Raw genomic sequence first — 112,681 nt, forward strand, 5'->3', positions numbered from 1 at the left:
CCCGGAGATCTCCGGGCGCCCTCTCCGCTGTTCCTGCCGCCGGCGGCCGCTGCCGACTGCTCCTGGCCGCTCCTGGCTGCTATTGGCCGAAGAGCGGATCCTCCGGATCCTCCGACCCGGTCGACGGGTCGTCCGTGCTCGGTTCCGACGAGGTGTCACCCGTCGGTGTGATGGACGGGGACGAACTCGGCTTCGACGACGTGGACGGGGACGAACTCGCCGACGGAGAGGAGGACGGGGACGAACTCGCCGACGGGGACGAGGACGGGGACGAACTCGCCGACGGGGACGAGGACGGGGACGGCGACGCGGTCTGGACCGCCGCGCCCTGGTCGGTGTCCAGGTCGAACTTGGTGACCTTGGTGGAGACGCCGAAGGTGTAGGTCGCCCAGATCTGCGCCGGGAAGCCACCACCGTTGATCCGGCCCGCGTCCGAGGACAGGCCCGTCGTCGCGCCGGTCAGCGGCACCTGGGGGTGCGGGGCCTTCGCGGACTCGCCGAAGAGGCCGACCGAGGTGACCAGGTCGGGGGTGTAGCCGGTGAACCAGGCCGACTTGTTGTTGTCGGAGGTACCCGTCTTGCCCGCGACCTTCTGGCCCTTGCGCAGCGGGTTGTCCCGCACGGACTTCTTGGCCGTACCGTCGTCGACGACGCCGGTGAGCACCGAGGTGACCGAGTCGGCGGCCTCGCGGCTGATGACCTGCTCCCCGATGGGATCGGTGTGCTTGAACGTCGGGTGGGCGCTGTTCTCCGCCGACTTGATGAGCGCCGGGGTGACCTGCTTGCCGTGGTTGTCGAGGGTGGCGTAGACGCCGGCCATCTGCAGGGGGCTCGCGCCCATGGTGCCGAGGGTCTGGGCGGGCACGGCCTTGAGGTCCGCGGTGTCCATGCCGAGGTTGGCCGCGACCTTCAGCACCTCGGGCATGCCGACGTCGACGCCCATCTGCGCGAAGACGGAGTTGATGGACTTGTTGAGCGCCGTCTGGACGGTGACGTCGCCGTAGTCCTGGTCGTCCTCGTTCTCCGGGGCGAAGCCGATGTCGCTGCCGACGACCGGGCGCTTGCTGGTGCCGTCGTAGAGCGTGTTCGCGGTGATCTGGTCGCCGTCCTGCGTCTTGGCGGCCTCGTCGAAGGCCGCGGCGAGGATGACCGGCTTGAAGGTGGAGGCGGGCTGGTAGTCGGTGCGGGTGGCGTTGTTGGTGTAGTGGTCGGTGTAGCCGGTACCGCCGTACATCGCCTCGACGGCGCCCGTCTTCGGGTTCACCGACACCGCGCCGGCCTGGACGTCGCCGTCGACCGAGCGCTTCTTCTTGTCCAGCTTGCTGGTCAGCTGGTCCTTGACGGCCGCCTCCAGCGCCTTCTGCTTCTTCTTGTCGATGTTGAGCTCGATGTTCCAGCCGCCGCGCCTGACCAGAGCCATGCCCGACTCGTAGTCGTCGGCGACGCCCTGGGCCACCAGCTGCTTGGCCAGTTCGGTGTTGGCCGCGTCGACGAGGTAGCCGATCTGGCCCTCCTTGCCGGGCGCGGCCTTGGGCTCCTTGGGCTCCTCGAACGTCATGGTGTCGCGCTTGGACTTGTCCAGCCAGTCCTTCTCCACCATGTTGTCGAGGACGTAGTTCCAGCGTGCCGTGACCAGCTTCTTGCCGGTGTCGGAGGCGGAGGTCCAGTCGTACTGGCTGGGGGCCTGGAGCAGCGCGGCGAGATAGGCGCCCTGTTGGACGGTGAGCTTGTCTGCGTCGACGCGGTAGTAGGCCTGGGCCGCCGCCTGGATGCCGTAGGCGCCGCGGCCGTAGTAGCTGGTGTTGATGTAGCCGGCCAGGATGTAGTCCTTCTCCTTCTCCCGGTCCAGCTTCAGGGAGATGACCAGTTCCTTCAGCTTGCGCGTGACGGTCTGTTCCTGGGTCAGGTAGTAGTTCTTGACGTACTGCTGGGTGATCGTCGAACCGCCCTGCGCGCCCTTGCCCATGAGGGTGTTGAGCACACCGCGGGCGGTGCCCTTCAGGTCGACGCCGGCGTCGGTGTAGAAGGACTTGTTCTCGGCGGCGACGAAGGTGTGCTGGACCTCCTCGGGGATCTTCGCGAGTTCGACGTTCTCCCGGTTGACCTCACCGTCGCGGGCGAGGATGGCGCCGTTGCCGTACTCGTAGACGTTGCTCTGGAGGGCGGCGTCGGGGTTGCCCTTGGGGATCGGCGTGCTCATGTACAGCCAGAGGAAGGCGCCGATGACGGCCACGACCAGGCCGAGGAACGTGCCGAGGATCTTCTTCCAGGTGAAGAGGCGGCGTATGAAGCCCTTGTCCTTCTTGCCGGCCGTGCCCTTGGCGCCCTTGCCGCTCTTCTTCGCGCCCCGGCGCGCGGCCGCGCGGCCTCCGGCCGCGGCAGCGGTCTCGGGCACCGCCTCGGCGGTCGCCACGGACTCCGCCGTCGAAGGGGTCATCGAGTCCGTCTCCGTCGAGCGGCCCCTGGGCGCGGCGCGGCGCCCACCGCGCTGTCGAGCTCGTCTCTCGTCCGCTCGTCCCATGAGTCCGCTCGCTCCGCTTCCTACTCGGCAGTCACACCAGTGCCCGGGGGCAGGGGCAGGTCAGCTCAGAAAGCTAACACCGCTGTCTATGACGAAGGGGCCTCGGTCCGGTCGGCACGGGGCGTGAGAATCAGCACCCCGCTCGAGGGAACCGCCCGGACGTCCCCACCGAGTCCGACGTACGAGAGTGGCACAGGGTTGCCATGAGGCGCTAAAGTGATATCACTTAGATAGGCCGCTGATGACTGAATCAGTCGGCGACGAGAAACGGGGACCCACCATGCCCACTCACGACCCCTCGGCCACCACCGAAAGCGCCACCGACACCGTCGACACACCCGACATGCCCGCCCCGCGTGTGCACGAGTTCCCCGCGAACAGCGTGGCCGGCGGACTCGCGCTGCTGCTCGGCCTGGCCGGACTGCTGGCCGGCGCCGGGATGGTCGCCTTCGGCGCCCAGGTGGACGCGACCGGCCTCAAGGCGGCGCTGATCACCGTCGGCATCCTGGTCGGGGTCGCCGCGTTCCTCGCGATGTGCGGGCTGAACACGGTGTCGCCGGGCGAGGCCCGCGTGGTGCAGCTGTTCGGCCGCTACCGGGGCACCATCCGCGAGGACGGACTGCGCTGGGTGAACCCCTTCACCTCCCGCGAGAAGATCTCCACCCGGGTCCGCAACCACGAGACGGCCGTACTGAAGGTCAACGACGCCTACGGCAACCCGATCGAGCTCGCCGCGGTCGTGGTGTGGAACGTGCGGGACACCGCGCAGGCCAGCTTCGAGGTGGACGACTTCCTGGAGTTCGTCGCCACCCAGACCGAGGCGGCCGTCCGGCACATCGCCATCGAGTACCCCTACGACTCGCACGACGAGGGCGGCCTCTCGCTGCGCGGCAACGCCGAGGAGATCACCGAGAAGCTCGCCATAGAGCTGCACGCGCGCGTGGAGGCGGCCGGCGTCCGGATCATCGAGTCCCGCTTCACCCACCTCGCGTACGCTCCCGAGATCGCCTCGGCGATGCTTCAGCGACAGCAGGCGGGCGCCGTGGTCGCGGCGCGGCGGGAGATCGTGGACGGGGCCGTGGGGATGGTCGAGGCCGCGCTCCAGCGCATCGCCGAGAAGGGCATCGTGGAGCTGGACGACGAGCGGAAGGCGGCGATGGTGTCCAACCTGATGGTGGTGCTGTGCGGGGACAGGGCGCCCCAGCCGGTACTGAACACCGGGACCCTCTACCAGTGAGTGATCTCGCCGGGGGCCCGGCCCCCCAGCGTCGGCCGCAGCAGCGCAAGCAGGTGCTGCTGCGGCTCGATCCGCTGGTCCACGACGCGCTGGCCCGCTGGGCCTCGGACGAACTGCGGTCGGCGAACGCGCAGATCGAGTTCCTGCTGCGCAAGGCGCTGAAGGAGGCCGGGCGGCTGCCCGGCGACACCGGGCCCCTGCCCCGCCGCGGCCGGCCCCCCGGCGGCCCGCCCCCCGGACCCTCCGGACCCCCGTCGGCCTGAGCGCCTTCACCTCGCCACCCCGCGCACAAAGACGGAGCGAGCATCCCGGACAAGCCCCCGGACGGGCCGGCTGCTGTACGCACGCCGACCCCGAACTGGGCGCCGGGCCCGAGGTGAACGCCGGGCCCGAGGCGAACGCCGGGCCCGCGGCAGGCACCGGCCCCCAGGCAGTCGCCGGGCCTGTGGCAGAACGGTGACAATCGGCCCTCACCTGCGCACTCCCACTCCCCGCCGCCATCTGTGCACTGGACGTATACACACCGGGTATACACCGCATGTACAGTCCTCCCCATGTCCATCGGTCACACCCTCCTGGGACTCCTGGAGTCCGGACCCCGCCACGGTTACGACCTCAAGCGGGCCTTCGACGAGAAGTTCGGTCACGACCGGCCGCTGCACTACGGCCAGGTCTACTCGACGATGTCGCGTCTGCTGAAGCACGGGCTCGTCGAGGTCGACGGCATCGAGGCCGGCGGCGGTCCCGAGCGCAAGCGGTACGCGATCACCGACGCCGGTATCACCGACGTCGAGCAGTGGCTCGCGACGCCCGAGAAGCCCGAGCCGTATCTCCAGTCGACGCTGTACACCAAGGTCGTCCTCGCGCTGCTGACCCAACGCGACGCGGCCGAGATCCTCGACACCCAGCGTGCCGAGCACCTGCGCAGCATGCGCATCCTCACCGATCGCAAGCGCCACGGCGACTTCGCCGACCAGCTGATCTGTGACCACGCCCTGTTCCACCTCGAGGCCGACCTGCGCTGGCTGGAACTCGCCGCCGCCCGGCTCGACAAACTGAAGGCCGCGGTGATCGCGTGAACGCCCCCGGGGGATCCCTGCTCACCGCCGAGAACCTGCACAAGACGTACGGGCCGACGATGGCGCTGGCCGGCGCCGAGTTCTCCATCCACCCCGGCGAGGTCGTCGCGGTGATGGGCCCGTCCGGGTCCGGCAAGTCGACGCTGCTGCACTGCCTCGCCGGGATCGTGACACCCGACTCGGGTTCGATCATGTACGACGGCCGCGAGCTCGCGACGATGAGCGACGCCCAGCGCAGTCAGCTGCGGCGCTCCGAGTTCGGCTTCGTGTTCCAGTTCGGGCAGCTCGTGCCGGAACTGACCTGCGTGGAGAACGTGGCGCTGCCGCTGCGGCTGAACGGCACCCCGCGCAAGCAGGCCGAGCGCACCGCCCTCGGGTGGATGGAGCGGCTGGAGGTCGACGACCTCGGCAAGAAGCGGCCCGGTGAGGTGTCCGGCGGGCAGGGGCAGCGGGTGGCCGTGGCGCGCTCGCTCGTCACCAGCCCGCGCGTGGTGTTCGCCGACGAGCCGACCGGCGCGCTGGACTCGCTCAACGGCGAACGCGTGATGGAGCTGCTCACCGAGGCGGCCCGGTCGGCCAACACGGCCGTCGTCCTCGTCACGCACGAGGCGCGGGTGGCTGCCTACTCCGACCGCGAGATCGTCGTACGGGACGGTAAGTCGCGGGACATGGAGCGGGCCATATGAGCGTGGGGCAGTGGTCCAGGGATCTGGGCCTGGGGGTCCGGTTCGCCTTCGGCGGCGGCCGGGAGGGCTGGGTACGGGCCGTGCTGACCGCGGTCGGCGTCGGGCTCGGCGTGGCGGTCCTGCTGCTGACGACGGCGGTACCGAACGCCCTGTCGGTACGCCACGACCGTGAACAATCCCGGCTGGACTGGCCGTTCGGCAGCGAGCAGCCGGCCAAGGGCGACGACACCCTGCTGATCGCGCAGGCCGACACGACGTTCCGTGACAAGGACGTACGCGGCCGGCTGGTGGAGCCGGAAGGAGCGCGCGCCCCGCTGCCGCCCGGCCTGAGCCGGTTCCCGGCCGAGGGCGACATGGTGGTCTCACCCGCGCTGAAGAAGCTGCTCGCCGCCGACGGTTCGGCGCTGCTGCGGGAGCGGATCCCGTACCGCATCGTCGGGACCATCGAAGAGAGCGGGCTGGTCGGCTCCCAGGAACTCGCCTACTACTCGGGCTCCACCGAGCTCGCCGCGCACATGGAGGACTACGGGGCGACCCGGCTGAAGGAGTTCGGGAACCCGGATCCCTCGAAGGAGGACACCGACCCGGTACTGCTCCTGCTGATCCTCGTGGTCATCGTGGTGCTGCTGATGCCGGTGGCCGTGTTCATCGCCGCCGCCGTACGGTTCGGCGGTGAGCGGCGCGACCGCAGGCTCGCGGCCCTGCGGCTGATCGGTTCGGACGGCCGGATGACCCGGCGCATCGCGGCGGGCGAGGCGATGGCCGGGGCGCTGCTGGGCCTGGTCCTCGGCACGGTCTTCTTCCTGATCGGCCGCCAGGTGGCGGGTTCGGTCGAGGTGATGGGCATCAGCGTGTGGCCCAGCTACCTCGACCCCTCCCCCGCGCTGGCCGCGCTGGTCGCCCTCGCGGTGCCGGCGGCTGCGGTCCTGGTCACCCTCTTCGCGCTGCGCGGTGTGGTGATCGAGCCGCTCGGCGTGGTCCGCACGGCGAAGCCCGCGCGGCGACGGCTGTGGTGGCGGCTGCTGCTGCCCCTGGGCGGCTTCGCGATGCTCTACCCGATGATCGGGCAGGGCCAGGCCAACGGCGACTTCAACCAGTACCTGGTGAGCGGCGGCGTCGTCCTGATCCTCGTCGGCATCACCGCGCTGCTGCCGTGGCTCGTGGAGACGGTCGTCAGCCGGCTCGGTTCCGGCGGCGTGGCCTGGCAACTGGCCGTACGAAGGCTCCAGTTGAGCAGCGGTACGGCGGCCCGGATGGTCAACGGCATCGCGGTGGCGGTGGCCGGCGCGATCGCGCTCCAGATGCTGTTCGCCGGCGTGGACGGCGCCTACACCGAGGCCACCGGCCAGGACCTCACGCGGGCACAGATGCAGGTCCGGGTGCCGGACGGCGCTCCGCTGGCCGCGACCGCCCAGAAGTTCGCCGACACCAAGGCCGTCCGCAAGGTCACGGCCCTGTGGGAGGGCTACCTGGGCGACACCTCCTGGAACACCGAGGACGGCCCGAACCTCTCCACCGAGCTGACCGTGGGCGACTGTCCGGCCCTGCGCGAGGTGGCGAAGCTGCCCTCGTGCAAGGACGGCGACCTGTTCGTTCTCGACGGCGACGAGTACTCCGCCGACGGGCCCGCGCTGAACAAGCCCGGCAAGAAGCTGTACGTCGAGCCGTCCGCCTCCGGGAGCACCGCGGAGGTCGTCTGGACCGTCCCCCGGGGCGTCACCGAGGCCAAGTCGGTCAAGGGCCTCACCGACTACAAGCGCGGCGGCTTCCTGATGACGCCGAGCGCGCTGCCCGAGGCCGCCGAGAAGCTGGTCAACGGTGAGATCTACCTGTCGATCGACGAATCGGTGCCCGACGCCTACGAGTACGCCCGTAACACGGCGTTCCGGGTGGATCCGCTGGCTGAACCGATGACCTGGTCGGCCACCCGGCAGGACACGAAGTTCACCACCATCCGCACCGGTCTGCTCGTCGGCTCCGCCTGCGTGCTGCTGCTGATCGGGGCGAGCCTGCTGGTCTCCCAGCTGGAGCAGCTGCGCGAGCGCCGCAAGCTGCTGTCGTCGCTGGTCGCCTTCGGCACCCGGCGGCGGACGCTGGGCCTGTCGGTGCTGTGGCAGACGGCGATCCCGATCGGGCTGGGCCTGCTGCTGGCCATGGGGGTGGGGATCACGCTGGGCGCGATCCTGCTGAAGATGACGGACACGCCGGTGGGTGTCGACTGGGCGAGTGTGCTGTCGATGACCGGCTGCGGGGCTGCCGTCGTCCTGCTGGTGACGCTGCTGAGCCTGCCTCCGCTGCTCAAACTGCTGCGGCCGGACGGCCTGCGCACGGAGTGAGCGGGCGGTGAGCAAGCGATGAGCGGAACGGTCCCTCCCCGCCCGGGGAGGGACCGTTCCGCGTTCAGAGCTGGTACTCCCGCACCACCCTGCGCACCTGGGCGAACAGCATGCCGACGTTGACGGACTTGCGGCAGACGACCACCGCGACGACGTCCTGCTGCTCGGTCATCCGCACGAACAGATGGGTGAGATTCTCACTGTTCACGAGGATCTCCTGGAAGAAGTGGTTCTCGCTCTGGACCCCGCGCCGCTCCTTGAAGACGTCCTCGATCATCACGACCGTACGGCCCTGGAACAGGTCGAGCGTCGCACCCGCCAGCAGGTCCAGGACCTCGGGCGGATGGTTGTCGACGGTCTCGTAGGAGAGCAGCATGCCGGTGGACATGTCGACGACGCCGGAGGCGACGCAGTCGGGGGCATCCGTGCGCAGTGACTTGACCAGGCCCATCACCTGGTCGGAGAAACCTGGGGTCATACGTTTCGTCGCCATCCCTTCAGACTCCTTCAGCGGTCTTCACTGTCGTCTCGGTCCGGTCGGTGAGGATCAGATCGATGCGGCGCAGGGCGGGCTGGGTCGCCCTGTGCAGGCGCTCCACGTCCATGCCCTCGTCGCCGAGTACGACCATCAGCGCGGTGTCGCCGACCGCGTAGAACGCGGCGCAGCCGTGGCTGCCGTAGGCCACCGTGCGGTGCAGGGCGCCGCGGGCGGTCGCCTCCGCGGTACGGCGGGCGAGGCCGAGGCCGGCCGCGGCGAGGGCGGCGAGGCCCTCCGGATCGATGGAGTCGGCGGTGTCGGCGGCGATGAGCAGTCCGTCCGCGGCCGCCAGCGCCGTGTCGGTGATACCGGTCACCTGCTCCCGCAGGCCGCGCATCTCCCGTGCCAGGGCTGTGTGGTCCATGAATGCAACTCCCCTAATTCTGATCGCATATGACCGTCTTTTTTCTGTGGGGGTTTACGTGGGGCTGTTATTTCGCCGTCGGGTTCCGGAGGCGGAAGAACTCCTTCCAGCCGGTGCCGCTGCCGGTGCCGTCCTGTTCCGTCGTGAGGGCTTCGTTGATGCCGCTGGCGCCGGGGCTGCGGCGCGGCAGGGCCGTCGCCTCCGGCACCGGCGGCTGCCGGGGCGGCGGCGAGGCCGGTTCGCGGGGGCGTATGCCGTGCCCGTCGGGCGGCAGCCGGACCGGGATCGGCCGGGGCGCGTCCACACACTCCAGGAGCCCCTCGCCCAGCATCCGGGCCACCTCGACGGTGACGGTGTAGACCCCGCGCCCGGTACGGAAGGCGAGGTCCCGGGCGGTGCGCCGGCCGTCGGCGTGGGCGAGCAGCTCGCGTTGCAGCGCGCCGAGCCGGCCGGCCGCGCAGGCGAGGGAGGCGGGCACGGGCCGTTCCCGGTCCGGGCGCACGGGATACGGCTGCTCCAGGAGCGCGCCGAGCTTGCGGGACGCCACCTGGAGCAGCCGGGTGGGCGGCTCGCCCACGGCGACCGGGGCGGGCGGCGGCCCGGTCGCCGGACCGCGTTCGCAGCCGTCGACGCTGCCCGCGACGACCGCGAACACGGCGTCCTGGAGAGCCATCGCGCAGACCACCCGGAGCTGGGCGGCCCCCGCGTAGCCGTGGGCGATCAGCCCGGCGGCCGGCCAGCGCACGCCGCCCGACTCACGCACCAGCCCGGCCCAGTCCTCCCCGCCGATCCGGCCGGAGCGCAACAGCAGTGCCTCGGGTGCGGGGGCGCCCGGCGACTCGACCGCGACGACCAGCCCACCGTGCAGATGGAAGGTGCCGCCGGGCGAGCCGAGGACGCGCAGTTCCCCGGTGAAGCCTTCCCGGCCGCACGCGGCGAGGTCGCGTGCCAGCAGCTCGTAGCCCGACATCACTCCCCTTGGACCTCTCGCACATACGCCTGACGCGTAGCGCTGAGGAGGGAATGTGTATCAGTCCGTACGCATATTCCAGCGTGGGATTTCCGACCTGCTCCCAGCTGACGGAAGTTGATCCGCCGATGAACTCAATTCGCTTTGTTCGGCGCCCATTTGACCGGTTGAGAGACCTCGGTCGTTCCCTCAGGGAGCCTTGTCCGAGGGCGCTTCCGGCGCGGCGGAGGCCGGCGGCGAAGCCGTGGGGGAGCCCGCGGGGGCCGCCACCGGCGCCACGCCCGCCGCTGTCGCGCCCCTCGGCCGTGGTGCGTGCCGCAGGGCCTGTTCGCGGGAGTAGGCGTGCAGGTAGCCCACCACCGTGTTCGTCACGGCCACCAGGGGCACCGCCACGATCGCGCCGCCGATGCCCGCCACCATGCCGCCCGCGGCGACCGACAGGACCACCGCCAGCGGGTGGACGCGCACGGCGCGGCCGAGGATGAACGGCTGGAGGATGTGGCCCTCGATCTGCTGCACGGCCAGCACGACCGCCAGGGTCATCACCGCGGTGAACACGCCCTGCGTGACCAGCGCGACCACCACCGCCAGCGCGCCGGAGGCGACCGCGCCGACGAGCGGGATGAAGGAGAACAGGAAGATGAAGACGGCGAGCGGGACGGCCATCGGCACGTCGAGGAAGTAGATGCCGAGGCCGATGAAGATCGCGTCGATCAACGCGACTATCACCGTGCCGCGCACATACGCCGTGAGCGTCGCCCAGGCCCGCGGACCCGCGCCCGCCACGCCCGGCCGGGCCGCGGCCGGGACCAGCTTGAGCGTCCACTCCCAGATGCGCTTGCCGTCGTACAGCAGGAAGAGTGTCGAGAAGAACGCCAGGAGGATGCCGGTCAGCGCCTCGACGACGACGGTGACGCCCTCCAGGCCCGCCGAGGTGATCGAGTCCGTGTTGTCGCCGATGGCGTCCCGCAGGTTCTTGGCGATGCCGTTGATCTGCTTGTCGGTGACGTGGAAGGGGCTGTTGAGCAGCCACCGGCGCAGGTCGTCGATGCCGTCCTGGACCTGGTCGGAGAGGTTGTCGATGTTCGCCATGACCTGCCAGGTCACGAACCAGCCCATCAGCCCGATGACGACGAACCCGAGGATCGCCGTCAGCGCGGTGGCCGCTCCGCCGGGCACTCCGGCCCGCTTCAGCCGGGCCACTGTGGGCTGGAGGAGCGCGGTGAGGAGCAGCGCGACCACGAAGGACATGACGACCAGCTGGATCGCGCTGATGGCCTTCATCAGCACCCAGACGGTCCCGGCGAGCACCAGCAGCCGCCAGCCCGCCTCGGCGGCGACCCGGACCCCCCACGGCACGGCCTGGGCGGGGTCGGGGCGCGGTGCGGCCGGCACGAACTCTTCCGGGTAGGCCTCGGCGGCCGGTTCGGCGCTGTCGGGCGGCGTGGGTTCCGTCTCGGCGGCGCTCTCCCGCCGCTCCCGCTCGACCTCGGCACGCCGTTCGTCGAGCCGCTCACCCATCTCGCTCAGTCCGGCACCGAGCCGGCCGAGCCACCCTGGAACTCGCGACATGATCCGTCCTCTTCCCCCGTCTCTCCCCACCACTCCCCCTGGAGTCGTCGGTCCCGGCCGTACCGACCGTACAGGGCGAAAGCCCCTCCCCCTAGGACGGGGAGGGGCTGCGCGGAGTTGAGCGGAGGACGGCGGATCCGGCTCAGTACGAGCCGTTGGCCAGCCAGTAGTCCCAGGCGTCGCAGGGGCTGCCGTAACGGTCGTTCATGTAGTTCAGGCCCCATTTGATCTGGGTCGCCGGATTGGTCCGCCAGTCGGCGCCGGCGGATGACATCTTCGAGCCGGGATAGGCCTGCACGAGACCGTAGGCGCCCGACGAGGGGTTGACCGCCTGGTAGTTCCAGGTGGACTCGTGGTCCACGATGTTGCTGAAGCACTGGAACTGGCCGCTGGGCACCATCTGGCGGGCGATGGCCTGGACCTCGGCGACGGTGTACGACGCCTGCTGCGGGAAGCTGCCGGCCGACGAGGTCGAGGCGACCTCGGTGGTGGCCTTGGTCTCCGCGGCCTCGGCCGCCTTGTCCTTGGCCTCCTGGACGGCTTTCGCCTTGGCCACGGCGGCCTTCTGCTTGGCCACCGCGTCCTTGGCCGCCTGCTTACGGGCGGATTGCTCCGCCGTCTTCTTGGCGGTGGTGTCCGCGGCGATGGCCTGGACGTCGGCCTGCTGCGTCAGCGTGGCCGTCTGTACCTGGGCCTGCTGTCCTACGGGTAAGTCCGAGAGGAGGGTCGATTCGCCCGCCGTCGCCTCGGCGTCGCCGCCTGGCTGGGCCACGCTGCCCTGGGCGACTCCCATGACAGCGCCCACAGTGGTGACCGCGGTGGCCGAAGCCACGGCGAATCCCCGGGCCGATATCCGGCTCACGCGGTTTCCTTCTGTTGTGCCGTCGGGTGGAGAACTGCACGACCAGGGCCGCGTGGGCTCAGTACCAGTGGTTGGCCTGCCAGAACGACCATGCCTCACAGGGGCTGCCGTAGCGGCTGTCCATGTAGTTCAGGCCCCACTTGATCTGGGTGGCCGGGTTGGTCTGCCAGTCGGAGCCGGCGGACGCGTACTTGCCGGCGGGCAGGGCCTGGAAGAGTCCGTAGGCGCCGGAGGAGGCGTTCACGGCGTGGTAGTTCCAGCTGGACTCGTGGTCCACGATGTTGCTGAAGCACTGGAACTGGCCGCTGGGCACCATCTGCGCCGCCATCGCCTGGATCTGCGCGATGGAGTAGGAGCTCCGGATCGGGAAGTCGCCCGCGCTGCGGCTGGCCTTGGCCTTGGCCTCCGCGCGGTCCTTGGCAGCCTTCTCGGCGGCCTCCTTCTTCGCGATCGCCGACTTGGCGGCAGCCTTGCGGGCCGATTCCTCGGCGTCCTTCTTCGCGCCCTCGTCCGCGGCGATGGCCTGTACGTTGGCCTGCTGCGTGAGGGACGCCGTCTGTACCTGGGCCTGCTGGCCCACAGGTATGTCGGCGAGGAGCGTCGCGTCGCTGGCCGTCGCTTCTGCGTCGTTGGCCTGCGCGACGCTGCCCGAGGCAACGCCGACGACGCTTCCGACAGCGGTGACCGCCGTGGCCGAGGCCACTGCGAATCCCCGGACCGAGATCCGGCTCACACGGTTTTCCTTCCAGCATCGCCCGCTTCGGTGACCCTGGCGGACGCAATCGTGCCCTTGTCGCTGGTCTCCGAACTACGGGGTCACAGGAGACACGGGCCCGGTGGGCAACTCCCGATGAGAGAGCGCCACATGGTGCACGGGCGGCATACGACGGTCGGTATGGAGTTGAAGGTGATGCTCAAGCGGTGCCGTACTGCTGGGGGCACAGATGTGTCGCATGCGGGGCCTGACAGGACTGAGACTTTGCCGTAACCGGACTACGCAAGGCAATTCCGAGTTGCGTGTGAAAGCTCACACCCGTGGTGACCCTGGGGATTTCGCGAAACCCCCACATACGCCGGCGCCGCCCGACTAGGCTCACAGCCTTTGTCGGACGGCGCCAACCACCGCTTGTCCCCTGTCAATTGGGGCGGGTCATTCAGATCTGCCCATCCTCCAGCATTTCGGTCACAAGTGCTGCGATCTGGGACCTCTCGGACCTGTTCAGCGTGACGTGCGCGAAGAGCGGATGGCCCTTCAGTTTCTCGACGACGGCGACCACGCCGTCATAGCGCCCGACCCGCAGATTGTCCCTTTGCGCCACATCGTGGGTCAGAACGACCCGGGAATTCGCGCCGATCCGGGACAGAACGGTGAGAAGCACATTCCGTTCGAGCGACTGCGCCTCGTCGACGATCACGAAGGCGTCGTGGAGGGAGCGGCCCCGGATGTGGGTCAGGGGCAGGACCTCCAGCATCCCTCGCGCGGTGACCTCCTCGATGACCTCGCGGCTGGTGACCGCGGACAGCGTGTCGAAGACCGCCTGCGCCCAGGGGCCCATCTTGTCGGCCTCGGAACCGGGCAGATAGCCCAGCTCCTGCCCGCCCACCGCGTACAGCGGCCGGAAGACCATCACCTTCTGGTGCTGACGGCGCTCCAGGACCGCCTCCAGACCCGCGCAGAGCGCGAGCGCGGACTTGCCGGTGCCGGCCCGGCCGCCCATCGACAGGATCCCGACGTCCGGGTCGAGCAGCAGATCGAGCGCGATGCGCTGCTCGGCACTGCGGCCCTTGATGCCGAAGGCCTCGCGGTCGCCGCGCACGAGGCGGACGTTGCCCTCGGCGGTGACCCGGCCCAGGGCCTTGCCCCGCTCCGACTGGATGGTCAGACCGGTGTGCACGGGAAGGTCGGCGACCTCGGGCACGTGGATGTGCCCTTCCTCGAAGAGGATGTCCACCTGCTCGCCGGACAGGGTCAGTTCGGACATTCCGGTCCAGCCGGAGCCCGTGATGGCGAGTTCGGCGCGGTACTCCTCCGCGAGGAGGCCGACCGACGACGCCTTGATCCTGAGCGGGAGGTCCTTCGACACGACCGTGACGTCGAAACCCTCGGCCTGCAGATTGCGGGCGACCGCGAGGATGCGGGAGTCGTTGTCACCCAGGCGGTAGCCGGAAGGCAGCACGCTGGGGTCCGAGTGGTTGAGCTCGACACGGACGGTGCCGCCGAGTTCCCCGATCGGGATGGGGGCGTCGAGGCGACCGAACTTCACCCGGTAGTCGTCCAGCAGGCGCAGCGCCTGCCGGGCGAAGTAGCCGAGCTCCGGATGGTGCCGCTTGGCCTCCAGCTCCGTGACCACGACGATGGGGAGCACTACCTCGTGCTCGTCGAAGCGGGTCAGGGCGTTCGGGTCGGCCAGCAGGACGCTGGTGTCGAGAACATAGGTGCGCCGGTCTGGCATACGGCGCTTTGTGCTGGTCACCACGGAAGGACGTACCCCCTCGGATGAGGTCGGGGAGCGACGGAGTGGAGCTGGACCGGTCGTCGGCCGCTTCGCACGGGCCGAGAACCGGCCCCCCGCTGCTTCATCCGTGCCGTGACCGCACGGTCGGGCTGGTGCAAAAGGGCCTCCCGGGCGGACGGCCCCGTGCCGCCCGCTGAGATCCGACACCCGTGGTTCGGGCGTCGGCCTGCTTGGTTTATGCCCTCGAACACGCGCCGCCATGCCACGGCATATGACGGCGCGCCGGTGAACTCCTCGTTACTTCCGCCCCGACCGGGGTAAACGGGACGCCCTCGCAGGACGCCCCGGGACTCGTTCCTCAGCCGCCGTAACGGCGGTGACGGGCCGCGTAGTCGCGCAGGGCACGCAGGAAGTCGACCTTGCGGAAGGCCGGCCAGAAGACCTCGCAGAAGAAGTACTCCGCATGGGCCGTCTGCCACAGCATGAATCCGGACAACCGCTGCTCGCCGCTGGTACGGATCACCAGGTCGGGGTCGGGCTGGGCGCCGGTGTAGAGGTGGCGGCCGATCAGGTCGACGCTGACGGAGTCGGCGAGGTCCTCCATCGAGGTGCCCTTGTCCGCCGCGTCCACGATCATCGAGCGCACGGCGTCGGCGATCTCCTGGCGGCCGCCGTAGCCGATGGCGACGTTGACCAGTATCCCGTCGACGTGGGAGGTGGACTCCTCGGCGACCTTCAACGCGGTCTGCACATGGGAGGGGAGGATGTCCGGGGTGCCGACGTGGTGGACGCGCCAGCGGCCGTCGGCGGCGAGGGTGCGCACGACGTCCTCGATGATGCCGAGGAGCGGGACGAGTTCGTCGTCGGGGCGGTCGAGGTTGTCCGTCGACAGCAGCCAGAGGGTGACGACCTCGACGTCCGTCTCGGTGCACCAGCCGAGGAACTCCTCGATCTTCTCCGCACCGGCGCGGTGGCCGTGCTCGGTGGTGGAACCCGAGGCCTTCGCCCAGCGTCGGTTGCCGTCCATGATGACGCCGATGTGCTTCGGCACCTGAGCGTGGTCCAGGTGACCTTCCACCCGGCGTGCGTACAGCCTGACCAGAAGGCCGCGCAGCTTGTCGCGCAGGTTCACGTGATTGTCAGCCCCTCCGTACGGTGCGGTCCCCGCGGGGCGCAGCCTACCCCTGCGGGGCCTGGGCCGTTGACGGGGGTGGGAGGCGCGGCCACCGCACGAACCACTGTGCCGGGGCAAAAAAACGGGCCGGTCCGTGGGGGGGAGACGGACCGGCCCGAGGGGGGGTTTCCACCATAACCCTTCGTAAGTGATGCTGCGTGCATCAGCGCGCCACAACTACTCTCCGGAGTCGTCCGGCGACGCGCCGGTGGTCACGGAAGGCGTTGTTCATAGGTGACTCATGGCCGAAACGCAACGGATTCCCAGGAGAATGGACCCGATCACCGAGGGAAGCTGAGGTTTTGGAGCGGCTTGAGGTCCCATCGGTCACACGCCGGCCCGTCCCCCCGACGGGCTACTCCGGCCATGAACGTCCGCTTGACGCGGGCGTCACCGCGCAGCCCCCTCCACTGCGCGGTGACGTCCACGCAGCTTTGCGTACGCGAATTGCCTGAACGAGAACTTACGCGAGGTCGACAGGGGACATGAACCGATCACGATAACGATGTGGAAACTCCGTGGAGGCGAGGGCCGGGGCGCGGGGAGGCGCAGGCGGGGGCGCGGGGAGCCGGAGGGCGGTTCCTGGCCGGCCCCGCGCTACGGGCGGCGGGCCTCGAAGAGATGACGGGTGCTGTGCGCGACGAACGGGCCGTCGGCCTTGATCTGCTCGTGCAGGGCGCGGAGTTGGGGCCGGTAGGCGTCCACGGTGAAGCCCGGGACCATCCACACCACCTTGCGCAGGAAGTGGACCACGGCGGCGATGTCGTGGAACTCGACACGGAGTCGCTCCGTCCGCAGGCCGACGACCTCCAGCCCCGCCGCCTCCGCCCCGGCGCGCTCGCGCTCGGGGTGCCGGGCGCTGCTCACCCCCTCCGGCTGCGGCCCGAGGAAGTACTCGACGAGCTCGAAGACGCTGCGCGGACCGACGTGCTGGGCGAAGTAGGTACCGCAGGGCCGGAGCACGCGGGCGATCTCGTCCCAGAGGGGCCGCACCGGATGCCTGCTTGCGACCAGGTCGAAGGTGGAGTCCGCGAACGGCAGCGGGGCGTCCTCCGGGGACGCAACGACCGCGATGCCACGCGGGCGCAGCAGGGCGGTGGCCCTGGTGACGTTCGCCGGCCAGCCCTCGGTCGCGACGGTGAGCTCGGGGGCCTTGGGGGCGGCCCGGCCGAGCGCGAAGTCCAGGACCTCCCCTCCCCCGGTCTGCACGTCGAGCGCGGCGCTCGCGCCCGCCAGCCGTCCGGCCAGCGACATCGCGTACCCCCAGGAGGGCCGCTCCTCGGTGGCCCGTCCCTCGAACCAGGAGAAGTCCCACCCCTCGGTGGGGACGGCGGCGCCTTCGGCGAGGAGCGCCTCGAAGGCGGGGTCCGCGTGGTCGCTGTCGTCAACGGTGTCCCGCCTCTTGTCGTCCATACGGGGATGGTGGCAGAGGGTTCGCGGAGGCGCCGCCGGTTTACGGCGGTCCGTCACGCGTAGCGCAGCAGCACGACCCCGTTGCCGAAGGTGTGGGTCTCCGTCAGGCGGAGTGTGGTCGGGATGCTCACGTCGGTGTGCGGGAACAGGGGTTTGCCCCGGCCGACGAGGACCGGGTGGACGTAGACGCGGAACTCGTCGACGAGACCGTGGCGCAGGAACGCGGCGACGAGGTCGGCGCCGCTGAGCCCCAGGTCCCCGCCCGCCTGCTCCTTGAGCAGCGCGACCTCCTCGGGGACGACGTCCCGGACGATCGTGGTGTTCCAGCCGGCGTGCTCCAGCGTCCGCGAGTACACGATCTTCGGTTTCTCGCGCCAGATCGCGGCGAACTCGGCCATCGTGGCGGGGAGGTCCGGGTCGGCGTCCGCGGTCGGCCAGTAGTCGGCCATGAGCTCGTAGGTGGTCCGGCCGCTGAGCAGGGCGCCCAGCTCTCCGGCCATGTCGTTGAAGTGCTGGTGCAGTTCGTCGTCGACCTGGTGCCAGGAGATGTCGCGGTCAGGGCCCTCGATGTACCCGTCGAGGGACATCGACATGATCAGGACGATCTTCCGCATACGGCGGTCCCCACTTCGTGTTCCGGCTCGCTACGGTGCGAAGGGTCCAGAGGGTAGCGACACGGCCGAGGGGAGACGGGGATGGCGCGCTGGCGGGACGGGTGGGGAGAACTCGTGGTGGGCGGCGAGGGCGGGAGCAGGGGCGAAGGCGGGGGCGGGGGCGGAGGCGGGGGCGGAGGCGAAGGCGTGGGCGGGGGCGAAGGCGAAGGCGGCTTCCAGGTGGTGCCCCTGGAGATCGCCGCCTCCTACCGGGCCCGTACCCGGGGGTTGCTCGGGCGGGACTCGGTGGACGGGGCGATGCTGCTGTCGCCCGCCGGCAGCGTGCACACCTTTCGGATGCGCATGCCGATCGACGTCGCGTATCTGGACCGGCGGCTCCGCGTCGTCGCCGTACGCACCATGCGGCCTGGACGGCTGGGCCTGCCCCGGCTGCGGTCCCGCCATGTACTGGAGGCGGCGGCCGGGGCGATGGAGGGGTGGGGGCTGCGGGCGGGGGTGCGGGTGGAGGTGCGGGTCAGTTCGCCGTGCGCGGGAACGTGACCTCCACCCGGCGGTTCTTCTTGCGGCCGGCCTCGGTGGAGTTGTCGGAGATGGGGTACTGCTCGCCGTAGCCGCGGACCTCGAAGGTGATGTCCGGGTCGTTCAGGTCACCCGCGAGTTCCGCCTGGACGGCGTCCGCCCGCTGCTTCGACAGGACGTCGCCGTGCGCGGAGGAGCCCAGGTTGTCCGTGAAGCCGAAGACCCGGACCACGGTGGTGTTGTTCTGCTTCTTGATCTCCGCGGCGATCGTGGCGATACGGGACTTCGCCTCCGTGCCGAGCTTCGCGCTGTCCTTGCCGAAGAGGACCTCGGCCTGGAGCGCGAACGTCACGTCCGCGTTGGTGTCCTCCCGGCGTTCGTCACCCGACTCGTCCTCGACGACCTGCTTGATGTCGAGCACCTTGGGCTCGGCGAGGGTGCCGCCCTCGGGCAGCTTGAGGTCGGGGTCGTTGGGGTCGACCTCCACGGGGGCGGTGGCGGTGGGTTCGGTGCCGGGGGGAACGCTGGGGGTGGTGTCGGCTTCGGCGGCAGGGGCCATGCCGACCATCACGAGGGTGGCCGCGGCCACCACCAGAGTGAGACGTGGGGTCATGATCGGCCTCACCCGGAGATCTTGATGACCCCGCTGGGGAACAGCGGGAGTTGGAAGGAGACGTCCGTCGAGCTCGCGGGGGGCGCGGGGAACTGGAGAAAGACGTCGATGGACTCGCCGGCCTTGAGCGTCGAGAAGCCCGTCGTCGTCAGGGGGCGGCCTTCGGTGTCACGGAGGACGTAGTAGCGCTTCTTGCTCTTGGAGTCGACGAGGGTCGCGCCGCCGAGTGACCTTCCGTTGTTCATGATCTCGGTCTCGTTGCCGCTCAGGGCAGACGGGATCACGACAGATGTCCCACTGTCGTTCTTCAGAGCGCCGTTGACAGTCACGAATCCGCCGGAGTCGCGCACGGCAGAGGTGATCTGGAGCAGGAGCCCGCTCGGGCCCTTCAGCTCGGCCAACAGCTCGTCGGACTGCCCTTCCTGCGGATTCGGCTGCGTTCCACTGGACTTGGAGGAGGATGCCGAGGACTGCGGCTTCTTGTCGTCATCGCCACCGCCACCACAGGCGGTCGCGCCGAGGGCGAGCCCCGCCACGACGGCCAGCGCGACCGCCCCCGTGCGGACCTTCGCAGTGAACCGCATGCTCATCGCTCTGCCTCCTTCTTCACTCGTCGTTCGCTCGTTCAGTCGGCCAGGTGGACGTCGAAGAGATCCTCGGGCCCGGGGAGATCGTCCGGTTCCAGATCCGTCGGGTCCAGGTTCCACTCCCCGTCCTCACAGGTGAGCCTCGGCAGCGCGTTCACCGGTGCGGGCTGGCCGGGCAGTTCGAACGTGCACAGGGACTCGATCACGGCTATGGCGGAGGCGTGCGCGTGTGTGGTGCTCGTGATGGGGATCACGGAGTCTCCCGCCGACTTGTTCGTCTGCACGGCGACGCTGAACCGGAGGCCGTCCGGCACACACTGTTCCACGTTGGCGTCGTTCTGCGCGGCGAGTTGATACGCGCGCCTGCACGGGTCGTCGGCCGCTCCGACGCCGTCGAAGATCTCCTGCCACTTCGTCGGGTCGAGCACGACCAGTTTCCACAGGTCCGCGAGCTCGTCCCTGGTCTCCTGAGCGGCCGCCAGCGCCGCCGCGTCGGCGGCGGTCTGCGCTCCGTTGCGGTTCACCGCGGCCTGACCGACCGCGAAGTACGCGAACGCCAGAAAGAGCAGGCCCGCCACCACCGTGAGGTAGATGGGGAAGACCTGCCCTGCGTCGCCGTGCGTGCGCCTGCGGGGTCGTGTCAGGGAGCCACCTTGTCGATCTGGGCCGTGAGCTTGTCGACGATCGTCTGGCCCAGGTTCGTGTTGGCGATCAGGACCACGATCGCCACCACCACCGCGATGATGCCCAGGTACTCGACGGCGGTCTGTCCCCTGTCGTTGTCGGCGCGGCGCCGTACGGCCCGCACCGTCGTGTTCGTCCAGCCGCTCACCCGGACCTTGGCCGCGACGGCGGTCCTCAGTAGCAGGTCGCTCATGGCGTTCCTCTCCATCGGTGGCGTGACCGGCAACGTAAGACCGTGCGTCCACGTCGGAGAAGGGTCCCTGGGCCCAATCCCGGGCCCAGTCGGAAGTCCTGCTGTGTGTCCGGCGGCATGTCCGGCGGGGTCTCATGAGGTCACCGCCGTGCCCAGCCACTTGGCCGCGGCCTCGGAGCGGCTGCCGCTGTGCAGCTTGGCGAAGATGCGGTTGATGTGGTTCTTGACCGTCTTCTCGCTGATGAAGCAGGTGGCGGCGATCTGCTGGTTGTTCATGCCCGACGCGATGAGGTCCATGATCTCCGCCTCCCTCGGGCTGAGTTGGAACCCCGCCCTCAATACTGAGGACGACTGTCTCACGATTGGTTGCAACTGCGAAAGCGCTTCCGTAGAAGTCGCTGAAAATAGGGTAGATGGGTCCGCTTTTACGTGTGCAGTCGCATCGTTTCGCAGGTGCGCCAGTACCGCTGTCGCCGCCGTCGGGGTGAAGTGGGCGCGGCCCCGGGTGACGTCGCGCACCGCCGACACCAACTCGTCCACGGTGAACTCCCCGTGGACGAGGTAGCCCCCGGCGCCACCGCGCAGGGCCTGCTGGACGATCTCGGCCTCGTGGCTGTACGTCAGCATCACGACCCGGGTGATCCGCGCCAGGTGCGGAAGGGCCGAGAGGCCGTCCACGCCGGGCATGCGGACGTCCAGCAGCACGACGTCGGGGCGGTGTTGGCGGGCCGCCTCGTAGGCCTCGCGGCCGTCCGCCGCCTGGGCGACGACCGTGATGTCCTCCCGGCCGGAGAGCAGGGCGGTCAGGCCCGCGCGGACCACCGGGTTGTCGTCGGCCACGACCACGCGCACAAGGCAGGGCCTGGGTGGTGGCGGGAAGAGCGGCTGCTCGGCGCCGGGGCGGTGGGGCGGTCGGTCCGGCATCAGACGACCTCCTCTGTGAGCGCGGCCAGCGGGAGTTCCAGGCGCACCTCGGTGCCCCGGGAGTCACGGCCGTGGCCGATGCGGATGCGGGCGCCGACGGAGGCGGCCCGCTCGGTCATGCCGACCAGGCCGAAGTGGCCGGTGCGGCGCAGCTGTTCGAGGGTGGCCTCGGGCGGGAGGCCTCGGCCGTCGTCGCGGACGCTCAGGGTGAGGAGCTCGCCGTTCACGGCCGCTCGCACCTCCACATGGGTCGGGGCCGCGTGGCGGTGGGCGTTCTCCATGGCCTCCGAGGTGATCGTGAGGAGCTGTCGGGCCACCGCGGGCGGGACGGGGAGCGTCGCCCGGTCGCCGGAGGCGTGGTAGCTGACCGGCAGGCCGGTCCGGTCCCCGAACACGTCCGCGTGGGCGGCCAGTTCGGGCAGGAGGTCGACGTCCTGCGCCGGGTCCGGCTCCCGGCGGAGGTCGGTGAGGAGTTCGCGGGACTCGGCGGCGGCGCGGCGCGCGGCGCGGGCGACCAGTTCGGCGTGTTGCCGCACGATGACCGGGTCCATGCCCGGCGAGCCCGCCGAATGGGCCAGGGCGTCCGCTGCGAGGGCCACCCCGTGCAGCGTCTTGGCCACGGAGTCGTGCATCTCGCGGGCCAGGCGCGCGCGTTCGGCGGCGACCGCCTCGGTACCGGCCAGGCGCGCCTTGACGGCGGTCAGGGCCTGGGTGGCCGCGCCGAAGCGGAGCATGAGGTGGCGCAGCGACGAGCCCATCGCGCCGGTGATGACGCAGAGGCCCGGCAGAAGCAGTCTCTCGGCGAGGCTGACGCCGGGCTCCCGCACGAGGGTCGCGTGGACCAGCAGCAGGATCAGCGACTGGAGGGACGCGAAACAGGCGGCACCCCGCCAGCCGTAGACGATGCCGGCCAGCAGCGGGGTGCAGACGCTGACGTAGGCGAGCGTGGTGTCCGGCCCCGCCGAGATCAGCAGCAGGGTGCCGAACAGGGTGTCCACGGCCAGCAGGGAGGGGTGGCGCAGGAGAAGGGGCCCGAAGCGTTCCCAGTCGCGGAAGAGGACGTACGACCCCATGAAGGTGACCACCACGGCCGCGCCCACCAGGCGGGTGCCCAGGCCCGGGGCGGCGTTCAGGAGGGCCGCGGGGGTGGCGACCGCGATCATGGCCAGCCGGAACCCGAACACCTGGCGGCACATCGCCTGGAGCGCGTTGACCTGGAGAAGGACGTCCTTCTGTAGCGGCACCCCGGTCGTCGTCATGGCCGTCATCCCGTCCGCCTACTCGCCCGTGATCGAGGTGAAGTCCGTGCCGGAGCCGAGCAGCATCCCCGCGCCGAGGAGGAGCATCGTTGCCGGGACCATGAACGTGGTGATCATCAGGGTGGCCTTGGGGACCGCGCGGGCCGCCTTGCGGCGGGCGTTCTGCGCGTCCGTCCGGCGCATGTCCTTGGCGATCGAGACAAGCGTGTCGACGATCGGCGCGCCGAGCTCCTCGCCCTGCTGGAGGGCCGTGACGAACATGGCGACCTGCTCGGAGTCGTTGCGGCGGCGCAGCTCCTGGAAGGCCTCCCGGCGGCTCACGCCGAGGTCCATCTGACGCAGCGTGATGCGGATCTCGTCTGCCCAGGGACCCTCGTACCTGGACGCCACCCGGTCGAGGGCCTGCCGGAAGCCGAGACCCGCGCTCACCACCACGGCGAGGACGTCGAGGAAGTCCGGCAGGGTCCGTTCGATGGCGTCCTTGCGGACCCGGATCGCGGACCAGATGCCGACCTCGGACCAGAACACGCCGAAGGCCAGCATGAGCAGCGCGACGAAGAAGCCGCCCTGGAGCAGCGCGGCGAACGCGCCGAGGGCGCCGATCCCGCCGTAGACCGCGCGCCGGGCCGCGTAGCGGTCGATCGTCAGGCCGCCCGGGTTGCCCGCGAGGTCGATCCTGCGCCGGTACCGGGTGACCTGCTTGGGGCCCATCAGACGCAGGACGGCGGGGGCGTACCGCATGCCCATGCGGTCGACGAGCGAGCCGACGGCACCGGTGCGCGTCGAGCCGACCTCCAGGGCCAGCGCGAGGTCGCTGGGCAGCTTCACGTCGGCCCGGTACATGCGGATGCCGGCGAACATGCCCCAGACGCTGAGGCCCACGGCGAGTGCGAGCAGCAGTTCCATGCCCTGCGTCACCTCCTGCTCAGACGTCGATTCGGGACATGCGGCGGATGAGGACGAAGCCGACCGCGTAGAGGCCGAACGCGATGATCACGCAGGCCTGGCCGACGGCCGAGCCCGTCATGCGGTCCAGCGTTCCGGCCTCGACGCTGTTCATGAGGAACAACGCCCCGACCCCCAGCGCCGGCACCGCGTAGGACGTCATGTTCACCTGCGACAGCTGGGTGCGGACCTCGCGCCGGGTCTCCTTGCGTTCCTCCAGCGTCTCCGTCAGGTTGCGCAGGGCGCCGACGACCTGGCCGCCGGCCCGGTTGGAGAGGACCAGGGTGGTGACGAGGACGACCAGTTCGCGGGAGGGGAGCCGGTCGGCGAGCTCGCCCAGTGCGTCGTCCATGGAGTGGCCCACCGCCAACTGGTTGGCGACCTTGGCCAGTTCCTCGCCCGCCGGGGCCTCCAGCTCCTCCGCCGCCATGCCGATCGCGGTGCGCAGCGCCAGGCCCGCGTGGGTGGCGTTGGCCAGGATGCGGGCCAGTTCGGGGAGTTGGTTGATGAACTTCTCGATGCGTTTCTGACGTTGCCAGTTGAGGAACTGCCAGGCCGCCCAGACGCCCAGGAGGCCGGCGATCGGGCCGAAGAAGGGGGCCAGGGTGGCCTGTCCGACCAGCCACAGGCCGGCCACCGACGCCAGCATGGAGACGAGGAACTCGCCGGGCGTCACGTCCAGGCCGGTCGCCGCCAGCTTCAGCTCCAGCCTGCGGCCCGTGCTCGTGCGGCGCAGCCGTCGGTCCAGGGTGCGGAAGCGGCGCCGGCGGCCGGTGCCGGGGAGCCGGCCGGTGTAGGACAGGCGTTCCACCAGCTCCGCCCGCTGGGCCCGGCCCCGCGCGTAGGCGTGCAGGCCCGCGACGGCCAGGGCGCAGGTCAGGAGGGTTCCGCCGGTGGTGAGGGTGATCAGCGTCTCGAGGTCCATCAGCGTTACCGGGCTTCCCTTGTCGTCAGTTCGTGTGCCGCGCGCGCCACCCCGAACGCCTGCGGGATCGGCTGGCTCGCCATGTACAGGCGGTCCGCGGTGCGGCGTGGGAGGGGGAAGTACTCGAAGGCTCCGTGGACGCGGCCGTCGGCGGTCATCGGCCGGGCGTTGAAGCGGGCGATCGTCGCCAGCCGGTACGGCTCTCCGCCGTGGCTGTCGAGCACGGCTATCTCGGTGATGCGGCGGGCGCCGTCGGCGAAGCGGGTGAGCTGGACGACGACGTCCACCGCGCTGTTGATCTGGTCGTGCAGCGCGACGAAGGGGATCTCGACGTCGGACATCGACGCGAGGGTCTGGAGGCGCATCAGGGCGTCCTCCGCGCTGTTGGCGTGGACCGTGGCCAGGGAGCCGTCGTGACCGGTCGACATCGCCTGGAGCATGTCGAGCGACTCACCGCCCCGGACCTCGCCGACCACGATCCGGTCCGGGCGCATCCGCAGGGAGTTGCGGACCAGGTCGCGGATGGTGATGCGGCCGTTGCCCTCGACGTTCGGGGGCCGGGACTCCAGGCGGATCACATGCGACTGCTGGAGCTGGAGTTCCGCCGAGTCCTCGATGGTGATGATGCGTTCGCCGTCCGGGATCAGGCCCGAGAGCGCGTTCAGCAACGTCGTCTTACCGGTGCCCGTCGCGCCCGAGACGATCACGTTGAACTTGGCCTGCACGAGACCCGCCAGCAGGTACAGCATCTGCTCGTCCAGCGAGCCGAAGCCGATCAGTTCGTGGAGGGTGAAGGACCGCGGGAAGCGGCGGATGGTGAGGGTGGGGCCGGTCAGCGACAGCGGGGGGATGATGACGTTGACCCGTTCGCCCGACGGCAGCCGCGCGTCGACCATCGGGTTCGTCTCGTCGACGCGGCGGTTGACGGTGGAGACGATGCGTTCGATCGTCTGCATCAGCTGGTCGTTCGACGCGAAGCGGATGGGGAGTTGTTCGACCCTGCCGCCCCGTTCGACGAAGATCGCGTCGGGCCCGTTCACCATGATCTCGGTGATCGACGCGTCTTCGAGGAGGGGTTCCAGGATGCCCAGGCCCAGTGCCTCGTCGACCACCCGGCGGATCAGCTGTGAGCGTTCCGCCGTCGACAGGACCGGGCCCTCGCGGCTGATGATGTGTCCCAGCACCCGCTCCAGCCGTGCCCGGCGCTCGGCGGCGGCCAGCGAGCTCATCTCGGCGAGGTCGATCTCCTCCAGCAGCTTGGCGCGGTAGGAGGTCACCAGATGGCCGTCCTCGCCCCGGCCGCCGTTCTCCTCGGGGGAGGTGATGCGTGCCCGCAGGCTCATGTCGGATGCCCTTCCCTCAGTGGTCGACCGGCATCGTGGCCGTCTTGTGCGCCTCGAAGTCCCCGAAGCCGGGGATGACGGACGGGATGGTGACGGTGGAGGTGACCCGCACCTCGTCGCCGAGGTACGCGGGCGAGCAGCTCGCGTTCAGCCAGCTGCTGACCGCCCGTTGACAGTCCCCCGCGTAGTCCTCGCGGAGCGACGCGCTGCGTGCGCCCGCACGCGCCGCCGTGCCCGCCTGCTGCGCCGCGTACGCGATCAGGCCGAGCTGTACGGCCGCCAGCGCCACGAGGAGGAGCAGCGGGAGGAACCCGAGGTATTCCAGGGCCACCTGACCCCGGTCGCCGCCGGCCCCGCGGCCGCGCCCACCCCGGATTCCGCCCTCGCCCTCGCCCCAGCGCCTCCGGCACGGCATCTCAGTCGTCCTCTTCCTCGACGGCGCCCGCGTGAGCGTGCACCGTGAACGGGAAGGCGATGGTGCCGGGGAAGAGGACCGGGACCTCGAGGTCGACGTCCGCGGTCACATACCCGGAGGACGAGCAGCTCACCGTGGCCCCGGAGCGCCACGCGTCCGACAACTTGTCCAGTCCCGCCTGTTCGCACACTGCCTGCCGCTCCCCTCGGTGCGCCGCCGTCCCGGCCCGCACCGCCTCGTCGGCAGCATTCCCCGCGAGCGTGAACGTGTACCCCACGAGGACGAACTGCCACACCACCACCAAGGTCACGATGATCAGCGGTGTCATGCCGAGGAACTCGATGGTGACCTGGCCCCGGTCGCGCGCCCGATGTCCCCACATGGCGTTCACTCCCTCCGCCGCCGGAACCCGGCCGCGCCCCGGTCCGCGCCGCGGGCCCGGCCGCCGGCCCTGCGCACGAGGGCGGTCTCCGGGGCCTTGGCCAGCCCCAGTTCCCCCGCGAGCGCCCACAGGGCCTGCCGGACGGCGCCCTTGCCGTCGAGGGCGTGCACCCGGCCGGCGTCGACCGCGGCCTGGAGTTCCCGGAAGTTGGCGGGGACCGTGGTCGCGGCGATCGCCGTGCCGGTGATCTTCTGGATGAGCGGGGGCTGGATCTCCGTACTCCGGGTGTGGCGGTTGACGACGACGGTCGTCTCCTCGGCCTTGCGGATCTGGAGCCGGTCCCACATGCGGACGGTGCGTTTGGCGCCGCGGACGGCGACGACGTCGGGGGTGGTGACGAGCAGGGCCCGCTCGGCGAGTTCGACGGCGGCCGCGCCCGCGCCGCTCAGCTGGGCGCCGCAGTCGACGACGACGACCTCGTAGCGGGAGCGCAGGGCGCCGATGATCTGGCGGGCGGCGCGGTCGGTGACCTCCTCGCCGCGCTCGCCCTCGCCGGGGGCGAGGAGGAGGGCCACGCCGGTTTCGTGCCGGAAGACGGCCTCGGCGAGGATGCGGGGCGAGATGTCGGTGATGGCGGCCAGGTCGACGACCGAGCGGCGGAACTGGACGTCCAGGTAGGAGGCGACGTCACCGGACTGGAGATCGAGGTCGACGAGGGCGGTGGGGCGGCCGGACGCCTGGGCGGCGAGGGCCAGTTGGACGGCCGTGAGAGTGGCGCCCACGCCTCCCTTCGCGCCGCTGACCGTGACGACGGTGCCGCCGACGCCGGTGAACACGTCGGCGCCGTGGCCGAGATGGCGCCGTACGCCGGTCGACCACTGGGCGACGGCCTGGACGCGGTTCGCGAGGTCCTCGTAGCTCAGCGGGAGGGTGACCAGGCCGCGGGCGCCGGAGTCCATGGCGGCGGCGAAGAGGCCGGGCCCCACATCGGTGGTGACGAGGATGACGCCGACCGCCGGGAAGCGCAGCGCCACCTCCCGGACCAGCTCCAGCGCCGGTACGGGGCCGATGCGTTCGTGGACGACGACGACCTCGGGCAGTTCGTCGACCGACTCGGCGGCGAGCCGGGCGAGGGTGTCCACCAGCTGGGTGGAGTCGGACACCGGGGCGACCGGTTCGGCGTCCGGGAGCTGGCTGAGCAGGGTGGTGAGGGAACGGACCGCGTCCGCGTCGCCGACGGCCGGGAGGATCCTCGTGGGCATGGGCGGCGGCCTCTCACTTGTCCGTGACGAGTTCGTAGGTACGGTCCTGGTCGGGGACCGTGGTGTCGCCGCCGGGCGCGACGAGGGCGAGGCGGACGCGCTTGGCGAAGGACTCGGCGTAGGTGATGCGCTGGGCGTCGAGCGTGGACAGCGCGAAGGTGATGGGGACCGCGTCGGTGGGCGACTGGCTGCGGTTGTTCTCGTCCGGCTCGAGGGCGGTCAGCTCGCCCACGTCGAGGACCCGGGCGTTGGTGACGATGATCTTCGACTGGTCGGGATCGCTCTCCCGGGCGCCCTCGAAGGTGGCGTAGACGTTGACGGACGACCCCGGGGTGATCTTGCCGGCGACTCCGGTGGCCGCGTCGATCATGATGGCGACCTCCTGCTGGCCCGGCTGGAGGGCGGGCTGCTCGACGATCATGTCGCTCTGGAGCAGGGAGCCCTTCTTCAGCGTCGTCACGGCGATCTTGCCGCGGATGGCGGCGAGGTCGGTGACGGCGTTGTCCGAGAGCCAGCGCTCCGGCATCTCGATCTTCTTGAACTGGCCCGCGCTCAGGGTGGTGTAGGGCGCCACGTCGGAACGCAGCTCGTACGCGGTGACCTCGGGGCCGACCTTGGACTTCACGTCGTCGATGACGGAGAGGACGCCGGCGAACGCGCCGAGGGCGCACAGGACCGACAGGAGCAGGAGAATCACGCCGCGGCGCTGACGGGAGTTCATGAACCGTGCAACCTCGTTGGGGGTCGGGTCGAGCGGACGGGAACAGGCGTGCGGGTCGAGCTGGTTCAGTCGCCCATGGTGAGCGCGCGGGCGGCGGGGCGGGCGGTGGGATCGGAGGCGGGCGGCGGGGTCGCGGAGCAGAAGACGCAGCGGTCGCCGATGACGTCGATGCCGCACCAGTGGCAGACGCTCTGCCGGACGGACGTGACCAGCTGGTAGAGGACCGACAGGTCGGGCAGGTAGGCGCAGAACTCGATCGCCTTGCCGGTGCCCCACCAGTCGGCGGACTCGGCGGGCAGGTGCGTCTCGCGCAGCCCCTGGACCTTCCAGGCGGGGGCGAGGACCTCGGTGACCCAGTCGGACTGGAACTGCCCGCGGGCGACGAGCAGCCAGGTGCCGAACTCCGGTCCGGGCAGGACCGTTTCCGGGGTGGCCTTGACCAGTTCCGGCTGCGGGTGGGCGAGCACACCGAACTGACTACCCGGAACCCACGACCTGGCATGCGACTTCAGGCCGACCACCGGCACCCGGTCGAGCCGGGCGACCGAGCCGAGCAGCGCGCCGGCGTGGATGTAGTGGGTGAGCAGCCGGCCCGCGGAGGCGAGGACGCCGGGGCCGAGGTCGCAGGAGGCCAGCTGGCGCAGCTGGCGGGCGAGGACGGCCACCGCGAGCGGCGGAAGGTCGGGGCGGAAGAGCGCGATGCGGTCGCTCTCCAGGAGGGAGCGGATCGTGTGCAGTCGCTGCTCGACGGCGGCGGGGACGGCCCGCGAGTACACGACGATCACGTGTCCGTACTGATCGACGAGGGCCTGGACGGCGGCGAGGGCACGGTCCAGCGGCTGTTGGCCGAGATCGGCGAGAACGGTGGCGGGCAGGGTGCGTTCGTCCTGGGGCGCCAGCGCCAGGTCGGCTCCGGTCACGGCAATGGCTGTTGGCACGCGCAGCTCCCCGATTCCCGCGGTCCGGCCCACCGGCGTTACTCCGGTGCACCGGGGTGACTTCATTGCGTGACTACCTCAGCACTGTATCCACGCCTCTGTGGCCGGAGAACAGCTTTCCCTGGCTGCCAAGCAACTCTTCTTCGCGCAAGTCCCGTCAAACCGGGGCAGGTTACGCACGCGGGGCCTCCACCGGCCCTCCACGGCCGGACCTCTTGACAAGAGAATTGGTCTGGACCAACTTACTGTCATGTCCCCACTGAAACGAACGACACGACTCGGGTCGGGAGCCGCGGGCGTCCTCGCCGCCGCCCTCGCCCTGTCCATGACGGGCGCGGCTCAGGCGTCCGCCGCGGACCTGAACAACGCCAAGAACGCCGGCTTCGAGTCCGGCCTGACCAACTGGACCTGTTCGGCGGGCAGCGGTACGACCGTCTCCTCGCCGGTGCACGCCGGCGCGGCCGCGCTGAAGGCGACACCGGCCGGGCAGGACAACGCCCGGTGCGCCCAGACGGTGGCCGTGAGGCCCAACTCGACGTACACGCTCAGCGCCTGGGTCCAGGGCGGCTACACCTACCTCGGCGTGACCGGCACCGGCACGACGGACGTCTCGACGTGGACGCCCGACTCGGCGTCGTGGAAGCAGCTCTCGACGACCTTCACCACCGGCGCGTCGACCACGTCGGTGTCCGTGTACACGCACGGCTGGTACGGCCAGGCGGCGTACTACGCGGACGACGTCTCGGTGTACGGCCCCGACGGCGGCGGAGGCGGCGACCCGGCCCCGACGGTGCCCGGCGCCCCGGCCGGCCTGGCCGTGTCGGGCACGACCTCGTCGTCCGTGTCCCTCTCGTGGAACGCGGTCTCCGGCGCGACCGGCTACTCCGTCTACCGGGGCGGTACGAAGGTGACGGCGGTGACGGGCACCGCGGCGACCGTGACCGGCCTCGCGGCCTCCACGTCGTACGCCTTCCAGGTCACCGCGACCAACGCGGCGGGCGAGTCCGTGAAGTCGACGGCGGTCACGGGAACGACGACCACCGGCGGCACCGGGGGCGGAACCGTGCCCAAGCACGCCGTGACCGGCTACTGGCAGAACTTCGACAACGGCGCGACCGTCCAGCGGATCTCCGGCGTCTCCTCCCAGTACGACATCATCGCCGTGGCCTTCGCGGACGCGACGACGACGCCGGGCGCCGTCACCTTCAACCTGGACTCGGCGGGCCTGGGCGGCTACACGGTCGACCAGTTCAAGGCGGACATCAAGGCGAAGCAGGCGGCCGGCAAGAAGGTCATCGTCTCGGTGGGCGGCCAGAACGGCACCGTGTCGGTGAGCGACCCGACGTCCGCGACGAACTTCGCGAACTCGGTGTACACGCTGATGCAGACGTACGGCTTCGACGGCGTCGACATCGACCTCGAGAACGGCCTCAACGCGACGTACATGTCACAGGCGCTGCGGTCGCTGGCGTCGAAGGCGGGGTCGGGTCTGGTCCTGACGATGGCCCCGCAGACGATCGACATGCAGTCGACGTCGAACGGCTACTTCCGGACGGCGCTGAACGTGAAGGACATCCTCACGGTCGTCAACATGCAGTACTACAACAGCGGTTCGATGCTGGGCTGTGACGGCAAGGTCTACAGCCAGGGCTCGGTGGACTTCCTGACGGCGCTGGCCTGCATCCAGTTGGAGGGCGGCCTGGACCCGTCCCAGGTGGGCCTGGGCCTGCCGGCCTCGACGAGCGGCGCGGGCAGCGGATACGTGTCGCCGACGGTGGTCAACAACGCCCTGGACTGCCTCACCAAGGGCACGGGCTGCGGCTCCTTCAAGCCGTCGAAGACCTACCCCGGTCTGCGGGGCGCGATGACGTGGTCGACGAACTGGGACGCGTCGGCGGGCAACGCCTGGTCGGCGGCCGTGGGCCCGCATGTGCACGGACTGCCGTAGCCACGGGGCCGTGCGACGTCACGGGCAACGGGCGAGCGGTGACAGGTAGCGGGTGACGGGAGGGTGTCGCGCCACGGGACGACCGGGGCGCGACACCCTCCCGTGCGTCCACCTCCACCCGTCCACGCATCCGTGCGTCCGCCCCCTAGTACCCCGCCGGCCGGTAGTGGCCCAGCACCCACGCCAGCTGTGCGAACCAGCCCTGCATCCGCTCCCTCGGCTTCGCCGTCACCACGCACTCGTAGACCCGGCCGTCCACGTGGACCACGGCGACCATGAGGGCCTTGCCGTTGGGGCTCGCCCGGTAGTGGACGCCGCGGACCTCGGGCCAGGGGAACTCGACCGTGATGTCGTACATCTCGAAGGCGACGCCCGCCGCGTCCACGACGACCGCGTTGTGCTTGTCGACCGCGAGGAACTCCGGACCGGGCGGCGGCTCCGCCTGCGGGGCGTACGGCGGCGGGTACTGCGGGGCGTATTGCGGTGCGTACTGCGGCGGGGGCGGGCCGAAGCCCGGCGGCGGCTGAGGGGACGACGGAGGGGACGGCGGCGGCTGGTCTGTCACAACGAGAACGTACCCCCGCGATCCTGTGCGGCCACTTTCGGTCTCCCCTGAAACATTTCCCGTGCCCCACCGCATCAGTGAGATGAGGACAGCACGGCAACCGACGCAGGGGGATCATCCATGAGGCAGGCCGCCCGCGCGGACGGGTACGCCGGGTTCGCGGCGGCGCGCACCGGCCATCTGTACCGGTCGGCGTGTCTGCTCACCGCCGGCGACACGCACCTCGCCGAGGGCGGGTGGTCGTCAGCGCCTTCGACGCCGCCGAGCAGGACCAGGCCGCGACCCACGCGGAGCCCGCCCTCACGATCGAGCAGCTGCGGGCCCTCGCGCTCAGCCCCCGGTGGAGGGCCACCGAGGACTGACGGCCGGAGACCGCGAATGGACTGGCCCTCGGGTTCAGGCTCGGACGCCGGACAGCAGGTCCAGGATCTCCCGCGTCGTGCCCGGCTCGCCGATCAGCGGGAACAGGTACGACACGCGGTGGCGGTGCGCGTCCTCGTTGATGTCGGTCATCGCGTCGACCGCGAACGTGACGTGGTAGCCGTGCTCGTGCGCGGCGCGGGCGGTCGACTCGACGCCGAGGCTGGTCGCGATGCCCGCGAGGACGATCTGGGTGACGCCCCGGCGCCGCAGCTGGAGGTCGAGGTCGGTGCCGTGGAAAGCGCCCCAGGCCCGCTTGGTGACCAGGATGTCGCCCTCGTGGCCGGTCAGCGGTTCGGCGATCGGGCCGAGGTCGTAGGGGCGGGAGCGGCCCCCGGCCAGCCGTGCCGCCTCGCTGCGGCCGGGCACCGCGTCGGCGCCGTCGGGCGAGGTGGACATGCGGACCAGGACGACGGGGGCGCCCGCGGCGCGGAAGGCGTCGGCGAGTTCGGCGGCCCGGGCCACCACGTCCGCGGCCGGGTACGGCACGGTGGGGGCGGCGAGCGTGCCGGCCTGCAGGTCGATCAGCACGAGCGCGGTCTTGTCGTCCAGCACGGTCACAGCCACGGCGACGGCACCTCTCCTAGGGGATCAGCAGCCTAGGAGAAGTGCTTGCGGAACTCAAGCTTGAGAAACTCAACCAACCGCCTGAGGCGGCCCCGGCGGACGGATCAGAAGAACTCCGACCACGGCTGGTCCCAGATCTGTTTGACGCACAGCACCAGGAACAGCAGTCCCGCCAGCACCAGCATCGCGTTGCTCAGCGGCCCGTTGCGCCACTCCCCCGGTGTGCGGGAGGAGTTGAGCAGCCACAGCAGCGTCCCGGCCAGGAAGGGCAGGAAGGCCGCGCCCAGCACGCCGTACAGGATGATCAGGCGGAACGGCTCGCCCTGGAAGAGCAGCACGATCGGCGGGAAGGTCAGCCACAGCAGATACGCGCGGAAGGGCCAGGAGCGTTCCCGCTCGCCGGAGGCGACCTCCGCTCCGCCCGCGTCGCCGCGACCGCGGTAGCGGGCCACGAAGTCGGCGAACATCAGGCTCACGCCGTGCCAGACGCCGATCAGGGAGGTGAAGGAGGTGGCGAAGAAGCCGACCAGGAAGAACTTGGCGGTCGCCGCGCCGTACTCCGCCTCCAGGATGCCGCCGAGCTGGACGAGCCCCTTGTCGCCGCTCGCGATCGCCACGTTCGCGGAGTGCAGCAGTTCCGCACCGACGAAGAGCATGGCGACGACGAAGATGCCCGTCGTCACGTACGCGACCCGGTTGTCGAGCCGCATCACCTTCATCCAGCCCGTGTTCGTCCAGCCCTTGGCGTTCACCCAGTAGCCGTACGCGGCGAGGGTGATGGTGCCGCCGACTCCACCGATCAGGCCGAGGGTGTTGAGGACGGAGTCCTTCTCGTCCGGCAGGACCGGGAGGAGGCCCGCGAAGGCCTCGCCGAGGTGGGGGGTGACCCGGATCGCCAGGTACACCGTCACCACGAACATGACGCCCACGAGGACCGTCATGACCTTCTCGAAGACGGCGTACTTGTTGAACCAGACGAACACCAGGCCGACCAGCCCGCACGCGACGGCCCACGCCTTCAGGTCCATCACGTCCGGGAACAGCGCCTGGAGCGGCAGCGCGCTCGACGACATCGCCGCGGCGCCGTAGACGAAGCCCCAGACGACCACGTAGACGACGAAGAACCACGTCGTCCAGCGGCCGAGGCTCGCCCAGCCGTCGAAGAGGGTGCGGCCGGTGGAGAGGTGCCAGCGGCCGGCCGCCTCGGCGAGGGAGATCTTGACCAGGCAGCCGAGGACCGCCGCCCAGAGCAGGGTGTAGCCGAAGTTGCTGCCGGCGATGAGTGTGGCCACCAGGTCGCCGGCGCCGACGCCGGTCGCGGCGACGACGATGCCGGGCCCGATGTACTTCCAACTGGATCTGCGGGGGGACGCGTTGTCGGTGCCGGGTGGTGGCTCGGTGTGCGTGGAGTTTCCCGTGGGGGGTCCCGTGGTGTCCGCCATGAAGGTCAAGGAAACCCGAAGGGGCCGCCGCGGCAAGTGCGCGTGCGGGATCTCCACCCGATGTGCTCACACTCCGGCCAAACCTCGGTTACCGGCCGACCGGCACGGGCGCGGATACACTGCGCGGCCGGCCGCTCGTCACATTCCGCATGATTTCGGCCAGCGGCCTTTTGTTGTCTCTTGACCTGCTCATGCCATGCCTCGACGATGAGCGGCACCGCACCGCCGCACACAGCAAGCGCACAGCCCCCCACAACCCGGCTCCCCACAAGGAGAGTTCATGCGACTTCGCATTCGCGGCTCAGGCGCCGGCGCCACAAGCGCCCGCAGCGGCAGACGGACCGCCGTCCTCGCCGCACTCCTCGCCCTCGCTCTCGCCGCGCCGGTCTCGGCGACGGTCACCGACGCGGCGGCGGGCAGCGCCCCGAAGGCGGCACCCTCCGCCGACGACATCCGCCAGTACGAGATCCACGTCCACCACAGCACCCCCCAGATGCGCACGGCGATCGCCGCCGCCGGAGTGAGCGTCGACGAGGCCGACGAGGAGACCGTCGTGGTCTCCGGCCGCGCGGACCAGGTGAAGAAGCTGCGCGCGCAGGGGTACGAGGTGTCCCTGCTGGGCTCGGCACCGGACCGGGTCGCCGAGGACGAGGTACGGCTCTTCGACTTCCCGACCGCCGACTCGAAGTACCACAACTACGCCGAGACGACGGCGGAGATCGACCAGCGCATCGCCGCCTACCCGGGCATCATGAGCAAACGGGTGATCGGCAAGTCCTACCAGGGCCGGGACATCGTGGCCATCAAGATCAGCGACAACGTCGCCACCGACGAGGCCGAGCCCGAGGTGCTGTTCACCCATCACCAGCACGCCCGCGAGCACCTCACCGTGGAGATGGCGCTGTACCTGATCCGCGAACTGGGCGCCGGCTACGGCTCCGACTCCCGCGTCACCAGCATGGTCAACGGCCGCGAGATCTGGATCGTCCCCGACCTCAACCCGGACGGCGGCGAGTACGACATCGCCTCCGGCTCCTACCGCTCGTGGCGCAAGAACCGGCAGCCCAACTCCGGTTCCTCGTACGTCGGTACGGACCTCAACCGGAACTGGAACTACAAGTTCGGCTGCTGCGGCGGCTCTTCGGGGTCCACGTCCTCCGAGACCTACCGGGGCACCGCCGCCGAGTCCGCGCCCGAGGTGAAGGTCGTCGCCGACTTCGTGCGCAGCCGGATCGTGGGCGGGAAGCAGCAGATCACCGCCGGGATCGACTTCCACACGTACAGCCAGCTGGTGCTGTGGCCGTTCGGCTACACCACCGCGGACACCGCGACCGGGATGACCGCGGACGACAACGCCGCGTTCAAGGCCGTCGGGCAGAAGATGGCCGCGAGCAACGGATACACCCCCGAGCAGTCCAGCGACCTGTACATCACCGACGGATCGATCGACGACTATCTCTGGGGTACGCAGAAGATCTTCTCGTACACCTTCGAAATGTACCCGTCGTCCTCTTCCGGAGGCGGGTTCTACCCGCCCGACGAGATCATCGAGCGGGAGACCTCCCGTAACCGGGACGCGGTGCTGCAGCTTCTCGAGAACGCGGACTGCATGTACCGGTCCATCGGGAAACAGACCCAGTACTGCGTCTAGTCGGCGGCCTTGACGTCGGCGTCCTTGACGTCGGCGGCCTTGACGTCGGCGTCCTTGACGTCGGCGTCCTTGACGTCGGCGTCCTCGGCCTCGTCGCCCTTGGCCTCGGCGGCCTCGGGCTCGGTGTCCTTGACGTCGGCGTCCTCGGCCCCGGTCTCGTCGACCTCGACGACCTCGTCCTCGGCGCCCGCTTCCGCTTCGGCTTCCCCGTCTTCGAAGTAGGCGTCGAGGACCTCGTCCAGCTGCTCTTCCCACTCCTTGAAGCGGGACCTTGCCGTCGCCTCGATCTCGATCGGGTACCAGCGGCGGTCAGGGGTGTGCACCGTGATGGTGAACCGCTTCCCGAAGCGCGGTGTCTCGGTCTCGACCGCACCGATCTCGTCCCAGCGGAACTCGCACGACTCCTCGTCCAGGCGGAGCCGGACGCCCCTGGCGTCGGCGGCGATCCGCGCACGGCGGTCGGAGGCCTCGAAGACGGGTCCCCCGACGGACTCGGAGGGCTCACCCGACTCGTCGGACTCGACGGACGGGGCCGGCTCCGCCGACGCGTCCGGGCGCTCCGAAGCCGCTGACTCCCCCTTCCCCGCCTCGGGCTTGACGGCGTCGCCGCCGTCGCCGCCGGCGACGCCGTCGCCGGATGCCGGCTTCGTGTCCTCCGGCTCCGCGGTCACGGGCGACGTGAGCCCGGGGATGAATGCCGGGTCGAACCCGGCGCCCTCCAGGGGCTGGCTGCTCGAACCTATGCGCTGCTCCACAGCGGGCAGTATGGTCGAAGATCCTGTGCCGGACACAGTCAGCCCCTGACTTCGTTACCGGAGTCCTACACGAAGAGGCTGATTCCGGCCGCCATCACGAACCCGGCCACCGACAGCACCGTCTCCAGCACGGTCCATGTCTTCAGGGTGTCGCGTTCACTGATGCCGAAGTACTTGGCCACCATCCAGAACCCGCCGTCGTTGACGTGCGAGGCGAAGATCGAGCCCGCCGAGATGGCCATGATGACGAGGGCCACGAAAGCCTGTGAGTGGTCGCCCTCGGCGAGCAGCGGCGCCACGATGCCGGCCGTCGTCACGATCGCCACCGTCGCCGAGCCCTGCGCGACCCGCAGCACCACCGAGATCAGGTAGGAGAGGACGATCACCGGCAGGCCCACGTCGTTGAAGGTGTCCGACAGCGCCTGGGCCACCCCGCTCGCCTTCAGGACGGCACCGAAGACGCCGCCCGCGCCGACGACCAGCAGGATGTTGCCGACCGGCTTCAGCGAGGCCGTCGAGACCGTCTCCAGCGACTTGCGGGACCAGCCGCGCCGGACGCCGAGCAGGTAGTAGGCGAGGAGCAGCGCGATGGTCAGCGCCACGAACGGGCTGCCGAAGAACTCGATCACCGAGCGGCCGGATGGGGGTCCCCCCGGCTCGGAGCTTGCCGCGAGCGGAAGGGGCATTCGGGGGTCCTCTGATCGAGTTCACGGAGCTTTCGGGCAGGGGGGATCGCGGCACGGCGTCCCCTGCGAACGGGAACGCCGTGCCGTGAGGCGGTGCGATGTGCGGGAGTTGACGAACCGTTGGCCGGACCCGTCGACCGGGAGGGTCAGCCCGGACCCGTCGACCGGGAGGGTCAGCCGGACCGGACGGCCGGGAGGGTCAGCCGGACCGGACGGCCGGGAGGGTCAGCCCGGGCCGGACGGCCGGGAGGGTCAGCCCGGGCCGGACGGGCGGGAGGGTCAGCCCGGGCCGGACGGCCGGTCAGCCGGGTGGGTGGGTCAGCCGAGGACGGCGAGCGCGTCGATCTCGACCAGGAGCCCGGCCGGAAGGCCGACGTAGACCGTCGTGCGGGCGGCGGGCGGAGCGGTGAGCGCCTGCTCCCCGAAGTACGCGTTGTAGAGCTCGTTGAACTCGGCGAAGTGCGCCGTGTCCGTCAGGTAGACGCGGATCATCATCACGTCGTCCCAGCTCGCGCCGCCCTCCTCGAGGATCGCCTTGACGTTGGCGAGGGTCTGGAGGGTCTGCTCGCGCAGCGCGGGGCCCGCGGGCGTCGGCGGCTTGCCCTCCTCGGCGGGCAGGAAGCCGACCTGGCCCGCGACCTGGAGGATGTTGCCCTTCCTCACCCCGTGCGAGAACTTCGCGGGCGGGTTGGTGTGGGTCTTGGGGGTGAGGGCGGTCTTCTCGGTCATGCCGGGCTCATTCCTTCGGGGCTTCCTTGATCGGGGTTCTGCCGGAGTACTCGCCGCTGATGGCGTCCGCCGTGCGGCGTACCAGCGGGAGCAGGGTGAGGAGTTCGTCGGCGGTGACGACGACGTTCGGCGCGGAGACCGACATCGCGGCGACCACCCGGCCGTCGGCGCCCCGGATCGGCGCGGCGGCACAGTTGATGGACTCCTCGTGGCCACCGAGGTCGGTGGCCCAGCCCTGTTCGCGCACCTTCTCCAGCTCGCGCAGGAAAGCGGGCGCGTTGGGGGTCGAACGGGCCGTGTAGAGGGGGTAGTCGAGCTTCTCCGCGATCACCCGCCGCTCGGGCTCGGGCAGGTCGGCGAGGAGCAGCTTGGCGACGGCGGCGACCGTGATGGCGACGGGCTTGCCGATCCGTGAGTACATGCGCACCGGGTAGCGGCTCTCCACCTTGTCGATGTAGAGGACCTCGCCCTCCTCGTACACGGCGAGGTGGACGGTGTGCCCGCAGGCCTCGTTCAGACGGGCGAGGTGCGGATGCGCGATCTCCCGGATGTCGAGGTTCTCCATCGCCTCCTGGGCGAGGGCGAAGAGGCGGGCGCCCAGGCGGTAGCGCTGGTCGGACTGGCGGTAGGCGAGGCCGTGCTCGTGCAGGGTGCGCAACAGCCGCAGGGCCGTCGATTTGTGCACGCCGAGGCGGTCGGCGACCTGTCCGAGGTCGGCGGGGCCCTCGGCGAGCAGCGGCAGAATGCTCAGCGCTCGGTCGACGGTCTGGCTCATGGGGTGGGTACCTCCTCGTCGGCCCGGTCTTCGGCGTGCGTCCAGCCGGGGCCGAGTCGAAGTCTCCCCCACGCGGCGTCGTCGAGGGCCGCGAGCCGGTCGGCGTGGTCGCGGGAAGGCGGCACGGCCAGGTCGCCGGGGACGGTGAGGGCGGCGGCGGCCATGAGGTGCCCGTGCCGGAGGCGGTCGCGCACGGGCAGCCCGCGCAGGGTGGCGGAGAGGAATCCGGCGGCGAAGGCGTCCCCGGCGCCGACGGCGGCGACGACGTCGACCTGCGGGGCGGGGACGTGCAGGGCGCGCCCCCGGTCGAAGACGGTCGCCCCGAGCGCCCCTTGTTTGACGACGAGCACCTCGGGATCGGGGAACGCGGTCCGTACGGCGTCGATGCCGCCCAGGCCCCACACCTCGGCCGCCTCGTCCTCGCCCACGAACACCAGGTCGGCGCCGCGGGCCAGTTCGAGGAGGACCTGGGGGCTGTTGCCGTCCGTCCACAGCCGGGGCCGGTGGTTGACGTCGAAGGAGACGAGGGGCCGGCCGGGCCGGGGGGCCGTCAGTTCCCGCAGCAGGCCTAGGCAGTCCGCGGAGAGGGCCGCGGTGATCCCGGTCAGGTGCAGCACCCGGCCGGCCCGTACGGCGTCGAGGCCGACGGTGTCGACGGACATCGCGGAGGCCGCCGACCCGGTCCGGTAGTAGGCGACCTCGTGCGCGTCGGTGGCCCGGTCGCCGGCGGTGCGGAAGTAGACGCCGGTCGGGCGGTCGGGATCCCGTCGTACGGCGGTCACGTCGACCCCGTAGGAGCCGATGGCCTCGAGGAGATGGTCGCCGAACCCGTCGGCGCCCACCCGGCTGACCCAGCGCACCGCGTGTCCGGCCGCCGCCAGCCCGCACGCCACATTGGACTCGGCGCCGCCGATGCCCCGGTCGAAGGACGGTACGTCGGCGAGGCGGCCGGGCCGGGAGGGCAGGAAGGTGACCATGGACTCGCCGAGCGCGACGACGTCCACGGCGTCGGGGGCGTTGCGGGGTCCGGTGGTGGTCACGATCGTCGTGGCTCCCTTGCTGGTGCGGGCGAGCGAAGTGAGATGGGGGTCCCCCGGCCGAAGGCTGGGGGAGGCTCCGTTGACCCCGCGTTGGCCGAGATGTTAGACAGCGGTAAGCGACATGCGCAATGGACGTTGCATTCTATGCAACGCTCCTGATCAGGAGGTTCCATGAGTACCGAGGCACTCGAGGCGCTCGCCCGACTGGCCCGGGAACGCGTCGACCACCGCTTCAAGGGCCTCCCGCCGGACGCCGACGGCCTCACCGTCGGCGAGCTGGCCGCCCAGCGCCGCAACCTCTTCACCGACGGCTTCGCGACCCCCGTGCTGGCCCTCTCCGCCGAGCGCCTCGAACACAACCTCGCCCTCATGGAGACCTACGCGACCCGCCACGGTCTCTCCTTCGCCCCGCACGGCAAGACCTCCATGGCCCCGCAGCTCTTCCGGCGCCAGCTCGACCGCGGCGCCTGGGGCATCACCCTCGCGGTCCCGCACCAGGTGCGGGTGGCCCGGGCCTACGGCGTCCAGCGGATCTTCCTCGCCAACGAACTGGTGGACCCGGCCGCCCTGCGCTGGATCTCCGCGCAGCTCGACGCCGACCCCGGGTTCCGCCTCGTCGCCTACGTCGACTCGGTGCGCGGCGTCGAGCTGATGGACACCGCCCTGCGCGGCGCGCGGCGCCCCCTGGACGTCGTCGTCGAACTGGCCGCGGGCGAGGGCGCCCGCACCGGCGTCCGGACGGAGACGCAGTGCGCGGCGGTCGCGGACGCGGTGGCCGGCGCGCCGACCCTGCGGCTGGTCGGGGTCGCCGGCTACGAGGGCGAGGTCCCGCGGGCCGACCCGGAGCGGGTACGAACCTGGCTGCACCGCCTGGTCGCCCTCGCCGCCGACTTCGACGAGGCGGGACGGTTCGCGGACGCCGAGGAGATCGTCGTCAGCGCGGGCGGCAGCGCCTGGTTCGACACGGTCGCCGAGGTCTTCGCCACGATCCCCGGACTCTCCCTGCCGGTACTGAAGCTGCTGCGCTCCGGCGCGTACGTCTCGCACGACGACGGCCACTACCGCAAGCTCACGCCGTTCAACCGGGTTCCCGAGGAGGGCGCGCTGGAGCCCGCGTTCCGGCTGTGGACCCAGGTCGTCTCCCGCCCCGCCCCCGACCAGGCGTTCGTCAACGCGGGCAAGCGGGACGCGGCGTACGACCTGGACCTGCCCTTCGCCCAGGTGATCCGCCGCGAGGGCACGGAACGCCCCGCCACCGGTGTCTCGGTGACCGCGCTCTCCGACCAGCACGCGTGGCTGCGCACCGACGCCGAGGCGGACGTCGAGGTCGGCGACTGGGTCGGCCTGGGCCTCTCCCACCCCTGCACGTCCTTCGACAAGTGGCCGCTGATCCCGCTGGCCGAGGCGGACGGCACGGTCGTCGACTACATCCGCACGTTCTTCTAGAGCCGACAGGGCCGACAGGGCCGACAGGGCCGACAGGGACAGACGCAGCCCGACGACAGACTGGCAGGAGACATCTGCATGGAAGACCTCGTCATCCGGGACGCGGACGTCGTCGACGGCACCGGCGCCGACTCCTACCGCGCGGACGTGCTGATCGACGACGGCAGGATCGTCTCGATCGTGAAGGAGGCGGCGGCCGCCGGCTGCCAGCGCCCCAAGGCGGTACGGGAACTGGACGCCGAGGGGCTGGTCCTCTCCCCCGGCTTCATCGACATGCACGCCCACAGCGACCTCGCCCTGCTGCGCGACCCCGACCACAGCGCGAAGGCCGCGCAGGGCGTCACCCTCGAAGTGCTCGGCCAGGACGGGCTGTCGTACGCCCCGGTCGACGACCGCACCCTCGAAGGGGTCCGCCGGGCCATCACCGGCTGGAACGGCCACGGCGACGACCTCGACTTCGACTGGCGTTCGGTCGGCGAGTACCTGGACCGCCTGGACCACGGCTTCGAGGGCCGGGGCATCGCCGTCAACGCGGCCTACCTCGTCCCCCAGGGCACGGTCCGCGCCCTCGTCGTCGGCTGGGAGGACCGCCCGGCCACCGACCGGGAGCTGGACCGGATGCGCCGGCTGGTCGCACAGGGGCTGGAACAGGGCGCCGTCGGCCTGTCCTCCGGGCTGACGTACACGCCCGGCATGTACGCGCGAGGCACCGAACTGACCGAACTGTGCCGGGTGGTGGCGAGCTACGGCGGCTACTACTGTCCCCACCACCGCAGTTACGGGGCCGGCGCGCTCGAGGCGTACGCGGAGATGGTCGAACTGACCCGCGAGGCGGGCTGCCCGCTGCACCTCGCCCACGCCACCATGAACTTCGGCGTGAACGAGGGCCGCGCCCCGGAGCTCCTGGCCCTCCTGGACGAAGCCCTCGACTCGGGCGCGGACATCACCCTCGACACCTACCCCTACACCCCCGGCTGCACGACGCTCGCGGCCCTGCTGCCCAGTTGGGCGAGCGAGGGCGGCCCACCGGAGATCCTGCGCCGCCTCGCGGACGACGACACGGCCGCCCGCATCCGCCACGACATGGAGGTGACCGGCGCGGACGGCTGCCACGGGGTGCCGGTGGACTGGGACACGATCGAGATCTCGGGCGTGGGCGACGAGCGGCTGGCGGACCATGTGGGCCGCACCGTCCACGCCTCGGCCCTCCTGCGCGGCGAGGAACCCTGGACGACGGCCCGCCGCCTCCTCCTCGAGGACCGGCTGGCCCCCACGGTCCTCCAGCACGTCGGCCACGAGGAGAACGTCCGCACGATCATGCGCCACCGCGTCCACACGGGCGGCTCGGACGGCGTCCTGACGGGCGCCAAGCCGCACCCGCGGGCGTACGGCACGTTCCCGCGCTACCTCGGCCACTACGTACGGGAGCTGGGGATCCTGTCCCTGGAGGAGTGCGTCGCCCACCTGACCGGCCGCCCGGCGGCCCGCCTGCGCCTGCCGGACCGGGGCGTGGTCCGCGAGGGCCACCGCGCCGACCTGGTGCTCTTCGACCCGCGCACGGTGGCGGCGGGCTCCACCTACGAAGCCCCGCGCACCCTGCCCACCGGCATCCCGCACGTCCTCGTCGACGGCCGCTTCGTCATCGAGAGCGGCCACCGCACGAACGAACTGGCAGGACGAGCGGTCCGTCGCAGTCCCATGTGACGGAACGCCCCTCCGCCCGGCCCTACGGCTTCGGCAGGGTGCAGGCGCTCGCGCTCAGGTTGAGCTGGTTGCCGGTCGTGAAGCAGGCCGGGATCAGGTACGTCTCCTGGGCGTAGTTGATGCCCTGGCGGACGGTGACGTTGCCGCTCGCGTCGACCTCACAGGGGTTGTTCTCGGTGCAGCGCGCGCCGTCCTCGTTGCCGGTGTTGTTGACGGCGACGACCTTGCCGGTGGACTGGTCGATCACCGGCGAGCCGGAGGTGCCGCCGATGGTCTGGCAGGCGGAGGTGTAACGGACCGAGTCCTTCCAGGTCCAGTCACCCTCCTTCAGGCGGTACACGAACCCGTCGATGTTGCAGCTGTAGAGCGTCTTCCAGTAGCCGGACGCCACGGTGATGGCGGTGCCGGCGGTCGGGTGGGTGTCCTGCACGGTCAGCGCGGAGATCCCGTACGAGTTCTTGATCGTGGCGTACGTGCTGGTGAGCTGGTAGATCGAGACGTCCGTGTCGGTCATCGTCCCGTAGGCCAGCTTGCTGGCGCGCAGGGTCGCGACCCGGGTGCCGGCGGAGTTGAGCAGGCCGAAGGTACGGCTGGAGGCCTGGTTGACGAGCACCTCGCCCGGTTCGGGGAAACCGGTCGACAGGCAGTGGCCGTTGGAGAGCACCAGCGCCGGGTCGGTGTCCAGGGAGTTCGGGAAGCGGACGACCGAGCCGGAACAGTTGCTGAGCGCGACGGTCCCGGCGAGGTTGACGGCCCGGAGCGTCGGCGCGGCGGCCTTGGCGTCCGCCTTGACCGCGATCGTGGAGGCCGAGGCCGCGGAAGCCGTCGCGGGCTTCGCGCTCACCGGCGCGGCGACCGCGGGTGCCGCGCCCGCCCCGGCGATGGCCAGGGCGAAGAGCACGGCAACGAGAGGCTTTCTCATGTGGGGGTCCCCTCTTACGACGAGGCGACCGGAGATCTTCCGGCCGCCCGCTGTTTTTGTCATGCGCATTGTTAGTGCAGAGGAAGGAGAGGACAAGGGCTGCTTTTCGGCCGCGCGGGAACGGCGCCTTGCGGCAAGAAGGGACGCACCCCGGCACCCCCGACGGCGAAACCCACCCAAACTCCGCGTCTCACGTGGCGGAAAACACGCCCCCGGAGGCGTTACCGGGCCGTAAGCTCCCAGACATGCAGGTGATCCAGTCGACCAAGCTCGCCAACGTCTGTTACGAGATCCGGGGCCCGGTTCTCGAGGAGGCGATGCGCCTGGAAGCGGCTGGTCACCGCATCCTCAAGCTGAACACCGGCAACCCGGCCGCCTTCGGCTTCGACTGTCCGCCGGAGATCCTGGAGGACATCCTCCGCAACGTCTCGACGGCCCACGGCTACGGCGACGCGAAGGGCCTGCTGGCCGCGCGCCGGGCCGTCGTGATGCACAACCAGACACTCGGCATCGAGACGGACGTCGAGCACGTCTTCATCGGCAACGGCGTGTCCGAGCTGATCGTCATGGCGATGCAGGGGCTGCTGGACGACGGGGACGAGGTCCTCGTACCGGCCCCCGACTACCCGCTGTGGACCGCCGCCGTCTCACTCTCCGGCGGCACCGCCGTGCACTACCGGTGCGACGAGCAGTCGGACTGGATGCCCGACCTCGCGGACGTCGAGCGCAAGGTCAGCGACCGCACCAAGGCGATCGTCATCATCAACCCGAACAACCCGACGGGCGCGGTGTACGACGAGGCGATGATCCGGGGACTGACGGACATCGCGCGCCGCCACAACCTCCTGGTCTGCTCGGACGAGATCTACGACAAGATCCTCTACGACGGCGCCACGCACACCCCGACCGCCAAGGTCGCCCCGGACCTGCTCACCCTCACCTTCAACGGCATGTCGAAGGCGTACCGGGTGGCCGGCTACCGGGTGGGCTGGATGGCGATCTCCGGTCCGCGCGCGCACGCCGACTCCTACATCGAGGGTCTGACGATCCTGGCGAACATGCGTCTGTGCGCGAACATGCCGGGGCAGCACGGCGTCGTGGCCGCGCTCAGCGGGCGCCAGACGATCAAGGACCTGGTGCTGCCGGGCGGGCGGCTCAAGGAGCAGGTGGACACGGCGTACGAGCTGCTGACACAGATCCCGGGCGTGACGTGCGTCCGCCCGAAGGGGGCGCTGTATCTCTTCCCGCGCCTGGACCCCACCGTCTTCAAGATCAAGGACGACCGGCAGATGGTCCTGGACCTGCTGCGCCAGGAGAAGATCATGGTCGTCCAGGGCACCGGCTTCAACTGGCCGGAGCCGGACCACTTCCGGGTCGTCACACTGCCGACGGCGACGGACCTGCGGGACGCGGTGGGCCGGATCGCCCGCTTCCTGGACGGCTACAGCCAGCCCTAGCAGCGGCTTCATGGACGGCGCAACTTTAGACGAGATCTAAGCTAGGATGGTTTCCTGACAGCACAGGAGGCCATCCTCATGTACGAGCCGATCCGCACACCTTCCTCCCGTGGGTCCGCCCACACCACGATGGCCGGCAAGCCCTCGGACTTCCCCCACCGCTCCCGCGAGGAGGAGCTGGACATCCAGCTCGCAGCTCACCTCGCGGCGCTGCTCGCCGTCACCGACGAGCTGCACGCGGCGGCCCCCTCCGCCGACCTGGACTCCGCGGCCGCACGGCTCGCGCAGCAGGTGACCCGGCTGCGGGGAGGGCGGACGCCGGTCCGCGCCACCCTCGCCGCCGACCCGGCGGACCCGCGCATCGCGGTCCTGCACGAGCGGGCGCACGCCCTGGCGGGCCGCGCCCTCCTCGTCGCCGCGTCCCGCGCGGACACCGCGGCGGCGATCCTGGCGGCCCAGCGCATGGACGCGCACGCCGCCGCCCTGGTGGAGAACAAGGAACTGAGCACCTCCGGCTGAACCCCTCCCGGGCTCCTTCCCAGGGGCCCGGCACCGGGGCCCGCGAACGGCCCCGGTCCGCGTGCACCCGCAGCGACGCGCGGACCGGGCGCCATCTTTCTCCGTACCATGCGCATATGGGCATGGACTACACGAAGATGCGCGCCATCGCGGAGCAGCTCGGGGCCTACGCCGAGGGCCTCGAAGGGGCTTGGAGCGTCGAGATCGGCCCGGCCGGTCCGATACTGGCGATGATGTGCCCCTCGAAGCGGCACGAGGGCACGATCCTCCGCCTCCGCAAGCAACTGGACGAGCAGCTCCTCACCACTCACCCCGGTTATATCTGTGCGAACGGCCCCGAGATCGAGAACCCCTCGGTCGGCCGTATGCGTCTGCCCGACGCGGTCGTCATCCCCGAGGACGCCCTGGACGAGGAGGGCATCGCCGTTGACGCCGGCCAGGTACTCGCCGCCGTCGAGATCGTCTCGCCGTCCAACCCGGACAACGACTACCGCGAGAAGCTCGCCGACTACCCCGCCATGGGCATCCCCCACTACCTGATCGTCGACCCGCGCAAGGGCACGGTCGAGGTGCACTCCGAGCCGTGCAACGGGCGCTACAGCCACACGGAGTCCTACATCTACGGCGACAAGGTCCCCTTCGGCCCCTGGAGCGTGGAGACCGACGACTTCCGGCGCTACGGCAAGGCCGGCGACCGCACCGGCTGACCGGTTGCCACCCGGCAACAGGAACCTCCCCCTCCTGTTGCGTTCCGGGTCACCCCCTTCACCCCCCGTTCACCCGGGCCACCCGGGAACGTGGGGTTCCGCGAGCACGCTCCCCCTGTGAGACGAATCGCAGGAATCGTCCTCGCGGTACTGCTGATGGCGGGTGTGGTGGTCGCCGTCGTCACGGGCCGCAGTGATGAGGACAAGGGCACGGCAACGAAGACCGTGCGGATGGTGATCGGGTCGGAGAAGGCGGAGTTCTTCGCCGACCCCGACGTGGTGAAGGCCCTCGCCGCCAAGGGCTGCACCGTCGAGGCCGAGACCTCCGGGTCCTGGGCCATGGAGGGGCTGGACCTCAAGGGGTACGACCTCGCCTTCCCCTCCAGTCAGGCGCCCGCCACCGAGCTGGCCGCGAAGTACAAGGTGCGCGGGACCCTCCCGCGCCCCTTCTACTCGCCGCTCGTCGTCGTGGCGCACAAGAACGCCGCCGGGGTGCTCGCGGGCAACGGCCTGGCCACGCTGGACGCCGAACACCGCGGCACCCTGAGGATGGCCGCCTACCTCGACGCGGCCCGCGCCGACCGGACCTGGCAGCAGCTCAAGGGCGCCGACAAGTACGGGGAGTTGACCGGCACCCTCTATCTGTCCAGCACCGACCCGGAGACCTCCAGCTCGGGCGCCCTCTACCTGGCCGCCGCGTCCTATGTGGCAGGCGGCGGCAAGGTGGTCGCGAGCGACGCGGAGGTCGGGCGCGCGGCGCCCCTGCTGCACAAGCTGATCAGCGTCCAGGGCGCCCAGCAGTCCAGCACGGACGCGGCCTTCCGGGACTTCGTCAGCGGTGCCGGCAACCCGCTCGTCCTGGTCTACGAGTCGCAGGTCGCCTCGCTCCTGGCGGGCCGGCAGCAGCCGGACGACCTGGTGGTGCTCTACCCGGACACCACCGTCAACAGCGACCACACCGCCGTGCCGCTCACCGAGAACGGCAGCGAACTGGCCCGGCTCCTCGCGACCGACCCGGAGTTGCGCAGGCTGGAGATCCGGCACGGGTTCCGCCCGCAGGGCGTCGCCACCGAGTTCGCCTCGGCCACCACTTACCTCAAGCAGGAACTGACCGGCGTCCGCCAGGCGCCCGTGCCCACCTCCGCGGTGCTGCACGAGCTGGCGCGACGGGCGCGCGGATAGGGGGAACACAGCACATGTCCGATGACACGTCCACCTCCACCTCCACCTCCACCTCCACCTTCACCCTCACGCCGCCCGAGGCCGTCGCCGCCGTGCCGCGCGAGAAGGCCGGCGGGCTCGTGCCCGTCGACGACACCGTCCGTACGGACATGGCCACGAAGGCCGCCGCGTACGTCGAGGGGCTCGCCGAGCTCGACGCCCGCTCGCCCGAGTTCGCCCGCAAGGTCGGCGAGATCACCGCGCTCGGCGCCGGTGAGATGCGCACGGCCGCCGCGCAGTCCAACCGCATGCTGGAGCGGACCATCAGGAGCCTGCCGAACCAGGGCGGGGACGCCCCGTCGCAGGTCGCGGGCTCGCTCGTCGAACTCCGACGGGTGGTCGAGGACCTGGACCCGCGTGAGCTGCCGGCCTCCAGGGGACGCAAGTTCCTGTCCCGGCTGCCCGGCGGGAACAAGCTGCGCGACCACGTCGCCAAGTACGCCTCCGCGCAAGGCACGCTCAACCGGATCGTGGGCTCGCTGCGCGGCGGACAGGACGAACTGCGGCGCGACAACGCCGCGTTGCAGACCGAGCGCGTCCGGCTGTGGGAGACGATGGGCAAGCTCCAGGAGTACGTGGTCCTGACCGACGCCCTGGACGCGGCGGTCGGGCAGCGGATCGCCGGCGCCGAGGCCACCGACCCCGAGCGGGCCGACAGCCTGCGCGCCGACGTCCTCTTCCCGGTCCGGCAGAAGCACCAGGACCTGCTCACCCAGCTCGCGGTCTGCGCGCAGGGATACCTCGCCATGGACGTCGTACGCCGCAACAACGACGAGCTGATCAAGGGCGTCGACCGGGCCGCCACGACCACGGTCTCGGCCCTGCGCATCTCCGTGATGCTGGCCTCCGCGCTGGACCATCAGCAGAAGGTCGTCGAGCAGGTCAACGCGTTGCGCGGCACCACCGAGGACCTGATCCGGGGCAACGCGGAGATGCTGGCGACCCAGAGCGGGGAGATCCAGCGCATCGCCGCCGACCCGGCGGTCGGCGCCGAGACCCTGCGCTCCGCCTTCCAGCAGATCTACCGCACCCTCGACGCCATCGACACCTACAAGGTGCAGGCGACCGAGGCGATGGCGGTGACCGTGGAGAACCTGACGGCCGAGCTCCAGCAGGCGAGCACCTACCTGGACCGCAGCCGCTCGCGGGGCGCCCTGGAAGGCGGGCTCGCATGAGACGTTCCCTCCTCGCCCTGACGGCCCTCGCCCTCCTGCTGACCGCCTGCTCGGCGAAGAGCGACGCCGAGGACCCCGCCGCGCCCGAGCCGGGCACCCTGCGGATCCTCGCCTCCAGCGAGCTGAGCGACATGGCACCGGTGTTCGAGCAGGTCCGCAAGGACACCGGCGTCAGGCTCCGGCCGACCTACATGGGCACCCTGGACGCCGTGAACCTGCTGGCGAAGGGCGGCGCCGACGGGAAGTACGACGCCCTGTGGCTGTCCTCCGACGACTATCTGCGGCTGCGCCCCGACGCGGCGAAGAAGGTCGTCTCGCAGACGCCGATCATGTCGAGCCCGGTGGCTCTCGGCGTGCGGACCGGCACGCTCGCCACCCTCGGCTGGAAGGCGGACCAGGTCACCTGGACGCAGATCGAGCAGGCGGTCCAGGACGGGAAGCTCACCTACGGCATGACCGACCCGGCCCGCTCCAACTCCGGCTTCGCCACGCTGATCTCGGTCGCCTCGGCGCTCTCGGGAGCCCAGTCGGCGCTCACCGACGCGGACGTCACGAAGGCGACGCCGAGGCTGAAGGAGTTCTTCGAGGGGCAGCAGCTGACCTCGGGGTCGTCGGGCTGGCTGGCGAGCGCGTACACCCGCCGCGCCGACGTCGACGCGCTGCTCAACTACGAGTCCGTGCTGAAGGGCATCCCGGGGCTGACCGTGATCCGCCCCACGGACGGCGTCGTCACCGCCGACTACCCGCTCTCCTCCCTCGCCGCGACCGACGCGACGACCCGCGCGAACGTCAGACGGGTCACCGACGCCCTGCGCACAGAGGCCGTCCAGCGGCTGATCACCACCCGGACGCACCGCCGCCCGGTCGTCGCCTCGGTACCGCCCGCGGCCGGCCTCGACACCGCCCGCCGGCGCGAACTGCCCTTCCCAGGCAGCCGCTCCGTCGCCGACGGGCTGCTCGACGCCTACGAGAACGACCTGCGCCGCCCCTCGCGGACCGTGTACGTCCTCGACACCTCCGGCTCGATGGAGGGCGACCGGCTGAGCCGTCTGAAGGAGGCCCTCGCCGACCTCACCGGCGACTTCCGCGACCGCGAGGAGGTGACGCTGATGCCTTTCGGGTCGGACGTGAAGAGCGTCGCGACGCATGTCGTCAGCCCGGCCGACCCGCAGACCGGGGCGGCCGCGATCCGCAAGGACACCGAGGAGCTCACGGCCGACGGCGAGACCGCGATCTACACCTCGCTGGAAAAGGCCTACGCCCACCTGGGCACCGACCGGGACGCCTTCACCTCCATCGTGCTGATGACGGACGGCGAGAACACCAAGGGCGACGACGCCGACGACTTCGACGACTTCTACCGGGACGCCCTCACCCCGGCCGGGAAACGGATCCCCGTCTTCACCGTCCTCTTCGGCGACTCCGACCGCTCGGAACTGGAGCACATCGCCGAGCTGACCGGCGGCCGGCTCTTCGACGCGCAACAGGGCTCGCTGGACGGCGCCTTCGAGGAGATCCGTGGCTACCAGTAGGTTCGTCGGGTATCTGGAGTCCCGCAAGAACATCGCGGGCAGCGCGGCCGGGCTGGCCGGCCTGGTGCTGACCTTCACGGGGGCGGCGGGCTCGTACTGGCCCGTCGTGGTGGCCGGTCTGTACGGCGCGGGCGCGCTGATCGCCCCGCCGGAGCGGCCGCCGCTGCCTGGCTTCCCGGATCCGTCGGCCCAGCTGGACGCGTTGCGCGACGACTTCGAGCGGCTAGGCGGGTATCTCGCGGAGACGGAGCTGCCCCCGGCCGTCGCCGGACGGCTCACCGAACTCACCGGCCTGCTGGCCGCGCTGCTGGAGCCCGGCTGGGTCGCCGAGGTCCTCGCCCAGGACCCGGAGGGCGTCCACACGCTCTCCCGGACCGTACGGCAGGACCTGCCCGAGGCCGTCGACAGCTTCGTACGGACGCGCTGGTGGACGCGGATGGCTCCCGGCCAGGAACCACCGGAACGGCACCTGGAACGCCAGCTGGTCCTGCTCCAGGAGGAGGCGGAGCGGCTGACGGCCGGGCTCCGGGAGATCGAGGCGCGCCGCCAGGAGACGCATACGCGGTACCTGCAGGACCGCTCGCCGGAACAGGGGCGCGGGGAACTGCGCGACCAGCCACCGACGACGCGCGGGCGACGCCCCACATAGGCGAAGGCCTGCCGTCGTCTCCTCGTCGGGGCGGACGGGGAGACGACGACAGGCCCATGGCCACGTACGCCGTTGTACGCGGCTCGCCGCATCGCACCGCGGCCGGCCGTGACGATCACTGGTCAGGGCAATCCCGTGCCGGCCGCGGAGTCTTCCGGGGTGGGCCTCAGCCCAGGCGCTGCACCAGCGCGCGGTACTCGTCCCACAGTTCCTTCGGGGTGTGGTCGCCGAAGGTGTTGAGGTGCTCGGGGACCAGGGCGGCCTCCTCGCGCCAGACCTCCTTGTCCACGGTGAGGAGGAACTCCAGGTCGGAGTCGGCCAGTTCGAGGCCCTTGGTGTCGAGGGCCTCCTTCGTCGGCAGGATGCCGATCGGGGTCTCGACGCCCTCGGCCTTCCCGTCCAGGCGCTCCACGATCCACTTCAGCACGCGGCTGTTCTCGCCGAAGCCGGGCCAGACGAACTCGCCCGCCTCGTTCTTGCGGAACCAGTTGACGTAGTAGATCTTCGGGAGCTTCGACTGGTCCTTGCCCTTGGCGACGTCGACCCAGTGGCCCATGTAGTCGCCCATGTTGTAGCCGCAGAACGGCAGCATGGCGAAGGGGTCGCGGCGCAGCTCGCCGACCTTGCCCTCGGCGGCGGCGGTCTTCTCGGAGGCCACGTTGGCGCCGAGGAAGACGCCGTGGTTCCAGTCGAAGGACTCCGTCACCAGCGGGACCGCCGAGGCACGCCGGCCGCCGAAGAGGATCGCCGAGATCGGCACGCCCCTGGGGTCCTCCCACTCGGGCGCGATGATCGGGCACTGCGCGGCGGGGACGGTGAAGCGGGCGTTGGGGTGGGCGGCGGGGGTGCCGGACTCCGGCGTCCAGTCGTTGCCCTTCCAGTCGGTGAGGTGGGCGGGAGTCTCCTCCGTCATGCCCTCCCACCAGATGTCGTTGTCGTCGGTGAGGGCGACGTTGGTGAAGACCGAGTTGCCCCAGAGCGTCTTCATCGCGTTGGCGTTGGTGTGCTCACCGGTGCCGGGCGCCACGCCGAAGAAGCCGGCCTCGGGGTTGATGGCGTACAGGCGGCCGTCCTCGCCGAAGCGCATCCAGGCGATGTCGTCGCCGATGGTCTCGACGGTCCAGCCGGAGACGGTGGGTTCCAGCATGGCGAGGTTGGTCTTGCCGCAGGCGCTCGGGAAGGCGGCGGCGACGTACTTCGGCCCGCCCTGCGGCGGGGTCAGTTTGAGGATCAGCATGTGCTCGGCGAGCCAGCCCTCGTCGCGGGCCATGACGGACGCGATGCGCAGGGCGTAGCACTTCTTGCCGAGCAGGGCGTTGCCGCCGTAGCCGGAGCCGTAGGACCAGATCTCGCGGCTCTCGGGGAAGTGCGAGATGTACTTGGTCCGGTTGCAGGGCCACGGGACGTCCGCCTCGCCCTCGGCCAGTGGCGCTCCGAGCGTGTGCACGGCACGCACGAAGAACCCGTCGGTGCCGAGTTCGTCCAGCACCGGCTGTCCCATACGGGTCATGGTGCGCATGGACACGGCGACGTAGGCGGAGTCGGTGATCTCGACGCCGATCGCGGAGAGGTCGGAGCCCAGCGGGCCCATGCAGAAGGGGACGACGTACATCGTGCGGCCGCGCATGGAGCCGCGGAACAGGCCCTTCTCACCCGAGAAGATCTCCCGCATCTCGGCGGGCGCCTTCCAGTGGTTGGTGGGGCCGGCGTCCTTCTCCTGCTCGGAGCAGATGAAGGTGCGGTCCTCGACCCGGGCGACATCGGTGGGGTCGGAGGCGGCGTAGTAGGAGTTCGGGCGCTGGACCGGGTCGAGCCTCTTGAAGGTGCCCTTCTCGACGAGCTCGTCGCACAGTCGCTCGTACTCGGCCTCGGATCCGTCACACCAGACCACGTTGTCCGGCTGCGTCAGTTCGGCGATCTCGTTCACCCAGGAGACGAGTTCCTGGTGGTGGGTGGGGATGACGGGGGGAGCCGCGATGTCGCGCGCCACGATTGCTCCTAAATGAGGGATTTTTTGTCTGGAGGCCCCGTGGGGGCTGCGACCCGGATGCTTCGGATGGTGACCTTGGCGCTCATCCGGTGTCGACCGCACTCATTTGATCATCCGATGCTACCGCCCATATGTCCATAGGGCCTCACAGGTGAGCGGAGTGAGGATGGCCACGTGTAGAGGCGTCGTTTTGCGTCCACATGACGTTCAGCCGACGGCCCTTTGACCCGGCCCCCGTGAGACGCCGGCCACTCTTCGCCCATCAGCACGCCTGACTGATCCGCAACTTACGGTTCCGTAGGTACGATTCGGCGCATGACTGCGCCCGTCCCCGACGCGCCAACGGACACGCCGGCCGCCGGCCGTGGTCCCGTCGCGCTCCCCCTGCCGCATCCGGTCAAGCCCAAGCTCCGCGGCTGGCTGCATCTCGGAATGTTTCCGGCCGCCCTCATCGCGGGCCTCGTGCTCACCGCCCTCGCCGACTCCACCCGCGGCCGCATCGCCTGCGGCGTCTACGCCCTCACCGCGTGCCTGCTGTTCGGCGTGAGCGCGCTCTACCACCGGGGCGACTGGAGCGCGCGCATGGACGGCATCCTGCGCAGACTCGACCACGCGAACATCTTCCTGATCATCGCGGGCACCTACACACCGCTCACCCTGCTGCTCCTGCCGGAGCCGAAGGGCCAGTGGCTGCTGTGGAGCATCTGGGCCGCGGCGGTCGCGGGCATCGTCTTCCGGGTCTTCTGGGTCGGCGCCCCGCGCTGGCTCTACACCCCCTGCTACATCGCGATGGGCTGGGCGGCCGTCTTCTTCCTGCCGGACTTCATGCGGGCGGGCGGCATCGCCGTCATGGTCCTGGTGATCATCGGCGGGCTCCTCTACAGCGCGGGCGGCGTGATCTACGGCATCAAGCGCCCCAACCCCTCACCGCGCTGGTTCGGCTTCCACGAGGTCTTCCACTCCCTGACCCTCGCCGCCTTCGTCGTGCACTACGTCGGCATCTCCTTGGTGGCGTACCAGCACGGATAACGTCACTTCTCCGCCTTCTTCCGGCCACGGCTTCCGAGCCGTGGCCCTTTTCGTGTACCGGTTCCGGCATTCCGGGAGGTCCTGACGATTGACGCGCCCCATCTTTTGAGAGTTACTCTCATTTCATGGCTACTGTCACGAACTCTGCTGCGGTGGGATCCGACCCACGCCGCTGGTGGGCCCTCGGGGCCCTGGTCGCGAGCATGCTCACGCTCGGCTTCGACTTGACGATCCTCAATGTGGCGCTCCCGACGATGGCGGAACAGCTGGGCGCCAGTACCGGTCAGCAGCAGTGGATGGCCGACGCGTACGTCGTCGTCTTCGCGGCCCTGATGCTCCCGGCCGGCCTGCTGGGCGACCGCTTCGGCCGACGGAACATGCTGATCACCGGGCTGGGGATCTTCCTCGTCGGCTCGCTGGTCGGCACGCTGGCCGGGGACGTGAACGCGGTGATCGCCGCCCGCGCCGTGATGGGCGTCGGGGCCGCGCTGGTCACGCCGCTCGCGCTGTCGGTGCTGCCCTCGCTGTTCGCGCCCGAGGAGCGCACCAAGGCCGTCGGCATCGTCTCGGCCGGCTCGACGCTGGGCCTGCCGCTCGGGCCGATCATCGGCGGCTGGCTGCTCAACCACTTCTGGTGGGGCTCGGTCTTCCTCATCAACATCCCGATGGCCGCGATCGGCATCGCCGCCTGCGTCTTCCTGCTGCCGGAGACCCGCGACCCGGCCTCCCCCAAGGTCGACGCCGTCTCCACCGCGCTCACCGCGGCCGGGCTCGGCGCGCTCATCTACGCGATCATCGAGGCGCCGACCCGGGGCTGGGGCGACCCGCTGGTCCTCGCGATGGACGCCATGGCCGTCGTGCTGATCACCGCGCTGGTCCTGCGCGAGCGCCGGGTCACGCGGCCCATGCTCGACATGGGGCTGCTCGCCCACCGCGGGTTCCTGTTCAACACGCTCGCGGCGACCCTCCTCATGTTCGTGCTGTCCGGCCTGCTGTTCGTCCTGCCGCAGTACCTCCAGGCCGTCCTCGGCAACGACGCCCTCGGCACCGGTGTGCGGCTGCTGCCGATGATGGGCGGTCTGATCGTCGCCGCACGGGCCGCGCAGCCCGTCGTGGTCCGGTTCGGGGCGCGGGCGGTGGTGAGCGCGGGCCTGGTGGTGCTGGCCTTCGCCATGCTGCTGGGCAGCCGTACGACGGTCGACTCCGGTTACGGCTTCACCGCGCTGTGGCTGTCGATCGTCGGCTTCGGCTTCGGCTTCTCGATCGTGCCCGCGATGTCCGGCGCCCTGGGCACCCTGCCCAGCGATCGCGCCGGCAGCGGATCCGGCCTGCTGATGACCCTGCGCCAGGTCGGCGCCGCCATCGGCATCGCCCTGCTCGGCAGCCTGCTCGCGAGCACCTTCCGCGACCGTCTCGACGTCACCGGTCTGCCCGCCGGGGTGGCCGACACCGCCGGGGACTCGGTGGTCGCGGCCCATGTGATCGCCGAAAAGGCGAACCTGACCGATCTCGCCGTCTCCGCGAACTCCGCCTACGTCCACGGCATGAGCCTGGCGCTGCTGGTCTGCGGCATCGCCGCCCTGGCCTCGGCGCTGCTGGCGGCCGCGTTCCTGCCGGGGACCGCACACGTGGAGGAGACCGAGGACGCCGGTCCCGTGGGCGCCGGTCCCGTGGGCGCCGGTCCCGACTTGGTCACCCCCACGGCCGATGCCCGACAATGAGCCCATGACGGCCGCACGCATCAGCTCTCCCGCCGACCACCCCCCACCGGGTCTCCGGGAGCGCAAGAAGATCAAGACCCGCGAGGCGATCCGCACCGCCACCTACGCGCTGGTCGGGGAACAGGGGTACGACGCCACGACGATCGACCAGATCGCCGAGCGCGCCGAGGTGTCGCCGTCGACCGTCTTCCGCTACTTCCCGACCAAGGAAGACATCATCCTCACCGACGAGCAGGACCCGATCCTGCTGGAGGAACTGCGCTCCCGGCCCGCGGACGAGGCGTTGGCGGACACCATGCGGTACGTGATGCGGGAGGGTGCCCGCAGGGGCTTCGACGAGGACCCGGCAGTGGCCCGGCTCCGCACCCGTCTGATGGTCCAGGTTCCGGCGGTGCGCTCGCGGATGATGGAGAGCATGTCGTCCATCGGCCGCATGCTCTGCGTCGCGATCGGCGAGCGCACCGGCCGCGACCCCGACAGCCTGGAGGTCCGCGTCTACACGATGTCCCTGCTCGGCGGCCTGATGGAGACCGCCCTGTACTGGGGCGAGCACGGCCACGAGGACGACTTCGCCGCTCTCCTCGACCGCACGCTGGAGGTGCTGGAACACGGCCTGAGCAAGGAAAACCGCTGAGCCCCCGCCCCTCCCCCGTGCCATCCTGACCAGGTGAACGCACTCGAGATCCGCGTCGAAGTCGCCCCGGAGCTGGCCCTGTTCGTCCCGCACACGCGGCGCGCGGGAGCCACCGCGCTCGCCGTCGACGGCGTCGCCACCCTCGGCCATGTCGTCGAGTCGCTCGGGGTGCCCCTCACGGAGGTCGGCACCCTGCTCGTCGACGGCCGTGCGGTACCGGTCTCGCACATCCCGGCCGCCGGCGAGTCGGTGACCGTCCGCCCGGTGGCCCGCCCGCAGCGGATCCCGGGAGCGCCGCTGCGCTTCCTCCTCGACGTCCACCTCGGCACCCTGGCCCGCCGGCTGCGACTGCTCGGCGTGGACACGGCGTACGAGTCGACCGACATCGGCGACCCGGCGCTCGCCACCCGCTCGGCGGCCGAACAGCGCGTCATGCTCAGCCGGGACCGGGGCCTGCTGCGGCGGCGCGAGCTGTGGGCGGGCGCGTACGTCTACAGCACCGACCCCGAGGAGCAGCTCCGCGACGTCCTCGACCGGTTCGCGCCCGAACTGCTTCCCTGGACGAGGTGCACCGCCTGCAACGGAATGCTGCGCAAGGCCACCAAGGAGGAGGTCGCCGACCAGCTGCGGCACGGCACGCGGCAGTCGTACGACGTGTTCGCGCAGTGCCTGTCCTGCGGGCGCGCGTACTGGAAGGGCGCGCACCACGAGCAGCTGGTGGCCATCGTGGAACGCGCCCTGGCGGAGTTCACGGGCTGAGGCCCGCCTAGTTCTTGCGCAGATCGTCCTTTCCGCAGGCGAGGCCGTCGCGGTCGGGGTCGAGCCGCAGCGGGTCGTCCTTGCCGTTGACCTTCAGCCGGCCGTAGTCGTTGGCCCTGAGCCAGGAGCAGCGGGCGGCCGTCGTCTTCTTCACCGTCGCCGGGAACGCCGTAGGCACGCACACGTTGACCGAGCCGTAGTGCCGGTCGCAGCCGGAGACGGTCGGGCCGACCGCCTGCGAGGTCCGCTTCCTGCCGGGGCCGGTGACCTTGCCGGTCAGGTCGTCGGCGAAGGAGTGGACGTGCGGTGCGGCCTCGGTGCCGAAGGACACCGAGAACGTCGACGCGGAGTCCGCGCTCAGTGCGGCCGGGCCCTGGAGGTGCACCCACTTCGCCACCGACGGCACCCCGTTCGCGTCCACCGCGAAGAGCATGTACCAGCCGGGCGGCGCCAGGTTCGGATTGCTCGTCACATTGAGGTCGACGTTGTTGCCGTCGACCGACAGCGGGAGGTCCACGAAGCGCTGGTTCGGGTCGGAGGAGTGGGTCACCGCCGCCGGGCGGATCAGCTCCGCCTTGGCGACGGGCCGGTCCACCGTGACGCGCTGGGTGTCGCCGTACGTCCACTCCGTGTCGATGACCGATGTGATCGTCGGCCGGGCGCCCTTGAGCAGGTAGGGCGGGGTGTAGATCGACACGTTGTGGTTCCAGGTGCCGTTGCCCGGGTTGTCGCCGGTGGACATCACCCGGCCGTCGGGCAGCAGGAACGAGGAGGAGTGGTAGCCGCGGGCCTGCGGGTCGGCGGCGACGGGATCGAAGGTGTTGGTGCCGGGGTCGTAGAGCGACGACTCGAAGACCGGGTCGGCCCGGTTGTGCAGCGCGCCGCCCGACTCCAGCACCTTGCCGTCGGGCAGGAGCACGGCGGACACGTACATCTTGCCCTGGGCGCCGGTCTCGGGCACGGGCCCGTTGCCGAGGTCCACGGTGCCCTGCGGGAGCGGTGGTCCGGCGACGTACGTCGGGTTCGCGGCCTTCAGGTCGATGACGTCGGTGAGCCGGTTGCCGTCCGGGTTGGAGTCGATGTTGCCGCCGCCGAGGGTGAGGACCTTCTGGTCCTGCGCCGGAGGCAGCAGCACGCTCGCCGACTGGTCGCGCTGGTCCTTGTTCCGGAGGCCGGGGATCTGGGTGACCGTGTTGGCGTCGTAGTCGTAGACCGCCGAGCCCGTGCCCGGGATGTTGTTGCCGAAGACGTGGCTGCCCGAGTAGAAGAGGCGGCCGTCCTGCATCAGGATCATCGACGGGTACAGGCCCCAGTACGACCAGGTCTGGTTGACCTTCCACAGCGGCTGCCACTGCTGCTCGGCCTGCGAGAACAGCTCGGCCGTCACCGATCCTGTGGAGTCCTCGCGCAGCCCGCCGAAGGACAGCACGTCACCGTTGCCCATGACCGTGGCCGACGGGTACCAGTGGCCGTCGTTCATGTCGTTGGTCCTGCCGTACGTCTCGGTGACGGGATCGAAGACGTACGAGTCCTTGAAGCCCTCGTAGCCGTGCCCGCCCGCCACCGGGTAGGCCTTGTTGCCGCTCATCACGAGGACGCGCCCGTCCTGGAGCTGCACGTGCCCGGCGCAGAACATGTCCTTCGGCGTGGGGACGACCTGGTAGCTGCCGTTCGCCGGGTCGTACACCGCCGACGTGAACGTGCCCGCGTCGAACTGCTCCTCGCTGTTGCCGGAGCCGGCGATGAGCAGCACCTTGCCGTTGTCGAGGACGACGGAGTGCATGGAGCGCACCGGGTTCTGCGTCGGGAGCACGTCCCACCTGCCGTTGGCGCAACTGTCGGCGGTGCCCGTGCAGGTCGCGGGCGGGAGGACGTCCGGCACCTGCTCCATCGTGTAGTCGTCGGTGGTCACCGAGCCGGTCCCGTAGACGGAGACGCCCCAGGTGATGCGGTCGGTGCCGGCCGGCACCGCGGGGGTGCGGACGGTGGCCCGGGTGTACGCGGACGCCATGTCCAGCGTCTTGAGGTCCGTCCAGTACTGCCAGCCCGCCGTCGCGTCGTGGCGGAAGAGGGTGACGGAGGTGTCGGGCGTCGTCGACTTGTACCAGAGCGACAGGTCGTACTGCCTGCCGACGGTCACCGCGGGCGCGCACGCCGCCGACTCGGTGATCAGCGCCTTGCGGTCGCCGTCGACCCGGCGGGTCAGCGTCACCTTCATCGCCTTGGCCCCGGTGTGCGCGTCCGAGGTGTGCGCGAAGGCGAAGTCGTTGTCGCCCCAGCCCGACTTCTCCCAGCAGTACGGCATGCCGTCCGTACCGGACGTCTCGAAACCGGCGTTCTTGATGAGGTCGGCGGCGGACGCGGGCTGCGGGCCGGCCAGCAACAGGCCTCCGGTGAGGCCCGTCACCGCCAGCAACGCGACCCGTCTACGGCGTCTGTTCACACGGCTCTCCTTGCGGTGCGGCTCCCCCGCGGCCTCCTGCGGGGGAGGTAGACCAGCGCTTCGGTACCGGCGAAGCGCACGACGAACGTCGTCACCAGCGCCAGCGCGGTCGCGGACAGCGCGCCCATCCCGAACCGGTGCACGAACAGCGCGATCAGCGGGATGCGCAGCACCAGGTCGGCGTTGGCGAGCAGCGCGAACCGGCCGGCCCTGTCCCACCAGCGGCGATGGGCCCGGCGGTCGCGGAACAGCAGATGCTCGATGAGGACGAAGTTCCAGGCGACGCCGAGCTGGTTGGCGAGGATCTCGGCCGGCACGTAGTGCAGTCCGGCGGCGGTGAGGGCCCACAGCCCCAGCAGGTTGGGCAGGAACCCGGTCGCCCCGATCAGCCCGAAGCCGATCATGCGGGCGACCGGCGAGGCGGTGCGCAGTCCGACCAGGTGGCGCAGGAAGCGGAAGCCCTCCCGTGCGCTCGACTTGGACTCGCCCGCGAACCGCTCCTCGAAGACGAACGGGACCTCGCCGACCGCGCGCGGGCGGCTGCGGACGGCGAGTTCGAGGAGGATCTTGTAGCCGAGCGGCTTGAGGGCGTCGGCGGTGACCGCGCTGCGCCGGATCGCGAAGAACCCGCTCATCGGGTCGCTGATGCCGCGCAGTCTGCGCGGGAAGAGGGACTTCGTGAGCCAGGTCGCCCCGCGCGAGACGGCCACCCGGTAGCTGCCCGCGAGGCCGGCGCGGCTGCCGCCCTTGATGTACCGGGAGGCCACGACGAGCCCGGCGTTCGACCGCTCCCCCGTGGCCACCAGCTCCGGGACCAGGGACGGGGGATGCTGGCAGTCGCCGTCCATGACGACGATCCAGTCCGACCCGGCCGCCTTCATCCCCTCGACGACCGCGCCGCCGAGCCCGCCGACCGGTTCCTCCCGGTGCAGCACGGTCACCGGGAAGGGGCAGTCGCGCGCCGCGTCCCGGATGACCTCGGGGGTGTCGTCGGTGGAGTCGTCCACGAAGACGACCTCGCAGGGCAGCCGGGACGGCACCGACTCGGTGATCCGGTGCAGCAGTTGGCGGATGTTCGCCGACTCGTTGAAGGTCGGCACGACGATGGTGACCGCGCCGGGCTCGGCGAGTTCGGCCGCGCTCAGATCGGGGACGGGGACGCTGTACTCGGTGTAGTCGTGGCTCATCGGACGCCTCCGGAGTCGGTCTGGATCCGCCGGATCTCGATCCGGTCCTCACCGGAGCCGAAGGTGGCCACCGGCGTCGAGTGCTCGAGGGCCGCCCCGACCTGCGGCAGGTCGCTCGCGTCCCGCCGGACGGTCGGCGAGGCGACGACGTAGTCGATGTCCCGCCAGCCGTTCGGCAGGGTCTTGGTGACGGCCGGGTCGAGGTCGGCCTTGTAGAACCAGATGGCTCCGAGTCCCGGCCGGTAGCCGGCGTGCACCAGGTCCAGCCAGAGCGCGTCGTCGACCAGGACACGGGTGCCGGCCGGGTCCTCGACCTCGGTGGACAGCCATGTGGAGGCGGCCCGGTAGGGGGCGTTGGCGTCGGCGGTGACGGCGGTGCGGTCACCGTCGTACCAGCGCGGGACGACGTACGCCCCGGCTGCCAGGGCGAGGACGGCCGCGAGGGCGTAGCGGCCGCCGGTCCGCCACCGTGCCTCGTCCGGCCCGCGTCGTTTGCGCAGGACGGCATGGGCGACGCTCGCCGTCCCGCCGGCCAGGACGAGCGCGAGGAACGGCAGCGCCTGGATGACGTACATCGCGGGCAGGTAGCCGCTGGGCCGCATCGCGACCACCGCGAGGATCGCCACCGCCAGCGAGGGTCCGGCGAGGGCGCGGGCGGTGACCGACCAGCGCCAGGTGAGCAGGAGCAGCAGCGCGCCGGCGAGGCCGCCGAGGATCAGCACCCGGTCGTAGTAGAGCCACGACCGGAGCACACCGTGGGACCCCGAGCCCTGGTCGAGGATGAAGCCCGACCCCGGTCTGGTCATCTGGTAGGCGATGCCGTCCCAGAGGGAGACATGTCCGCTGCCCGGCAGCAACTCGCCCTTGAGCAGGGCGAAGAGGGGATAGGCGAGGCCGATCAGCACGCAGGCGGTGACCGCGCCGGTGAGGGCGAACTTACGGGTGTCGCGATGGCTGTGCCGCCACATGGTGACGAAGACCGCCGGGAGGACGAAGAGCATCGTCTCCTTGGTGAGCACGGCCGTCGCGGCGGCGACGCCCGCGCCGAAGTGGTGCCAGAGGTGGCGGCTCGGCGAGGCGGCCAGGGTGAACGCGAGCAGGGTCCACATCACCGCGAGGTTGTCGAGGAAGATCTCCCGCTGGAGGACGACCGAGAGCGGGGAGAGCCCGAACAGGACCATGCCGAGCCCGGCCGCCCAGCGGGGCAGCGACAGCCGCCGCCCGAGGACGTGGACGAGGACGGCGCTGACCGCGCCGATCACGAGCATCGTGGCCCGCATCGCGCCGACGGTCATCGAGTCGGGGCTGATCAGCTTGGGGATCCAGGTCAGCAGGGCGAGCTGGATCCAGCCGAGCGGCGGGTGGTCGTACCAGTAGGTGTAGTGGGCGAGGCCCCTGCCCTCCTGGACGGCCCAGGCCTGGGCGAGGTAGGTGCCCTCGTCGTCGCTGAGGGTCGGGTAGTCGGCGATGTTCCAGCCCTGCACGACGAGGATCGCCACCAGGAGCACGCCGCACAGGATCAGGTCGGGACGGGACCGGCGCAGCCGCTTCGACGAGGCCGTTCGGCCGGTCGAACGCGAGTCAGGCACAGGTCGGCGCTGCGCGGGGACCGTGCCGGTGGTCACCGCGGGAAGGGTGGAGGTCACGCAGGAACGTCCTCTCGGATCACTGCGGGATCGGAAGCGGGTGCGGCCGCGGGCCCAGGTCCGGCCGCGGGCCCAGGTCCGGCCGCGGGCCCGGAAGTGGCTGCGGTCGCGGGCCCGGAAGTGGCTGCGGTCAGATGCGCACCGACATGCGAGGTCAACTCCCATTCGTTTCGGCCGCGTTGTTCACGCCAGACGGCGCGCATCGCGGCTCCCGCGAGGAGCACCTGGTAGAACGGGCCGCCCGCGACGAGCTTGAGGTAGTGGACGAGGCGGACGCGCAGGCCGTACTGCTTGCCGAAGTCGTGCAGGCCGACGAGCTCGAAGACGAAGGTGACGAGGGCCGTCACGGCCGGCAGGAAGGTGACGAAGGCGATCCCGACGGGCACGTCGAGGAAGAGCGCGATCGCCACGTTGAGCGGGATGACGACCCCCGAGAACGCCTGCAGGAACGGCGTCATGAGGGTGTAGCGGGCCAGCAGCCGCTGCCCGAACCCGGGGAGTTGCTTCCAGTCCTTCTTCCGGTAGACCTGGAGGAACCCCTGGTTCCAGCGGGTGCGCTGCTTGAGCAGGGACATCAGCGAGCCCGGGGTCTCCTCCCGGGTCACCATGGCGGAGTCGTAGGCGACGACGACCTTCTTGCCGGCGCTGGAGAGGCGGACCCCGAGATCGCAGTCCTCGGCCAGACAGTCGGGGTCCCAGCCGCCGGCCTCCCTGAGGGTGTGCGTCCGCACGAAGACGGTGTTGCCACCCAGCGGGATGAATCCTTTCTGCGCATGCAGATGGAGCCGGGAGCGGAACCAGAAGAAGTACTCCAGGCAGTTGCGCAGGCTGTACCAGCTGGAGTGGAAGTTGATGAGCTGCACCCCGCCCTGCACGACGTCGGCCTCCGTGGTCCGGAAGGCGTGGTCGACATGGGCGAGCAGCTCGGGATGGACCTGGTCCTCGGCGTCGAAGACCCCGACGACATCGCCGCGGCAGTGCGGCAGCGCCGTGTTCATGGCCTTCGGTTTGTTCTTCTTCTCGTGGGTGTCGACGAGGACACGGACGCGCGGGTCGCGTTCGGCGGCGCTCTCGGCCACCGCCGTGGTCTCGGGATCGTCGTGACCCACGATGACGATGATCTCGAAGTCGGTGTGGCCGGACTCCAGCAGCCGCTGGATGGTGTGGTCCAGCACGGCTTGTTCGTGCCGTGCCGGAAGCAGCAGCGAGAAGGAGACGTGTTCGTCGCCGTCCGGGCTGCTGAACCGGGTGGAGGCGAGCACCTCGGGCGTACGCCACGCGTGCATCTGCCACCACAGGGTGAACGCCGCCATCCAGAACAAGGCCAGTGAGACGGCAGCGATGAAGACAGATGTGAGCAAGCAGATCCCCCCAGATCCCAGAGCCCCCTGTAGCGACGGCGTGTCACATCCGTCGCGTCACTGTGGAGAGACTAGGGGGACTCTGTGAAGTCCGAGAACTCTTCCGATAAATAGATTGTTTCGGAACTCTGCCGCCCGTAACCCGACTTATCCGAACAGGTGCTCAGCTTTCCCCTCGGGATCGAGACAGTTTTGCAGCTGTTTCCAGCCGTTTCAGCCGCTCACCACGGTGGTCAACGCCGTGCGCAGTCGCTCGGGGTCGGTCGTCGGGGCGTCACACGTGAAGTTACGGCAGACGTACGCGGTCGGTTCACCGTTGACCGCCGGCCGGTCGGCGAGCAACGGGAACTCGTCGCTCCCCGGGGTGCCGAACGCGACGACGGCACCCGGGGCGGTGCCCAGAAGTGCCGTACGGTGCAACGCCGTCGAGGCCGGGTCAGCCGTGCCGGGCGCGACCACGGCGACCTCCCGCGGCCCGTCGAGCAGCGCCTCGGCGGCAGCGAGCCCCCACCCGATGAACCGGGGCACCCGCGGCCCGAGCGCCTTCACGACGCCCAGCGCCCGCTCCGCCGCCGTGCGGTGGGGTTCGGATCCGGTGTGGGCGGCGTAGCTCAGCAGCGCGCCCGCGGCGGCGGTCCAGCCGGAGGGCACCGCGTTGTCGGTCGGATCCTGCGGACGCCGGATGAGCCGCTCGGCGTCGGCCGCGGTGTCGTACAGCGCGCCGGACTCGGGGTCGACGAACCGGACGAGGACGTGGTCGAGCAGGAATCCGGCGAACTCCAGCCAGACGCCCTCCCCGGTCACGGAGGCGAGGGCGAGGAACCCCTCGGCCACGTCGGCATAGTCCTCGAGGACCCCCGCGTTGGCCCCGGCCTTTCCGTCCTTGCTGGTACGGGCGATGCGGGCCTGCTCGTCGAGATGCAGCCGGACGAGGAGATCGGCGGCCCCGACCGCGGCCTCCACGAGATCCGGCCGGTCGAAGTAGGCGCCGGTCTCGGCGAGCGCGGCGATCGCGAGCCCGTTCCAGGCGGCGACGACCTTGTCGTCCCGGCCCGGGGCGGGCCGTCCGCCACGCTCGCGCAGCAGCCGCTCCTTGATGCCGGCGATCCTCTCGGCGTCGAAGACCTCGTCCTGCTGCGGGAGCTGGAGGACGGAGGAGCCGTGCTCGAAGGTGCCCTCTTCGGTGACGCCGAAGTAGCGGGCGGCCAGCTCGGCGTCCCGCGGCCCGAGCACCTCGGTGAGCTGCTCGGGCGTCCAGACGTAGTACACGCCCTCGATGTGCTTCCCGCTCCCGTCGTCGCTGTCGGCGTCGAGCGCGGAGGCGAACCCGCCCTGCTCGGTGCGGAGTTCGCGCACCAGGAAGTCGGCCGTCTCCAGGGCGACCCGCCGGGCGAGCTCACTGCCGGTGGCCCGCCAGAGATGGGCGTACACCCGGCACAGCAGGGCGTTGTCGTACAGCATCTTCTCGAAGTGCGGCACGACCCAGTCACGGTCGACGGAGTACCGGGCGAACCCGCCGCCGAGCTGGTCGTAGATCCCGCCCCTGGCCATCCGTTCGCAGGTGTCCCGGGCCATCTGGAGGGCGCCCTCGGCACCGGTCCGCGCATGGTGGCGGAGCAGGAACTCGATCACCATCGACGGCGGGAACTTCGGCGCGCCGGCGAACCCGCCCCGCTGCGGGTCGTACTCCCGGGTCAGCCCCAGCAGCGCCTGCGACAGCTCCTGCTCACCGGGGGCCATGCCGTCCCCGTAGGAGATCTCCCGTCCCGCCAGATCCCGGACGATCTTCCCGGCGACCTCGGCCACCTCGTCCCGCCGCTCGGTCCAGGCCTGCCGCACCCCGTCCAGCACCTGCCGGAAGGAGGGCATGCCCTGCCGGGGCGCGGGCGGGAAGTACGTCCCGAAGTAGAAGGGCTCGGCGTCGGGCGTCAGGAACACGGTCATGGGCCAGCCACCCTGGCCGGTGGCCGCCTGTACGGCCTCCATGTAGACGGCGTCCACGTCGGGACGCTCTTCCCGGTCGACCTTGACGCTGACGAAGTGCTCGTTGAGACGGTCGGCGGTCTCCTGGTCCTCGAAGGACTCGTGCGCCATCACATGGCACCAGTGGCAGCTCGAATATCCGACACTCAGCAGCACCGGCACGCCCCGCCTGCGCGCCTCCTCGAAGGCCTCCGCCGACCAGGGCCACCAGTCGACGGGGTTGTCGGCGTGCTGGAGGAGGTACGGAGACGTCTCATGGGCCAGTCGGTTCGGCATGGGGACCATCCTGCCGCAGTACCCCGCTCGTCACTCGTCAGGCGCCTCCGGGCGGTCACCGCCGCGGCGGCCCGGGACCCCTCGCCCCCTCGCGTCGCGGAGCCGTCCGCCGCACACTTGACCAAGGAACGCGGTGACCTCCGGAGGGGGACGGGACATGCGGGACGGCCATAGGGCGGAAGCCGAGCGGTTGTTGGCGCGGGCCGTGGAGGAGGAGGTACGGCGCTCCGGCGGGCGCAGCGACCGGCAGGTGCTGATGACACGGGCGCGCGGCGCGCTGGACGCCATGGCGCAGACGGCCGCCGAGGAGTACGAGGCCTACGCGCGCGCCCTGGAGGAGACGGAGGCCCGGCAGGTCAGCTTCGGACAGCGGTACGCGCGGGAGGGCGGACGGACTCCCCTGCTGGTGGCGGGTGTTGCGGCCGTCACGACGGCGGTCGCCGATCTCGCGCTTGGCACCGGGCCGGGTACCGCGCTCGGCGCCGGGGTGGCCGTCGGGGTCGTCGGCGCCGCGGCGACCGTCATGAAGGTGGCTAGCTCCCATCTGCCGGCCGCGCATCACCGGGCCGGCGAGGCGGGGCAACCGGGCGGCGCCGAGCAACTGCGGCTGCAATGGCTCACCGCACTGGAGGTGCGGGGCATCCGGCCGTTCCTGGATCAGCAGCGGATGCTGAGCGCGACGACCGGCCCGAAGAAGGCGGCGGGACCGCAACTGCGCGGCGCCGACAAGAGCGCGGCGGCGCGCGGACGGACCGTGCTGGCCCAGTCCTTCACCCAACTCCCGGAATTGGCAGGCCCGTTCGCCGGGCGCCGGACCGAACTCGGGCAGCTTCGGCAGTGGGTGCAGACGGCGCGCGCCGGCACCCGGACCCGGCCGACGGTCGTCGTGCTGCACGGACCCCCCGGCAGCGGCCGCACCGCCCTCGCGGTGCGGGCCGCGCACGAGCTGCGCGACCAGTTCCGCGGCGCCTGCGTGGTGGACCTGCGCGGCGACAGCGCGCAGGAGGCGCCACTGCCCACCCGGGACGCCCTGCTGCACCTGCTGAACCGGCTCGGCGCGCCCCGCGAGCAGCTCCTCTTCCGTGAGCGCTCCTCCGCGGACCAGCAGGTCAAACGGCTCACCGAGCTGTACCAGCAGCACCTGACCGGTCTGCCGGTCACGGTGATCCTGGACGACGCCTCGGACCCCGAACAGGTCCGCGCACTCATGCCGGAACGTTCCGACAGCCTGGTCCTGGTCACCGCCCGGAGCCCGCTGGGGCTGCCGGCCGAGCTGCCCGCATGGGTGCACGAGCTGGCGGTGCGTCCCCTGGACGCGGCGGGCGCGGAGGAACTGCTGGGCGCGGCCGCCCGGGACGACTCGGGTCCGTACGACGCCGAATCCGCCGACCGTATAAGGGAGTTGTGCGGCGGACTGCCGCTGGCGCTGCGCGTCGCGGGTTCCTCGCTGGGCCCGCGCTCACCGCGCGCGCTGGCGGCGGACCTGGGGGTGTACGGCCCGGTGGAGCCGGTCGAGCGCGCCCTGTGGCTGCGCTACACCGACCAGCCGGACGTGACCCGCAGACTGCTGCGCCGGCTGGCCCTGGCCGGGCGGGCCTCGCTCGGCACGGCCGCGGCGGCCGCGCTCCTCGGCACGGACCGCGCGGAGGCGACCGGCCATCTCGCGGCCCTCGCCGACGCCGGTCTGGTCGACCACGTACGCGGCGACCGCTACCGCCTGCACGACCTGGTCCGCGCCTTCGCCCAGTCCCGGCTCCTCGACGAGGAGGAGCAGACCGAGCGCTCGGCGGCCCAGGAACGCCTGATCGTCAGCTACGCCGAACTCGCCGACTCCGTGCTGCGGCTGGTCGACGGCAACATGTCGACCCGCTCGGACCGCTTCACCCCGCACGGCTTCACCTCCCTGGACGAGGCGCTGCGCTGGCTGGACGACGAGTCGAGCTTCATCACGGCGACGCTGCGGCACGCGGACGGCGTGGACCAGAACGCCGTACTGAGCCTGCTGGGCGCCCTGTGCGACTACTGCCTGCTGCGCGGCGACCTCTACCGGCTCGGTGAGATCAGCGAGCTGGCGCAGTCGGTCGGCCAGGACCTGCTGGTGCGGTCCGTGCAGTGGCGTACGGGTATCGCGGCCCGGCAACTGGGCGAGCTGGACAAGGCCCGTACGACGCTCAGCTCGGTCGTCGACCTCTATCTCCAGGCCCACCACGACGCGGGCGCGGCACGCGCCCTGTGCTCGCTGGGCATCACCCTGCACCACCAGGGCCAGCTGACGGAGGCGGCGGCGAAGCTGCGGGAGGCGATGGACCTCCAGGCCGCGCCCGAGCTGGCCACGGACCGGGCCTGGACGATGCACGCGCTGGCGGCGGTGCAACGGGACAGGGCGCATCTCGCCGAGGCCCTCGACCTGCTCACCCGCTCGCTGGTCCTGCACCGCGAGGGCGGCTCCGTGCACGGCGAGGCATGGGCGCACTTCCAGCTGGGCCAGCTGAATCTGCGCCGCGGCGACGTCCCGCGGGCCGAGGCCGATCTGCGCGAGGCCCTCGATCTGTACGGCCGCACCCGCGACGCGCGCGGCGAGGCCTGGGCCCTGACCCAGCTGGCACGGGCCCGGCTCATCGCCGGGGATCCGGGCCCGGCGGCGGAGGACCTGCGCCGGGCGTCGGCACGGCACCGGGACAACGAGGACGCGCGCGGCGAGGCCTGGACGGTCTACTACCTGGGCCTGGCCCTGGAGGAGACGGGCGACCTGGACCACGCCGTCCGCGAGCTGGAACGCTCCCGCTCCCTCTTCTCCCGCATGCGTGACGTCTACGGCCTGGCCTGTGCCCGTCACCACTCGGCCCGGGTGACCCGCGACCAGCGCGCCGCCCAGACCGGTTCACTGCGCAACTCGGGCTTCGCCCGGCAGCTCCTGGTCGACGCGCGCGCCGACTTCCAGCGCATCGGCGTCGCGCACGGCGAGGCCTGGACCTGCCTGGAGCTCGCGATCGTCGACGCGGGGAACGTCCGTACGCAGGCGGCGCTGGCCCTGTGCGAGGAGGCGGCCGGCCTGTTCGCGTCGTACGGCGACCGGCGCGGCGAGGACTGGGCCCGGTTCCTGCGCTGCACCCTGCTGCCGTACGCGGCCCCGGGCGGGGTGGAGGTCGGCACGGCGGTGGCCCAGGAGGAACTGGCCCAGCTGGTCCGCATGGACCACCCGCTGCGCGACAGCAGCCTCAACGAGTGCCTGGAGGCCTACGGCCTGCTGCTGGACCGGGGCATCCGCCTGGAGTCCGGCTGGCAGGCCTGGCGGCTGGGCATGGTCCCCGGCAGACACGGACGGGAGGTCATGGGGGTGGCGGTGGGCGACGAGTAGGCGGCGCCCGGCCGGGCCGACAGGACGCCGGGTGCGCCCGGCCGGGCCGACGGGCTTCGGGGCTCCGGGTACGCCCGCGCGGAAACGGCGGGGCGGGGGCGCGGAGGCGGGGCGGAGGCCCGGGGCTCCGGGCTCCGGGTACGCCCGCGCGGAAACGGCGGGGCGGGGGGCGCGAAGGCCTCGACGAGGGGGGCGGGCGCCACAAAGGGCGCGTGCGCCGGGGTGGGGCGGTCGGCCCGCACCCCGGCGCACGTCCTTGCCGATCCGCTCGCTCACCGGCTCGTCACGCGGCCCCGCCGCGCACTCGCCTCACGAGGTCGAGGAGGGCTTCCCCGTCGCGGTCCCCGTCACGGTCGTCTTCGCGGTCGCCGTCGCCGTCGTCGCCCCGGCGGCGGAGGTCTGCTCCGGGTCCGCCGGCTCCTTGAAGTCGACCTTGCCCATGTGCTTGCTCATGGACTTCATCAGGCCCCACACCGCCACGGCCATCGCCGCGAAGACGATGAAGCCGAGGACGCCGGGGGTGACCTTGTTCTCGTCGACCTCCTTGGCCAGCGGGACGAGGTGCGTCATTGCCAGACTCACGCTTGCGCTCATGTCAGGCATTGTCGCGGATGCCCGCAAAGAGGTCGTCCTCGGGGAGGGAGGTATCGACGCGGGACTTCACGAGCTCGTACTCCTCCGTGGGCCAGACCTCCTTCTGGATCTCCATCGGCACCCGGAACCAGCCGCCGTCGGGGTCGATCTGCGTGGCGTGCGCGATCAGCGCCTTGTCACGGATCTCGTAGAAGTCGGCGCACGGAACGTGCGTGGTGAGCGTGCGCTCCTTCTGACCGAACTCGTCCCAGCGCTTGAGCCACTCCCCGTAGGGGGACTCCAGACCGCGGTCGAGCATCGCGTGGTGCAGCGCCTCGGTGCGGGGACGGTTGAAGCCCTGGTTGTAGTACAGCTTCGACGGCCGGTACACGGGCCCGAACTCGGCCTCGGGGTACTTGGCGGGGTCGTCCGCGCCCTCGAACGCCACCATCGAGATCTTGTGGGTCATGATGTGGTCGGGGTGCGGGTAGCCGCCGTTCTCGTCGTAGGTGGTGATCACCTGGGGACGGAAGGAGCGGATCTGCCTCACCAGTTCACCGGCCGCCTTGTCGACGTCCTCCAGGGCGAAGCAGCCGTTGGGCAGCGGCGGCAGCGGATCGCCCTCGGGCAGGCCCGAGTCGATGAAGCCGAGCCACTCCTGCCTGATGCCGAGGATCTCGCGAGCCTCGTCCATCTCCTTCTTGCGTACCTCGTGGATGTGCTCCTCGATGTACTTGTCGCCCTGAAGCTTGGGATTGAGGATGGAGCCGCGCTCCCCGCCCGTGCAGGTCACCACCAGCACGTCCACCCCCTCGGACACGTACTTCGCCATGGTGGCCGCGCCCTTGCTCGACTCGTCGTCGGGGTGCGCGTGAACGGCCATCAGTCGCAGCTGGTCAGTCAAGACTCAATCCTCGGTAAGTCGGCGCCCGGTGTGAACCGGCGCGATCGCAGGCTTCTATAGTGACCGAATCGGAAGGCGAATAATTCCGTGCCGGGAGGACGATCATGAGTACGGCGAGCACGCGACCGCCCGAGGGCCGCTACGGCCGCTCCTCGGACGAGCGGGCCGACCACAGGCTCAGGATCACCGGCGCCGTGCTGGGCGCGCTCCTGCTCGCCCTGGTCGGGTACTTCGCCTACCACTACGTCGGCCAGAACAAGATCAGCGCCGAGGTGATCACCTTCAAGGCGACCTCGGACGAGGCGGTACAGCTCCACCTGGAGGTCCGCAAGGACTCGGGCGCGAGCGGCTACTGCACGGTGCGCTCGCAGGCGGCCGACGGCGTCGAGGTGGGCCGGGCGGACTTCCGCTTCTCCGGTTCGGACACGCGCATCGACCGGACGGTCACGCTGCGTACGACGTCGAAGGGCACGACGGCGGAGCTGCTCGGCTGTCACGCCGACTGACGCAGACCGGCACCGGGGCCGCCGGGGCCGCCGGGCGAGAGTCACCCTCCGCAATACGTACGCACTGACCTGCGTCGACGTAATTCTGATGGCTTATGTCCTCCCCCTTCGGCCACTGAATTGTTAGGCTCGTGGTTTCGCCCATCGCCTGAGGAACATGCTTTTGATAGGGCGATGCTTTGTATTCCCAGTACCGACGAGGAGCACCTGTGACCCAGACCAGCGAGTCCGTCACCTGGCTGACCCAGGAGGCGTACAACAAGCTCAAGGTCGAGCTTGAGTACCTTACTGGTCCTGCGCGCACGGAGATCGCCGCCAAGATCGCGGCCGCGCGCGAGGAGGGGGACCTGCGTGAGAACGGTGGGTACCACGCGGCCAAGGAGGAGCAGGGCAAGCAGGAGCTCCGTGTGCGCCAGCTGACCCAGCTTCTCGACAACGCCAAGGTCGGTGAGACCCCGGCTTCCGCGGACGGCGCGGTGGCGCCCGGCATGGTGGTGACGATCGCCTTCGACGGCGACGAGGACGACACCATGACCTTCCTGCTCGCCTCGCGCGAGTACGCGAGCTCGGACGTCGAGACCTACTCTCCGCAGTCCCCGCTGGGCACCGGCGTGATCGGCCACAAGGTCGGCGAGGACGCGGAGTACGAGCTGCCCAACGGCAAGAAGGCCTCCGTGCGCATTCTCAAGGCCGAGGCCTACAGCGACTGACCGGCCCCTGTCCGTCGCCCCCGCTGTGACCCGCCCCCGGCGCTCGTGCCGCCGGGGGCTTCGTCATGCCCGGGAGCGCTCAGGCCGTCGCCGAGCGGTACTTGCGCACCGCCAGCGTCCGGAAGATCACGACGATCAGCACCGAGTAGATCAGCGAGGCCCAGACCGGGTGCTGCATGGGCCAGGCGTCGGACGGCGACTGGCCCGGGTTGGCGAAGAGCACCCGGCAGGCCTGGACGGTGGCACTGAACGGGTTCCACTCGGCGATGTGACGCAGCCACGGCGTCATGTTGCTGGTGTCCACGAACGCGTTGGAGATGAAGGTCACCGGGAAGAGCCAGATGAGTCCGCCGGAGGTGGCCGCCTCGGGGGTACGGACGCTCAGGCCGATCAGGGCGCCGATCCAGGTGAACGCGTAGCCGAGCAGGAGCAGCAGCCCGAAGGCGGCCAGCACCCGGGCGGCGTCGGTACTGCCGTCGGAGCCGACCCGCCAGCCGACCAGCAGGGCGACCACCGCCAGGACCAGCAGGGTGAGCGCCGTCTGCACGAGGTCGGCGAGGGTGCGGCCGGTGAGCACCGCGCCGCGCGCCATGGGCAGGGAACGGAAGCGGTCGATGAGGCCCTTGTGCATGTCGTCGGCGATGCCCGCGCCGGCTCCGGCGGTGGCGAAGGTGACGGTCTGCGCGAAGATGCCCGCCATCAGGAAGTTCGTGTAGTCGGCGGCGCTCGTGCTGCCGCCGATCTGCATGGACCCGCCGAACACGTAGGTGAACAGCACCACGAACATGATCGGCTGGATGAGCCCGAAGATAACCATCTCCGGAATGCGGGACATCCGGATCAGGTTGCGTTTCGCGATCACCAGCGAGTCGCGGACGGACTGTCCGAGCGGGTGGGCGGGCTTGGGCGCCGCGCCGCGCACGGCGTCGGTGACGGCACTCATTCGACGGTCTCCCTCTCGCTCTTTCCGCTCTGACCGCGCTGGTCGTCGCGTCGGTCCTCTTCGCTCTCGCTCTCCTCGGCCTTGTTCTCGGCGACGTGTCCCGTCAGGGACAGGAAGACGTCGTCGAGGGTGGGGCGGCGCAGGCCGATGTCGTCGATCTCGATGCCACGGGTGTCGAGCTCACGGATGACCTCGGCGAGGAGCTTGGCGCCGCCGGTGACGGGCACGGTGAGCTTGCGGGTGTGCTGCTCGACGGTGGTCTCGCCCTTGCCGAAGCCGGCCAGTACCTCCGCGGCCGTGGCGATGTGTTCGCGTTCGTGCACCACGACCTCCACGCGCTCTCCGCCGGTGCGGGCCTTCAGCTGGTCGGAGGTGCCGCGGGCGATCACCCGGCCGTGGTCGACGACCGCGATGTCGTGCGCGAGATGGTCGGCCTCTTCGAGGTACTGCGTGGTGAGCAGCAAGGTCGTGCCGCCGGAGACGAGACGCTTGATCACCTCCCACAGCATCTGGCGGTTGCGCGGGTCGAGGCCGGTCGTCGGCTCGTCCATGAACATCACGGGCGGTGAGACGACCAGTGCCGCGGCCAGGTCGAGGCGGCGGCGCATGCCCCCGGAGTAGGTCTTCGCGTTGCGGTCGGCGGCTTCCGCGAGGCCGAACTGGTCGAGCAGCTCGGTGGCCCGGGCCTTCGCCGCGCCCGCCTTCATCTGGTACAGCTGGCCGACCATCTGGAGGTTCTCGCGGCCGGTGAGGTATTCGTCGACCGCCGCGAACTGGCCGGACAGGCCGATGGAGCGGCGGACCTCGTTGGGATGCTTGAGCACGTCGAGGCCGGCGACCATGGCCCGGCCGCGGTCGGGGCGCAGGAGCGTGGTCAGGCAGCGGACCGTGGTGGTCTTGCCCGCTCCGTTCGGCCCGAGCAGGCCGAGGACCGTGCCCTCCGGGACGTCCAGGTCCACGCCGTCCAGAGCCTTTACGTCGCCGAAGGTCTTCACCAGGCCTTCGGCATAGATGGCACCTGGCATATCAGTCTCCACGTCATTGAGGATTCTTCGGAAAGCCTAGGTTTGTACTTTTCGTTCCGCCCGATGAGAGGTGGGGGGAGCGGCGCGAGACACACCATAACGCGATGTATCGCGTCTCACAATGGTCTTTCCCGAACGAGTGACGAAGGGACTGGGAGCGGGATCGAAGCGGGCGAAACGAGCTCGGGGCAGGCTCCGAGCGGGTTCCGGGAGGGTTTCGCCCCTCGGGCGACGCCCCTTGCCGGCTTCAGTCGATGACGGTGTAGCCGGCGTCGCGCAGGGCTCGGCCGACCTCGGCGCAGTGCGCCGGCCCCTTCGTCTCCAGGTGCAGCTCGACCTCCGCCTCGGTCAGCCCGAGCCGGGGATCGGTCCGCAGATGGCTCACGTCCAGCACGTTGGCGTCGACCACTGACAACGTCCCCAGGAGCGTGGCGAGGGCACCCGGCCGGTCCGTCAGCCGCAGACGTACGGCCAGGTAGCGGCCCTGCGCCGCCATGCCGTGCCGCAGGACGCGCTCCATCAGCACCGGGTCCACGTTGCCGCCGGACAGCACCGCGACGACCGGGCCCTCGAAGGCGCCGGGCGCGCTGAGCAGCGCGGCCACCGGGCTCGCCCCGGCCGGCTCGACGACCAGCTTGGCCCGCTCCAGGCACAGCAGCAGTGCCGCGGCCAGCTCGTCCTCCGTCACCGTGCGCACCTCGTCCACAAGATCGCCGACGATGGAGAACGGCACGTCACCGGGCCGGCCGACCTTGATGCCGTCGGCCATCGTCGCCGGGGTGCGGATCGAGACCGGCCGCCCGGCCGCCAGCGAGGGCGGGTACGCCGCGGCCCCCGCCGCCTGCACCCCGACGATCCGCACGTCCGGCCGCAGCGCCTTCACCGCGACCGCGATGCCCGCCGCCAGCCCGCCGCCGCCGATCCCGACGACGATCGTGCGCACCTCCGGGCACTGCTCCAGGATCTCCAGGCCGACCGTGCCCTGGCCGGCGATGATGTCGGGGTGGTCGAAGGGGTGGATGAACACCGCCCCCGTCCCGGCCGCGTACTCCTGCGCCGCGGCCAGCGTCTCGTCGACCACCTGACCGTGCAGGCGCACCTCGGCGCCGTACTCACGGGTGGCACTGATCTTCGGCAGCGGGGCTCCCTGGGGCATGAAGACCGTGGAGCGCACGCCCAGCACCGCCGAGGCCAGCGCCACGCCCTGCGCGTGATTGCCCGCGCTCGCCGCGACGACCCCGGCGGCCCGCTCCTCCGGCAGCAGCCCGGCGATCCGCACGTACGCGCCGCGCAGCTTGAACGACCCGGTCCGCTGGAGGTTCTCGCACTTGAGGTGCACCGGCGCCCCGACCAGCTGGGACAGGTGCCTGCTGCCCTCCATGGCGGTCATCCGCGCCACACCCGACAGCATCTTCTGGGCCCCGCGCACATCGTCGAGGGTGACGGGACGCAAGGAGTCAGCCGTGCGGTAGCTCATGACTCCAGCATCGCAGTTCACAGGCGGCCACGACCTCTGTGACCAACCTCCGAGACCGGTTTCCGCAGCGTCGGTACGACCCGCCTTCCAGCCGCGTACTCTGTCCCCCATTCCAGCAGCCCCTTCATGAAGTGAGCCCCCGGCCATGCCCACAACACCTGAAATGTCGATGGACATGACGACCGTCGGTGACACCGGTCTTCTCGACACGTTGCAGCACGAGGTCGCGGTGTTCGCCCGCCGTGCCGAACAGACCCGGCTCGGCGGCGTCGGGCAGGTGCGCAACTCCATGGACCGCGCCGCGTACCTGCTGCTCAACCGCCTCGACAAGGAAGGCCCGATGGGCGTCAAGGCGCTCGCGGCGAGCATGGGCATCGACTCGTCCACCGTCACCCGGCAGGTGGCTCCGCTCGTCGACACCGGCCTGGTCAAGCGGACCTCGCACCCCGAGGACGGACGGGCCGTGGTGCTCCAGCTGTCCCCGCGCGGGCAGTCCCGTCTGGAGGAAGTACGTTCCTCCAGACGCCAGTTGATGGCCGAGCTGACGGACGACTGGGCGCCGGAGGAGCGCGAGACGTTCTGCGAGCTCCTCACCCGCTTCAACACCGCGCTGTCCTCACGGATGGCGGCCCAGGGCGTCCCGGGCGCCGAGCCGTCGTCATCCGCTTCCTGAACCGGGTCGCACGCGCGCGTGCGGCGACTTTCGGGCAGCCGTGCGCGGCCCTTGACCGAAAGCCCGCCCTGGGCCTCATATGAGACCGGGGCGTATGGCCCTCCAGGGGGACGCCGTCAGGCGGGAGGCTCGGTGTGCGGGAGAGGCGTGCGGCCCAGGAAGCCCGCCGGGCCCGGGAGTTCGAGGCGTTCGTCGCCGGAGCGGGCGGGCGGTTGCTGCACGCCGCCACACTGCTCACGGCGGAGGCCCCGGCCGACAACCCGCGCGCACGGCGTCTGCTGACACTCGCCCTCGCACACACGTACGCGTGCTGGGACCGGCTGCACGGCGAGGACCCCTACGACCGGGCCCGCGAGTACCTGGCCACCCGCTTCGCCCACGGCGCCTGGCACCGGTACGCCGCTCTGCCCCTCGGGCGGCCGCTACCCGCGGTCGGCCCGCTGGCACGGCTCACCCCGCAGGAGCGCCTCGTCCTGGTCCTCAGGCTCTACGAGGGCGTCGCCGACGAACAGGTGGCGGCTCTGCTCGGCCTGCCGGCGGAACGGATCCGTGCCGTCTGCGACCGGGCGACGGCGACGCTCCTGCATCCGCCGCGGGGCCCGGCGCCCGCGGTGCGCCGGGCGAGGGCGGCGGCGTCGTGAACCGGCCCGAGCGGGAGGCCGCCGTACGCCGGATCATGGAGCGGACGGCACCGCGCGTGCCGACGGAACTCCACGCGGACGTCGTACGCCGGGGCGGCAGGATACTGCGCCGCCGGGCGGTCGCCCGGCGGCTGCTGTGGCTGCTGCTGTTCGCGGCCGCGGTGGCGTTCACGGTCTGGGCGGTGGTGGCCCAGCCGTGGGTGGAGCCGCCGTCGCAGACGACCCCACCGCTGACCGGCTGGTGACCCCGAAGCGCGGCCGAAGGCCTTCTAGCCGAGAGCCTGCTGAAGGTCGGCGAGGAGGTCGTCGATGTTCTCGATGCCGACGGAGAGCCGGACGAGGTCGCCGGGGACCTCCAGCGCCGAGCCGACCACGGACGCGTGCGTCATGCGCCCCGGGTGCTCGATGAGGGACTCGACGCCGCCCAGCGACTCGCCGAGGGTGAACACCTTGGCCCGGTTGCACACCTCGACGGCGGCCTCCTCGCCCCCGGCGACCTGGAAGGAGACCATGCCGCCGAACGCCCGCATCTGCTTGGCCGCGATCTCGTGACCGGGGTGGTCCGGCAGCCCCGGGTACAGCACGTTCGTCACGCGCGCGTGCCGGGTCAGCATGTCGGCGACCTTGGTGGCGTTCTCGCTGTGCCGGTCCATGCGCACCGACAGCGTCTTGGCGCCGCGCAGCACCAGCCAGGAGTCGAAGGGCCCGGCGACCGCGCCCATCGCGTTCTGGTGGTAGGCCAGCTCCTCGCCCAGCTCCGCGTCGCCGGTGATCAGCGCGCCGCCGACGACGTCCGAGTGACCGCCCATGTACTTGGTCAGGGAGTGCACCACGACGTCAGCGCCGAGCGACAGCGGCTGCTGAAGGTACGGCGTGGCGAAGGTGTTGTCGACGACGAGACGGGCGCCCGCCTCACGGGCGATCTGGGCGACCGCGGCGATGTCGGTGATGCCGAGGAGCGGGTTGGACGGCGTCTCCACCCACACGGCCTTGGTCTTCGGGGTGATCGCGGCCCGCACGGCGGCGGCGTCACCGGTGTCGGCGACCGACCACTCCACACCCCAGCGGGCGACGACCTTCGCGAAGAGCCGGAACGTGCCGCCGTAGGCGTCGTTCGGGATCACCACGTGGTCCCCGGGACTGAGCAGCGTACGCAACAGGCAGTCCTCGGCCGCCAGTCCGGAAGCGAACGCGAGACCCCGGCGGCCGCCTTCGAGGGCGGCGAGGTTCTCCTCCAGGGCGGTCCTGGTCGGGTTGGCGCTGCGGCTGTACTCGTAGCCGCCGCGCAGCCCGCCGACGCCGTCCTGCTTGTAGGTCGAGACCTGGTAGATCGGCGGGACCACCGCGCCGGTGAGGGGATCGGCGGTGTTGCCCGCGTGGATCGCGAGGGTCTCGAAATGCTGACTGATGTGCCTGTCGCTCATGGGCACCGAGCGTAGTCCGCTCGCGGGCCTGCTGCGGGACGACGGCAGTGCGCGGGCACGGGCGGGGCGGCCCGCGGACGGCCTCCACGGACGTTTTTCCACAGGCGCGGGAGCGGGTTGGCCAATTGTCGGCGCGGTCTGGTTCGCTTGAGGCATGGAGATTCTGTTCGTCCTGATGGCACTGCTCATGGTCAGCTTCGTGCTGCTGCCGTTCCTGCGGCGCAGGCGCGGCATGATCGAGCAGGTCCCGGCGGGCCACCCGGACGCCGCGGACCCCGAGACCTACGGGTTCGTGCGCACGGAGGAACTGGACATCCGCATGCCCGGCCCCGACCAGGACCTGCTGGACGTCCTGGACGTGGTGCAGCACACACAGGACTACCGGGCCGCGCAGCAGCTGCTGGCCGGCACGGAGACGGGGGGCGAGCTGCGCTGGCAGCGCGTGCAGGCCTTCGCGGGCGCGGCGGCACTGGAGCTCCAGCAGCGGCCGGGCGGGGTCAGCGAGACGCCCGGCGGGCAGTGGCTGCGGGTGTGGCGCACGGAGGCGCCGAAGGACGCGGGCGGCGCTGCGGTGCACGCCGAGTTCCTGGTGCAGCAGGCGTGGCGGACGTCGACACGGGGCACGGACGACTTCCGGATCATCATGGAGGAGGCGAAGGACGCCTGCGGTCAGGCGGCGTTGCTCTCCCCCGGTGACCCGATCCCGTACATCGTCGAGTTGTCGGTGGCCCGCGGTCTTCAGTACGCGCAGAAGGAGTTCGAACAGCTCTGGCTGAAGATCCTGGACCGCGCCCCGGCGCATATGGGGGCGCATCTGGCGGCCCTGCACTACTGGTGCGAGAAGTGGCACGGCTCGCGCGAACTGGCGAACTCGTTCGCGGAGGCGGCGGCCGCACGAGCCCCCCAGGGTTCCCTCCTCGCGGCCATGCCTCTGTTCGCGGTCTTCGAGCACCTCCCCGAGGTGAACCTGGTCAGCGGCTTCTACGAGAGCGAGGTCGTGACGAGGGCGATGCACGGCGCGCTGTTCGCGGTGCACGCGGCCCGTCCCGACGACCCGATGCTGGCGCACGTCCGCCACCTGCTGATCTTCTTCCTGGTGCGCGCCGAGCGCTGGTCCGAGGCGATGAACCAGCTCATACACGTGGACGGCCATGTGGGCGCCCTCCCGTGGACCCTCTCCCCCGACCCGGCCGGTGAGTTCGCGGTCTACCGGGCGCTGGCGGTGGCGGGCTACGAGGCGAACGGCGGCAGCCCGGCGACACTGCCGCACTGACCGCCCCCGGGCCCTTCCGCGGTGACCGGGCCCTTCCGCGGTGACCGGGCCGGCCCTCCAGGAACCCACGGCGAGGAGCTGCGGCGGGCGGCCGGAATCCGCGGGGCGGTGTGCACGTTGCCCCGCACGGACCCTCAGCGCCCCCTCCTGGAGACCGCATGTTCCCGCACAGCCGCACGCCGCGACTCCCGACGCCCGAACAGGCTCTGCAAGGCCGTCCGGCGCCGTTCTACTCCGTCCTCGACCGCCACGTCGTCCTCGGCAACCCGCTCCTCGGCCCCTACCCCGAGGGTCTCGAGGTCGCCGACTTCGGTCTGGGCTGCTTCTGGGGCGCGGAGCGCACGTTCTGGCAACTCCCGGCCGGTGTGTGGACGACCGTGGTCGGCTACCAGGGCGGCCACACCGAGCACCCCACCTACGAGGAGGTCTGCTCGGGCCTGACCGCCCACACGGAGGTCGTCCGCGTGGTCTTCGACCCGGCGGTGATCTCCTACGAACGCCTGCTGAAGACGTTCTGGGAGTCGCACGACCCCACCCAGGGCTTCCGCCAGGGCAACGACGTCGGCACCCAGTACCGCTCCGCGATCTACACCCACTCCCCGGCCCAGGCAAGAACAGCCGGGTCCTCCCGCACGTCCTACCAACAGGCCCTCACCGCCTCGGGCCACGCCTCGATCACCACAGGAATCCTCCCGGCCCCGGACCACCCCTTCTACGCAGCGGAGACCCACCACCAGCAGTACCTGGCCAAAAACCCGGGCGGCTACTGCGGGGTGGGCGGGACGGGGGTCTCCTGCCCGATCGGCGTGGTCAGGGCGGATGGCTGAGGCGCTGTCGCCGGGAGCCACGGCGACCCTGCGTACGCTGCCGGCCGACTCGGATCCGGTGCGCGGGGCGAGGGGACATGGGATTCTCCGTAACTGACTTCGCTGGATCGGGCCGGCGCGCCTCGACCGCGCCACTGCACCGATGCTCGCCGCGCCGGGCCCTGCCGGACATGGGCGCACCTGCTCAACTCGGCCTGGGTACGCCCCTGTGAGTTGAGCCGGGCGTTGCTCTCCGCGCGGCGGGGGAGGCGAAGCCCGCCGATTGCGCGCAGCCCTCGCTCTCCCTCTCCCCCGGGCCGGCGGCCAGGGGCTCTTCCCTCACCCGGGGTCTCACGTGATCGGGGGTGTACACCCTGTGAGCAGCGATGCCGGTATGACTTGAGTACCCATAGGGTGCATCCGTGACTGCCACGTTGAGTTCCACTAAAGCCCGCGCCGCGCTCCGCACTTCGGCGCGTGCCTCCGCGGAGCTGCTGCTCATATTCCTGATGCTCGCGGTGACTTTGTGGATCCTGGGCCGGATGTGGTCGGTCGTCTGGCCGCTCGTGGTCGGCCTGCTTCTGACCACACTGACCTGGCCACCGACCCGTTTCCTGCGTCGTCGCGGGTGGAAACCCGCCCTCGCCGCATCGGTCGTGACGGTGCTGTTCCTCTTGATCGCCCTGGGCGTCGTGGCGCTGATCGCGGTACCGGTGGCATCCCAGTCCGGCGAGCTGACCGACGGCGTGGTCGAAGGCGTCCAGAAGTTGCGCGAGTGGGCCGCCGGGCCGCCGTTGAACATCGGTGACGCGCAGATCAACAAGGCCTTCGACACCGCGGTCTCCCGCGCGCAGGACGGCCTCGGCAGCATGGTCGGCACTGTCGTCACGGGCGTGAGCACGGTCGTGAACGGCCTGGTCACTGCCGTCCTGGCCCTCTTCCTGATGTTCTTCTTCCTCAAGGACGGCCCGCGGTTCCTGCCGTGGCTCGCGCGTCAGCTGCCCGGTCGGCTCGCCACCGACGTCCCGGTCGTGGCCGAGCGTGGCTGGGACACCCTGGGAGCGTTCGTGCGTTCCCAGGCGGTTGTCGGCCTGCTCGACGCCGTACTGATCGGCCTGGGCCTGTGGGTGCTGGGAGTCCCGCTCGTGCTCCCGCTGGCGGTGCTGACCTTCGTCACCGCGTTCGTGCCGATCATCGGGGCCCTGTTCGCCGGTCTCGTCGCGGTCCTTATCGCGCTGGTCTCCAACGGCCTGACGGACGCCCTGATCGTGCTGGCCATCATCGTCGTGGTGCAGCAGCTCGAGGGCAACGTGTTCCAGCCCATGATCCAAAGTCGTGGGCTCGGCCTCCACGCGGCGGTGGTCCTGCTGGCGGTGACGTTGGGCGGCAGTCTGGCCGGCATCGTGGGCAGTCTGCTCGCGGTACCGATCGCCGCGCTGATCGCGGTGGTCTGGAACTACGTGCGCGAGCAGCTCCGAGAACGGTCCTCTCCGGGGACCGACGGGTCGGACGCCGGCGCCGCCGTCCCGTCCTGAAGCTCCCTCTCTGCGCAAGCGCCGGATCTGCGGCTGTGTCGCGGGCCGACCTGCGGCTGTGTCGCAGGCAGGCATCCGTGCGCCGATGCCTGCGCCCGCCTGCGCCTGCGCCTGCGCCCACCTACGCCTGCGCACGGGACTCGGGACCGGGCGGGATCGGGCGAGCGGGAAAGCCCCGGTCGCGGCCCCTCCTGCCGTGTGCGAGCCTGGGATCGTGATCAAGGAACGGAGCTGGTCCCCATGATTCCGGTCGCCGAGTCTCCTGTGCGGATCGAGGCGTTTCTCGATCCTCGGTTGTCCAGATGGATGTGGCTGGTGAAGTGGTTCCTCGCCATCCCGCACTACATCGTGCTGTTCTTCCTGTGGATCGCGTTCTCCTTCGTGACCTTCGTCGCGTTCTTCGCGATCCTGTTCACGGGCCGATACCCCCGGTCGCTCTTCGACTTCAACGTCGGCGTGATGCGCTGGAACTGGCGTGTCGCCTACTACGCCCACGCCGCGCTCGGCACCGACCGGTACCCCCCGTTCACCCTCGCCGAGGTGGCCGACTACCCGGCGCACTTCGACGTCGTCCATCCCGAGCGTCTGTCGCGCGGCCTGGTGCTGGTGAAGTGGTGGCTGCTGGCCATCCCGCAGTACATCGTCGTGGGGATGTTCGTCGGCGACTGGGGCTGGGGCTGGGGAGGGGCGGACCGTTGGCACGGCGGCGGGCTCGTCTACTTCCTCTCCTTCGTCGCCGTGATCATCCTGGCGTTCACCGGCCGTTACCCGGTGCACCTTTTCGACTTCCTGCTCGGGCTGGCCCGTTGGGTCGCGCGGGTGGCCGCCTATGCGGCGCTGATGACCGATACGTACCCGCCGTTCCGTCTGGACATGGGCGCGCAGGACTCCCCGCCGACTCAGACGCGGGCCCCGGCGGGCGGTTCCGGACCGTAGCGCCTTGCGGGTGACCGGTTCGGCGCTGGAATGCGGTTGCCGGCGCTGGAATTCGGTTGCCGGCGCTGGAATTCGGTTGCCTCCGGTAGTCCGGTGGGGGCTCAATGGCGGGCATGGCTGACATTCAGGGCTCGTACGACGATCTGTTCACCGCCGTGCCCACGGCGCTGGCCGGGCTGCTGGACAGCGGGGACGTCGGCGGCTCGGTGGCCGTCTTCGTGGACGGCGAGCCGGTGGTGGACGTCTGGGGCGGATTCGCCGACGCGGCGCGCGGGGTCCCCTGGCAGCGGGACACGATCGTCAACGTCTGGTCCGTCACGAAGACGATGACGGCGCTGTGCGCGCTGGTTCTGGCCGACCGGGGCGAGCTCGATCCGGACGCGCCCGTCGCCCGGTACTGGCCGGAGTTCGCCGTGGCGGGCAAGGAGTCGGTGCTGGTCCGGCACGTGCTCTCGCACACCGCCGGCCTGCCCGACTGGGACGGCCCGGTGTCGGAAATCTACGACTGGCCGGCCGCGACGGCCCGGCTGGCGGCGCAGGCGCCGCAGTGGGAGCCGGGCAGCGCGGCCGGGTACCACTCGCTCACCCAGGGGTTCCTCGTGGGCGAGGTCGTGCGCCGGATCACCGGCCGGAGCCCAGGTGAGTTCTTCGCCGACGAGATCGCCGGACCGCTGGGCGCGGACTTCCGGATGGGGCTGCCGGCCGAACACGATCACCGGGTGGCGCTCACGGTCCCACCGCCGTCCCGGGACGAGGACTACACCGCGGGCGCGGCCCACAGCGTCGCGGACCGGCCCGCGACGAACCCGGCCCCCGCGGCCCCGACCCCCTCGACCGCGGCCCCTGCGTCCCCCTCGACTCCGGTCACCCCGACCGCGATCCGGCTCCGCGACGGCAACAGCGTGGCCTGGCGCCGGGCGCAGATCCCGGCGGCGAGCGGCTTCGGCAACGCCCGCTCGGTCGCCCTCGTCCAGTCGGCGATGGCCTGCGGGGGTTCGGTGCGCGGGGTGCGGCTGCTGTCGCAGACGGGCTGTGACCGGGCCTGGGAGGAGCAGTTCAGCGGCGAGGACCTCAGGCTGGGGATGCCGATCAGCTGGGGTCTGGGCTACGGGCGGTTCGGCGGCACCTACGGGTGGGGCGGTTGGGGCGGCTCGACGGTCATGATCGAGCCCGAGGCCCGCATGGTGGTGGCCTACGTGACCAATCAGATGCGCGAACCGGCGAAGGACACCCGGGGACTGGACATCGTGATGGCCGCCTACGACGGTCTCAAGGGGCTCCAGGCCGACGGCTGAAGCGCGAACCGGCCGACCGGCCGAACCGACCGGCCGCCGTTCGTGAGTTACTGGCCCGAGTCGTCCATGAACCCAGGGGGGAAGTGCGCGTGAGCAGCGGCACGAAGAGCGGTGGTGGCCGGGTGTTCCTGATCGGTGGCGGGTGGGAGGAGACGGTCGCCGACGTCGTCCACGGGCCGTTTCTGCGCGCCGCCCGCGCCGTGTCGGGGGCGGCGGGGGCGGCGGGAGCCGGCTCCGGGTCGGCGCCCCGCATCCTCTGTGTGATCGTCGACGAGGGCGACGGAGCCGAGCAGTTCGCCCGGTACGACGTCGCGTTGCGCAGGGCCGGGGACTGTACGCCCGTACCGTCGCTGGTGCCGATCGGGGAGCGGTTCGAGGTCGGCGCGGTCACCGAGGACGTGGCCGGGGTGTTCGTCTGCGGTGGGCTGACGCCCGCGTACCAGGAGGCGCTGGCCGAGGCCTCCGGACCGCTGGCCTCGTTGCTCGCCGAGCGCGGACTTCCCTACGCCGGGTTCTCCGCGGGGGCCGCGCTCGCGGCGCGGGACGCGGTGGTCGGGGGGTGGCTGGTGGACGGTGTCGCCGTATGTCCGCCGGACACCGCCGAGGATCTCGAGGAGATCGAGGTCCGGACCGGGCTGGGGCTCGTGCCGTTCGGGGTGGAGAACCATGCCGCGCAGTGGGGGACGTTGGGGCGGTTGACCGCCGTCGTCGCGGGCGGACGGCTCGCGCACGGGGTGGCCATCGACGAGAACACGCTGGTCGAGGTCAAGGGCGAGGGCGGCGAAGGCCGAGCGTGGGTGGCCGGGCGCGGGCGGGCCCATTCCGTGCGTCCCGCTCCGGGCGGCGGAGTCCTCGTACGGTCCTACGGCGACGGCGAGTCGTTCCCCGTGTCCGTGTCCGTGTCCGTGTCCGTGTCCTGAACGCCGAACGCCATCCCACTCGGGACCAGCTAAGGTAAGCCTCGCCTTAGTAGTGGTGATCGGAGCAGTGCTGTGCGTACGTCGAAGTGCAAGTCCGCCCCGGGCGCGTCCCTCGCGTCCCTCGTGTCCGTCGTGTCCGTCGTCGGAGGGCTGCTCGTCGGATGCTCGGCCGCCGCTGACAACGATGCCAAGTCCTCCAAGACCGAAGGCGAGCGCAACCTCGTCGCCGGGGCGTCGGCGGGTCCCGCCGCCGCCCCCAGCACCCTCGCCGACGGCATGGGCGCCGACACCGACACCGACGGAGCGTTCCCGCGCACGGTCGAACACTTCCAGGGCACCACCACCGTCGAGGCGCGGCCGAAGAAGATCGCCGTGCTCAGCACGGGGCAGCTCGACGACCTGCTCAGCCTCGGTGTCGTCCCCACCGTCTCCACCCGTGCCGACAACGCCGGCCTGGTCCCGGACTACCTGACGGACGCCTTCCCGCAGTACAGCGCGAAGCTCGCGGCGATGACCGACGCGGGCACCCGTCAGGCACCCAACCTGGAGTCCCTCGCGGCCGCGAAGCCCGACCTGATCCTGGTCAACGACTCGCTGGGCGACCTCTACCCCAAGCTGTCCAAGATCGCGCCGACCGTGGTCACGGCCGGACAGGGCATCAACTGGAAGCGTGATCTGCTGCTCGTCGGCGAGGCGATCGGCAAGGGGCGGGCCGCGCGGAAGCTGCTCGACGGGATCGTCGGCGACGCGCGGACCGAGGGGGACGCCGTCACGGGCGACCCGACCGTCTCCATGGTGCGTTTCACCCCGGACCGCACCCGCATGTTCGGCGTGTCCTCCTTCACCGGGTCCATCGCCGTCGACATGGGGCTCTCCCGGCCCAAGTCGCAGCGGTTCAACGCCATCTCGGAGGACATCAGCGCCGAGAAGATCGACACCGCGGACGGTGACTGGATCTTCTACTCGGTCCAGGGGGACGCGAGCAGTACGGATGCCGCGAGCACGGTGGCCGGGCCGCTGTGGAAGGGGATGGGCGCCGTCAGGGCCGGGCACGCCGTGCAGGTCGACGACGATCCGTGGTACCTCAACGCCGGTCCGACCGCCGCCCGCCTGGTGGTCACCGAGCTCGCCGACCACCTCGGCAGGTAACCCTCTCGTGAAACACCTCGCCTGGCCGGCGGCCGCCCTTCTGGTAGCCGCCGCGGCCGTGCTCAGCCTCGCCGTCGGCACCCGCGCGGTGCCGCCGTCCGCCGTACTCGACGCCCTGCTGCACGGCGGGAGTTCACCGGACGCCCTCGTCGTACGGTCGCTGCGGCTGCCGCGTACGGAGATCGGGCTGTCGGCGGGGGCCGCGCTCGGTCTCGCCGGGGCGGCCCTCCAGGCGGTCACCCGCAATCCGCTCGCCGACCCCGGCATCCTCGGCCTCAGCCAGGGCGCCTCGGCCGGGGTCGTCCTCGCCGTCTCGCTCGGCCTCGCCGACGGCTTCTCCGGGTACGTCCGGTACGCCTTCGCCGGCGCCGTCGCCGCCGCGTGCCTGGTGTACGCCATCGCCGCCCGCGGCCGGGGCGGGGCCTCCCCGGTGAAGCTGGCGCTGGCCGGTACCGCCCTGTCCGCCATGACCGCCGGCGCCACGACCGTCGTCCTGACGTCGAGTTCGGCGACCCTCGACCAGTTCCGGTTCTGGCAGGTGGGCGCGTTGAGCGGACGCGACGCCGACACCGTCGTACGGATGCTGCCGTTCCTGGCGGTGGGCGCGGCGCTCGTGCTCGCGTGCGCGCGGGGCCTCGACGCGCTGGCCCTCGGCGACGAGACGGCTCGGGCGCTGGGGCATCGGGTGCACACGGTACGGGTGTGCGCGGCGCTGGGGGCGACCCTGCTGACCGCTTCCGCGGTGGCCGCGGCGGGGCCGGTCGCCTTCGTGGGTCTGGCCGTTCCGCATCTCGCCCGCCGGATCGCGCGCGCTGCCGCGCATCGGCTCGTGCTGCCGCTGTCCGCGCTGCTGGGCGCGGCGTTGCTGCTGCTCGCGGATGTGGCGGGACGCGTGGTCCGGGCTCCCGCGGAGGTGCCGGCCGGGGTGATGACGGCGTTGGTGGGGGTGCCGGTGCTGGTGGTGCTGGTGCGACGGAAGGGGGCGGCGACATGACCCCCGAGGCGACGGACAGACACCTCGGGTCGGCGGCCGCGAAGACCGGGGCACCGCCCGCGCGTCCGGCAGGTTCCGCGGTTCTGCGCCCCCACCCCCGGATCTCCCTCCTCCTGCACCGCCGCTCGGCCTGCGTCGCCGCGGCCCTCGTGCTGCTCCTCGCGGCCGTCATGCTCGCCTCCGCCTGCCTCGGCCAGACCTACGTCCCGCCGGCCGAGGTGTGGCGCACCCTGCGCGGTGACGCCGGTCCCTACGATCTGGTCGTGGGCGAGCTCCGGGTCCCGCGTATCGCCCTCGGCGCCCTCGTCGGCGCCGCCCTCGGGCTGTCCGGGGCGCTCGTGCAGACGGTCACCCGCAACCCGCTGGCCAGTCCGGACGTGATCGGGGTGGGCCACGGCGCCGCAGCCGCGACCGTCCTCGCCCTCGCCACCGGAGCGGTCGCCTCGCCCGGCGCGATGCCCGCGGTGTCCGTCGCGGGCGGTCTCGCGGCCGCGGCCCTCGTCTACCTGCTCGCCTGGCGCCGCGGGATGCAGCCGAACCGCTTCGTGCTCACCGGCGTCGGCATCGGCGTCGCGCTGTCCGCGGTCGTCCAGCTGTACCTCACCGACAGCGAACTGGAGGCCGCCGAGCAGGTGAAGCTGTGGCTCACCGGCAGCCTGAACGGCCGCGGCCGGGAGCAGGCGGGGCCGCTGGCCGCCGTGCTCCTGCTCGCGCTGCCCGCGCTGGTGTGGGCGAGCCGGGCCGCCCGTCCGCTCGGCCTCGGCACGGACACCGCGGCCGCGCTCGGCGTACGGGTGGGCCGGGCGCGGCTCGGTCTGACCGTCCTCGGAGTCGTGCTCGCGGCCACCGCGACGGGCGCGGCGGGACCGATCGGCTTCGTCGCCCTCACCGCGCCCCAACTGGCCCGCCGCCTCACGCGGACGCCCCAACTTCCCCTAATGGTTGCCGCATTGACCGGCGCGGTGATCCTGGTCGGCGCGGACCTGGCCGCCCGCACACTGCTGCCGCCGCTGGAGATCCCGGTCGGCGCGCTGACCGCGCTGGTGGGCGGCCCGTATCTCCTGTGGCTGCTGGGGAGGGGCCGAAGGGACGCCTGAGGCGCCCGTCGCCCGGCCCCCGTCGGGCGACGAGGAAGGGCCCCCGGCGAGGCGCCGGGGCCCCCACGCACGGTCGGGAAGCCGCACGGACCGCCACGAGGCCGCGAGGTCCGTCACGAGGTCCGCGAGGTGAACCGTCACGAGGTGCGTCAGATCGTCGACGTGTCGATCACGAACCGGTAGCGGACGTCGCTGGCGAGCACCCGCTCGTACGCCTCGTTGATCTGGTCGGCGCTGATCAGCTCGATCTCGGCGCCCAAGCCGTGCTCGGCGCAGAAGTCCAGCATCTCCTGGGTCTCCTGGATGCCGCCGATGCCGGAGCCGGCGAGGGTCTTGCGGCCGCCGATCACCGAGAACAGGTTGAGCGCGACGGGCTCCTCGGGCGCGCCCACGTTCACGAAGGCGCCGTCGGTCTTCAGCAGGGACAGGTACGTGTCCAGGTTCAGCGGGGCCGAGACCGTCGAGAGGATGAGGTCGAAGGTGCCGCGCAGCTCCTCGAAGGTCTTCTGGTCGCTGGTGGCGTAGTAGTGGTCGGCGCCCAGCTTCAGACCGTCGTCCTTCTTGCGCAGCGACTGGGACAGGACGGTCACCTCGGCGCCGAGGGCGTGCGCTATCTTGACGCCCATGTGGCCGAGGCCGCCCATGCCGAGGATCGCGACCTTCTTGCCGGGGCCGGCGTTCCAGTGCTTCAGCGGGGAGTACGTGGTGATGCCGGCGCAGAGCAGCGGCGCGGCGACGTCGAGCGAGAGGCCCTCGGGGATGCGGACGACGTAGTTCTCGTCGACGACGATCTTCTGCGCGTAGCCGCCGTAGGTGGGCTCACCGTCCTTGCCGACGGCGTTGTACGTGCCGACACTGCCGCCGGTGCAGTACTGCTCCAGGCCGGCCTCGCAGTTGTCGCACTCACGGCAGGAGTCGACGAGACAGCCGACGCCCACGCGGTCGCCGACGGCGAACCTGGTGACACCGGGGCCGACCTCGGAGACGACGCCCGCGATCTCGTGACCGGGCACCATCGGGAAGATCGCCTCGCCCCAGCCCTCCCGGGCCTGGTGGATGTCCGAGTGACAGATTCCGGCGAACTCGATGTCGATCAGTACGTCGAACTCGCGCACCGGGCGGCGTTCGATCGTCGTGCGCTCCAGCGGAGCCTTGGCGGACGGTGCGGCGTACGCGGCAACGGTGGTCATGCCTGGGATCTCCTTGGGGGGGTCGTGTTTCCGGCCTGCCTTCGGGCCGGGTACGACGTCAAGCCTGCCCCATCTCACAAGAATCACCCAGGTCACGCCTCTGCGTACGTCTGCTGTGCCTACCACTGGCGGGGTCAGGCTGGTGTGCGTACGACCGGGAATACTGGACGGCATGGACGAACGCCCCGAACGCCCCGGCGCCTCCCTGGACCGGCGTGCCGAGCTCAGCGAGTTCCTGCGCACCCGGCGGGCCAGGCTGAAGCCGGAGGACGTGGGACTGCCGGACTTCGGGCGGCACCGCAGGGTGCCGGGGCTGCGGCGCGAGGAGCTGGCACAGCTGGCCGGCGTGTCGGTGGCCTACTACACGCGCCTGGAGCAGGGCAACGGGCGGAACGTGTCGGCGGAGGTGCTGGACTCCATCGCCAGGGCGCTGCGGCTCTCCGACGCCGAGCACGCGCATCTCACCCACCTGGCAAAGCCGAAGCACAAGAAGAAGCAGACCGCGCCGCCCCAGCAGGTGCGGGGCCCGCTGCGGCAGCTGCTGGACACGATGGACTCCGTGCCGGCGTACCTCATCGGGCGGCGCACCGAGATCCTGGGCTGGAACCGGATGGCGGCGGCGGTCTTCGGCGACTGGGCGGAGCTGGCGGTGGCGGAGCGCAACTGGGCCCGGCTGGTCTTCCTGCGCCCGGACTACCGGGACCTCTTCGTGGACTGGGAGCAGAAGGCGATCGACATCGTCTGCGCCCTGCGCATGGACGCGGGCTGCTACCCGGACGACCCGCGGCTCTCCGCGCTGGTGGGCCAGCTGTCGGTGAAGAGCGAGGACTTCCGGCGGCTGTGGGCGACCCACGACGTCAAGGAGAAGAGCCACGGCGTGAAGCTGCTGAGGCATCCGCTGGTCGGCGAACTCTCCCTGAACTTCGAGGGGTTCAGGCTGATGGGCGACGGCGAACAGACGATGGTGACGTACCACGCGGATCCGGGGTCGGCCTCGGCGGAGGCGCTGCGGCTGCTGGCGAGCTGGGGCGCGGACGCGACACGGGCGGGGGCCGGCTCCCAGACTCCGTCCGCCTGAGATCCGCCCCTGCCCCCTCCCCCTTCGGGACCGTCAGCCCTGGTACGGCGGAGCCGCGCCCCATCCCCACTGCGGCACCGGCTGCTCGGCCGGCGGCTTGGCGTCCGGGCCGGAGAAGTGGACGGCGAGCCGCGTGCCCCACTCCACGTAGGCGAGGAACGCCGAACGGAACTCGGCGTCGGTCGGCAGACCCGCCTCGTCGGCGGCGTCCTGGATGAGCTCGACCCAGCGCCGGCGCTGGGGCTCGGTGATGTCCCGGCCGAAGTGCTTGGCCACCATGTGGCTGTGGCCGCCCTGCGTCGCCGAGTAGCTCGCCGGCCCGCCGAAGACCTCCGCGAGCCAGAGGGCGACGTGCTCGGCGTGCTCGGGGGCGAGGCCCGCGAACACCGGCGCGAGCAGGTCGTCCTGGAGCACCTTGGCGTAGAAGACCTCGGTGAGCCGGGCGAAGGCCTCCGCCCCGCCCGCCCACGCGTACAGCGTGGGCACGGCGGAGCCCGTCCCGCGCACCGAGGTGGCCTTGTAGTGCCGCATCTCGTCGATGTGCCCGATGTACGGGCGGATCTCCGCGAGGAAGACGGGGAACAGGTCCGAGGTGCGGAAGCCCTCGAGGTGGTCCTCGGTCGAGGACCAGGTGATCCGCAGGATGAAGTGCCCGAAGTCCTCTTCGCAGCGGGCGAGTTCGTAGTCGACGCAGTGCGGGGAGGACGCGAGCTCACGCGCGGCTCGGGTGTACGCGGCCAGGAACTCCGCGGACCGCTCCTCGGGGATCCGGTACCGGATGTACTCGACCGTGGTGCGGGGCGTGGCTGTCTCGGGTGCCGTCATGGGGCCACGCAAGCACGAACGGCCCGCCGGAGGCTCGTCTTCCGGCGGGCGTTCGCTCAGCGCTCAGCGATTCGGCGCGCCGCGCCCGCGTCAGGCCGACGCCGCGTTCTCCTTCACCGTGATCTTTCCCTTGCGGATCGTGGCGACGCGCGGGGCCTTCTTCGCGATCGAGGAGTCGTGGGTGACCATGATGAAGGTCAGCCCGTGCTCCTTCCACATGGTGTGCAGCACGTCCATGATCTCGTCGCGCATGCTCTCGTCGAGGTTGCCGGTGGGCTCGTCGGCGAGCAGCACCTTCGGCTGCTTCACCAGCGCGCGGGCGATCGCGACGCGCTGCTGCTGGCCGCCGGACATCTCGGACGGCAGGTGCCCGAGGCGCTCGCCCAGGCCCACGGACCGCAGCGCCTCGGCGGCCCGCTCGCGCCGCTCCTTGACCTTCACGCCGAGCGGGACGAGCGCGGTCTCGACGTTCTCCTGCGCGTTGAGCGTCGGGATGAGGTTGAAGGACTGGAAGACGAAGCCGATGTTCTCGCTGCGCACCTTCGTCAGCCTGGCCTCGGAGAGCTTGGCCAGGTCGACGCCGTCGAGGACGATCTCGCCCTCGGACGGCCGGTCGAGCGCGCCGATCATCTGCAGCAGCGTGGACTTGCCGCCGCCGGTGGGGCCCTGGATGACGAGCCGGTCGCCGTCCGGGATGGTCAGGTCGACCCCGGCGAGGGCGTGGACCGTCTCCTTGCCCCGGGTGTAGCGCTTGGTGACGCCTCTGAGTTCGTACATGGGGACAACAACTCCTGGTGTGCGTATGGGGGTGGGGGCGGTTCGGCTACTCGACGCGGCGCAGCGCGTCGGCCGGGCGCAGCCGCGAGGCGCGCCAGCCGCCGAACGCCCCGGCGATCAGACCGCCGGCCACGGCGAGACCCACCGCGACGGCCACCGTCGTGACGCTCACCGGCGCCGTCAGCGCCACGTCGAGGGTCTTGGCCGCCGCCTGGCGACCGCCACCGCCGAAGCCGCCGCCACCACCGCCGGGACCACCCTGGCCCCCGCCGCCGCCACTGCCGCCGCCCAACTGGGCCTGGAGCGTGGGGCTGATCGCGGTCACGGCGTACGCGCCGGCCAGGCCCAGCCCGATGCCGAGGGCACCGCCCAGCAGACCGTTGACCATGGCCTCGCCGACGACCTGCCGGGTGACCCGGCCGGACTTCCAGCCCAGCGCCTTCAGCGTGCCGAACTCACGGACGCGGCGGGAGACCGCCGAGGAGGTGAGCAGACCGGCGACCAGGAAGGCGGCGATCAGGACCGCGATGGACAGCCACTTGCCGACGTTGGTGGCGAGCGAGGAGGCCGTGGAGAGGGAGCCGGAGACGGTGTCCGCGAGGTCGGCGGAGGTCGTCACCGTAGTGCCGGAGACGTTCTTCTGGATCGTCGACTTGACGCTGTCGATCTTCTGGGAGTCGGTCGCCTTGACGTAGATCGTGGTGACCTTGTCCTTCGAGTCGCTGAGGGTCTGGGCCTGGGTCAGCGGAAGGTAGACGTTGGCCGCGGCGTCACCGCTGTCGGCCGTGGCGATGCCGATCACCGAGAACTTGACCTTGCTGATGGTCAGCGTGGAACCGACCTTGAGCGACTTCTCCTTGGCGTACGCCGAGTCGAGGACGGCGACCTTGCCGTTGTTCTCCGTGGTCTTGAAGGTACGGCCGCTGGTGATCGTCGAGGAGGTCAGCGGGCCGAGCGCGGGCTCGGTGACGTCGGTGCCGTAGACGGAGTAGCTGTTGACGTCGAAGTTGGCTCCGCCGCCCTGCACCTCACCCTGCGGCTGGCCGGTGCCGCCGCCGTTGCCGCCGGCGCCGCCGCCCTGCTGGCCGCCCCCGCCGCCCGCGTTGTCGTTCTGCTGGAACTGGCCGCGGGTGAACTGGCCGTCGACCTTGAGGACCTGCAGGCTCAGTCCGCCGACCGCGTCGGAGACACCGCCCTGCTTGCCGACCTTGGTGACGGTCGCGGTCGACAGGGTCTGGAAACCCTGCACCATGACGCGGTCGGTGCTCTGCTCCGCGTCGGAGTCGTCGTCCTGTGCGTCGAACTGGAAGCGCGGCCGGTCCGAGGCGCTCGCGGTGGGCGAGGCGGCCTTGGTGACCGTCATGTCCGTACCCAGTCCGTACAGGGACTGGAGGACCTTGTCCTGGGCCTTCCCCATCCCGGAGGACACGGAGGTGACCACGATGACCAGCGCGATGCCCAGCGCGAGCCCGGAGGCGACGACGAGGGCCGCTTTTCTACGGCGGCGCAGTTCGCGCCTCAGGTAGGTGAAGAACATGGCCGCACGGTAGGTACCGCGCGTGATGAAGGGATAAGGCCGAAATAAGAGAACGATGAGAAGGCTGTGATCAACCCCGGAAACACCGGTGCCGCCCCTGGGGGCGGCACCGGAAAGCTGTGGGTCGACTGTCGAACCGACCGTCAGGAACTACCTCAGACGGCCGAACCCGCCTTCCACTGCGCCCAGTCCATGTTCCAGCCGTTGAGGCCGTTGTCCGGGGACACGGTCTTGTCGCCGGTGTTCTGGACCACCACGACGTCGCCCACGATGGAGTGGGTGAAGAACCAGTAGCCCGCCGTGCCCGTGTCGTTGGCGCCCTTGGTGTCGGACAGACCCACGCAGCCGTGGCTGGTGTTCACCGAGCCGAAGACGGACTTCGCGCCCCAGTAGTTGCCGTGCACGAAGGTGCCGGAGTTGGTGAGGCGGATGGCGTGCGGGACGTCCTTGATGTCGTACTCGCCCTTGCCGTCGTCATCGGTGAAGCCCACGGTCGCGCCGTTCATGCGCGTCTCCTTGAACATCTCCGACATCACCATCTGGCCCTCGTACGTCTTGTTGTCGGGCGAGCCGGCCGAGATCGGGATGGTCTTGATGACCGCGCCGTTGTGCGTGATCTTCATCTGCTTGGTCTTCGCGTCGACGTACGAGACCTGGTTGCGGCCGACCTTGAAGGTGACCGTCTTCTGCTGGACCCCGATGACACCGTCGGCGCCCTCCACCCCGTCGAGCGCGAGCTTCAGCGTGACGGTGGAGTTCTCCTTCCAGTAGTCCTCGGGACGGCAGTCCATGCGCTGGGTGGAGAACCAGTGGCAGACGACCTCCTGACCGCTGGTGGAGGTGACCGTGACGCCCTTCTGGACGGCCGCCTTGTTGGTGATCTCCTTGTTGAAGTTGATCGACACGGGCATGCCCACGCCGACGGTCGAGCCGTCGTCCGGCGTGAAGTTGCCTATGAAGCTGTTGTCGGGGGAGACCGTGGTGAAGGAGGCGTTCTCGTGCGCCACGAGGCCGCCCGAGTCCTTCGCCTCGGCCGCCACCTTGTAGGTGGTGGAGCGCTCGAGCTGCGCGTTCGGCTTCCAGCTGGTCTTGTCGGCGGAGAGCGCGCCCTCGACGGCCGTGCCGTCGGAGGTGGTCATCGTCACCGCCGTGAGCGTGCCCTTGCTCACCGTGACGGCCGCCGAGTTGTTGATGGAGGCGTTGTCCGAACCGTCCGCGGGCGTGATCTTGATCTGGGCCTCGGAGGACTTCTTGGCCGCCGCCTCGTCGGCCTTGGCCTGCGAGGAGCTGCCTCCGCCGTCGGAGGCGTCACTGTCGCCGCCGGAACACGCAGAGAGCACCAGAACACCGCCGAGCAGTGCGGACGCGGCCCTCAGACCCCGGCGCCGCCTACTGTCCGTCATCACACGCTTCTCCATCGTTGCCGATTACCAGAACCCAGAGAGTCCCCGTCAAGAACATCAACGCTACGACCGGTTCCTCCCGTTCCACATTCCCGAAGGTGTGGGGCACGCCACGTTCATGGCGCGGCCGGTGCGGGTGTCGGTTCGTGCGTCTGCTGAGACGACGAAACCCCGGTCGGCGGTTGCCGTCCGGGGTTCACGAGTTTCCCGGAACGCTCAGCCGATGCCGCCCTTTTCGCCGTCCGCCCCGTCATCCTCGTCGACATCATCCTCGTCGAGGTCCCACTCCGGCGAATCCGGGTCGTAGTCGATCCGTTCGCTGGACCAGGAGGCCTGTTGGAGCTCCACTCCGGGCACCTCACCGACCAGGTCGAACGGGTCGACGAGATAGGCGAGGGCCTCCGCGGTGTCTTCCGTCACAGCGCCCTCGGCGTGCGCGCGCTCGGCGTCCGGGAGCTCCGCGTCGTCGGCGATCCGCCGCAGTGCCGCCGTCGTCACGGCGTCCTCGTCGTGCACCTCGAGGAGAATATCTACTCTAATCCGAACAAAACGTGATGTCTCTTCAGTGCTCATGGCCGGAGCGTACGGCTCACAGCTCCCGCAACTTTCCCGCGACCCGCGACTTTCATTAGCATCGGACCACACGGCCAATTCGCCAGCGCCACAAGGGGATAGATATTCCGTGTCATCCGCTCGACGTCCGTTGCTGACCGCCACCGCCGCGGGGGCCCTGTTGGGCGCCCTGTGGTTCGTCCCGTCCGCGAACGCTTCCCAGGACACTCCGGCCAGAACGGGCACGACGACGCAGATCACGACCCAGGCACGGGCCGCGTCGACGACCACGACAGACACCACCGCCGACACCGGCGCCGACGGCACGACCGGGACGGCGGCCAGGACCACGACCGGGACGACGACCGACACGACGGCCGAGACGACGGCCGACATCACGGCCGACGACGGCACCCGGCTCGCCGACACCGGCAGTTTCGACACGACCCCTTACGTCGTCGGCGGAACCACGCTTCTCGCGCTGGGCGCGGGCTTCGTGGTTTATTCCGTTCGCCGGGAACGTCTGGGTTTTTGAATTAACTTGACTGTTCCTTGACAGGCTCTTCATAGTTCGCTCATGAAGAGATCACCGGGGGCACGGCTGTGCGCCACCGCCGCCATAGGCGCGCTGTCGCTCTCCCTCCTCACCGCATGTTCGGACGAGGGGTCGAAGGACTCCGCGGACTCCAAGGCCTCCTCGTCCGCCGGCTCCTCCTCGTCCGCTCCGGCCGCGAAGGCGCTCACCACCGCCGAACTGGAGAAGCTGCTGCTCGCGCAGGGCGAACTCAAGGGCTACAAGTCCGACTCGGGCGACGACACCCTGCCGACCTCCAAGTCCCAGGTGAAGACCGACAAGCCGGCCTGCGACCCGCTCGCCTGGGCCACGGCCGGTCTCGCCCCGGGCGACACGGACGCGAACGCCAGCAACTCGGTCTCGGAGGACAAGGCGTCGTCCGCCACCGTCCAGCCCGAGGACATCGCGGACGCCTTCGACGTCGACATGACGTTCGTGGGTCTGTCCTCCTACGAGGGCGACGGCGCCGAGAAGGCACTGAAGGCCGTATCCGACGGTGTGACGGCCTGTGCCGGCGGCTACGGCCTGGCGGCCGACGGTGAGAACACCAAGGTCACCAAGGTCGCCGCGGAGAAGGGCGCCGCGCAGGGCGACGAGGTGGTGGCGTTCACCGAGGACGTCGACATGGACGGCGCGGGCACGGCCGCCTTCCACACGACCGTGGTGCGCAAGGGCAACACCGTCGCCACGTTCTACACGGTGAACTTCGCCGCGATGACGAAGGGCGGCGACATGGGCGCCATCCCGGCGGCCGTGGTCGACGCGCAGGTCGCCAAGCTGAAGTGACCGAAGCAGCCGGAGCAGCTGAGCGACTGAAGTAGCCCGCCGACGCGTGCGGCGCACAGGGGCCCTGCCGTCACATCCGTGCGGCGGGGCCCCACCGCTCTACCGCAGCGGTCCGGTGACCGTCTCCACCGCGGCGACGAGCAGTCCGCCGCGCACGAAGGCGTCCGCCGCCGCGAGGTCGGGCGCGAGGAACCGGTCCGGGCCGGGCCCCTGCACGCCCGCCTTGCGTACCGCCTCGATGACCGCACGCGTCGCCGGCGCCGGGGTGAGCCCCTCCCGCAGCTCCACCCCGCGCGTGGCGGCGTACAGCTCGACGGCGATCACCCGCGTGAGGTTGTCGACGGCGGTGCGCAGCTTGCGGGCCGCGGACCAGCCCATCGACACATGGTCCTCCTGCATCGCGGAGGACGGGATCGAGTCGGCGGACGCCGGTACGGCCAGCCGCTTCAACTCGCTGACCAGCGCGGCCTGCGTGTACTGGGCGATCATCAGCCCGGAGTCGACCCCGGCGTCGTCCGCGAGGAACGGCGGGAGGCCGTGGCTGCGGTTCTTGTCCAGCAGCCGGTCGGTGCGCCGCTCGGCGATGGAGGCGAGGTCGGCGACGGCGATGGCGAGGAAGTCCAGGACGTAGGCGACCGGCGCGCCGTGGAAGTTGCCGTTGGACTCGACCCGCCCGTCGGGCAGCACCACCGGGTTGTCGACGGCCGAGGCCAGCTCCCGCTCCGCGACGAGCCGGGCGTGCGCCATGGTGTCGCGGCCGGCGCCGGCGACCTGCGGGGCACAGCGCACCGAGTAGGCGTCCTGGACCCGGGGCGCGTCGTCCTGGTGGTGGCCGGTGAGTTCCGAACCCGCCAGCACGGCCAGCATGTTGGCGGCCGAGGCGCCCTGCCCCGGGTGCGGGCGGATGGCGTGCAGTTCGGGGGCGAGCACCTTGTCGGTGCCGAGCAGCGCCTCCAGGCTGAGCGCGGCCGTGACGTCGGCGGACTTGTAGAGCATGTCGAGGTCGGCGAGGGCCATGACCAGCATGCCGAGCATCCCGTCGGTGCCGTTGAGGAGCGCCAGGCCCTCCTTCTCGCGCAGTTCGACGGGGGCGATGCCGTGCTCGGCGAGCAGCTCTCCGGCGGGCCGTACGGCGCCGTCCGGGCCCTCCGCGTCGCCCTCCCCCATGAGGGTGAGGGCGCAGTGCGAGAGCGGGGCGAGGTCGCCGGAGCAGCCGAGGGAGCCGAACTCGTGCACGACCGGGGTGATGCCGGCGTTGAGGATGTCGGCCATGGTCTGCGCGACAGCGGGCCGGACGCCGGTGCGCCCGGAGCAGACGGTCTTCAGCCGCAGGAACATCAGCGCCCGGACGACCTCGCGTTCGACCCGCGGGCCCATTCCGGCGGCGTGCGAGCGGACGATGTTGCGCTGGAGCCGGGCGCGCAGCTCCGGGCTGATGTGCCGGGTGGCGAGGGCGCCGAACCCGGTGGAGACGCCGTAGACGGGCTCGGGCTTGGCCGCCAGCGCGTCCACGATCTCGCGGGCCGCGGCCAGGGCCGCCACCGCCTCCCCGGAGAGCTCGATCCGGGCGCCGTCGCGCGCCACGGCGAGCACGTCGGACGCGGTCACGCCGGACGTCCCCACCACCACAGTGTGCATATCCATATTCAGGAGCGTACGCAGTGAAGACCGGGATGTCACCAGTGGGTACCGGGTTCACCCCTTACCGAACGGGTCACACCCTCAACGCCGCCCCCTGAACCGTCGCCGCTCGGCGGTCCGCCCGTGGGACGGCTCGTCGGCGAGGCGCACGACGGGATCGTCGGGGCCCGCGCGCCCGGCGACCACCGGCCGGGCGGCCCGTACGGCCTTGGCCCGGTACTGGGCGGCGTCGGCCAGCCGGAACAGCCTGCGGGCGGAGGACACCGGCCCGATGGGGTCCTCGGTGGAGGCGACCCCGCAGGCCACCCCCTCGCCGAGCTCCAGCTCACCGGCCCGCCGGCAGAGTTCGTCGGCGACCTTGACGACATCGTCGGCGAGCGACCCGACGGCCAGCAGACAGAACTCGTCGCCGCCGAGCCGGGCGGCCAGCGCGCCGGGCAGCATGGCCCCGCACAGCGACAGCACCGACCCGAACCGCTCCAGCAGCCGGTCCCCGACAGCGTGCCCGAGGGTGTCGTTGACCCGCTTCAGCCCGTTGAGGTCGCACACGACGAGACTGACGACGATTCCCTCCGCACGATGCCGCTCGACCGCCTCCTCCAGCCGTACGTCGACGGCACGGCGGTTGGCCAGACCGGTGAGGGCGTCGGTGAAGGCGAGCCGGCGGGCCTCCTCCAGCCGCTCGGTCTGGGCGAGCCCGGCGGCGACGACGGCGGCGAGGACGGTGGCGAAGTCGGCGTCGGCCCGGTCGAAGACGGGAGTGCCCACGGAGCGGGCGACGTACAGCTCGCCCCACGCGCGACCGTGCAGCACGATCGGCGCGACCACACAGGAACCGCGGCCCCGGCGGCGCAGGGCGGCGACCCGCTGGTGGCAGTAGCCGGGGCGACCGGCGGCGGGCCCCTGGGCCGTCTCCACCCAGGCGTCGGGCTCACCGCCGGCCACCCAGCGCTCGTGCAGGAACTCCGTGATCTCGGGGAACTGGTGCACCGGATAGGCCTCGCCGTCCGGGAACTCGTCCTCGTCGGCGGCCCGGTCCCCCACGTTCACCAGGACGCGCAGCCGCCCGAGGTCCCGCTCCCACACCGAGAGCGCGGCGAAGCCTGCGGACAGCGCCCGGCAGGCCCCGAGGGCCGCCGCCCGCCACGTCTCGCGGGGGGTGTGCGCGGCCGCCATCCCCTGCGCGAGCGCCACCACGGCCACCAGGCGTCTGTCGTCACCCATCTCCCCAGGCTAGGGACATTCAGCCAGAAAGGGGACACCGAAGCGCCACTGAGAGTGATGAGCGCACCTCCGGTCGCGTGTCGCCCGACCGCCGCTCCCTCACTCGCCCGGCCACTGCGGCTTCCGCTTCTCGTTGAAGGCCGCCACCCCCTCCGCCCGGTCCCCGGAGAAGGCGACCGACCGCCACGCCGCGTCCTCGACCTCGAGCCCGGCCCGCAGTTCCAGCCCCTGCCCCAGGCGCAGCGCCCGCTTCGCCGCCCGCAGCCCGACCGGCGAGTTGCCGCCGATCCGCCCGGCCAGCGCCAGCGCCTCCTCCCGGTCCCGCCCGTCCTCCACCAGGACGTCCACCAGACCCAGCTCCCGCGCCTCGGCCGCCGCCACCCGGCGCGCCGTGAACACCAGCTCGGCCGCCCGGGCCGCCCCCACCCGGCGCGGCAGCAGCTGGGTCCCGCCGCCGCCGGGGATCACGCCCACCGACACCTCCGGCAGCCCGACCACGGCCGTACCGTCGGCCACGATCACGTCGCACGCCAGCGCCAGTTCGTAGCCGCCGCCCAGCGCGAAGCCGTGCACCGCCGCGACCGAGGGCACCGGCAGTTCCAGCACCCCCGTGTAAGCGGCGCGGGTCAGCGGCCGCTGCCGCAGCAGTTCGGCGTCGCTGAAGGAGTTCCGCTCCTTCAGGTCGGCGCCGACGCAGAACGCCCGCTCGTGCGTCGAGGTCAGCACCACCACCCGCACGTCGCGGTCCCCGCCCAGCGCCGCGCACGCCCCGGCGATCGACCGGGCCATGTCGGTGGAGACGGCGTTCATGGCCTTCGGCCGGTCGAGGACCAGCTCGGCGACGTGCCCGCCGTCCCCGTGCCGCCGCACCAGGACGAACTCCCCGAACCGCTCCTCGCTCATGACACCGCTCCCGACACCGCTCACGACACCCTCCGGTTAACGCGGGTTAACAACGCTCGTCCGATCATCGCAGCCGGGGCCGGGAGGCGAAAGAGCGGACCGGCCTCGCGCACCACCCCGTATTGCGGCCCTGCCGACCCGTTCGAGTGACATGCCGCCCAACTCCGCCCGCATCACTCACGGCAGCGCATACCGTGCGTCCGCCCCGGCGCATCGGGGGCGCTACCGCATCGGGGAGGGAACGCGATGACGAGCATGCCGGTGAGCACATGGACCGGGCAGTACGAGACGGCTCCGCAGGACGAGGCGGCGTCCGGGGAGACCGGCGGGCTGTGGGCCCCGCGCCCCCGGGGCCGGCACCGCCGCCCCCGCCCCCGCAAGGTGCTGTTCGCCGCCGGCGGTCTCGCGCTGGCCGCCGGGGTGCTGAGCCTCGTCCGGCTGACCCCCGACCCAGGCGGCGCCGGTGGCCTCGGCACCGCGGAGGCCGAACCGCGACCCGAACCCGTCGCGGGCACTACGGAGACCGACACCGACAGCGACACCGACAGCGGGGCCGGCAGCGATGCCGGCCGCTCGGCCGGCCCGTCCGCCACCGTGGCGCCCTCTCCGACCGCGCCCAGCGCGATGGGCGGAGCGAGCACCGCCCCCGCGCCCGCGCCCGCGGCCAGCCTGGTCCCGGGCGTGCCCGGCGCACCGACGTCCGTCGCCCTCACCCCGGGCGCCACCTACACCCCGGCCGCGCCCGCGCCCCGCGCCCCGGCGCCCGAGGCGACCACCGCCCCGCGGCCCACATCGCCCCCGAGGACCCCGGCCCCCGCCCCGACCACGGCCGCCCCCGCGCCCCAGCCGGAGCAGCCCGCCGATCCACGTCAGCCGGGCGTCTGCGTTCCCGTCATCGGTCTGTGCGTGGACCCGCTCGGTGCCGCCGTACCGGGGCTCTAGAGCGGGCAGGCTCTAGCCGTCGACGTCGTTGCGTCGTGTCAGCAGCCAGGGCTCGACCACGCCGAGACCGCGCACCGGCCGCTGCCACATGGGCTGGAGCGCGAAGCGGTACTTCGGCGGCTCCTCGCCCTCCTTCTCGGCGGCGGCCGCCTCCTCCGCCGCCTCGGCCTCGGAGGCCGGGGCGTCGCCGGTGCGGATCAGCTCCTCGGCGAAGGCGCTGTCGACGAGGACGGCGTCCCGGGGAGCTATCGACGTCAGCCGTGAGGCCAGGTTGACCGTCGTGCCGAAGACATCGCCCATCCGGGTGGTGACCGTGCCGAACGCCATGCCGACCCGCAGTTCGGGCATCGTCTCGTCGTTGCTCATCGTCTCGACGAGCAGCAGCGCGATGTCGGCGGCGATGCCCGCGTCGTCGGCCGCGTACAGCACCTCGTCGCCGAGCGTCTTGATCAGCCGTCCGCCGCGGGCGGCGACCAGGTCGGCGGCGGTCGTCTCGAAGGCCTCGACGAGTTCGCCGAGTTCCTCCTCCTCCATCCGCCGGGTCAGCCGGGTGAAGCCGACGAGGTCCGCGAAGGCGACGGCCAGCCGCCGGTCGACCATCTCCTCGTCGTCGGCGGCCTGGACGACCCGGCCCGCCGAGGCGGCGAGCTGCCGGCGCCAGACGTAGACGAGGAACTCCTCCAGTTCGGGCAGCAGCAGCTCGACGATGGGATACGTGACCTCGGTGCGGGTCATCCCCGGCTCGGGCGGCTCGGTCAGCCCCTCCAGGAAGGAGTCGATCTGCCATTCCGCCAGACGGGCGGTGGTCTGTCCGGTGGACCGCGCCACCTGCACGGCCATCGCCTCGCTCAGCAGCCCCGCCTCCACGAGACCGGCCAGGCGCCGCAGGGCGAGGACGTCGGCCTCGGTGAGCGCCCTGGCCTGCCCGATGTCGGCGAAGCCCATGGCCCGCCAGAAACGCGACGCCAGCTCCATGGAGACACCGGCGCTGCGGGCGGCCTGGAACGGGGTGTAGCGCCGCTCGGCGCCGAGGATGAGCTGCTCGAGGCGCAGGGCGAGAGGATGCGGGTCCTCACCGGGGTCGCCCGGCTCACCGGGTTCGGCGGCCGGCAGGTTTCCCCGGCCGTCCGCACCCGCGCCGGAGCCCGTGTCGTCGACGGTCACGCCTGCTGCCCTTCCGATCTTCCGCGGTCAGGTATCGACCGGCCTCAACTCTACGGCAGGTGTGCGCCAGCTCACTCCGTCCGGTTCGGCGGGGACCCGCTGCCCGGCGCTCGGGTCACGCCGGCCTCAGATGCACGATGTCTCCCGCGCCCACCGGCTCCTGTACCCCTTCCTTCGTGGCGATCACAAGCCGTCCGTCCCCGTCGACCGCGACCGCCTCGCCGACGATCGACCGGTCCCCCGGCAGCTCGGCCCGTACTGTTCGTCCCAGCGTCGCGCACCCGGCCGCGTACGTCTCCTGGAGACCGCTCGCCGCCGGGTCGCCGCCGGCCGCCCGCCAGCGCCCGTACCACTCCTCCAGCGAGCGCAGGACGCCCCGCAGCAGCGGGTCCCGGTCCGTGTTCAGCGCGCCGGCCAGGGCCAGCGACCCCGCCAGCGGCACCGGGAGCTCCTCCGCGCGCACGGTGACGTTGAGGCCGACACCGACGACCACCGCCTCCTGGCCGGCCCACTCCGCGAGGATGCCGCCCGCCTTGCGTTCGTCTCCCCCGACGGTCACCAGGAGGTCGTTGGGCCACTTGAGTGCCGTGTCGATGCCCGCCGCCCGGGACAGGCCCGTCGCCACGGCGACCCCGGTGAGCAGCGGCAGCCAGCCCCAGCGGGCCACCGGCACCTCGCTCGGGGTGAGCAGCACGGAGAAGAACAGCCCGGAACGCGGGGGCGCGGTCCACCGGCGGTCCAGCCGGCCGCGCCCCGAGGTCTGCTCCTCGGCGACGAGGACCGCGCCCTCGCGCGCCCTGCCCGTGTTCGCCGCGTCGACCAGGTCGGAGTTGGTGGAACCGGTGCTCTGCACCACCTCCACCTGCGACCACAGCCCGCCCTCCCGTACCAGCGCCCGGCGCAGCGCCGGGGCGTTGAGGGGCGGACGGTCCAGATCGGACCACCGGCTGCCGCCCTCGTCTGCTGCATCTCGCGGTGTCATGCAAGCCACCCTAGGTGTGTTGAATGCCGCACTGCCGATCCCCAGGGCCAGCACTACTCTACGGATGAGTAACCGTCCCCCCTTTTGAGCAGGCAGGGAGCCACATCCCGATGTCCGAGCCGGAAGAGCGCCACGAGATCCCAGGGATCGACATCCACACGACCGCGGGCAAGCTCGCGGATCTCCAGCGCCGCATCCAGGAAGCGACGCACGCCGGTTCGGAGCGTGCCGTCGAGAAGCAGCACGCGAAGGGCAAGCTGACGGCCCGTGAGCGGATCGAACTGCTCCTCGACGAGGGCTCCTTCGTCGAGTTGGACGAGTTCGCCCGGCACCGTTCCACCAACTTCGGCCTGGAGAACAACCGCCCGTACGGAGACGGCGTCGTCACCGGCTACGGCACGGTCGACGGCCGCCCGGTCGCCGTCTTCTCCCAGGACTTCACGGTCTTCGGCGGCGCCCTCGGCGAGGTCTACGGCCAGAAGATCGTCAAGGTCATGGACTTCGCGCTGAAGACCGGCTGCCCGGTCATCGGCATCAACGACTCCGGCGGCGCCCGCATCCAGGAGGGTGTCGCGTCCCTGGGCGCGTACGGCGAGATCTTCCGCCGCAACACGCACGCGTCCGGTGTGATCCCGCAGATCAGCCTGGTCGTCGGCCCGTGCGCGGGCGGCGCGGTGTACTCGCCCGCGATCACCGACTTCACGGTGATGGTGGACCAGACCTCGCACATGTTCATCACCGGTCCCGACGTCATCAAGACGGTCACCGGCGAGGACGTCGGCTTCGAGGAGCTGGGCGGCGCGCGCACCCACAACGCGGTGTCGGGCGTGGCGCACCACATGGCCGGCGACGAGAAGGACGCCATCGAGTACGTCAAGCAGCTGCTGTCGTACCTGCCGTCCAACAACCTCTCCGAGGCCCCGGTGTTCGCGGAGGAGGCGGACCTGTCCGTCACCGACGAGGACCTGGAGCTGGACTCCATCGTCCCGGACAGCGCCAACCAGCCGTACGACATGCACACGGTGATCGAACACGTGCTGGACGACGCCGAGTTCTTCGAGACGCAGGCGCTGTACGCGCCGAACATCCTCACCGGCTACGGCCGGGTCGAGGGCCATCCGGTCGGCATCGTCGCCAACCAGCCCATGCAGTTCGCGGGCTGTCTGGACATCACGGCCTCGGAGAAGGCGGCCCGCTTCGTCCGCACCTGCGACGCCTTCAACATCCCGGTCATCACGTTCGTGGACGTGCCCGGCTTCCTGCCCGGCGTCGACCAGGAGCACGACGGCATCATCCGCCGCGGCGCCAAGCTGATCTACGCGTACGCGGAGGCCACGGTCCCGCTCATCACGGTGATCACCCGCAAGGCCTTCGGCGGCGCCTACGACGTCATGGGCTCCAAGCACCTGGGCGCGGACATCAACCTGGCCTGGCCGACCGCCCAGATCGCCGTGATGGGCGCCCAGGGCGCGGTCAACATCCTGCACCGCCGCACGATCGCCGAGGCGCAGGCGAACGGCGAGGATCTGGAGGCGGTGCGCGCCCGGCTGATCCGGGAGTACGAGGACACGCTCCTCAACCCGTACATCGCGGCCGAGCGCGGCTACGTCGACTCGGTGATCATGCCGTCCGACACCCGCGGCCACATCGTGCGCGGCCTGCGTCAGCTGCGCACCAAGCGGGAAACCCTCCCTCCGAAGAAGCACGGCAACATCCCCCTCTAAGGAGCCGCTGTGACGATCAAGGTCGTACGGGGCAACCCGACCCCCGAGGAGCTCGCCGCCGCCCTGGCGGTGGTCCGGGCCCGCGCCGCGGCGGCAGCGGCCGCACCGTCCGGCGTGGAAGCCCCGAGGGACGCGTGGTCCGACCCCGCCCGCATCGCGGCACAACGCGTACCGCACCCCGGCCAGGCGTCCTGGACCCGCACGTACTGGCCGAGCTGACGGCGGCTGGGCCGGGGGCGCGGGGCCGTATCGACATGCGGCTCCGCCGCGCGGGCGCGACCAGTCCCCACCGGCCCGCAGCCGACAAGCACCCGAGCATCGGGTGAACGGCTGCGGGCCCACAATTTGAGTACGCCTACTCAGGCACAGGCCCCCTGCCCAGCGCCACGCTGGTGGCATGCTGTGGTCCGACCCCGAGAACGAGCCCCCCGAGGAACTCCGCGAGATGCAGGAAACCTTGCGGAGACTCGGCCTCCTCCTCGCGGTGGCCATGGTGATAGCGATGATCGTGCTGGGGCTCAGGTAAAGCGTCACGCCGCTAGGCTGAGCGCATGCGCCGACTCGTCCTCGCCTCCCAGTCCCCCGCCCGGCTGAACCTGCTGCGCCAGGCCGGTCTCGCCCCCGAGGTGATCGTGAGCGGGGTCGACGAGGACGCCGTCACCGCCCCCACCCCGGCCGATCTGGCGCTCGCGCTCGCCGAGGCGAAGGCCTCCGTCGTGGCCGCGAAGCCCGAGGTCAAGGGCGCCCTGGTGATCGGCTGCGACTCGGTGCTCGACCTGGACGGCGAGGCATTGGGCAAGCCCGCGGACGCCGCGGAGGCCACCGCGCGCTGGAAGGCGATGCGCGGCCGGGCCGGGACGCTCCAGACCGGCCACTGCGTCTACGACACCGTCAGCGGGCGCTACACGTCCGCGACCGCCTCCACCGTCGTCCGCTTCGGCGAGCCGACCGACGAGGAGATCGCGGCGTACGTCGCCTCGGGCGAACCCCTCTACGTCGCCGGGGCGTTCACTCTCGACGGCCGCTCGGCCCCGTTCATCGAGGGCATCGACGGCGACCACGGCAACGTCATCGGCATCAGCCTGCCCCTGGTGCGCCGGCTGCTGGCGCAACTGGGTGTCGGGATCACGGAGTTGTGGGCGCCGTCGGAGGCGTGACCGGCGCCGGCACGACCGGGGGGCCGCTGTCGCCCTTGCTGTCCTCCGGCTGCCGGGCCGCGGGCCGCTCCTGGGCGTCGTACGTCATCAGGAGCAGCACGATCAGGGCGAGGACCACCACCATGAACAGGAACTGCGTCCAGCCCAGCAGACCCCACGCGAAGGCGCCCAGCAGGCCGTGCACGACCGCGACGCTGATCAGCAGCACCCGGCCGAGTCCGGCGGGCGCGCGGTCGCGCAGCGCCACCAGCAGGGCCACCACGGCGCACAGACCGAAGTAGAGCCCGAAGAGGATCCCGCCGATCTTCGAGGACGTCGACATGACGTCCGGGTCCATTCCGGCCAGGGACATGTCCTGCCGGTCCACCACGACGCCCATGAACCAGTTCACCGCGGCGACGCCGAGCGCCTCCGCGAAGAGCACGACCGCCACGATCCACGCCACCGGTCTGCGCACCACCGGTCCCACCCACTTTCGACCCCGACCCGAGCAAGGGTGCTGTTACCTCAAGTACGTTCGGAACACCCTGAACGCTACTAACGGGTAAACCGCGGGACAAGGGTTCTGCGCGCGGCAAAGAATCGTTGGGCCATTCGTAGGGACTCCACAAAGAAACGGAGTGTGCCGCAGCACGTGCTCACAGAGACCTTGGCCACACCGGAGGGCTAGGGTTTGCCGGAGGAGTGCTGCGTACGGCGGTACTACAAGGGATTTCGCGGTCGAGTGAGCCTGGCATCACGCTCCGTGTGGGCAAGCTCACCTTTGGGGACGGGTCGTAGAGGCGTGTCGGCAGTCCCTAAACTCGGCTTGTTTCAAGGAGGGAGCCTCAATCGTGCGCAAGGTGCTCATCGCCAACCGTGGCGAAATCGCAGTCCGCGTGGCCCGGGCGTGCCGGGATGCCGGTATCGCGAGCGTGGCCGTCTACGCCGACCCGGACCGGGATGCTCTGCATGTCCGCGCGGCGGATGAGGCGTTCGCCCTGGGCGGTGACTCTCCTGCGACCAGCTATCTCGACATCGAGAAGGTGCTGAACGCGGCTCGGGAGTCCGGTGCCGACGCCGTTCATCCCGGCTACGGCTTTCTCTCGGAGAACGCCGAATTCGCGCAGGCGGTCCTGGACGCGGACCTGATCTGGATCGGTCCGCCCCCGCAGGCCATCCGTGACCTGGGTGACAAGGTCGCCGCCCGGCACATCGCCCAGCGGGCCGGTGCGCCCCTGGTCGCCGGTACGCCGGATCCGGTGTCCGGTGCCGGCGAGGTCGTGGCGTTCGCCGAGGAACACGGGCTGCCGATCGCGATCAAGGCCGCCTTCGGCGGCGGCGGGCGTGGTCTGAAGGTCGCCCGGACGCTGGAAGAAGTCCCCGAGCTGTACGAGTCGGCCGTCCGTGAGGCGGTCGCCGCGTTCGGCCGGGGCGAGTGCTTCGTCGAGCGGTACCTGGACAAGCCGCGGCACGTGGAGACGCAGTGCCTGGCCGACAGCCACGGCAACGTGGTCGTCGTGTCGACCCGTGACTGCTCGCTGCAGCGCCGCCACCAGAAGCTGGTCGAGGAGGCCCCGGCGCCGTTCCTGTCCGAGGCCCAGGTCGCCGAGCTGTACGCGTCCTCGAAGGCCATCCTGAAGGAGGCCGGCTACGTCGGTGCGGGCACCGTCGAGTTCCTCGTGGGTGTCGACGGGACGATCTCCTTCCTGGAGGTCAACACCCGTCTGCAGGTCGAGCACCCGGTGACCGAGGAGGTCGCGGGCATCGACCTGGTGCGTGAGATGTTCCGGATCGCCGACGGCGAGGAGCTCGGCTACGGCGACCCGCAGCTGCGCGGTCACTCTTTCGAGTTCCGTATCAACGGCGAGGACCCGGGCCGGGGCTTCCTGCCGGCCCCCGGCACGGTCACCACGTTCGCCGCGCCGTCGGGTCCGGGTGTGCGCCTGGACGCGGGTGTCGAGTCGGGCAGTGTGATCGGCCCGGCGTGGGACTCGCTCCTGGCCAAGCTGATCGTCACCGGCGCCACCCGTGAGCAGGCGCTCCAGCGGGCGGCCCGCGCGCTGGAGGAGTTCCAGGTCGAGGGCATGGCCACGGCGATCCCGTTCCACCGCGCGGTGGTCAGGGACCCGGCGTTCGCCCCCGAGCTGACCGGCAGCCAGGACCCGTTCACGGTCCACACCCGGTGGATCGAGACCGAGTTCGTCAACGAGATCCCCGCGTTCGCGGCCCCGGCCGACACCGAGGCCGAGGACGACACGGACCGCGAGACGATCGTCGTCGAGGTCGGCGGCAAGCGCCTCGAGGTCTCCCTGCCGTCCTCGCTCGGTATGAGCCTGGCCCGCACGGGCCTCGCGGCGGGCGCCAAGCCCAAGCGCCGCGCGGCCAAGAAGTCCGGCCCGATGGCCTCCGGCGACACCCTCGCCTCCCCGATGCAGGGCACCATCGTCAAGGTGGCCGTCGAGGAGGGCCAGGAGGTCAAGGAGGGCGACCTGATCGTCGTCCTCGAAGCGATGAAGATGGAGCAGCCGCTGAACGCGCACCGCTCCGGCACCGTCAAGGCCCTGGCCGCAGAGGTCGGCGCGTCCATCACCTCGGGCGCCGCGATCTGCGAGATCAAGGACTGACCCCCAGGGAACACCCGTGTCGAGGCGCCCGCTCCCCGGGCGCCTCGCCGCGTTCCAGCACCCCGACGCCCCATCCGAGCCTCAGGCCCGCGCTTCAGAGCCCGGCCGCCCCGTCCAAGCCTTCCGGTCTTCCGGCCTACCGGCCTACCGGACGTTCCGACCGGCCGGACCATCCGGCCTGCCGGGACCATCCGACACGCCCGGGCCGTCCAGCCCGTCCGGCGATTGAGGACGAGGCCCGTTCAGGGCCGAACGGGGGTCTGGGGGCGAGCCCCCAGGGGCGGCCCGCGAGGTCAACGACGACGCAGGTCCGCGACCCGAGCCCGCTCCCCGCCAGGGGCCTGCTCCCCATGCATCGAGGCCGCCCGCAGCCCCGCGGCAGCGCCCGGCACCTGCCCCCGTCGAGGCGCAGGCAACGGCACGTCCCGACGCTGCTGCTGATGACGCGCCGGGACCGCGTCACCCCCCGGGCTCCCCGACGCCCCGGCCACGGCGATCTGCACCCCCTGGTCCGCCAGAGCCTGGAGCTCGGTGGCCGCACGGTCGTCGTGCGCGGGCGGCTCGTCGGTCACCAGCCGGGTGATGACGTCCGTCGGCACGGTCTGGAACATCGTGTCCGTGCCGAGCTTGGTGTGGTCGGCGAGGACGACGACCTCCGCGGCCGCCTGCACCAGCGCCCGGTCCACGGACGCCGACAGCATGTTGGACGTGGACAGCCCGCGCTCGGCGGTCAGTCCGCTCCCGGAGATGAAGGCCCGCGACACCCTGAGTCCCTGGAGGGACTGCTCGGCGCCGCTCCCCACGAGGGCGTAGTTGGAGCCACGCAGGGTGCCACCGGTCATCACGACCTCGACCCGGTTGGCATGGGCCAACGCCTGGGCGACCAGCAGCGAGTTGGTGACGACGGTCAGTCCGGGCACCCGGGCGAGCCGGCGGGCCAGCTCCTGTGTGGTGGTGCCCGCCCCGACCACGATGGCCTCGCCCTCTTCGACGAAGTTCGCGGCGAGGTCCGCGATGGCGGTCTTTTCGGCGGTCGCGAGATGGGATTTCTGCGGAAAGCCGGATTCTCGCGTGAACCCGCCCGGCAATACCGCACCGCCGTGCCGGCGGTCGAGGAGTCCTTCTGCCTCCAGTGCGCGCACGTCCCGCCGTACGGTCACTTCGGAGGTCTGGACGACGCGGGCGAGTTCACGGAGCGACACGGCCCCGTTCGCTCGCACCATTTCGAGGATCAATTGGCGACGTTCTGCAGCGAACACGAAACTGACAGTAACGCGGACGACCGTCTGCTTTCAGCTCTTTGCGCCGAATAGTAGAAGTTGTTCGCACAGGGGGTCGGGAAGTGGTATAGGGCCTGGTTCAGGCGCCTATGCCTCCCGCATGCCCGGCAACCCGGCGACGACGCGCCGTCAACTCCCCGTGACCAGCGGGGAGTCGAAACCGGCCGTCAGCCCTCGCCCGCCGTCTTCCGGGTGTGCAGCTGTCGCGCCACTTCGGCGATCGACCCGGAAAGGGACGGGTACACGGTGAACGCGTTCGCGATCTGTTCGACCGTCAGATTGTTGTCGACGGCGATCGAGATCGGGTGGATGAGTTCCGAGGCGTGCGGCGACACGACCACACCGCCGACGACGATCCCGGTGCCGGGCCGGCAGAAGATCTTGACGAAGCCGTCGCGGATGCCCTGCATCTTGGCGCGCGGGTTGCGCAGCAGCGGCAGCTTGACGACCCGGGCGTCGATCTTGCCGCCGTCCACGTCGGACTGGCTGTAGCCGACGGTGGCGATCTCGGGGTCGGTGAAGACGTTCGAGGAGACGGTCTTCAGGTTGAGCGGGGCCACCGCGTCACCGAGGAAGTGGTACATGGCGATCCGGCCCTGCATGGCGGCGACGGAGGCCAGCGCGAAGATCCCGGTCACGTCACCGGCCGCGTACACACCGGGGGCGGTGGTCCGGGAGACCTTGTCGGTCCAGATGTGGCCGGACTCGCGGACCTTGACGCCCGCCTCCTCCAGCCCCATCCCCTCGCTGTTGGGAATGGCGCCGACCGCCATGAGGCAGTGCGAGCCGGTGATGACCCGGCCGTCGGACAGGGTGACCTCGACCCGGTCGCCGACCCGCTTGGCGGACTCGGCGCGCGAGCGGGCCATGACGTTCATGCCACGGCGCCGGAAGACGTCCTCGAGGACGGCTGCGGCGTCCGGGTCCTCGCCGGGCAGCACGCGCTCGCGCGAGGACACGAGGGTGACCTTGGAGCCGAGGGCCTGGTAGGCGCCGGCGAACTCCGCGCCGGTCACACCCGAGCCGACCACGATGAGCTCCTCGGGGAGCTCGCCGAGGTCGTAGACCTGGGTCCAGTTCAGAATGCGCTCGCCGTCGGGCTGGGCGTCCGGCAGTTCCCGCGGGTGGGCGCCGGTGGCCAGCAGGACGGCGTCGGCGGTGAGGGTCTCCTCGGTGCCGTCGGCGGCGCTGACCACGACCTTGCGCGAGCCGTCGAGGGCCTGCATGCCCGCCAGCCGGCCGCGCCCGCGCAGCACGCGCGCGCCGGCCCGGGTGACGGAGGCGGTGATGTCGTGCGACTGGGCGAGCGCGAGCCGCTTCACCCGCCGGTTGACCTTGCCGAGGTCCACCCCGACGACCCGGGCCGCCTGCTCCAGCGGCGGGGTGTCGTCGGCGACGATGATGCCCAGCTCCTCGTACGAGGAGTCGAAGGTGGTCATCACCTCGGCCGTGGCGATCAGGGTCTTCGACGGCACGCAGTCGGTCAGCACCGACGCCCCGCCCAGACCGTCGCAGTCGACGACGGTCACCTCCGCGCCGAGCTGCGCGGCCACCAGGGCAGCCTCATAGCCGCCGGGTCCGCCACCGATGATCACGATCCGAGTCACGTACTCCATTGTCCCGCAC

Annotated in this window: 105 protein-coding genes and 2 pseudogenes; 47 read left to right on the forward strand and 60 right to left on the reverse strand. The window is 71.0% G+C overall.

Translation table 11 applies throughout. The features are described from left to right. Nucleotides 1-79: 79 nt before the first annotated feature. A complete protein-coding gene (locus ACFWBD_RS11985; RefSeq protein ID WP_385665992.1) occupies nt 80-2,521 on the reverse strand; it encodes a transglycosylase domain-containing protein in 2,442 nt (813 codons plus the stop codon). Nucleotides 2,522-2,801: 280 nt separating this feature from the next. On the opposite strand from ACFWBD_RS11985, the gene ACFWBD_RS11990 reads away from it, so the two are divergent. The 5 genes from ACFWBD_RS11990 (at nt 2,802) to ACFWBD_RS12010 (ending at nt 7,859) form a co-directional block, all read left to right on the forward strand. Further along, the gene (locus ACFWBD_RS11990; protein WP_385665994.1) at nt 2,802-3,758 is read left to right on the forward strand and encodes an SPFH domain-containing protein; all 957 of its coding nucleotides are present in this window, start codon (nt 2,802-2,804) and stop codon (nt 3,756-3,758) included. Then, nucleotides 3,755-4,021 (forward strand): hypothetical protein, encoded by a 267-nt coding sequence (locus ACFWBD_RS11995; protein WP_385665996.1) that lies wholly within the window; start codon nt 3,755-3,757, stop codon nt 4,019-4,021. The genes ACFWBD_RS11990 and ACFWBD_RS11995 overlap by 4 nt, the downstream gene beginning before the upstream one ends. 291 nt (nt 4,022-4,312) lie before the next feature. Then, the gene (locus tag ACFWBD_RS12000; RefSeq protein WP_385665998.1) at nt 4,313-4,837 is read left to right on the forward strand and encodes a PadR family transcriptional regulator; all 525 of its coding nucleotides are present in this window, start codon (nt 4,313-4,315) and stop codon (nt 4,835-4,837) included. Beyond that, entirely contained in the window at nt 4,834-5,523 is a 690-nt protein-coding gene (locus ACFWBD_RS12005) for an ABC transporter ATP-binding protein (protein ID WP_384112135.1), read from the forward strand. Before ACFWBD_RS12000 ends, ACFWBD_RS12005 begins: the two co-directional genes overlap by 4 nt. Then, complete coding sequence (locus ACFWBD_RS12010; RefSeq protein WP_385666000.1) at nt 5,520-7,859, forward strand: ABC transporter permease; 2,340 nt, start codon at nt 5,520-5,522, stop codon at nt 7,857-7,859. The genes ACFWBD_RS12005 and ACFWBD_RS12010 overlap by 4 nt, the downstream gene beginning before the upstream one ends. Nucleotides 7,860-7,923: 64 nt before the next feature. Here the strand turns inward: ACFWBD_RS12010 and ACFWBD_RS12015 are convergent, their stop codons facing one another. From ACFWBD_RS12015 to ACFWBD_RS12060, 10 genes are all read right to left on the reverse strand, one after another. Next, nucleotides 7,924-8,352 (reverse strand): hypothetical protein, encoded by a 429-nt coding sequence (locus ACFWBD_RS12015; protein ID WP_028806553.1) that lies wholly within the window; start codon nt 8,350-8,352, stop codon nt 7,924-7,926. A 4-nt stretch (nt 8,353-8,356) separates the two neighbouring features. Further along, entirely contained in the window at nt 8,357-8,761 is a 405-nt protein-coding gene (locus ACFWBD_RS12020; protein ID WP_171399199.1) for a roadblock/LC7 domain-containing protein, read from the reverse strand. A 67-nt stretch (nt 8,762-8,828) separates the two neighbouring features. Beyond that, complete coding sequence (locus ACFWBD_RS12025; RefSeq protein WP_385666002.1) at nt 8,829-9,731, reverse strand: MarR family transcriptional regulator; 903 nt, start codon at nt 9,729-9,731, stop codon at nt 8,829-8,831. A 189-nt stretch (nt 9,732-9,920) separates the two neighbouring features. Next, nucleotides 9,921-11,303: an AI-2E family transporter gene (locus ACFWBD_RS12030; protein ID WP_385666005.1), complete on the reverse strand. Its 1,383-nt coding sequence runs from the start codon at nt 11,301-11,303 to the stop codon at nt 9,921-9,923. A 142-nt stretch (nt 11,304-11,445) separates the two neighbouring features. After that, nucleotides 11,446-12,165 (reverse strand): transglycosylase SLT domain-containing protein, encoded by a 720-nt coding sequence (locus tag ACFWBD_RS12035; protein ID WP_385666007.1) that lies wholly within the window; start codon nt 12,163-12,165, stop codon nt 11,446-11,448. 58 nt (nt 12,166-12,223) lie between these two features. Then, nucleotides 12,224-12,898 carry a transglycosylase SLT domain-containing protein gene (locus ACFWBD_RS12040; RefSeq protein WP_385666009.1) on the reverse strand — a complete coding sequence of 225 codons (675 nt, stop codon included), beginning with the start codon at nt 12,896-12,898 and terminating at the stop codon, nt 12,224-12,226. A 421-nt stretch (nt 12,899-13,319) separates the two neighbouring features. Continuing rightward, complete coding sequence (locus ACFWBD_RS12045) at nt 13,320-14,642, reverse strand: PhoH family protein (protein ID WP_385666011.1); 1,323 nt, start codon at nt 14,640-14,642, stop codon at nt 13,320-13,322. 337 nt (nt 14,643-14,979) lie between these two features. After that, nucleotides 14,980-15,753, reverse strand: coding sequence for an isoprenyl transferase (locus tag ACFWBD_RS12050; protein ID WP_385666013.1), 774 nt, complete (start codon nt 15,751-15,753; stop codon nt 14,980-14,982). A gap of 639 nt (nt 15,754-16,392) precedes the next feature. Further along, a complete protein-coding gene (locus ACFWBD_RS12055; RefSeq protein ID WP_385666015.1) occupies nt 16,393-17,208 on the reverse strand; it encodes a methyltransferase domain-containing protein in 816 nt (271 codons plus the stop codon). Between the two features lie 53 nt (nt 17,209-17,261). After that, a complete protein-coding gene (locus ACFWBD_RS12060; protein ID WP_385666017.1) occupies nt 17,262-17,822 on the reverse strand; it encodes a dihydrofolate reductase family protein in 561 nt (186 codons plus the stop codon). Between the two features lie 81 nt (nt 17,823-17,903). On the opposite strand from ACFWBD_RS12060, the gene ACFWBD_RS12065 reads away from it, so the two are divergent. Then, a complete protein-coding gene (locus tag ACFWBD_RS12065) occupies nt 17,904-18,362 on the forward strand; it encodes a DUF192 domain-containing protein (RefSeq protein WP_385666019.1) in 459 nt (152 codons plus the stop codon). On the opposite strand, the gene ACFWBD_RS12070 is transcribed toward ACFWBD_RS12065, so the two are convergent. The 14 genes from ACFWBD_RS12070 to ACFWBD_RS12135 form a co-directional block, all read right to left on the reverse strand. After that, on the reverse strand, nt 18,337-18,954 hold the full coding sequence (locus ACFWBD_RS12070) for an OmpA family protein (protein WP_385666021.1): 618 nt from the start codon (nt 18,952-18,954) through the stop codon (nt 18,337-18,339). The genes ACFWBD_RS12065 and ACFWBD_RS12070 overlap by 26 nt on opposite strands. 8 nt (nt 18,955-18,962) lie before the next feature. Further along, nucleotides 18,963-19,544, reverse strand: coding sequence for a hypothetical protein (locus ACFWBD_RS12075; protein WP_385666023.1), 582 nt, complete (start codon nt 19,542-19,544; stop codon nt 18,963-18,965). 35 nt (nt 19,545-19,579) lie between these two features. After that, nucleotides 19,580-20,185 (reverse strand): pilus assembly protein TadG-related protein, encoded by a 606-nt coding sequence (locus tag ACFWBD_RS12080; RefSeq protein ID WP_385666265.1) that lies wholly within the window; start codon nt 20,183-20,185, stop codon nt 19,580-19,582. Beyond that, nucleotides 20,182-20,418, reverse strand: a complete 237-nt coding sequence (locus ACFWBD_RS12085; protein ID WP_385666025.1) for a Flp family type IVb pilin — start codon at nt 20,416-20,418, stop codon at nt 20,182-20,184. The genes ACFWBD_RS12080 and ACFWBD_RS12085 overlap by 4 nt, the downstream gene beginning before the upstream one ends. A 132-nt stretch (nt 20,419-20,550) precedes the next feature. After that, entirely contained in the window at nt 20,551-21,342 is a 792-nt protein-coding gene (locus tag ACFWBD_RS12090) for a response regulator (protein ID WP_385666027.1), read from the reverse strand. After that, a complete protein-coding gene (locus ACFWBD_RS12095; protein WP_385666029.1) occupies nt 21,342-22,610 on the reverse strand; it encodes a sensor histidine kinase in 1,269 nt (422 codons plus the stop codon). Before ACFWBD_RS12095 ends, ACFWBD_RS12090 begins: the two co-directional genes overlap by 1 nt. 9 nt (nt 22,611-22,619) lie before the next feature. Beyond that, nucleotides 22,620-23,507, reverse strand: a complete 888-nt coding sequence (locus ACFWBD_RS12100) for a DUF5936 domain-containing protein (protein ID WP_385666031.1) — start codon at nt 23,505-23,507, stop codon at nt 22,620-22,622. Between the two features lie 19 nt (nt 23,508-23,526). Next, on the reverse strand, nt 23,527-24,471 hold the full coding sequence (locus ACFWBD_RS12105; protein ID WP_385666033.1) for a type II secretion system F family protein: 945 nt from the start codon (nt 24,469-24,471) through the stop codon (nt 23,527-23,529). A 5-nt stretch (nt 24,472-24,476) separates the two neighbouring features. Then, a complete protein-coding gene (locus ACFWBD_RS12110; RefSeq protein WP_385666035.1) occupies nt 24,477-25,814 on the reverse strand; it encodes a CpaF family protein in 1,338 nt (445 codons plus the stop codon). 16 nt (nt 25,815-25,830) lie between these two features. After that, on the reverse strand, nt 25,831-26,145 hold the full coding sequence (locus ACFWBD_RS12115; RefSeq protein ID WP_385666037.1) for a TadE/TadG family type IV pilus assembly protein: 315 nt from the start codon (nt 26,143-26,145) through the stop codon (nt 25,831-25,833). Between the two features lie 85 nt (nt 26,146-26,230). Beyond that, entirely contained in the window at nt 26,231-26,611 is a 381-nt protein-coding gene (locus ACFWBD_RS12120) for a TadE/TadG family type IV pilus assembly protein (RefSeq protein WP_385666039.1), read from the reverse strand. A gap of 5 nt (nt 26,612-26,616) precedes the next feature. Further along, the gene (locus tag ACFWBD_RS12125) at nt 26,617-27,873 is read right to left on the reverse strand and encodes a CpaE family protein (protein ID WP_385666041.1); all 1,257 of its coding nucleotides are present in this window, start codon (nt 27,871-27,873) and stop codon (nt 26,617-26,619) included. A 13-nt stretch (nt 27,874-27,886) separates the two neighbouring features. Continuing rightward, nucleotides 27,887-28,594 carry a Flp pilus assembly protein CpaB gene (gene cpaB / locus ACFWBD_RS12130; RefSeq protein WP_385666043.1) on the reverse strand — a complete coding sequence of 236 codons (708 nt, stop codon included), beginning with the start codon at nt 28,592-28,594 and terminating at the stop codon, nt 27,887-27,889. 65 nt (nt 28,595-28,659) lie between these two features. Next, nucleotides 28,660-29,532, reverse strand: a complete 873-nt coding sequence (locus ACFWBD_RS12135) for a hypothetical protein (RefSeq protein WP_385666045.1) — start codon at nt 29,530-29,532, stop codon at nt 28,660-28,662. 250 nt (nt 29,533-29,782) lie between these two features. Between ACFWBD_RS12135 and ACFWBD_RS12140 the strand changes: the two genes are divergently transcribed. Next, entirely contained in the window at nt 29,783-31,480 is a 1,698-nt protein-coding gene (locus tag ACFWBD_RS12140) for a chitinase (RefSeq protein ID WP_385666047.1), read from the forward strand. Between the two features lie 145 nt (nt 31,481-31,625). Here the strand turns inward: ACFWBD_RS12140 and ACFWBD_RS12145 are convergent, their stop codons facing one another. Further along, entirely contained in the window at nt 31,626-32,045 is a 420-nt protein-coding gene (locus tag ACFWBD_RS12145; protein ID WP_385666049.1) for a hypothetical protein, read from the reverse strand. A 120-nt stretch (nt 32,046-32,165) separates the two neighbouring features. On the opposite strand from ACFWBD_RS12145, the pseudogene ACFWBD_RS12150 reads away from it, so the two are divergent. Together ACFWBD_RS12150 and ACFWBD_RS12155 are read left to right on the forward strand one after the other, a co-directional pair. Next, nucleotides 32,166-32,276 (forward strand): annotated as a pseudogene (locus ACFWBD_RS12150) (SigE family RNA polymerase sigma factor); the annotation flags it as partial. Nucleotides 32,277-32,281: 5 nt separating this feature from the next. Further along, the gene (locus ACFWBD_RS12155; RefSeq protein ID WP_385666051.1) at nt 32,282-32,407 is read left to right on the forward strand and encodes a hypothetical protein; all 126 of its coding nucleotides are present in this window, start codon (nt 32,282-32,284) and stop codon (nt 32,405-32,407) included. A 34-nt stretch (nt 32,408-32,441) separates the two neighbouring features. Here the strand turns inward: ACFWBD_RS12155 and ACFWBD_RS12160 are convergent, their stop codons facing one another. Both ACFWBD_RS12160 and ACFWBD_RS12165 read right to left on the reverse strand, forming a co-directional pair. Further along, entirely contained in the window at nt 32,442-33,032 is a 591-nt protein-coding gene (locus tag ACFWBD_RS12160) for an isochorismatase family protein (RefSeq protein ID WP_385666053.1), read from the reverse strand. A 104-nt stretch (nt 33,033-33,136) separates the two neighbouring features. Further along, on the reverse strand, nt 33,137-34,474 hold the full coding sequence (locus tag ACFWBD_RS12165; RefSeq protein ID WP_385666055.1) for an Nramp family divalent metal transporter: 1,338 nt from the start codon (nt 34,472-34,474) through the stop codon (nt 33,137-33,139). Nucleotides 34,475-34,754: 280 nt separating this feature from the next. On the opposite strand from ACFWBD_RS12165, the gene ACFWBD_RS12170 reads away from it, so the two are divergent. After that, nucleotides 34,755-36,125: a M14 family metallopeptidase gene (locus ACFWBD_RS12170; RefSeq protein ID WP_385666057.1), complete on the forward strand. Its 1,371-nt coding sequence runs from the start codon at nt 34,755-34,757 to the stop codon at nt 36,123-36,125. Here the strand turns inward: ACFWBD_RS12170 and ACFWBD_RS12175 are convergent. The 5 genes and pseudogenes from ACFWBD_RS12175 to ACFWBD_RS12195 form a co-directional block, all read right to left on the reverse strand. Further along, nucleotides 36,122-36,880: a hypothetical protein gene (locus ACFWBD_RS12175; protein WP_385666059.1), complete on the reverse strand. Its 759-nt coding sequence runs from the start codon at nt 36,878-36,880 to the stop codon at nt 36,122-36,124. The genes ACFWBD_RS12170 and ACFWBD_RS12175 overlap by 4 nt on opposite strands. Nucleotides 36,881-36,945: 65 nt before the next feature. Beyond that, nucleotides 36,946-37,585 (reverse strand): annotated as a pseudogene (locus tag ACFWBD_RS12180) (GntP family permease); the annotation flags it as partial. A gap of 299 nt (nt 37,586-37,884) precedes the next feature. Continuing rightward, nucleotides 37,885-38,295 carry a RidA family protein gene (locus ACFWBD_RS12185; protein WP_385666061.1) on the reverse strand — a complete coding sequence of 137 codons (411 nt, stop codon included), beginning with the start codon at nt 38,293-38,295 and terminating at the stop codon, nt 37,885-37,887. Between the two features lie 7 nt (nt 38,296-38,302). After that, on the reverse strand, nt 38,303-39,070 hold the full coding sequence (locus ACFWBD_RS12190) for an IclR family transcriptional regulator (protein ID WP_385666063.1): 768 nt from the start codon (nt 39,068-39,070) through the stop codon (nt 38,303-38,305). Continuing rightward, complete coding sequence (locus tag ACFWBD_RS12195) at nt 39,067-40,110, reverse strand: sugar kinase (RefSeq protein WP_385666065.1); 1,044 nt, start codon at nt 40,108-40,110, stop codon at nt 39,067-39,069. Before ACFWBD_RS12195 ends, ACFWBD_RS12190 begins: the two co-directional genes overlap by 4 nt. A gap of 171 nt (nt 40,111-40,281) precedes the next feature. On the opposite strand from ACFWBD_RS12195, the gene ACFWBD_RS12200 reads away from it, so the two are divergent. Together ACFWBD_RS12200 and ACFWBD_RS12205 are read left to right on the forward strand one after the other, a co-directional pair. Then, entirely contained in the window at nt 40,282-41,556 is a 1,275-nt protein-coding gene (locus ACFWBD_RS12200; protein WP_385666067.1) for an amino acid deaminase, read from the forward strand. 78 nt (nt 41,557-41,634) lie between these two features. After that, entirely contained in the window at nt 41,635-43,260 is a 1,626-nt protein-coding gene (locus ACFWBD_RS12205; protein WP_385666069.1) for an amidohydrolase family protein, read from the forward strand. A gap of 22 nt (nt 43,261-43,282) precedes the next feature. Here ACFWBD_RS12205 and ACFWBD_RS12210 read toward each other — a convergent pair whose 3' ends face one another. Then, the gene (locus ACFWBD_RS12210) at nt 43,283-44,182 is read right to left on the reverse strand and encodes a serine protease (protein ID WP_385666071.1); all 900 of its coding nucleotides are present in this window, start codon (nt 44,180-44,182) and stop codon (nt 43,283-43,285) included. 245 nt (nt 44,183-44,427) lie between these two features. Between ACFWBD_RS12210 and ACFWBD_RS12215 the strand changes: the two genes are divergently transcribed. The 7 genes from ACFWBD_RS12215 (at nt 44,428) to ACFWBD_RS12245 (ending at nt 51,442) form a co-directional block, all read left to right on the forward strand. Then, the gene (locus ACFWBD_RS12215; RefSeq protein ID WP_385666073.1) at nt 44,428-45,639 is read left to right on the forward strand and encodes a pyridoxal phosphate-dependent aminotransferase; all 1,212 of its coding nucleotides are present in this window, start codon (nt 44,428-44,430) and stop codon (nt 45,637-45,639) included. Between the two features lie 78 nt (nt 45,640-45,717). Further along, the gene (locus ACFWBD_RS12220; protein ID WP_385666075.1) at nt 45,718-46,158 is read left to right on the forward strand and encodes a hypothetical protein; all 441 of its coding nucleotides are present in this window, start codon (nt 45,718-45,720) and stop codon (nt 46,156-46,158) included. A gap of 122 nt (nt 46,159-46,280) precedes the next feature. Next, the gene (locus ACFWBD_RS12225) at nt 46,281-46,865 is read left to right on the forward strand and encodes a Uma2 family endonuclease (RefSeq protein ID WP_385666267.1); all 585 of its coding nucleotides are present in this window, start codon (nt 46,281-46,283) and stop codon (nt 46,863-46,865) included. Nucleotides 46,866-46,982: 117 nt separating this feature from the next. Beyond that, nucleotides 46,983-48,047 carry a substrate-binding domain-containing protein gene (locus ACFWBD_RS12230; protein WP_385666077.1) on the forward strand — a complete coding sequence of 355 codons (1,065 nt, stop codon included), beginning with the start codon at nt 46,983-46,985 and terminating at the stop codon, nt 48,045-48,047. A 14-nt stretch (nt 48,048-48,061) separates the two neighbouring features. Beyond that, the gene (locus ACFWBD_RS12235) at nt 48,062-49,261 is read left to right on the forward strand and encodes a toxic anion resistance protein (RefSeq protein WP_385666079.1); all 1,200 of its coding nucleotides are present in this window, start codon (nt 48,062-48,064) and stop codon (nt 49,259-49,261) included. Then, a complete protein-coding gene (locus ACFWBD_RS12240; RefSeq protein WP_385666081.1) occupies nt 49,258-50,793 on the forward strand; it encodes a VWA domain-containing protein in 1,536 nt (511 codons plus the stop codon). Before ACFWBD_RS12235 ends, ACFWBD_RS12240 begins: the two co-directional genes overlap by 4 nt. Beyond that, complete coding sequence (locus tag ACFWBD_RS12245) at nt 50,780-51,442, forward strand: hypothetical protein (RefSeq protein ID WP_385666083.1); 663 nt, start codon at nt 50,780-50,782, stop codon at nt 51,440-51,442. Before ACFWBD_RS12240 ends, ACFWBD_RS12245 begins: the two co-directional genes overlap by 14 nt. Before the next feature lie 166 nt (nt 51,443-51,608). Here the strand turns inward: ACFWBD_RS12245 and ACFWBD_RS12250 are convergent, their stop codons facing one another. Beyond that, on the reverse strand, nt 51,609-53,432 hold the full coding sequence (locus tag ACFWBD_RS12250) for a phosphoenolpyruvate carboxykinase (GTP) (protein ID WP_385666084.1): 1,824 nt from the start codon (nt 53,430-53,432) through the stop codon (nt 51,609-51,611). Nucleotides 53,433-53,747: 315 nt separating this feature from the next. On the opposite strand from ACFWBD_RS12250, the gene ACFWBD_RS12255 reads away from it, so the two are divergent. The 4 genes from ACFWBD_RS12255 (at nt 53,748) to ACFWBD_RS12270 (ending at nt 57,575) form a co-directional block, all read left to right on the forward strand. Further along, on the forward strand, nt 53,748-54,461 hold the full coding sequence (locus tag ACFWBD_RS12255; RefSeq protein ID WP_385666085.1) for a hemolysin III family protein: 714 nt from the start codon (nt 53,748-53,750) through the stop codon (nt 54,459-54,461). Nucleotides 54,462-54,586: 125 nt separating this feature from the next. Next, nucleotides 54,587-56,182, forward strand: a complete 1,596-nt coding sequence (locus tag ACFWBD_RS12260; RefSeq protein ID WP_385666087.1) for a DHA2 family efflux MFS transporter permease subunit — start codon at nt 54,587-54,589, stop codon at nt 56,180-56,182. 4 nt (nt 56,183-56,186) lie between these two features. Further along, nucleotides 56,187-56,816 (forward strand): TetR/AcrR family transcriptional regulator, encoded by a 630-nt coding sequence (locus ACFWBD_RS12265; protein WP_385666089.1) that lies wholly within the window; start codon nt 56,187-56,189, stop codon nt 56,814-56,816. A gap of 33 nt (nt 56,817-56,849) precedes the next feature. Continuing rightward, nucleotides 56,850-57,575: a Mut7-C RNAse domain-containing protein gene (locus ACFWBD_RS12270; protein WP_385666091.1), complete on the forward strand. Its 726-nt coding sequence runs from the start codon at nt 56,850-56,852 to the stop codon at nt 57,573-57,575. A gap of 7 nt (nt 57,576-57,582) precedes the next feature. On the opposite strand, the gene ACFWBD_RS12275 is transcribed toward ACFWBD_RS12270, so the two are convergent. The 5 genes from ACFWBD_RS12275 to ACFWBD_RS12295 all read right to left on the reverse strand — a co-directional run bounded on the left by ACFWBD_RS12275 (nt 57,583) and on the right by ACFWBD_RS12295 (nt 66,471). Continuing rightward, nucleotides 57,583-60,018, reverse strand: a complete 2,436-nt coding sequence (locus ACFWBD_RS12275; RefSeq protein ID WP_385666093.1) for a galactose oxidase-like domain-containing protein — start codon at nt 60,016-60,018, stop codon at nt 57,583-57,585. Further along, complete coding sequence (locus ACFWBD_RS12280; RefSeq protein WP_385666095.1) at nt 60,015-61,205, reverse strand: glycosyltransferase; 1,191 nt, start codon at nt 61,203-61,205, stop codon at nt 60,015-60,017. The genes ACFWBD_RS12275 and ACFWBD_RS12280 overlap by 4 nt, the downstream gene beginning before the upstream one ends. Then, the gene (locus tag ACFWBD_RS12285; protein ID WP_385666097.1) at nt 61,202-62,851 is read right to left on the reverse strand and encodes an ArnT family glycosyltransferase; all 1,650 of its coding nucleotides are present in this window, start codon (nt 62,849-62,851) and stop codon (nt 61,202-61,204) included. Before ACFWBD_RS12285 ends, ACFWBD_RS12280 begins: the two co-directional genes overlap by 4 nt. Then, nucleotides 62,848-64,212, reverse strand: coding sequence for a glycosyltransferase (locus tag ACFWBD_RS12290; RefSeq protein ID WP_385666100.1), 1,365 nt, complete (start codon nt 64,210-64,212; stop codon nt 62,848-62,850). The genes ACFWBD_RS12285 and ACFWBD_RS12290 overlap by 4 nt, the downstream gene beginning before the upstream one ends. 213 nt (nt 64,213-64,425) lie before the next feature. Beyond that, nucleotides 64,426-66,471 carry a thioredoxin domain-containing protein gene (locus ACFWBD_RS12295; RefSeq protein WP_385666102.1) on the reverse strand — a complete coding sequence of 682 codons (2,046 nt, stop codon included), beginning with the start codon at nt 66,469-66,471 and terminating at the stop codon, nt 64,426-64,428. Between the two features lie 157 nt (nt 66,472-66,628). On the opposite strand from ACFWBD_RS12295, the gene ACFWBD_RS12300 reads away from it, so the two are divergent. Next, nucleotides 66,629-69,829, forward strand: coding sequence for a tetratricopeptide repeat protein (locus ACFWBD_RS12300; RefSeq protein ID WP_385666269.1), 3,201 nt, complete (start codon nt 66,629-66,631; stop codon nt 69,827-69,829). A gap of 309 nt (nt 69,830-70,138) precedes the next feature. Here ACFWBD_RS12300 and ACFWBD_RS12305 read toward each other — a convergent pair whose 3' ends face one another. Next, on the reverse strand, nt 70,139-70,432 hold the full coding sequence (locus ACFWBD_RS12305) for a hypothetical protein (RefSeq protein WP_385666104.1): 294 nt from the start codon (nt 70,430-70,432) through the stop codon (nt 70,139-70,141). After that, complete coding sequence (mca, locus tag ACFWBD_RS12310) at nt 70,425-71,285, reverse strand: mycothiol conjugate amidase Mca (protein ID WP_385666271.1); 861 nt, start codon at nt 71,283-71,285, stop codon at nt 70,425-70,427. Before mca ends, ACFWBD_RS12305 begins: the two co-directional genes overlap by 8 nt. A 125-nt stretch (nt 71,286-71,410) precedes the next feature. Between mca and ACFWBD_RS12315 the strand changes: the two genes are divergently transcribed. Further along, nucleotides 71,411-71,812: a DUF4307 domain-containing protein gene (locus ACFWBD_RS12315; protein WP_385666106.1), complete on the forward strand. Its 402-nt coding sequence runs from the start codon at nt 71,411-71,413 to the stop codon at nt 71,810-71,812. A 209-nt stretch (nt 71,813-72,021) separates the two neighbouring features. Next, entirely contained in the window at nt 72,022-72,522 is a 501-nt protein-coding gene (greA, locus tag ACFWBD_RS12320) for a transcription elongation factor GreA (RefSeq protein ID WP_385666108.1), read from the forward strand. A gap of 79 nt (nt 72,523-72,601) precedes the next feature. Here greA and ACFWBD_RS12325 read toward each other — a convergent pair whose 3' ends face one another. From ACFWBD_RS12325 to ilvA, 3 genes are all read right to left on the reverse strand, one after another. Further along, a complete protein-coding gene (locus ACFWBD_RS12325) occupies nt 72,602-73,465 on the reverse strand; it encodes an ABC transporter permease (protein WP_385666110.1) in 864 nt (287 codons plus the stop codon). Next, on the reverse strand, nt 73,462-74,490 hold the full coding sequence (locus ACFWBD_RS12330; RefSeq protein ID WP_385666112.1) for an ATP-binding cassette domain-containing protein: 1,029 nt from the start codon (nt 74,488-74,490) through the stop codon (nt 73,462-73,464). The genes ACFWBD_RS12325 and ACFWBD_RS12330 overlap by 4 nt, the downstream gene beginning before the upstream one ends. A gap of 247 nt (nt 74,491-74,737) precedes the next feature. Further along, nucleotides 74,738-75,967: a threonine ammonia-lyase gene (ilvA, locus tag ACFWBD_RS12335; RefSeq protein WP_385666114.1), complete on the reverse strand. Its 1,230-nt coding sequence runs from the start codon at nt 75,965-75,967 to the stop codon at nt 74,738-74,740. Nucleotides 75,968-76,130: 163 nt separating this feature from the next. On the opposite strand from ilvA, the gene ACFWBD_RS12340 reads away from it, so the two are divergent. From ACFWBD_RS12340 to ACFWBD_RS12350, 3 genes are all read left to right on the forward strand, one after another. Next, nucleotides 76,131-76,640: a MarR family winged helix-turn-helix transcriptional regulator gene (locus ACFWBD_RS12340; protein ID WP_385666273.1), complete on the forward strand. Its 510-nt coding sequence runs from the start codon at nt 76,131-76,133 to the stop codon at nt 76,638-76,640. Between the two features lie 134 nt (nt 76,641-76,774). After that, on the forward strand, nt 76,775-77,281 hold the full coding sequence (locus ACFWBD_RS12345) for a sigma factor-like helix-turn-helix DNA-binding protein (protein ID WP_385666115.1): 507 nt from the start codon (nt 76,775-76,777) through the stop codon (nt 77,279-77,281). After that, a complete protein-coding gene (locus ACFWBD_RS12350) occupies nt 77,278-77,526 on the forward strand; it encodes a hypothetical protein (RefSeq protein ID WP_385666117.1) in 249 nt (82 codons plus the stop codon). Before ACFWBD_RS12345 ends, ACFWBD_RS12350 begins: the two co-directional genes overlap by 4 nt. A gap of 24 nt (nt 77,527-77,550) precedes the next feature. Here the strand turns inward: ACFWBD_RS12350 and ACFWBD_RS12355 are convergent, their stop codons facing one another. Next, nucleotides 77,551-78,705 (reverse strand): cystathionine gamma-synthase, encoded by a 1,155-nt coding sequence (locus ACFWBD_RS12355; protein WP_385666119.1) that lies wholly within the window; start codon nt 78,703-78,705, stop codon nt 77,551-77,553. Between the two features lie 154 nt (nt 78,706-78,859). Between ACFWBD_RS12355 and ACFWBD_RS12360 the strand changes: the two genes are divergently transcribed. From ACFWBD_RS12360 to ACFWBD_RS12400, 9 genes are all read left to right on the forward strand, one after another. Beyond that, nucleotides 78,860-79,978, forward strand: a complete 1,119-nt coding sequence (locus tag ACFWBD_RS12360; RefSeq protein WP_385666121.1) for a hypothetical protein — start codon at nt 78,860-78,862, stop codon at nt 79,976-79,978. A gap of 158 nt (nt 79,979-80,136) precedes the next feature. Further along, on the forward strand, nt 80,137-80,805 hold the full coding sequence (msrA, locus tag ACFWBD_RS12365; protein WP_385666123.1) for a peptide-methionine (S)-S-oxide reductase MsrA: 669 nt from the start codon (nt 80,137-80,139) through the stop codon (nt 80,803-80,805). A 413-nt stretch (nt 80,806-81,218) separates the two neighbouring features. Continuing rightward, on the forward strand, nt 81,219-82,319 hold the full coding sequence (locus ACFWBD_RS12370; RefSeq protein WP_385666275.1) for an AI-2E family transporter: 1,101 nt from the start codon (nt 81,219-81,221) through the stop codon (nt 82,317-82,319). A 240-nt stretch (nt 82,320-82,559) separates the two neighbouring features. After that, nucleotides 82,560-83,255 carry a DUF4389 domain-containing protein gene (locus tag ACFWBD_RS12375; RefSeq protein ID WP_385666125.1) on the forward strand — a complete coding sequence of 232 codons (696 nt, stop codon included), beginning with the start codon at nt 82,560-82,562 and terminating at the stop codon, nt 83,253-83,255. A 113-nt stretch (nt 83,256-83,368) separates the two neighbouring features. Next, nucleotides 83,369-84,550: a serine hydrolase domain-containing protein gene (locus ACFWBD_RS12380; protein WP_385666127.1), complete on the forward strand. Its 1,182-nt coding sequence runs from the start codon at nt 83,369-83,371 to the stop codon at nt 84,548-84,550. Nucleotides 84,551-84,639: 89 nt separating this feature from the next. Then, nucleotides 84,640-85,470, forward strand: coding sequence for a hypothetical protein (locus tag ACFWBD_RS12385; RefSeq protein WP_385666129.1), 831 nt, complete (start codon nt 84,640-84,642; stop codon nt 85,468-85,470). Nucleotides 85,471-85,542: 72 nt separating this feature from the next. Continuing rightward, entirely contained in the window at nt 85,543-86,619 is a 1,077-nt protein-coding gene (locus tag ACFWBD_RS12390) for an ABC transporter substrate-binding protein (protein ID WP_385666131.1), read from the forward strand. A 7-nt stretch (nt 86,620-86,626) separates the two neighbouring features. Then, on the forward strand, nt 86,627-87,613 hold the full coding sequence (locus ACFWBD_RS12395) for a FecCD family ABC transporter permease (protein ID WP_385666133.1): 987 nt from the start codon (nt 86,627-86,629) through the stop codon (nt 87,611-87,613). Further along, entirely contained in the window at nt 87,610-88,710 is a 1,101-nt protein-coding gene (locus tag ACFWBD_RS12400) for a FecCD family ABC transporter permease (RefSeq protein WP_385666135.1), read from the forward strand. The genes ACFWBD_RS12395 and ACFWBD_RS12400 overlap by 4 nt, the downstream gene beginning before the upstream one ends. A 149-nt stretch (nt 88,711-88,859) precedes the next feature. Here the strand turns inward: ACFWBD_RS12400 and ACFWBD_RS12405 are convergent, their stop codons facing one another. Next, on the reverse strand, nt 88,860-89,900 hold the full coding sequence (locus tag ACFWBD_RS12405) for an NAD(P)-dependent alcohol dehydrogenase (protein WP_385666137.1): 1,041 nt from the start codon (nt 89,898-89,900) through the stop codon (nt 88,860-88,862). Nucleotides 89,901-90,072: 172 nt separating this feature from the next. Here ACFWBD_RS12405 and ACFWBD_RS12410 point away from each other — a divergent pair, with 172 nt between their 5' ends. Next, on the forward strand, nt 90,073-90,978 hold the full coding sequence (locus ACFWBD_RS12410) for a helix-turn-helix domain-containing protein (protein WP_385666139.1): 906 nt from the start codon (nt 90,073-90,075) through the stop codon (nt 90,976-90,978). 33 nt (nt 90,979-91,011) lie between these two features. Here ACFWBD_RS12410 and ACFWBD_RS12415 read toward each other — a convergent pair whose 3' ends face one another. From ACFWBD_RS12415 to ACFWBD_RS12435, 5 genes are all read right to left on the reverse strand, one after another. Next, nucleotides 91,012-91,803 (reverse strand): group II truncated hemoglobin, encoded by a 792-nt coding sequence (locus ACFWBD_RS12415; RefSeq protein WP_385666141.1) that lies wholly within the window; start codon nt 91,801-91,803, stop codon nt 91,012-91,014. 90 nt (nt 91,804-91,893) lie between these two features. Continuing rightward, nucleotides 91,894-92,580, reverse strand: coding sequence for an ABC transporter ATP-binding protein (locus ACFWBD_RS12420; protein ID WP_351758305.1), 687 nt, complete (start codon nt 92,578-92,580; stop codon nt 91,894-91,896). A gap of 46 nt (nt 92,581-92,626) precedes the next feature. Then, complete coding sequence (locus ACFWBD_RS12425) at nt 92,627-94,117, reverse strand: ABC transporter permease (RefSeq protein WP_385666143.1); 1,491 nt, start codon at nt 94,115-94,117, stop codon at nt 92,627-92,629. Between the two features lie 155 nt (nt 94,118-94,272). Next, nucleotides 94,273-95,535, reverse strand: coding sequence for an Ig-like domain-containing protein (locus tag ACFWBD_RS12430; RefSeq protein WP_385666145.1), 1,263 nt, complete (start codon nt 95,533-95,535; stop codon nt 94,273-94,275). Nucleotides 95,536-95,736: 201 nt separating this feature from the next. Continuing rightward, a complete protein-coding gene (locus ACFWBD_RS12435) occupies nt 95,737-96,093 on the reverse strand; it encodes a hypothetical protein (protein WP_385666147.1) in 357 nt (118 codons plus the stop codon). A gap of 109 nt (nt 96,094-96,202) precedes the next feature. On the opposite strand from ACFWBD_RS12435, the gene ACFWBD_RS12440 reads away from it, so the two are divergent. Together ACFWBD_RS12440 and ACFWBD_RS12445 are read left to right on the forward strand one after the other, a co-directional pair. Further along, a complete protein-coding gene (locus tag ACFWBD_RS12440; RefSeq protein WP_385666149.1) occupies nt 96,203-96,607 on the forward strand; it encodes an LPXTG cell wall anchor domain-containing protein in 405 nt (134 codons plus the stop codon). Between the two features lie 42 nt (nt 96,608-96,649). Beyond that, complete coding sequence (locus ACFWBD_RS12445; RefSeq protein WP_385666151.1) at nt 96,650-97,432, forward strand: hypothetical protein; 783 nt, start codon at nt 96,650-96,652, stop codon at nt 97,430-97,432. A gap of 99 nt (nt 97,433-97,531) precedes the next feature. Here ACFWBD_RS12445 and hutH read toward each other — a convergent pair whose 3' ends face one another. From hutH to ACFWBD_RS12460, 3 genes are all read right to left on the reverse strand, one after another. Continuing rightward, nucleotides 97,532-99,070: a histidine ammonia-lyase gene (hutH, locus tag ACFWBD_RS12450; RefSeq protein ID WP_385666277.1), complete on the reverse strand. Its 1,539-nt coding sequence runs from the start codon at nt 99,068-99,070 to the stop codon at nt 97,532-97,534. An 84-nt stretch (nt 99,071-99,154) separates the two neighbouring features. Beyond that, nucleotides 99,155-100,297: a diguanylate cyclase domain-containing protein gene (locus ACFWBD_RS12455; RefSeq protein WP_385666153.1), complete on the reverse strand. Its 1,143-nt coding sequence runs from the start codon at nt 100,295-100,297 to the stop codon at nt 99,155-99,157. A gap of 99 nt (nt 100,298-100,396) precedes the next feature. Continuing rightward, nucleotides 100,397-101,200 carry an enoyl-CoA hydratase/isomerase family protein gene (locus ACFWBD_RS12460; protein WP_385666155.1) on the reverse strand — a complete coding sequence of 268 codons (804 nt, stop codon included), beginning with the start codon at nt 101,198-101,200 and terminating at the stop codon, nt 100,397-100,399. Nucleotides 101,201-101,446: 246 nt separating this feature from the next. Between ACFWBD_RS12460 and ACFWBD_RS12465 the strand changes: the two genes are divergently transcribed. Then, nucleotides 101,447-102,142, forward strand: a complete 696-nt coding sequence (locus ACFWBD_RS12465; protein WP_385666157.1) for a hypothetical protein — start codon at nt 101,447-101,449, stop codon at nt 102,140-102,142. A gap of 12 nt (nt 102,143-102,154) precedes the next feature. Here the strand turns inward: ACFWBD_RS12465 and ACFWBD_RS12470 are convergent, their stop codons facing one another. Beyond that, nucleotides 102,155-103,306 carry an adenylate/guanylate cyclase domain-containing protein gene (locus ACFWBD_RS12470; RefSeq protein ID WP_384124055.1) on the reverse strand — a complete coding sequence of 384 codons (1,152 nt, stop codon included), beginning with the start codon at nt 103,304-103,306 and terminating at the stop codon, nt 102,155-102,157. Between the two features lie 115 nt (nt 103,307-103,421). Then, complete coding sequence (locus ACFWBD_RS12475) at nt 103,422-104,288, reverse strand: biotin--[acetyl-CoA-carboxylase] ligase (RefSeq protein WP_385666159.1); 867 nt, start codon at nt 104,286-104,288, stop codon at nt 103,422-103,424. Nucleotides 104,289-104,398: 110 nt separating this feature from the next. On the opposite strand from ACFWBD_RS12475, the gene ACFWBD_RS12480 reads away from it, so the two are divergent. The 4 genes from ACFWBD_RS12480 to ACFWBD_RS12495 all read left to right on the forward strand — a co-directional run bounded on the left by ACFWBD_RS12480 (nt 104,399) and on the right by ACFWBD_RS12495 (nt 107,169). Continuing rightward, complete coding sequence (locus ACFWBD_RS12480) at nt 104,399-106,012, forward strand: acyl-CoA carboxylase subunit beta (RefSeq protein WP_385666161.1); 1,614 nt, start codon at nt 104,399-104,401, stop codon at nt 106,010-106,012. Nucleotides 106,013-106,021: 9 nt separating this feature from the next. Beyond that, complete coding sequence (locus ACFWBD_RS12485) at nt 106,022-106,231, forward strand: acyl-CoA carboxylase epsilon subunit (RefSeq protein ID WP_385666163.1); 210 nt, start codon at nt 106,022-106,024, stop codon at nt 106,229-106,231. Between the two features lie 178 nt (nt 106,232-106,409). Next, nucleotides 106,410-106,538: a morphogenic membrane protein MmpB gene (gene mmpB / locus ACFWBD_RS12490; RefSeq protein WP_385666165.1), complete on the forward strand. Its 129-nt coding sequence runs from the start codon at nt 106,410-106,412 to the stop codon at nt 106,536-106,538. A 25-nt stretch (nt 106,539-106,563) separates the two neighbouring features. Beyond that, on the forward strand, nt 106,564-107,169 hold the full coding sequence (locus tag ACFWBD_RS12495) for a Maf family protein (protein WP_385666167.1): 606 nt from the start codon (nt 106,564-106,566) through the stop codon (nt 107,167-107,169). Here ACFWBD_RS12495 and ACFWBD_RS12500 read toward each other — a convergent pair. Next, nucleotides 107,138-107,629 (reverse strand): hypothetical protein, encoded by a 492-nt coding sequence (locus ACFWBD_RS12500; RefSeq protein ID WP_385666168.1) that lies wholly within the window; start codon nt 107,627-107,629, stop codon nt 107,138-107,140. The two genes, ACFWBD_RS12495 and ACFWBD_RS12500, sit on opposite strands and share 32 nt — an antisense overlap. A 373-nt stretch (nt 107,630-108,002) precedes the next feature. Between ACFWBD_RS12500 and ACFWBD_RS12505 the strand changes: the two genes are divergently transcribed. After that, on the forward strand, nt 108,003-109,775 hold the full coding sequence (locus ACFWBD_RS12505; protein ID WP_385666169.1) for an acetyl/propionyl/methylcrotonyl-CoA carboxylase subunit alpha: 1,773 nt from the start codon (nt 108,003-108,005) through the stop codon (nt 109,773-109,775). A gap of 293 nt (nt 109,776-110,068) precedes the next feature. On the opposite strand, the gene ACFWBD_RS12510 is transcribed toward ACFWBD_RS12505, so the two are convergent. Beyond that, complete coding sequence (locus tag ACFWBD_RS12510; protein WP_385666171.1) at nt 110,069-111,034, reverse strand: DeoR/GlpR family DNA-binding transcription regulator; 966 nt, start codon at nt 111,032-111,034, stop codon at nt 110,069-110,071. A 188-nt stretch (nt 111,035-111,222) separates the two neighbouring features. After that, nucleotides 111,223-112,671 carry an NAD(P)H-quinone dehydrogenase gene (locus ACFWBD_RS12515; RefSeq protein ID WP_385666173.1) on the reverse strand — a complete coding sequence of 483 codons (1,449 nt, stop codon included), beginning with the start codon at nt 112,669-112,671 and terminating at the stop codon, nt 111,223-111,225. Nucleotides 112,672-112,681: the final 10 nt, after the last annotated feature.

It is taken from the genome of Streptomyces sp. NPDC060002, assembly GCF_042737245.1.
GTDB lineage: Bacteria > Actinomycetota > Actinomycetes > Streptomycetales > Streptomycetaceae > Streptomyces.

What these genes read in the sequence shown, in the direction of transcription:
- ACFWBD_RS12240 (WP_385666081.1), top strand. Translation starts at nt 49,258, where the DNA reads ATGAGACGTTCCCTCCTCGCCCTGACGGCCCTCGCCCTCCTGCTGACC.
- ACFWBD_RS12025 (WP_385666002.1), bottom strand. Translation starts at nt 9,731, where the DNA reads ATGTCGGGCTACGAGCTGCTGGCACGCGACCTCGCCGCGTGCGGCCGG.
- ACFWBD_RS12460 (WP_385666155.1), bottom strand. Translation starts at nt 101,200, where the DNA reads ATGAGCGAGGAGCGGTTCGGGGAGTTCGTCCTGGTGCGGCGGCACGGG.
- ACFWBD_RS12225 (WP_385666267.1), top strand. Translation starts at nt 46,281, where the DNA reads ATGGACTACACGAAGATGCGCGCCATCGCGGAGCAGCTCGGGGCCTAC.
- ACFWBD_RS12300 (WP_385666269.1), top strand. Translation starts at nt 66,629, where the DNA reads ATGCGGGACGGCCATAGGGCGGAAGCCGAGCGGTTGTTGGCGCGGGCC.
- ACFWBD_RS12020 (WP_171399199.1), bottom strand. Translation starts at nt 8,761, where the DNA reads ATGGACCACACAGCCCTGGCACGGGAGATGCGCGGCCTGCGGGAGCAG.
- ACFWBD_RS12340 (WP_385666273.1), top strand. Translation starts at nt 76,131, where the DNA reads ATGTCGATGGACATGACGACCGTCGGTGACACCGGTCTTCTCGACACG.
- ACFWBD_RS12475 (WP_385666159.1), bottom strand. Translation starts at nt 104,288, where the DNA reads ATGACACCGCGAGATGCAGCAGACGAGGGCGGCAGCCGGTGGTCCGAT.
- ACFWBD_RS12325 (WP_385666110.1), bottom strand. Translation starts at nt 73,465, where the DNA reads ATGAGTGCCGTCACCGACGCCGTGCGCGGCGCGGCGCCCAAGCCCGCC.
- ACFWBD_RS12400 (WP_385666135.1), top strand. Translation starts at nt 87,610, where the DNA reads ATGACCCCCGAGGCGACGGACAGACACCTCGGGTCGGCGGCCGCGAAG.
- ACFWBD_RS12185 (WP_385666061.1), bottom strand. Translation starts at nt 38,295, where the DNA reads ATGACCGAGAAGACCGCCCTCACCCCCAAGACCCACACCAACCCGCCC.
- ACFWBD_RS12425 (WP_385666143.1), bottom strand. Translation starts at nt 94,117, where the DNA reads ATGTTCTTCACCTACCTGAGGCGCGAACTGCGCCGCCGTAGAAAAGCG.
- ACFWBD_RS12105 (WP_385666033.1), bottom strand. Translation starts at nt 24,471, where the DNA reads ATGGACCTCGAGACGCTGATCACCCTCACCACCGGCGGAACCCTCCTG.
- ACFWBD_RS12415 (WP_385666141.1), bottom strand. Translation starts at nt 91,803, where the DNA reads ATGACGGCACCCGAGACAGCCACGCCCCGCACCACGGTCGAGTACATC.
- ACFWBD_RS12085 (WP_385666025.1), bottom strand. Translation starts at nt 20,418, where the DNA reads ATGAGCGACCTGCTACTGAGGACCGCCGTCGCGGCCAAGGTCCGGGTG.
- ACFWBD_RS12215 (WP_385666073.1), top strand. Translation starts at nt 44,428, where the DNA reads ATGCAGGTGATCCAGTCGACCAAGCTCGCCAACGTCTGTTACGAGATC.
- ACFWBD_RS12410 (WP_385666139.1), top strand. Translation starts at nt 90,073, where the DNA reads ATGGACGAACGCCCCGAACGCCCCGGCGCCTCCCTGGACCGGCGTGCC.
- ACFWBD_RS12000 (WP_385665998.1), top strand. Translation starts at nt 4,313, where the DNA reads ATGTCCATCGGTCACACCCTCCTGGGACTCCTGGAGTCCGGACCCCGC.
- hutH (WP_385666277.1), bottom strand. Translation starts at nt 99,070, where the DNA reads ATGCACACTGTGGTGGTGGGGACGTCCGGCGTGACCGCGTCCGACGTG.
- ACFWBD_RS12095 (WP_385666029.1), bottom strand. Translation starts at nt 22,610, where the DNA reads ATGACGGCCATGACGACGACCGGGGTGCCGCTACAGAAGGACGTCCTT.
- ACFWBD_RS12295 (WP_385666102.1), bottom strand. Translation starts at nt 66,471, where the DNA reads ATGCCGAACCGACTGGCCCATGAGACGTCTCCGTACCTCCTCCAGCAC.
- ACFWBD_RS12205 (WP_385666069.1), top strand. Translation starts at nt 41,635, where the DNA reads ATGGAAGACCTCGTCATCCGGGACGCGGACGTCGTCGACGGCACCGGC.
- cpaB (WP_385666043.1), bottom strand. Translation starts at nt 28,594, where the DNA reads ATGAACTCCCGTCAGCGCCGCGGCGTGATTCTCCTGCTCCTGTCGGTC.
- ACFWBD_RS12280 (WP_385666095.1), bottom strand. Translation starts at nt 61,205, where the DNA reads ATGAGCCACGACTACACCGAGTACAGCGTCCCCGTCCCCGATCTGAGC.
- ACFWBD_RS12315 (WP_385666106.1), top strand. Translation starts at nt 71,411, where the DNA reads ATGAGTACGGCGAGCACGCGACCGCCCGAGGGCCGCTACGGCCGCTCC.
- ACFWBD_RS12165 (WP_385666055.1), bottom strand. Translation starts at nt 34,474, where the DNA reads ATGGCGGACACCACGGGACCCCCCACGGGAAACTCCACGCACACCGAG.
- ACFWBD_RS12075 (WP_385666023.1), bottom strand. Translation starts at nt 19,544, where the DNA reads ATGAGCATGCGGTTCACTGCGAAGGTCCGCACGGGGGCGGTCGCGCTG.
- ACFWBD_RS12480 (WP_385666161.1), top strand. Translation starts at nt 104,399, where the DNA reads ATGTCCGAGCCGGAAGAGCGCCACGAGATCCCAGGGATCGACATCCAC.
- ACFWBD_RS12435 (WP_385666147.1), bottom strand. Translation starts at nt 96,093, where the DNA reads ATGAGCACTGAAGAGACATCACGTTTTGTTCGGATTAGAGTAGATATT.
- ACFWBD_RS12330 (WP_385666112.1), bottom strand. Translation starts at nt 74,490, where the DNA reads ATGCCAGGTGCCATCTATGCCGAAGGCCTGGTGAAGACCTTCGGCGAC.
- ACFWBD_RS12010 (WP_385666000.1), top strand. Translation starts at nt 5,520, where the DNA reads ATGAGCGTGGGGCAGTGGTCCAGGGATCTGGGCCTGGGGGTCCGGTTC.
- ACFWBD_RS12190 (WP_385666063.1), bottom strand. Translation starts at nt 39,070, where the DNA reads ATGAGCCAGACCGTCGACCGAGCGCTGAGCATTCTGCCGCTGCTCGCC.
- ACFWBD_RS12455 (WP_385666153.1), bottom strand. Translation starts at nt 100,297, where the DNA reads ATGGGTGACGACAGACGCCTGGTGGCCGTGGTGGCGCTCGCGCAGGGG.
- ACFWBD_RS12445 (WP_385666151.1), top strand. Translation starts at nt 96,650, where the DNA reads ATGAAGAGATCACCGGGGGCACGGCTGTGCGCCACCGCCGCCATAGGC.
- ACFWBD_RS12140 (WP_385666047.1), top strand. Translation starts at nt 29,783, where the DNA reads ATGTCCCCACTGAAACGAACGACACGACTCGGGTCGGGAGCCGCGGGC.
- ACFWBD_RS12260 (WP_385666087.1), top strand. Translation starts at nt 54,587, where the DNA reads ATGGCTACTGTCACGAACTCTGCTGCGGTGGGATCCGACCCACGCCGC.
- ACFWBD_RS12380 (WP_385666127.1), top strand. Translation starts at nt 83,369, where the DNA reads ATGGCTGACATTCAGGGCTCGTACGACGATCTGTTCACCGCCGTGCCC.
- ACFWBD_RS12515 (WP_385666173.1), bottom strand. Translation starts at nt 112,671, where the DNA reads ATGGAGTACGTGACTCGGATCGTGATCATCGGTGGCGGACCCGGCGGC.
- ilvA (WP_385666114.1), bottom strand. Translation starts at nt 75,967, where the DNA reads ATGAGCTACCGCACGGCTGACTCCTTGCGTCCCGTCACCCTCGACGAT.
- ACFWBD_RS12120 (WP_385666039.1), bottom strand. Translation starts at nt 26,611, where the DNA reads ATGTGGGGACATCGGGCGCGCGACCGGGGCCAGGTCACCATCGAGTTC.
- ACFWBD_RS12405 (WP_385666137.1), bottom strand. Translation starts at nt 89,900, where the DNA reads ATGACCACCGTTGCCGCGTACGCCGCACCGTCCGCCAAGGCTCCGCTG.
- ACFWBD_RS12015 (WP_028806553.1), bottom strand. Translation starts at nt 8,352, where the DNA reads ATGGCGACGAAACGTATGACCCCAGGTTTCTCCGACCAGGTGATGGGC.
- ACFWBD_RS12065 (WP_385666019.1), top strand. Translation starts at nt 17,904, where the DNA reads ATGGCGCGCTGGCGGGACGGGTGGGGAGAACTCGTGGTGGGCGGCGAG.
- ACFWBD_RS12200 (WP_385666067.1), top strand. Translation starts at nt 40,282, where the DNA reads ATGAGTACCGAGGCACTCGAGGCGCTCGCCCGACTGGCCCGGGAACGC.
- mmpB (WP_385666165.1), top strand. Translation starts at nt 106,410, where the DNA reads ATGCTGTGGTCCGACCCCGAGAACGAGCCCCCCGAGGAACTCCGCGAG.
- ACFWBD_RS12465 (WP_385666157.1), top strand. Translation starts at nt 101,447, where the DNA reads ATGACGAGCATGCCGGTGAGCACATGGACCGGGCAGTACGAGACGGCT.
- ACFWBD_RS12070 (WP_385666021.1), bottom strand. Translation starts at nt 18,954, where the DNA reads ATGACCCCACGTCTCACTCTGGTGGTGGCCGCGGCCACCCTCGTGATG.
- ACFWBD_RS12060 (WP_385666017.1), bottom strand. Translation starts at nt 17,822, where the DNA reads ATGCGGAAGATCGTCCTGATCATGTCGATGTCCCTCGACGGGTACATC.
- ACFWBD_RS12125 (WP_385666041.1), bottom strand. Translation starts at nt 27,873, where the DNA reads ATGCCCACGAGGATCCTCCCGGCCGTCGGCGACGCGGACGCGGTCCGT.
- ACFWBD_RS12375 (WP_385666125.1), top strand. Translation starts at nt 82,560, where the DNA reads ATGATTCCGGTCGCCGAGTCTCCTGTGCGGATCGAGGCGTTTCTCGAT.
- ACFWBD_RS12255 (WP_385666085.1), top strand. Translation starts at nt 53,748, where the DNA reads ATGACTGCGCCCGTCCCCGACGCGCCAACGGACACGCCGGCCGCCGGC.
- ACFWBD_RS12170 (WP_385666057.1), top strand. Translation starts at nt 34,755, where the DNA reads ATGCGACTTCGCATTCGCGGCTCAGGCGCCGGCGCCACAAGCGCCCGC.
- ACFWBD_RS12090 (WP_385666027.1), bottom strand. Translation starts at nt 21,342, where the DNA reads ATGCCGGACCGACCGCCCCACCGCCCCGGCGCCGAGCAGCCGCTCTTC.
- ACFWBD_RS12495 (WP_385666167.1), top strand. Translation starts at nt 106,564, where the DNA reads ATGCGCCGACTCGTCCTCGCCTCCCAGTCCCCCGCCCGGCTGAACCTG.
- ACFWBD_RS12055 (WP_385666015.1), bottom strand. Translation starts at nt 17,208, where the DNA reads ATGGACGACAAGAGGCGGGACACCGTTGACGACAGCGACCACGCGGAC.
- ACFWBD_RS12265 (WP_385666089.1), top strand. Translation starts at nt 56,187, where the DNA reads ATGACGGCCGCACGCATCAGCTCTCCCGCCGACCACCCCCCACCGGGT.
- ACFWBD_RS11985 (WP_385665992.1), bottom strand. Translation starts at nt 2,521, where the DNA reads ATGGGACGAGCGGACGAGAGACGAGCTCGACAGCGCGGTGGGCGCCGC.
- ACFWBD_RS12210 (WP_385666071.1), bottom strand. Translation starts at nt 44,182, where the DNA reads ATGAGAAAGCCTCTCGTTGCCGTGCTCTTCGCCCTGGCCATCGCCGGG.
- ACFWBD_RS11990 (WP_385665994.1), top strand. Translation starts at nt 2,802, where the DNA reads ATGCCCACTCACGACCCCTCGGCCACCACCGAAAGCGCCACCGACACC.
- ACFWBD_RS12420 (WP_351758305.1), bottom strand. Translation starts at nt 92,580, where the DNA reads ATGTACGAACTCAGAGGCGTCACCAAGCGCTACACCCGGGGCAAGGAG.
- ACFWBD_RS12235 (WP_385666079.1), top strand. Translation starts at nt 48,062, where the DNA reads ATGTCCGATGACACGTCCACCTCCACCTCCACCTCCACCTCCACCTTC.
- ACFWBD_RS12220 (WP_385666075.1), top strand. Translation starts at nt 45,718, where the DNA reads ATGTACGAGCCGATCCGCACACCTTCCTCCCGTGGGTCCGCCCACACC.
- mca (WP_385666271.1), bottom strand. Translation starts at nt 71,285, where the DNA reads ATGGCCGTTCACGCGCACCCCGACGACGAGTCGAGCAAGGGCGCGGCC.
- ACFWBD_RS12100 (WP_385666031.1), bottom strand. Translation starts at nt 23,507, where the DNA reads ATGGAACTGCTGCTCGCACTCGCCGTGGGCCTCAGCGTCTGGGGCATG.
- ACFWBD_RS12430 (WP_385666145.1), bottom strand. Translation starts at nt 95,535, where the DNA reads ATGGAGAAGCGTGTGATGACGGACAGTAGGCGGCGCCGGGGTCTGAGG.
- ACFWBD_RS12030 (WP_385666005.1), bottom strand. Translation starts at nt 11,303, where the DNA reads ATGTCGCGAGTTCCAGGGTGGCTCGGCCGGCTCGGTGCCGGACTGAGC.
- msrA (WP_385666123.1), top strand. Translation starts at nt 80,137, where the DNA reads ATGTTCCCGCACAGCCGCACGCCGCGACTCCCGACGCCCGAACAGGCT.
- ACFWBD_RS12110 (WP_385666035.1), bottom strand. Translation starts at nt 25,814, where the DNA reads ATGAGCCTGCGGGCACGCATCACCTCCCCCGAGGAGAACGGCGGCCGG.
- ACFWBD_RS12305 (WP_385666104.1), bottom strand. Translation starts at nt 70,432, where the DNA reads ATGCCTGACATGAGCGCAAGCGTGAGTCTGGCAATGACGCACCTCGTC.
- ACFWBD_RS12360 (WP_385666121.1), top strand. Translation starts at nt 78,860, where the DNA reads ATGGAGATTCTGTTCGTCCTGATGGCACTGCTCATGGTCAGCTTCGTG.
- ACFWBD_RS12355 (WP_385666119.1), bottom strand. Translation starts at nt 78,705, where the DNA reads ATGAGCGACAGGCACATCAGTCAGCATTTCGAGACCCTCGCGATCCAC.